The following is a 112,660-nucleotide window of genomic DNA, read 5'->3' as shown; positions in this document are numbered from 1 at the left end:
CAGGTATCCTTGGTGCCGCCGCCCTGGCTGGAATTCACCACCAGTGAGCCGGCCTTCAAAGCCACACGGGTGAGCCCGCCAGGAATGATCTGCACCTTGTCGGAGACGAGGACGTAAGGCCGCAGATCCACATGGCGTGGCGCGATGCCCTTGTTGACGAGGATTGGCACTGTCGAAAGGGAGAGGGTGGGTTGCGCAATGTAGTTCGCTGGCCGAGCTTTCAGCTTTTCGGCGAAAACGGCATGCTCCTTTTTGGAGGCGGTCGGGCCGACCAGCATGCCGTAGCCGCCGGAGCCGTGCACTTCCTTGACGACGAGGTCACTAAGGTTTTCCAGCACGTATTTCAGGCTGTCGGGCTCGGAACAACGCCACGTCGGTACGTTCTCGAGCAGCGCCTTGCGACCGGTATAGAACTCAACGATTTCCGGCATATAGGAATAGATCGCCTTGTCGTCGCAGATGCCGGTCCCCGGCGCGTTGGCAATGGTGATGTTGCCGGCGCGATAGACGTCCATGATCCCCGGAATCCCGAGCGCCGATTCGGGCTTGAAGGTGAGGGGGTCGAGATAGTCGTCGTCGACACGGCGGTAGAGGACGTCGATCGCCTCGTAACCGCGTGTGGTCCGCATCTTCACCCTGCCGTCGATGACGCGCAGGTCCGAGCCCTCGACCAGTTCGACGCCCATCATGTCGGCGAGGAAAGCGTGCTCGTAATAGGCCGAGTTGTAGATGCCCGGCGTGAGCACCGCGACGCGCGGCTTGCCTTGGCAGCCGGGAGGCGCAAGCGACGCGAGGCTATGGCGCAGCAGATAGGGGTAGTTTTCGACCGGCCGGACGCGGTTCTGATGGAAGAGTTCGGGGAACATCTGCATCATCGTTTCCCGGTTTTCCAGCATGTAGCTGACACCGGAAGGGGTGCGGGCATTGTCTTCCAGGACATAGAACTGGTCTTCGCCGGTGCGCACGATGTCGGTACCGACGATGTGGGTGTAGACGCCGCCCGGCGGTCGGAAACCGATCATCTGCGGCAGGAAGGCTTCGTTGCGCTCGACCAACTCGCGCGGAATGCGGCCGGCCTTGATGATTTCCTGCTTGTGGTAGATGTCGTCGAGGAAGGCATTGAGGGCGATGACCCGTTGCTCGATGCCTTGCGCCAGCTTGCGCCATTCGCGGCCGGAAATGATGCGCGGGATCAGATCGAAGGGGATGAGTTTTTCTGAGCTGTCGGCGTGTCCGTAGACCGCGAATGTGATGCCCGTCTTGCGGAAGATGTTTTCGGCCTCTTTTGATTTTGCGATCAGGCGGGCCTTGTCCTGGCTGGCGTACCAATCATTGTAAGTCGTGTAAGGCTGGCGCGGACTGTTGTCCGCATTCATCATTTCGTCAAATGCCAACGGTGTGGTCCCCTTTTTTTGCCATTTGAGTACAACAGCAGGGGCAATGCAAGAAGCATGCTCGCTGGAAGGCAAAAGAAATTTTCGCGTCGAATTGCCGCTTTTTTAGGCTGAGTACCTCAACGTGGCGAGTGTAATGACGCGAGTTTACGCATCGCCTGTCCGCAATCAGGGGTGGCGATGTCTATCTCTCATAAAATGGCCCGGTACAGTGGATAGATCTGCACATTTTTTAGGCGAAGAAAAATGCGCAAATCGTTGATGCTAAGCATCAGGAATTTTGCTTTGACCATCATCCCGGGCCGCTTTACGCAGGCACCGACTACGCAATCGCAGCAGGAGCATGCATGACCCTCGACCGCCTGGCTCCGGCCATTTTCGTTTTGCTCTGGTCGACGGGCTGGGTGATTGCGAAATATGCCGGCATCTATGCCGACCCGCTGACATTCCTCGTTCTGCGCTACCTGCTCGCGACCCTTCTGTTCATAGGCTTCTGTCTTGTGTCCGGAGCGGCCTGGCCGAAGACATGGGCGGCGGCCGGTCATGCGGTCGTTTCCGGAATTTTCCTGCATGGGCTTTATCTCGGCGCCGTATGGTGGGCCATCGGCCAAGGCGTCCCGGCGGCAATCTCGGGCATTATCGCTGGACTGCAGCCATTGATGACGGCGGCTGTGGCTCCGGCCCTGATCGGGGAAAACCTGTCAGGTCAGCAGAAGCTCGGGTTGGGGCTCGGTTTCCTCGGCATCGCGCTTGCGGTGGTGCCCAAGGTAATGGCGATCGATACGGGAGCAACCCCGATCGATCTGTTCCCGGTCGTCGTCAATGTTCTGGGGATGGCTGCCGTCACCTACGGTACGATCTATCAGAAGCGGCATCTGCAGCATGAGGACATCCGCTCGACCGCGATGCTGCAATATGTCGGCGCTCTGACCGTCACCCTGCCGGCCGCGTTTTTTCTCGAGGACATGCGCGTGGTCTGGAGCGTGCAGCTGTTCGCCGCGCTCGGCTGGGCGGTGCTCGGCCTGTCGATGGGAGCGATCGCCTTGCTGCTCTATCTGATCCGCCGCGGGCAGGTGTCGCGCGCGGCGTCGCTGATCTATCTGGTGCCGCCGCTCGCCGCGCTGCAGGCGTGGCTGTTTTTCGATGAGGCGCTGACACTGCCGATGATCGTCGGAACCGCGATTGCTGTTGTCGGCGTCTATCTCACCAACCGCAAGACTACCGCGTCCACGCATGAAAAACGGCGGGTCGAGCCCGCCGCTATCCGTCCGATTGACGCTTAAATAGAAGGCTTACGCCTCTTCGCGGCGCGGTCCGTTGCCGTTGGCCCGGCGGCGCTGGCCTTGAGCAGCGGCGCCATTGCCGCCTTCGCGGTTCTGGGTGCCAGCGGCATTGCCACCGTGGTTGCGATTGCGCCATTCGCCGTGCTTCTGGCCGGGGCGTCCACCATTGCGATTGCCACCGTGACGTTTGGCCAGTGCCTGTTCGTGGGCAGCCTGTGCGGCCGGGCCCTGGCCCTTGCGGTGCTGCTTCTTCTGCGAAGGGTTGTCACCCAGCAGGAGGTCGTCTCCGGCAAACGGGCTCGGAGCCGAACGCTCGGCGCGCTGCACGTTATCGCTGCCGCCCTGCGGGCGCGGACGACGTTCATTGTGGCCGTTGCCGGCCGGGCGCGACGCGTTGCGGGCGCCATTGCCGCCGCGGGCACCCTTCGGGCGGGCGCGGTCGGCCGGAACATCGCCGCTCGCAACCGCGATCTCGATCTTCATCAGGCGTTCGATGTCGCGCAGCAGGCGGATTTCGTCCGGAGCGCAGAAGGCGATGGCAATACCGTCACGACCGGCGCGGGCGGTACGGCCGATACGGTGCACATAGGCGTCCGGCACCTCCGGCAGGTCGTAGTTGTAGACGTGGGTGACGCCGGGAATATCGATGCCGCGAGCGGCGACGTCGGTTGCCACGAGGACGCGCGTCTCGCCGTCACGGAATGCCTTCAAGGCCCGTTCGCGCTGACCCTGGCTCTTGTTGCCGTGGATCGAGGCGACGGAGAAGCCGACGTGATCCAGGTGCTTCATCAGCTTCTCGGCGCCGTGCTTGGTGCGCGAGAAAACCATGGCGCGGCCATCGGGGTTCTCGGTCAGCGTCTTCTTGAGGATCTCGGTCTTCTGGCTTTGGCCGGCGACGAAGTGGACATACTGCTCGACCTTGTCGGCTGCCTTGCCCGGAGGCGTGACTTCGACGCGCTTCGGCGTGCTCAGATATTCGCTCGCGAGGTCTGCGATCGCCTTCGGCATGGTGGCCGAGAACAGCAGCGTCTGGCGGTTCTTCGGCACCAGCTTGGAAATCTTGCGCAGGTCGTGGATGAAGCCGAGGTCCAGCATCTGGTCGGCTTCATCGAGAACGAGATAGCGGGCCTGCGTCAATGTCACGGCCTTGCGGGCGACGAGGTCGAGGAGGCGGCCGGGCGTGGCGACGAGGATATCGACGCCGCGGGAAAGCTGCTCCGACTGCTTGTTTATTGAGGCGCCGCCGACCACGACGCCGATCTTTATCGGCGTCTTCTTGACGAAGTCCTTCAGGTTCGCGGCGATCTGGTTCACCAGTTCGCGGGTCGGAGCAAGAACGAGGGCGCGAATGTTGCGCGGATCGGGACGCTTGCCGTCGGCGAGCATCTTTTCGATCATCGGCAGGCCGAATGCCGCGGTCTTGCCGGTGCCGGTCTGGGCGAGACCGACCAGGTCATGGCCTTCCATCACGAGCGGGATCGCTTCAGCCTGAATTGGCGTCGGCGTTTCGAAACCCAGGGAGGAGAGGGTCGAAAGAACGTGCTCGGAGAGGCCAAGGTCTTTAAAAGTGGTCAATGTATTACCTTTTCGGGGGCGCAAAACGAATTTCGCCGGAACTGCACCATGCGGTTCCGGTTTCGCTTCGCGTCAAGAACCCCGCGTGATCTGGGAACTTGTGGGTTGATTGAGCTGTCTGCGCTGCATCCTGCCGCGTTTGGCAGGACATTCTCTGGTGCGCTTATCCTTCGGTACGGATCGGTAAAATCCCGCAGGGCTCGCTCACGCGGCGGCCAGAAGGTGACGCTGCCCCCATGTCGTTGGTTTGCCGCCAAAAGTCAAGGGCTAGTTTTTGCAGGTGCGAAGGGAACGGCCTGTGCGGCATGCAAACCTGACACCGCCGGTCCGGACCGGAGGGCTGCGGTAATACCGCAGACTGAAGCAAAGGAGGTTCGTCAGCGGTTCCGGACACATGGCGATTCCGCCCCTGACACGGCGGTGATTCGGGTGACAGATGCGGTTGTCACCTTTGCCCATCTTCGAGTTTGTGGTATTTTCAGGAACCTTCCTTTGTCCTGCGCGTTGGTGCCGGTGGGTGCCGCGTTCCCGCAGTGAGGTGCGTTGCGCGTTCATTTCGCCGCGCCACAGATGTTGTAAACATTTGGGTGGCTAAGCTCGAGGAGAAGACGACGATGACGACGACATGGATTCTTGCCGCCGATGGAAATCAGGCACGTCTGTTGAAGGGAGTGAATTTTTTCAAAGACGGTCATCAGAGCCCCGAGCAGGAGATTTTCCAGCTGGATACGAAGCGTGTCCAGGACATCATGGCCGACAAGCCGGGACGGAGCCATTCATCTGTCGGTCACGGGCGCTCGGCGATGGAATATTCAAGCGACCCGGTGCGCGAACAACAGCAGAAGTTTACATCTGACGTCGCGAGCAAGCTCGACATGTATGCGCAGGAAGGGGCGTTCGACCGCCTCGTGCTTTGTGCTGCACCGCAGACGCTCGGCCACCTGCGTTCCATCCTCTCTCCCGCCACGCGCGCCAAGACCATGGTGGAAATCTGCAAGGACTACAGCAACCTGCCGACCGACAAGCTGATCTCGTCGGTCCGCTCGGCGATGTCCCACTGATCCGTTTCGCTAAAAGTCCGTCGGAACGCCGCCTTCAGCCTTCCGGCGGGCGACGAAGGCATCGAGTTCCTCCTCGATGGCCGGATCGAGCGGCGGGCGCTCATATTCGTTCAGTTTCGCCTTGAAGACGCGGTTGGCGTGATCATATGTCGTCGGCCGTCCGGCTTCGGTCCAGGTTTCGAAATTGCGCCAGTCCGACAGGATCGGCGAGTAGAAGGCCGTCTCATACCGTGCGAGCGTATGGGCGGTGCCGAAATAGTGGCCGCCCGGACCGACATCACGGACTGCGTCGAGACCGAGCGCATCTTCGCCGACGTCGAGCGGTTTCAGGAATTCGGCGACCATTTGCAGCATATCGACGTCCAGGATGAATTTCTCGAAGGATGCCGTCAATCCACCTTCGCTCCAGCCCGCCGCGTGCATGATGAAGTTGCCGCCGCCCTGCGTCAGCGCCCAGAGCGATAGCGCCGACTCGTAGGCGGCTTGCGCGTCGAGGGTGTTCGACGCGTTGGTGTTGGAGGTGCGGTAGGGAATTTTGTAACGGCGCGCGAGCTGGCCGCCGGCAATGACAGCCTTCATATATTCCGGTGTGCCGAAGGCGGGCGCCCCGGTCTTCATGTCGACGTTCGAAGTGAAGCCGCCATACATGACCGGCGAACCGCGCCGCACCATCTGGGTAAACGCGATACCCGCCAGGGCCTCTGCATTCTGCTGCACGACGGCACCGGCAATCGTCACCGGCGCCATGGCGCCCGCCAGGGTGAACGGCGTCACCACCACCACCTGGTTGCGCGAGGACATTTCGATGATGCCCTGGAGCATCGGTCCGTCGAGACGCAGCGGCGAGGAGGTATTGATGATCGTGAAGAGCGAAGGCTCGCTCTCCATCTGCTCGGCGGTGATGCCGCGGCCGATACGGGCGATTTCCAGGGCATCGAGATTGCGCTGCGCCCCGAGCGAATAGCAGTGGAACACCTTGTCGGTGAGCTTCACCATGTCCGCCAGGCAATCGAGATGGCGCACCGAGGCGTGGATATCGACCGGTTCGACCGGATAACCGCCGGTCGTGTGAATGATGTCGTAGGACTGGGCAAGCTTCACCAGCTTGCGGTAGTCTTCCTGGTTGCCGGCCCGGCGTCCGCCTTCCCGGTCGGCAACGAAGGGGGCTGAGGCGATCTGCGCGAAAACGAGATTGTTGCCGCCGATCTCGACATTGCGGATCGGGTTGCGCGCATGCATCGTGAAGCGGGAAGGAACCGTCGAGATCATGTCCATGATCAGCCCGCGGTCGAACCGGACACGATCGGTGCCGGGCGTTACGTCCGCGCCGGCAGCCTTCATGCGCGCGCGCGCTTCCGGCAGGATAATGTCCATGCCGATTTCCTCGAGAATCGTCAGCGAGGCATCGTGAACGGCCTCCAGCGCCTCGTCCGTCACAACGGTGGATTTCGACATCTCGTTGACAAGGTTGAGATATTTCGAATTTTCGGCGCCTCTTCGCTGCCGCTCGGCGCCGCGCCCGCCGGTTCTGCGGCGGCGTTCCAGGGGAGCATCTGGCCCGGCCGGAAAGGAGTGCGGAAATTCATTCTCACGCATGGCTATACCATCGGTTAGGACAGAAAGGCATGGTGCCGTTTCGTCGCCCAGCATGCGTTGCCATTTGCGACAGCAAACTTCCTTGGCAGAGAAGGACGGTTGCGGGGGCTGGTTTTCAAGCGACGCGGAATGTCGGTTTCATGCCGCAGAGCATTTCCCGCTTGCTGCCGAAGCCGGGACGGCGATCAATGATGAATCCTGCAGCCTCCAAATTGCGGCGGACGAAGCCGGCCGCGGCGTAGGTCGCAAAGGTGCCGCCGTCCACAGTCTTCGCGTGGACGAGATGCATCAGTTCTTGCGACCACATGTCCGGATTGCGCCGTGGAGCAAAACCGTCGAGATACCAGGCATCGAACAGACCGGAGAAACGGGCGATCTCGTCGAGGGCTGCGCCGCAGACGACGGTCAGGCGGATATCGCCGAAATCGAGGTCGACAATGCCACTCGGCTGCGCCGGCCATTGCGCGCGGAGAGCCTGCCGTTCTGCGTCAATTTCCGGCCAGCGTGACAGCGCTCGATTGATCTCGCCGGTATCCATCGGGAAGCGCTCAAACGAGACGAAATGAAGCTCTCCGCCTTCGGTGCGTGTCTCTTTCCATCGCCGCCAGGTTTCGCAGAAGTTCAGCCCGGTGCCGAAGCCGAGTTCGCCGATGCGGAACTGGCCCGACCGCTGCCACCGTTCAGGCAAGCCGTTGCCGCCAAGAAACACATGACCGCATTCCAGCCGGCCATCCTCACGGCAATAAAAATGGTCGCCAAACTCCTGCGAATAGGGCATATCGCCTTCGCGCCATTCAAGCGTTTGCCGGTCGGGCACCGCCGTATTTTCAAGGTTTTCGCGGGTCATGGGCGAAGCGATAATCTGCCTATCTGAGAAGGTCAATCGATGACAGATCTGTTGATCATCGGCGGCGGCATCATGGGGCTCTGGGCCGGCGTGATGGCCGAGAGGGCCGGATTGCGAACCCTGATTGTCGAGCGAGACGTGATCGGCGCCGGGGCAAGCGGCGGCGTGCTCGGCGCGCTGATGCCGCATATGCCGGATCGCTGGAACGCCAAGAAACAGTTCCAATTCGACGCCCTCGTTTCGCTAGAGACCGAAATTGCGGCGCTCGAGGCGGCGACGGGGCTCTCGGCAGGCTATCGCCGTTGCGGTCGTCTCATGCCTCTTTCAAAGCCGCATCTGCGCACGATCGCCCTTCGGCATGAACAGGACGCGCTGATCAACTGGCGGGCCGGCGACCGGCAGTTCCACTGGCATGTCCGTGACCGGGCCCCCGTTGACGGGTGGCTGAATAGCGCGCTCTCCGAAAGCGGCGTCGTGTTTGATACGCTCGCCGCCCGGGTCGCGCCGCGGCCGTTCCTTGCCATGCTCTCGACGTACCTGCGCCGGTCAAATCTTATCCGGATCGAAGAAGGGCGGGCGCTTGTCCGCATCGATCCGATCGCCGGGCGCGCCGATTTCGCCGACGGGAGCACGCAGGCCTTCGGTGATTGCGTCATCGCGAACGGTGTTGACGCTTTCTCCTTCCTGGATGGCTTGACGAGCGGGACCGGCGCAAGCGGTGCGGGCGTCAAGGGGCAGGCGGCGCTGCTCAGAGCCGATATCGATCCGAGCCTGCCGGTGGTGTTTACCGACGGGATTTATATTGTACCGCACGAAAACGGCATGGTCGCCGTCGGCAGCACCAGCGAAAACGCCTTCGACCGACCCTTTTCAACGGACGGGCAACTTGATGCACTTCTCGCCCGTGCGGAGGACCTGGTGGCGCGCGTTCGCAATGCCCCGGTCATCGAGCGCTGGGCAGGCGTGCGACCGAAGGCGATCGGGCGGGACCCGATGGCCGGGCGTCATCCTGATCATCCGCGTATCCACGCCTTGACCGGCGGGTTCAAGATCAGCTTCGGCATCGCGCATCGGCTGGCATCGGCCGTGATCGGCGAAATCTGCGGCGAAGCGGACAATTCCCTGCCTGCGTCCTTCTGCTGTCGGACTCACCTCGATCTTTTGGTGTCGGAAAAAGCAAAGGCCCCGCGGTAGCGGGGCCGAAAGCGGGCACTGCCTTGCCTACATCCAGTAGGGCGGCACGCCGTAATAGTCATAGACGCGGCGACCATTATCCTTGTTCCAGTCATATTCATCGTCGCCGTGATATCTCGGGGCGTTCTCGACCATCTCGCGTGTCAAATCCGTGCGGTATCCGCCGAGGTTTTCATCGTAGGTCAGCTTGGCCCAAGGTACGGGGTAGTGATCCTCGCCCATGCCAAGGAAACCGCCGAAAGCGAGGACGGCGTAGGAAACACGCCCGCTGCGCTTTTCGATGATGACGCGTTCGATCGAGCCGATGTGCTGGCCATCCTGACCATAAACGCGGGTGCCTTCGACCTTGTCGCTGGCGATCAGGTCGTGGGTTTCCCTGATGTTGGGGTCCTGACGATTGGTATCTTGGTAAGTCACGATTCTTCTCCGTTTTTGGTGCTACCGCAGACAAAACGAAGCTAAAGCAGGTTGGTTCCGACAAGATCAGGGGCTTTTTCGGAGAAATCTCTTGTCCTTCGGACTGAGTTGACCGTTTCTGATTGGCGACCGTGATTATTCGTCATTCTGTCACGCAAATCACTTAACCCGCTCGCATTGAGTTGCAACGGAGCGGAGCAGATGCGGTACGCCATCTATTTTACGCCGTCGATCTATGATCCCTTGTCGGTCGCAGCGGCAAGCTGGCTTGGCCGCAACGCATATTCCGGCGAAGCCCCCGAAGCGCCGTCGATCGCCGGCTTCAGCCGGCAGGAACTGGCGTTTCATACGGCCGTGCCGCGCCGCTATGGGTTTCACGGCACCATCAAGGCACCGTTCCGGCTTCATTCGGACACGAGCGAGGCGGCGCTGCTGAAAGCCCTGATGCATTTTGCCAGCACCGCGACGCCGTTTGAAATTCCGCGCATGGAAATCGCAAGGCTCGGCGAGTTCTACGGCCTGGCGCCCTCGGTCCCGTGTGAACAGATGAACCACCTTGCCGCCTCGGTCGTCCAGGCGTTCGACACCTTCCGTGCACCGCTAAGTGATGCGGAGATCGAACGACGGGATCCGGACCGCCTGACGGCATCGCAGTTCTCCAATCTGCATCGCTGGGGCTACCCTTATGTGATGGACGAGTTTCGTTTTCACATGACGCTGACGGGTCCGATACATCCCAGCCTCAACTACCGCTTCGAGCATGCGCTTCGCGAATTTTTCGCGCCTTTGCTGAATGAGCCGTTGAAGATTTCCAGCCTTGCGCTCTTTATCGAGCCGGAGGCCGGCGCGCCGCTTCGTGTCCATTCACAGCACCCACTCGGAAAACTCTCTGCACACCGGCCGGTTGGGGCCAGCGCGCGCGTAGGCACGACAGCGATATCGGACCGGCCACGCACTGCCGCGACAAGGGCGGCACTTGCCGCGCGTCTTCTGCAGGCGAATTGCTGATCGCAGGCAGGCTGTTGCATAGACGCAATCGCCTATCCTTGCCTTGGATAGACGGCGATTTTCACCATTTCGACTTCGAATTTCCCATCCCGAATGCTACCGTCGCGGCAAATTCGAAGGGTGATTTGATGGCAAAACAATCCTATCCACGTGATCTCGTCGGCTATGGCCGCAATCCTCCGCAGGTCCGCTGGCCGGGCGATGCGCGCATAGCCGTGCAATTCGTGGTCAACTACGAGGAGGGCGGCGAAAGCTGCATTCTCGACAACGACAAGGCGTCCGAATCACTGCTGTCGGAGATCGTCGGCGCGCAGCCGTGGCCCGGCCAGCGCAATCTCAACATGGAATCGATCTACGAGTATGGCGCTCGCGCCGGCTTCTGGCGGCTCTGGCGGATGTTTACCAGCCGCAATGTCGACGTGACGGTCTATGGCGTGACGCTTGCCATGGCGCGCAATCCGGAAGCGGTCGCTGCAATGAAGGAGGCAGGCTGGGAAATCGCCAGCCATGGCTACCGCTGGCTGGAATACAAGGACTTCCCGGAAGAGGAAGAGCGAAAGCACATTCTCGAGGCCGTGCGCCTGCACAAGGAACTGACCGGCTCGCATCCCCTCGGCATGTATCAGGGCAAGCCCTCGAACAACACGCTGAAGCTCATTCTGGAGGAGGGCGGCTTCGTCTATTCCTCCGACAGCTATGCCGACGAATTGCCCTACTGGGTTCCCGGTCTGACCAGGGACAAACCGCATCTGATCATTCCCTATACGCTCGATGCCAACGACATGCGCTTTGCGACGCCGCAGGGTTTCAATGCCGGCGACCAGTTTTTCACCTATCTGAAGGACACGTTCGACGTGCTCTATGCCGAGGGCAAGGAGGGCAGTCCGAAGATGATGAATGTCGGCCTGCACTGCCGCCTCGTCGGCCGCCCCGGCCGGGCCGCGGCGCTGGCCCGGTTCATCGATTATGTCTTAAGCCATGAGAAGGTCTGGACCCCCAAGCGTATCGATATTGCTCGGCATTGGTACGCGCATCACAAGCCAGAGGGCGGATTGTGATGAGCGCACGCGAAAGCTTCGTCGCACGGTTCGGCGGCGTCTTCGAGCATTCTCCCTGGGTGGCGGAGCGTGCCTTCGACGCAAATCCGCAGGTCGCGTTGACGACGAACGCCGTCCATGCCGCGCTCGTTGCCGCCTTCCGTGCCGCCTCGGACGCGGAGCGCCTAGGGGTTCTATGCGCCCATCCGGACCTTGCGGGGAAGCTGGCGATCGCCGGAGAACTGACGGACGATTCGAAGGCCGAGCAGGCTTCTGCCGGTCTCGACCGTCTGAGCCCTTCGGAACACGCCCGTTTCACCGAACTGAACACTGCCTATACGGAAAAGTTCGGCTTTCCCTTCATCATCGCGGTCAAGGGGCTCAGCAAGGACGATATTCTGTCTGCCTTCGAAAGGCGGATTGACAACGACCGGCAAGAGGAATTTGAGACGGCGTCAGCGCAGGTCGAGAAGATTGCGCTGCTGCGTTTGCATTCCATGCTTCCGGGAGACGCCAATGCCTGACATTGCTCCGCCACGCTGTTTTGCGGCGGGATCGACAGACTGATGCCACAGCTTTTAACGATCGAGCCTTTGACTGCGGCCGCCTTCGCTTCCTTCGGCACGGTCATCGAAGCGAATCCGGCATCCATGCGTCTGATCAACGGCGGCTCGACCGAGCGGTTTCATGCGCTCGCTTGTGCCGACATGACGGGCGACGGCGCCCGCGTGATCATCAATATCTTTCGTGGCCAGCCGCGCAGCTTCCCTTACCGCCTGACGATGATGGAACGCCATCCCTTGGGGTCGCAGAGCTTTTCGCCGATCGGAGGCGGCCCGTGGCTCGCGGTCGTCGCGCCGGACGATGGCGGCAAGCCGGGTATTCCACGCGTTTTCCTCGCGACGGGGAGCCAGGGCGTCAATTATGGTCGCAACGTCTGGCATCACCCCCTGATGGCCGTCAACGCGGTCAGCGATTTCCTCGTTGTGGATCGCGACGGCCCGGGCAACAATCTGGTAGAAGTCTTTTACGACGAGCCCTTCATCATTCCGAACCCCGTGTAAGCGCGAGCAAATCCCGATGAGCAACGCCGGCCGCCTGACAACCCACGTCCTCGATACCGCCCTCGGCAAACCGGCACAGGGCCTGAAGATAGATCTGTTCGCGGTCGAGGGAGAAAAGCGCCGCCTGCTGCGCACGGTCGAAACCAACAGTGACGGCCGGGTAGACGGGCCGTTGCTCGACGGCGAGGCATTCAGGGTCGGGACCTACGAGTTGCTGTTTCATGCAGGCGACTACCTGCGCGCCACGGGTGCCAGTCTGCCGAAACCGGCGTTCCTCGACCTCATCCCGCTACGCTTCGGCATCGCCGATGCAGCCAGCCATTATCACGTGCCGCTGCTGCTCTCGCCGTTCAGCTATTCGACCTATCGGGGAAGTTAAAGTCCCTGCGCAATCACATCCCGGCCGATGTTGCGGATATCCCGCTTGCCGCACAGCGCCATGGTGATGTCGAGTTCCTTGCGGATGATATCGAGCGCCAGCGTCACGCCGGCCTTGCCGCCGGCGCCGAGACCGTAGAGGAAGGGGCGGCCGATATAGGTGCCCCTGGCGCCGAGCGCGATGGCCTTCAGCACGTCCTGGCCCGAGCGGATACCGCCGTCGAGATGGACCTCGATCATGTCGCCGACCGCATCGACGATTTTTGGCAGCATGCTGATGGAGGACGGGGCACCGTCGAGCTGCCGGCCGCCGTGATTGGAGACGATGATCGCGTCTGCGCCGGTCCGCGCTGCCATCTTCGCGTCCTCGACATCGAGGATGCCCTTGAGGATCAGCGGCCCGCCCCACAATTCCTTGATCCAGGCGACGTCGTCCCAGGAGAGGCGCGGATCGAACTGTTCGGCCGTCCAGACCGAAAGAGACGACAGGTCCGAGACGTTTTTCGCGTGGCCGACGATATTGCCGAAACTGCGGCGCTTGGTCTGCAGCATCTGCATGCACCAAAGCGGCCGTGTCGCCATCTGCCAGATATGCTTGGGCGTGAATTTCGGTGGGGCGGAGAGGCCGTTGCGGAGGTCCTTGTGGCGTTGGCCAAGGATCTGCAAATCAAGCGTCAATACCAACGCCGAGCATTTTGCCGCCTTGGCGCGTTCGATCAGGTTCCTGACGAAGTCGCGGTCGCGCATGACGTAAAGCTGGAACCAGAAGGGTTTGGTCGTCGCCAATGCCACATCCTCGATCGAACAGATGCTCATCGTCGAAAGCGTGAAGGGCACACCGAAATCCTCGGCCGCCTTCGCCGCCAAGATTTCGCCGTCGGCATGCTGCATGCCGGTCAGGCCGGTCGGCGAAAGGGCGACAGGCATCGAGACCTTCTGGCCGATCATGGTGCTTTCCAGCGACCGGTTGGTCATGTCGACCAGCACCCGCTGTCGTAGCTTGATCTTATGAAAATCCTCCTCGTTGGCGCGATAGGTTCCCTCGGTCCAGGCGCCGCTATCGGCATAGTCGAAGAACATCTTCGGGACGCGGCGCTGGGCAAGCGCCTTCAGGTCGCGGATTTCGAGGATTTGGGACATGCGCGGTTTTCCATCTCAAAGGGAGTGGTTGGCAATACCATGTTTCGCGAACCGTTGTTAAGAGCGGGAACGGCAAGAGGTAAAATTATTTTACCTCTCTGCGCGGCTTTCAGTCGGGCGCCACAATTTGCCCGCCGGCGGTCGCGTGAACCTCGCGTGCCCGGGGCGGCTTGGCAAGGCGACGGCGGAATGTGCCGGGCCTGGTGCCGAACCGGTCGTGAAATGCTTCATAGAAACGGGAGAGCGAACCGAAACCCGCCTCGAAGGCGACGGTGGTGATCGGCAGATCCGTGGAAATGAGCAGCGACTGGGCCGTATCCAGCCGGTGGCGGACGATCGATTGGTTGATGGTCATGCCGACAGTGCGCTTGAAGATGCCCATGGCATAGTTCGGATGCAGGCCGACATCGCGTCCCACATCCTCGGCGGTTATGTTTTCCAGTGCGTGTTCGGCGATGAAGCGCATCATGCGCTCGACATGGAACATCCGGTCGGCATCTTGGTGCGCAAAGGAGGCGATCGCCGATCCCTGCTCGCGCAGGTCGCGCCAGCCTTCGCGATCAAGGCGGCGGACGCGTGCGCCGAGTTCCTCGCGGACGATCTGTTCCAGTTCCTCGTCGCCCGACAGAAGCTCCTCGCGCCATCGCATGAAGATGTCGCGGTCGTAGGGGCGGATATCCAGGGCCTCGATCATGGCGCCACGAAAGACCGCGTCGCGAAAGCGGCTGAGGCTTGGAAGCGCCAGAAAGACGGACATCGGCACATAGAGGCAGATGAAGCGAGTCGGCTCCTTAATGTCCGTTACCTGATGCGGGATCATGCCCCAGAACAGGCAAAGCCGCCCCTCGGATACGCTGAGTTCGCGCCCGTCGAACCAGTAGGTCATCTCGCCTTCGAGCACGAAATTGAGTTCGATCTGGCTGTGCATGTGCGGGCCCGCCATCCGCCGCACATTGATATTGTCGCCCGCGCAGAAGCGATGATCGCCAAAGACGACGAGAGGATGCGCGGGGTCGCGCTCCGGATGGACCGCTGTCGCGCCGAGCAGATTCACCGGTTTGCGCCGTCTCGCCATGTCTCCTCGATGATCTTAGGATAACGGAAATTAATGCCGGAATGTCGGAAGTAGATTGCGGGTTTCGGCAGCAAGGTCAAGCGGCTCATGCGGGAAAGAGGACCAGGATAAACCGCAGGAGACAAGGGCATGAACACCACACGCTGATCCTTGGGAGGATGTAATGATTTCTTTTAAAGTCGCTACCGGGCTCGCGCTCGGCTATGCGCTCACCATGTCCGCCGCCTTCGCAGGCGAACTCGTCATCAACTCCGACCAGTCCGATCCGGCGCCGAAAAAGGCAATGGAAACGCTGCTCGAAGGCTTCAAGACGGCCCATCCGGAGGTGACCGTCAAGTGGAACAATTTCGACCACGAAGGCTACAAGTCCGCGATCCGCAACTTTTTGACCGCTGATGCGCCCGATGTGGTCGCCTGGTATTCGGGCAACCGCATGGCCCCCTTCGTCAAGGCCGGCCTGTTCGAGGATGTGACCGACCTCTGGACTGAAAACAAGCTGGACGACCAGTTGAAGTCCGCCGTCAAGTCGATGGAAATCGACGGCAAGAAATGGGGCATTCCCTATTCCTACTATCAGTGGGGCATCTACTACCGGAAGGACATCTTTGCCGAGCAGGGCATCACGCCGCCGAAGAACTGGGCAGAGCTGGTCGCCGCCTGCGAAAAGCTGAAGGCAGCCGGAATGACGCCGTTTGCGATCGGCACCAAGGCATTGTGGCCGACGGGCGGCTGGTTCGACTACCTGAACTTGCGCGTCAACGGCTACGAATTCCACATGGACCTGACGGCCGGCAAGGTTCCCTACACCGATCCGAAGGTGAAGGCGGTGTTCGAGAAATGGGCCGAACTGGTAAAGCCCGGCTATTTCCTCGAAAACCATGCGGCGATCGACTGGCAGGATGCCATTCCGCAGTTCGTCCAGGGCAAGGCACCGATGTACCTCATGGGCAACTTTGCCGTCGCCGCCATGAAGGACGGCGGATTGAAGGAAGAGCAGATCGGCTTCCTGCAGTTCCCGGAGATCACCGCCGGCATTCCGATGGCCGAAGATGCACCGACCGAGTCCTTCCACATCCCGTCGGGTGCGAAGAACAAGGAAGATGCCCGCAAGTTCCTCGCCTATCTTGCAACGCCTGAGGCGCAGACCAAGATGAACGAGGTCCTGGGACAGCTTCCGGTCAACAACCAGTCCGCCAAGTCGAACGATCCGTTCCTCAAGGCCGGGTTCGACATGCTGGCAAACGCCTATGCGCTTGCACAGTTCTACGACCGCGACGCCCCGGCTGAAATGGCTAAGGTCGGAATGGAAGGCTTCCAGCAGTTCATGGTCAAGCCGGACAATGTCGACGCGATTCTCGAACGCCTCGAAAAGGCTCGCGGGCGTATCTACAAGTAACCTTCAAATCGGCTTCAGTCCCTTATCCGGCCTGCCGGCCACCTTCTCCCCGCAGGCGGGGAGAAGGGACACGCGGCGATCGCGGGTCAATTCCTCTCCCCGTCCGCCGGGAGAGGCCTCGGGTGAGGGCGACCGCCGAGACTACGGTCGATTTTCAAACTACGTCAACGAGGTGGCAGCGATGGGCAGCACCGTTTCCGCGAGATCCGGTTTCTGGAAGCGCAACCAGCAGCGCCTGGCGCCCTGGCTGTTTCTGGCGCCCGGCATGATCATGTTCGCAATCTATGTGATTATTCCGATCTTCCAGTCGATCTGGATCAGCTTTTACGATTGGGACGGACTTGGCCCGAAAACCTGGATCGGTTTGGGAAATTATGTCGAGCTTCTCGATGACGAAGCCTTCTATACCTCGCTGAAGAACAACATCCTCTGGCTGGTGCTCTATCTTTTGGCCGTGCCCGCGGGCCTTGCCGTGGCGCTGTTCCTTAACCAGACGGTCACCGGCATCCGGCTCTACAAGTCGCTGTTCTTCTTTCCGTTCGTGATCAGCCAGGTCGTCGTCGGCCTGATCTTCACCTGGTTCTATGCGCCGGATTTCGGTCTTCTGTCCGCGCTGATCAAGACGCTGACCGGCCAAAGCATCGCGATCCTTGCTGACGAGCGCTACGTGACGCTCGGTATCATCGCCGCCGGTCTCTGGCCGCAGATTGCCTACTGCATGATCCTCTACCTGACCGGTCTCAACAACATCAACCCGGAACAGGTCGAGGCGGCCCGCATGGATGGCGCAAGGGGCTGGTCGCTGCTGTGGAACATCATCCTGCCCCAGCTCGGTCCTGCCACCTTCATCGCCATCGTCGTCACCGTCATCGGTGCCTTGCGCTCCTTCGACCTGGTCTCGATCATGACGGATGGCGGCCCCTATGGCTCGAGCCGCGTGCTTTCGTTCTACATGTATGAGCAGGCGCTATCGGAATACGGCTACCGCATGGGCTATGGCGCGGCGATCGCCGTCGTCCTCTTCATGATCATGATGGTCTTCATCACCCTGTTCATCGTGCGCATGCTGATGCGGGAAAGGCACGCCTGATGTTTCCGACCCCTGTCCAGAAGGCTGCGCCCTGGGTGCGCCACGCCTATACGATCATCCTGCCGATCGCATTGATCTTGTGGCTCTTGCCATTGATCGGGGTCGCCATCACCTCGGTGCGGCCATCCACGGATCTGGCTGCCGGAAACTATTTCGGCATTCCCTCGCGCTTCGCCGGCATCGATAACTATACGGCAGTCTTCAGGGATTCGCCGATCGGCTGGTACATTCTCAATTCCTTCAAGGTGACGATCCCGACCGTCATCGGCGCCGTCGGGCTCGCCTGCCTGTCCGGTTTCGCACTGGCGGTCTACAGGTTCCGCGCCAATCTCCTGATCTTCTTCCTCTTCGTCGCGGGTAATTTCATCCCCTTTCAGATCCTGATGGTGCCGGTGCGCGACATGACGCTGCGGGCCGGGCTCTATGACAGCATCGCCGGTCTGGTGCTCTTCCATATCGCCTTCCAGACTGGTTTCTGCACCTTGTTCATGCGGAATTTCATCACGTCGCTACCCTTTGCGCTGATCGAATCCGCCCGCGTCGAAGGCGTCAGCGAATGGCGCATCTTCCGCTACATCGTCCTTCCCCTGATGCGACCGGCGATCGCTGCCCTGTCGGTGCTGGTGTTCACTTTCATCTGGAACGATTATTTCTGGGCGACGGTCCTGGTGCAGGGGCAGCACGCCATGCCGGTGACCGCGGGGCTCTATTCGCTGAACGGCCAATGGATCGCTGCCTGGCACCTGGTGTCGGCCGGCTCGATCGTCGCAGCCATGCCGCCGGTGCTGATGTTCTTCCTGATGCAGAAGCATTTCATTGCCGGCCTGACGCTGGGAGCGACCAAGGGATGATCGCCGCGTTTTCCACATTTCAACTTTCATCGGGAGGCAGGGCCAATGGCTGACGTCACGCTCCGCAATGTCACCAAGCAGTTCGGCTCGGTCAGTGTCATCAAGGGCGTCGATTTCTCGATCGCCGACGGCGAGTTCTGCGTCTTCGTTGGTCCTTCGGGCTGCGGCAAGTCTACGCTGTTGCGGATGGTTGCCGGGCTTGAGGAAATCTCGTCGGGCGAACTCAAGATCGGCGGCAAGGACATGACCCATGTCGGCCCGTCCGATCGCGGCGTGGCGATGGTGTTCCAGTCCTATGCGCTTTATCCACACATGACGGTTGCCGACAATATCGGCTTCGGGCTGCGCATGACCGGCCATGACAAGGCGGAGATAGAAAAGCGCATGCAGCGCGCCGCAAAGATGCTGCAGCTCGAGCCGCTGCTCGCCCGCAAACCGTCGCAGCTTTCCGGTGGCCAGCGCCAGCGCGTTGCCATCGGCCGCGCCATCGTCCGAAATCCGGAGGTCTTCCTGTTCGACGAGCCGCTGTCGAACCTCGACGCCGCGCTGCGCGTCCAGATGCGCACCGAGATCAGCACCCTGCATCAGGACCTGAAGGCAACGATGATCTACGTCACCCACGATCAGGTCGAGGCCATGACCATGGCCGACAAGATCGTGGTGCTCTCCGCAGGTTCGATCGAGCAGATCGGTTCGCCGCTGGAACTCTATCACCGGCCGAAGAACCTCTTCGTCGCCGGCTTCATCGGCTCGCCGAAAATGAATTTTCTAAAGGCGACGGCTTCGCCCGCCGGTGATCAGATCCGCGTCACCCTGGTCGGCGGCGTCGAAATCCTGCTGCCGGCCGGACATGCCCGCGTCAGTGACGGCCAAGCGGTGACACTGGGCATTCGGCCCGAGCATATCGATGCTGACGGCAAGGACGGGGCCATCCTGCCGGCAAAGCTCCGGCTCGCCGAATATCTCGGCTCCGAGACGATGTTCTATGTGAGCCTCACCGATGGCAGCGACGTCGCCGTCAAGGCCGACGGGCTGGCAACAGCGCATCCGGGCGCGGACTTCCGCATCGGCATTCCGCCCAAGGCCTGCCATCTCTTCGACGCGTCTGGCGTCGCCATCATCAACGGGGATTTGACGAAATAATGCTTGGCGTTTGCTATTATCCGGAACACTGGCCGGAAGCCTGGTGGGCGAAGGATGCCCGCCGCATGCGGGACATGGGCATTTCCTTCGTACGCATCGGCGAATTCGCCTGGTCGCGGCTGGAGCCGAAGCGGGGCGAGTTCGATTTCGCCTGGCTCGACCGGGCCATGGATACGCTCGGCGCCGCGGGACTGAAGGTCGTGCTCGGTACGCCGACGGCGACGCCGCCGAAATGGCTGATGGACGAATATCCGGAGATCGCGCCGGTCGATCAGCAGGGGCGCGTACGCGGCTTCGGTTCGCGTCGGCATTATACCTTCTCCTCCGAGGTCTGGTGGCGCGAAAGCGCCCGCATCGTCGAGATCATCGCCAAGCGCTATGGCGAACACCCGGCGCTCGACGGCTGGCAGACCGACAACGAATATGGCTGCCACGACACGACGCAGTCCTGGGGAGCGGAAGACCTCAAGGCGTTCCGCCGCTGGCTGAGGCTCCGCTACCAGTCGACCGACCAGCTCAACGAAGCCTGGGGCAATGTCTTCTGGTCGATGGAGGTGGCGAGCTTCGAGGATGTCGTGCTGCCGAACCTGACCGTGACCGAGACCAATCCCGCGGCACGGCTCGATTTCTGGCGCTTCCAGTCGCAGCAGGTGGCCGCCTATGACAAGATGCAATGCGAGATCATCCGCAAGAATTCACCCGGCCGCTGGATCACCCATAACTTCATGGGCTTCGTCAACGATTTCGACCACTGGAAGGTCGGCGAAAACCTCGACCTCGCGTCGTGGGACAGCTATCCGATCGGTTTCGTCGAGAAGTTTCCCTTCAGCCAGGAAGAGAGAAACCGCTGGGCGGAAACCTCTCATCCCGACATCGCGCCGTTCCACCACGATCTTTATCGCGGCGTCGGCCGCGGCCGATTCTGGATCATGGAGCAGCAGCCGGGACCGGTGAACTGGGCGCCGTGGAACCCGGTGCCGAAGCCCGGCATGGTGCGGCTCTGGACCTGGGAAGCGCTGGCGCATGGTGCCGAAGTCGTCAGCTATTTCCGCTGGCGCCAGGCGCCCTTCGCGCAGGAACAGATGCATGCGGGCCTCAATCTGCCGGGGTCGGACGAGTTGTCGGTTGGCGGGCGCGAGGCGGAGATCGTCGGGCGCGAGATCATCGAAACCGGGGTGTTGCCGGCAACGGAGCAGGCTCCGGTTGCCATCGTCTACGACTACGAGACCTATTGGGCGACGGTCATCCAGCCGCAGGGCAGGGATTTCCAGTATCACGACCTGGCCTTCCGCTGGTACGAGGCGGTGCGCAAGCTTGGTCTGAATGTCGATTTCCTCCCCCCGGGTACTGCCCTCGAAGGGTACAAGCTGGTGCTCGTGCCCTCGCTGATGATGGTCGCCGACGCTGCTTTGCAGGCCTTCAGCGCTGCCGATGGTATCGTGCTCTACGGCCCGCGCTCCGGCTCGCGCACGCGCCAGTTTGCCATTCCGGAAAATCTGCCGCCAGGCCCGCTTGCGAAGCTTGCGGGCGTTCGGGTCACGCAGGTGTCATCGCTGCGTCCGGGGCTCGACGATGCAGTATCAGGCGCTGTCTCCGGAGCTGCCATTCGCTGGCGGGAATATGTCGAGGCGGACGGTGAGGTGCTCGCGACCTTCGCCAATGGTGACCCTGCGCTGACGGCCAAGGACGGGCACCACTATCTCGCCTGCTGGCCTGATCAGGAACTCCTGCGGCAGACCCTGACCCACTTGGCGGCAAAGGCGGGTCTCGAAACGGTGTCGCTTCCGGATCATATCCGGCTGCGCAAGCGCGGCGGTATGACGTTTGCGTTCAACTACGGGACGGAGGTTTGGGCAATACCGGCAGGTGCGAACGTCGTTCTCGGTGAGACAGAGGTGAAGCCGCAGGCGGTGTCGGCTTGGAAAGAGTAGGCAGGGCGCGCTCCCTCTTCTCCCCGCCGCATGAGGGGGGCGCTGGCGCCGAGACTGCCGAGAAAACCCCTGATTGCCTCGCATACGCTCGGCACTTCTCCCCGGCGGGGAGAAGAGGGAGAGTGCCGTAAGCCTCCATTCCACGCGCGATAGCCTCAAGGGCAGCGTCTTTCTACGCAAGCCCCGTCTTCGCCGCCACACCTGCTACATAAGTTTCGGCAATCGCCCGATCATCCCCCATGGTCTGCAGCAGGAAAAGCTCGTCGGCAAGCGAGTTCACCACCTCCGCTTTCAGCGCCGTCGCCGGCGTCGCCGCCATGTTCAGCACGATGAAGTCGGCATCTGTGCCGGGCTCGAGCGTTCCGATTTTGTTATCAAGCGACAGCGCCCGCGCATTGCCGAGCGTCATGTAGTAGAAGCTCTCCAACGGATTGAGACGCTCCGCTTGCAATTGCTGGATCTTGTAAGCCTCGTCCATGGTGCGCAGCATGGAATAGCTCGATCCGCCGCCGATATCGGTTGCGACCGCAATGCGCACGGCTTTATCGCGGCCCACCAGCTTCTTCAGCGGAAACAGCCCCGAGCCGAGAAACAGGTTGGAAGTCGGGCAGTGGACGGCGATCGAGCCGGTCTCGCTCATGACATCCATTTCGCGCTCCGACAGATGGATGCAGTGGCCGAGTAGCGTTTTCGGGCCGAGCAGGCCGTAGCGGGCGTAGACATCGGTGTAGTCGGCGGCTTCAGGGTAGAGCGAGCAGGTGAAATCGATCTCGTCGCGGTTTTCCGAGAGGTGCGTCTGCACGTGCAGGTCCGGAAACTCGCGCACCAGTGCTTGCGCGGCCGACATCTGCTCGGGCGTCGAGGTGATGGCGAAGCGTGGGGTGATGGCCACGTGGTTGCGGCCCTTGCCGTGCCATTGGTCGATCACCGCGCGAGTCTCGTCGTAGGCCATCTCAGGTGTATCGAGCAGGCCCTGCGGCGCGTTGCGGTCCATCATTACCTTGCCGGCCACCATCCGCATGTTGCGGCGCAGGGCTTCGGCGAAAAAGGCGTCGGCGGAGGTCTTGTGCACCGAGCAATAGGCGACTGCCGTGGTCGTGCCGTGGCGCACCATCTCATCGAAGAAATGCGTCGCGATACGCTCGGCATGCGCAGTTTCGACGAACCGGCATTCCTCCGGGAAGGTGTAGGTGTTCAACCATTCGAGCAGGTTGGCGGCATAGGAACCGATCACCTGCATCTGCGGGAAATGCAGATGTGTGTCGATGAAGCCGGGCAGGATGAGGTGGGGGCGGTGATCGATTTCGGTGATGTCACCGGCCGCCTTCGCCTTGACCGCATCATAACTGCCGCTTGCAAGGATGAGTCCATCTTCGATCAGCAGCGCGCCATCTGGCTCGTAGGCATAGGCGTGCTTGTCCTCCAAGCCTGCGGGCGCGCGCTTGAAACTCAACGTACGTCCACGAATGAGGGTGGCGGTCATTCTGTCCTGCCTTCCGAAACCGAGCTTTCGAACCATGCCGTCAGCAGCTTGCGCTCGTCGTTCGTCATGTCGGTAACGTTGCCCGGCGGCATGGCGTGGCTGCGGCCGGCCTGGAGGTAGATTTCGCGGGCGTGGGCTGCGATCTCCGCGTCCGTTTCGAACATCACGCCCTTGGGTGGCCGGTTCACGCCTTCGTAGACCGGCTCTGCAGAATGGCACATGGAGCAGCGGGTGGAAACGGCATCCTTCACTGCCGGGAAATGCGCATTGGCTGCGAACTGCCGGAAGGCCGGCGACACTTCCGCCGAAGCGGCGCCGGTCAACATTTTCGGCTCGGTGGAAAGCCACATGATGACGATGAAGAGCAAAAGCGTGACCAGCCAGGTCCAGGTCGGCCGCCCCTTTCTCGCATGCGTGGTATTGAACCAATGCCGAATGGTGACGCCCATCAGGAAGACCAGTGCGGCGATCACCCAGTTATAGGCCGTGGCGAAAGCCAGCGGATAATGATTCGACAGCATGAAGAAGATGACGGGCAGGGTCAGATAGTTGTTGTGCAGCGAGCGCTGCTTGGCGATGACGCCGTATTTCGGGTCGGGCGTTCGCCCGGCAATCAGGTCGGCAACAACGACGCGTTGGTTCGGCATGATGATGAAGAAGACGTTGGCCGACATGATCGTCGCTGTGAAGGCGCCCAGATGCAGGAAGGCGGCGCGGCCGGTGAAGACCTGCGTATAGCCCCAGGCCATGAGGACCAGCGCGACATAGAGGATGCCCATCAGCGTCCAGGTGTTCTTGCCGAGCGGAGACTTGCAGAGCTGGTCGTAGAAGATCCAGCCGATCGCGAGCGATGCGAGCGAAATGGCAATCGCGGTGATCGCGGAGATATCAAGCACATGCCGGTCGATCAGGAACAGGTCGGCGCCGCCGTAGTAGACCAGGCAGAGCATGGCAAAGCCGGATAGCCAGGTCGCATAGCTCTCCCATTTGAACCACGTGAGATGTTCCGGCATGGTCGCCGGCGCGACGAGGTATTTCTGGATGTGGTAGAAACCGCCGCCGTGCACCTGCCATTCCTCGCCAGAGGCGCCTGCAGGCAGATGGTCGCGCTTCACCAGCCCGAGATCGAGCGCGATGAAATAGAAGGAAGAGCCGATCCAGGCAATCGCGGTGATCACGTGCAGCCAGCGGACGGCAAAGGCGAGCCACTCCCAGGCGATGGCGAATTCATACATTCCAAGTCCCTTTCATCCTCCGCAATCCAACATTGCGAAAATTCGTGGCCGAGGGAAGGGCCATTCCAGTGAATCCCGTGGTTCCCTTCAACCGTCGACTCGCGGAAACTCGCTCAAGATCCAGTTTCTGAAGGCGCGGATTTTGGAGACGTGGCGGCGGTTCTCCGGATAGACCAGCCAGTAGTCGCGACCGTCATTGCAGGTGAGCTCAAATGGCTGGTAGAGACGGCCTGTTTCCACCTCGTCCTGAAAATGCTGGGGATTGAGGATCGCGACGCCCTGGCCGGCGATGGCCATGCCCGCGTCGAAGGACTGCGTTCCCAGTTCGTTGGCGAGGTACCGTTCGAGACCGGGGTTTTCCACACCGGCTGCGGCAAACCATTGTTTCCACCACGGATCGGTGGCGCTGATGATCGAAAGTTTCAGCAAATCGGCGGGCTCGTGGATGCCGCCGATCGATTGCGCCAGCTTCGGGCTGAGCATCGGGGTGAAATCCAGTCGCATGATGCGATGCGCACTGAGGCCCGGCCAGTCACCCTTGCCCCAGCGGATGGCGACATCCGCCTGGTCGCGGAGAAAATCGATGATGATCGGTGATGTGGTCAGCCGCACGGCGATATTGGGATGCTTGAGCTGGAAAGCGCCGAGATAGCGCGTCAGCCATTGCTGCGCGAATGTCGCCGTTGAATCGATATGCAGCATCTGGTTCAGGTCGTCGCGCGCGGAGGCGAGCGCATCGGCAAGGATGGTAAAGCCCTGCGAGACCTTCGGCGCCAGCCGACCGCCCGTATCCGTCAAGGTGATCTGGCGCGGACGGCGCAGGAAAAGCGGCTCACCGATATTCTCCTCGAGCAATTTGATCTGGTAGCTCACCGCCGTCTGGGTCATGCCGAGTTCCTCGCCTGCCTTCGTGAAACTGTTCAATCGAGCAACGGCCTCGAACACTCGAAGCGCGTTCAGCGGCATCTGTTTCGACATTTTCATGGATAAGTTCTCTTGATGCATGCAGACGGTTGTTCGATTGGAAGTTGAGCACGTTTGCACGCATGCTGCAATCACATTCACAGAAACCCAGGGTGCGATCATGGATTGCCAAGTCGTTGAAAAATATCGACCAATGCCACGAACCCGGGTCGGTGGATGGCGTTCTGTGCTGGCGAAGATGCTGCGCGTTCTTCGGCCCGGCTACCCGAAACTTGATCTCGAAGTGATGTCGGATCACATGAAACGAGACATGGGTTTCATGGACGGGCGCGCGCCGCGTCATGATTAGGCCTGCCGAAGACTGGCTCGGCGGTGTGTTCGATGCGGTGGGGCGGCGCGCGAACACTAGAACACGTGGCTGCGGTTTCCCGGTTTTCGCCATGACAACGCTCACGGGATATGGCCGGTCTCGCCACACAACAGTCGTTCGATAAGCACCTTGCGGGCATCAGAGTGCGACCCATTGCGGACCTGGTCAAATTAGGTGTATTAAGCCTCCATGCACAACTCAGGGGCAGGTGAGCAGATTCCTCCACTCGACAGAAGTTATCCACTTTTGAAAGGTGTATCGAGTGAACACGCAAGCGCCTGCGCGAGCGAAAACGACGCAGCTTCACAAGCGGCGGCCGGCTAGCAAGGTTACGGGCGGCGCCCGCTCCGGGCGCTTCCAGCCATGATCGACCAGGTACGGCCGAAGATCCGCGATCTTCGGCGCGAAGGATCGTGCGCGAGAAAATGCGTCGAATGTTTTCCAAAAGGTGATCAAGCAGGAGGAGATCACATGTTTAAACGCTTGACCTTCGTGTCGGCCATCTTGTCGGCAGCTCTGCTGTCCAGCGGCGCTCTGGCTCGCGTGACCGGCTTTGAGATCAGGGCGTCGGGACCTGCTTTTGAAGGAAAGGTCTTCGGCAATGCCGGTGTCTATGAACGGATCGATGCGGTCGCAACCTTTGCCGTTGATCCTAGGTCGCCGCGCGTTGCGAATATCGTCGACATAGACAAGGCGCCAGTGAACGCGTCGGGTGAGGTCGTCTTCAGCACCGAGGTCTCAATCTTACGGCCGGCGAATACGATGCAGCGCTCGCCTTTCCTCTTCTACGAGGTGCCGAACCGCGGCAGAAATCTCAGCTTCACGCTTCTCAATCGCGGCGCATCGACCGGGGTTCCGTCTACCGCGGCCGATGCCGGCGACGGGTTTCTCATGGACCGAGGCGATACAGTCGTCTGGAGCGGATGGCAAACGGATCTCGCCGACGATTTTCTCAACCTCGACCTTCCTGTTCTCACCGGTGTGTCGGGCCAATCGCGGGAGCAGTTCATCTTTGACGAACCCGGCAGCGTCAGCACGGCGGTGCTGACCTACCCGGCAGCGGACCTCGATGCGTCCAGGGCGACCCTGACGGCGCGTGCCAGGGAGGCCGACAAGCCGCAACAGATGGAGGGTCTGAGCTTCAAATATCTAAGCCCGACCGAGATCGAAATCACCCGGCCCGCCGGCATGGACGCCGGCGCAATCTACGAATTCATCTATCCGGCAAAGGACGCGGTCCCCGCTGGCCTGGCTTTCGTCGCCACGAGCGACTTGATCTCCTTCCTGCGCGGCAACGACGGCCATGCTGCGCAAAGTCCGCTCGACGGCGTGAAATACACGATCGGGATGGGGATCTCGCAATCGGGGCGTTTTCTTCGTGACCTCATCTATCAGGGCTTCAACGCCGACGAAAACGGCAACAGGGTCTTCGACGGGGCCATCCCGCATATCGCCGGCTCGCGCAAGACGTTCACCAACTTCCGCTTCGCCCAGCCGGGCCGATATTCGCGCCAACACGAGGATCACGACTATCCGGGCGATCAGTTCCCGTTCACTTATGCCGAGACGACCGATCCGTTGAGCGGCAAGAGCGGAAGCATCCTGACTGCCTGCTCTGCCACAAACACCTGCCCTAAAATCATGCACACCGACACTTCGACGGAATTCTGGCAGGCCCGCGCCTCGCTCTTGACGACAGCGCCGGATGGCAAGCCGCTGGAGATGCCTGATAATGTGCGGCTTTATTTCATCGCCGGCGCGCCGCACTTCAATGGTTGGTCGGCACAGTCCAAACACGAGGCAGCGTGCGCCTATCCGACGAATCCGCTGAGCGCGGCACCGGTGATGCGGGCATTGTATGCGGCGTTGGCGAACTGGGTCTCCGCGAACAAGGCGCCACCTGCCAGCCGCTATCCCAGCCTGACCGACGGAACGCTCGTGCGCCTCGAAGACCTGAAGCTGCCGAGGATCGGTGGCGAGATCGCGCGCCCGGTTTTCAACGAACTCAGGGTGATGGACTACGCCTCGCAGCCGCCCGTGCGCGGAAAAGCCTATCCTGTCTACCTTCCCGCTCAAAATGATGACGGCAATCCGCTCGGCGGTGTGAGTCTGCCCTTTGTGAGGGCGCCGCTCGGAACTTATGCCGGCTGGAACCTCCGTAAGGAGGGCTTCGGAGAGGGCGAGCTTTGCAGTCTGACGGGCACTTTCATTCCGTTTCCGGGGAAGCCAAGTGAAACCGACAGCCGCAAAGCCCTCAGCGAGCGCTATCCCGATGCCGACGCCTACGTTGCCGCAGTCAAGTCTGGCTCGGAAGCGCTCGTCGCCGATGGCCTCATGCTTCCCGACGACATCGGCTACGTTCTCGATCGGGCTCGCGAGGACAGCACGTTGCTGCAGTGACGTGAGCGGTCATTGGCGCTGAGCCCGGCGCGATATCTTTGACGATCGCTTCCGGGATGGCGACCAGCCGATGGCTGGCACCCGCCGTCGAACTCGCTCAAGCCTGTCGGCGGCATAGTTCATTTCAGTTGCTCTTCAAGCTTTGGCCTTGCGCAGGCGCTCCACCGCCATCAGCACCCGTTCCGGCGTCGCCGGCGTGTCGAGGCGCGGGCATTCGCGGTAGTCCGCCACGCTGGCGACCGCCATGGAGAGCGCCTCCAATACCGAGATCGGCAGCATGAAGGGCGGTTCGCCGACGGCCTTCGAACGACCGATGGTCATCTCGGCATTTTCGGCCCATTCCGCGAGCTTGACGTTAAAGATCTTCGGCCGGTCGGAGGCGAGCGGGATCTTGTAGGTCGACGGCGCATGGGTGCGCAGGCGACCCTTGTCGTCCCACCAGAGTTCTTCCGTAGTCAGCCATCCCATGCCCTGCACGAAGCCGCCCTCCACCTGACCGATATCGATGGCGGGATTGAGCGATTTGCCGACATCGTGCAGCACGTCGACGCGGTCGACCATATATTCACCGGTCAGCGTGTCGATCGAAACTTCCGAGACGGCGGCTCCATAGGCGAAGTAGTAGAAAGGCGTGCCGCGGCCGGTGTTGCGGTCCCAATGGATTTTCGGCGTCTTGTAGAAGCCGGTGGCAGACAGCTGGATGCGGGCGAAATAGGCTTGCCTGATGAAGTCAGGGAACGGCACCAGTTCTTCGCCGATCTTGACGTGGTTCGGCACGAAGCTGATGTTCTCTCGCTCCGTCTGCCAGCGTTCGGCGGCGAAATCGGTGAGCCGTTCCTTGATTTGCCGCGCTGCGTCGTAGGCCGCCATGCCGTTGAGGTCGGAGCCGGACGACGCGGCGGTCGCCGAGGTGTTCGGCACCTTGCCAGTGGTCGTCGCGGTGATCTTGACGTTGGTGATATCGACCTGAAAACTGTCGGCCAGAACCTGCGCCACCTTGGTATAGAGGCCTTGGCCCATCTCCGTGCCGCCATGGTTCAGGTGGATTGAACCATCTTGGTAGACATGCACCAGCGCGCCAGCCTGGTTGAAGGCCGTCATGGTGAAGGAGATGCCGAACTTGACGGGCGTCAGCGCGATGCCCTTGCGGATCACCGGGCTGGTCGTGTTGAAGTCGATGATCGCCTTACGGCGCGCCTGATAGTCGGCGCTCGCCTCCAACTCGGAGACGATGCGGTGAATGATGTTGTCCTGCACCTGCTGGTGATACGGCGTGAGGTCGCGACCCGACCCTTTTTCGCCGTAGAAATTCACTTTGCGGATGTCGAGCGGATCCTTGCCGAGCGCGTAGGCGATCTCCTCGATGATGCGCTCGCCGCCGATCATGCCTTGCGGTCCGCCGAAGCCGCGATAGGCGGTGTTGGAGACAGTGTGTGTCTTCAGGGGTTGCGAGGTCAGTTTCACATGCGGGTAGAAATATGAGTTATCGGCGTGGAACAGAGCGCGGTCGGTGACAGGGCCGGAGAGATCGGAGGAATAGCCGCAACGCGCAGCGTAGTTCGCCTTCACCGCATGAATGCGGCCCTCGTCGTCGAAGCCTACCTCGTAATCGACCAAGAAATCGTGCCGCTTGCCGGTCGCCGTCATGTCCTCGTCGCGGTCGGGGCGGAATTTGACGGCGCGATTGAGCTTCTTGGCCGCGACGGCTGCAAGAACCGCGAACTGGTTACCCTGCGTTTCCTTGCCGCCAAAGCCGCCACCCATGCGCCGGACCTGTACGGTCACGGCATTGGACGGCACGCCGAGAACATGGCCGACCATGTGCTGCACTTCGCTCGGGTGCTGGGTGGAAGACCAGACCGTGATCTCGTCGTCCTCGCCGGGAATGGCCAAGGCGACATGGCTTTCGAGGTAAAAATGCTCCTGGCCGCCGATCCGCATGCGGCCGGTGAGGCGGCGAGGAGAGAGCTCTAGTTCCGCCTCGGCATCGCCTCGCTGCAGTGTGAGCGGCTTGGTGACGAGCTCCGCGCCGTTTTCGAGCGCATCGGTGATGTCGGTGAAGTGCGGAAGGTCGCGATAAGTGATCTTCGCCTTGCGTGCTGCACGTCTTGCAATGTCGCGGCTCTCGGCGATCACCGCAAAGGCCGGCTGGCCGTGAAACTGCACCAGGCCATCGGCAAGCACCGGCTCGTCATCGAGATGGCTGGGACTGATGTCGTTGGAATGCGGCATGTCCTTGGCCGTCAGCACGCAGACGACGCCGTCAGTGGCCTCGACCTCCGAAAGGTCCATCGCGACGATCTCGGCATGGGCGCGGTCCGTCATTCCAAGCGCGCCATGCAACGTTCCGGCGGGTTCCGGCATGTCATCGATATAATCTGCAGTGCCGGAGACATGCTTGTGGGCACTGTCGTGGCGCAGCGGCGAATGCATCGGGCCGGCGATCGTCTTGCGCTCTTCGAAGGTGGATTTGTCCATCAGAGAACACCTCCGGTTCGTTGCATTACGCCCCACGGGCTGCCGGCCGGAATACCCCCCTCTGTCGGTGTTGCCGACATCTCCCCCTCAAGGGGGGAGATGGGAAGTCCGCACGGCCGTTGCGCGCTATGTTGGTGCGTTTGCGATCTGTTGCGAAGCTGCTTTCTTTTCGAGAGCGATGCGCCAAGCGATCTCCCCCCTTGAGGGGGAGATGTCACAAAGTGACAGAGGGGGGTGACCCCGTTGGAGAGGCAGGAGGAGACTGCGGGGAGGATCATCATGCTGTCACCTCGAACCGAACGAGCTCGGCCTTTTCACCTGACGTTTCCAGGAGAAACCGCATCAGCAGGTTCTTCGCGGCGAGCATGCGATAGGTTGCCGTGGCGCGCCAGTCGGTCAGTGGCTGATAATCCCGTTCAAAGGCTTTCTGCGCCGTCGTGATCGTCTCTTCGTTCCAGGGTTGCCCGATCAGCGCCGCTTCGACTTGCGTTGCCCGCTTGGGCGTTCCGGCCATGCCGCCAAAGGCAATTCGCGCCAACTGCACCCGGTTGCCGCCATCGAGTCCGATACGGAACGCGCCGCAAAGGGCAGAGATATCCTCGTCACGACGCTTTGAGACTTTATAAACAGAGAACAGCTCGCCATCCGGCAGGCTGGGGACGAAGACGCTCTCGACGAATTCTCCGGGCCTGCGATCCTGCCGTCCATATTCGATGAAGTAGTCCTCAAGCGGAACGGTCCTACGTCCGCCTTTCGACCGCAGCGTCACGGTCGCACCGAGTGCGATCAGCGGCGGCGGGCTGTCGCCGATCGGCGAGCCATTGGCGACATTGCCGCCGATCGTGCCCATATTGCGCACCTGCTCGCCGCCGAGCCGGTCAAGCAGGCGACCGAAGGCGGGGTAGCGCGCCGAGATCAGGTCGAAAGCGGCCGAATAGGTCGCGCCTGCGCCAATGACAATGCCCTCTTGCGTCTCCTCAATCGACTGCAGTTCCTCGATGCCGTTTATGAAGATGACCGGATTGATTGCGCGCATCTGCTTGGTGACCCATAGGCCGACATCGGTGGAGCCGGCGACCACGGTCGCTTGCGGGTAGCTGTCGAGAACGTCGGCCAGGGCCGAGGCCGAGCCAGGAACGATAAGCCTGGCCGCTTCATCGCCGATTAATACGGTTTCATTGCTGCGGATTGCCTTGAGGCGGGTTGTAATATCCCGGCGCGCCTTCATCAGCGGGTCGAACACCGAATCGGGCCTTATAGCCCCGACAGCCGCGGCCGCCCTGACGATCGGCTCGTAGCCGGTGCACCGACAGAGATTGCCCTGCAGCGTCTTTTCGATCTCGGCGCGGCTTGGATTGTCCTTGGACAGCCACAGCCCGTAGAGCGACATGACGATGCCAGGCGTGCAGAAGCCGCACTGCGAGCCGTGATAATCGACCATTGCCTGCTGCACGGGGTGCAGCGCTCCGTCCTTTGCGGCCAGATGCTCGACGGTGACGACATGGGTCGCATTGAGCGATCCGGTGAAACGGATGCAGGCGTTGACGCTTTCATAGATAAGATCGTCGCCGCGAAGGCGGCCGACAAGAACGGTGCAGGCACCGCAATCGCCCTCGGCGCAACCTTCCTTGGTTCCCGTCAGTCGCTGCTCCAGGCGCAGGAAATCGAGCAGCGTCCCGGTTGGCGACACTAACGTCAGCGCGATGTCCCGGTCATTCAGAATAAAGCGGATGCTGCCGGCGGACTTGGTCATGCGGTCTCTTCTTCTTGTATCCACTCTGGAAACTATGCCTAAAACAGGCAGCGTGACAATTGCGTTTTTCCCGCTGCAATCCCTGCTTCCCCTGCAGGACGAAAGGGCATCGATTTGCGTTTTGTTTTCGTTTGACATTCGTTTTTGTATCGTATTGAAGTTTTTTGAAACGCTTGCCGTCTTGAGGAGAGATCGGCAGGCTCAGAAACGCTGGGAGGGGCAGAATGAGCGGATATGTTCTCGCAATCGATCAGGGCACGACCTCGAGCCGCGCGATTGTTTTTGACGCGACGCAGAAGGTGATCGGTTCCGGACAGAAGGAATTCAAGCAGCATTTCCCGAAATCCGGCTGGGTGGAGCATGATCCCGAAGAAATCTGGGATACCGTCACCTCGACGATCAAGGAAGCCATCCGCACGGCCGGCATCAAGGCGAGCGACCTTTCAGCGATAGGCATCACCAATCAGCGCGAGACGGTCGTCGTCTGGGAGCGCGAGAGTGGCAAGCCGATCCACAATGCCATCGTCTGGCAAGACCGCCGCACCGCCTCCTATTGCGACAAGCTGAAGCGGCAGGGGCTGGAAAAGACCTTCACCAAGAAGACCGGGCTTTTGCTCGATCCCTATTTCTCCGGTACCAAGCTCTCCTGGATGCTCGCCAATGTGAAGGGCGCGCGTACCCGCGGATCCAAGGGCGAACTCTGCTTCGGCACGATCGACACATTCCTGATCTGGCGGTTGACGGGCGGCAAGTCTTTCGTCACTGACGCGACCAATGCCTCTCGTACGCTTATGTACAACATCGCCACCAACGAGTGGGATCGCGACCTGTTGGAGATCCTGCGCGTTCCCGAAGCAATGCTGCCGCAGGTCCTTGATTGCGCCGCTGATTTCGGCGTCACCGAAGCGTCGATCCTCGGGGCGGAAGTCCCGATCCTCGGCGTTGCCGGTGACCAGCAGGCCGCAACCATCGGGCAGGCCTGCTTCCAGCCTGGCATGATGAAATCGACCTACGGCACCGGCTGCTTCGCACTTCTCAACACCGGAAAGGACATCGTCCGCTCGAAGAACCGCCTTCTCACGACGATCGCCTATCGTCTCGACGGCGAAACCACTTATGCGCTGGAAGGGTCGATCTTTGTCGCCGGCGCTTCCGTACAGTGGCTGCGCGACGGGCTGAAGATGATCGAGGCGGCGCCGGATACCGGGACGCTTGCCGAAAACGCCGATCCATCGCAGGAGGTCTATCTCGTGCCGGCCTTTACCGGTCTGGGCGCCCCGCATTGGGATCCGGACGCACGCGGCGCGATCTTCGGCATGACGCGCAACACCGGCCCGGCGGAGTTTGCCCGCGCAGCTCTCGAGGCCGTCTGCTACCAGACGCGCGATTTGCTCGACGCAATGCACAAGGACTGGAGGAGCGACGGCAAGGAAACCGTGCTGCGCGTCGACGGCGGCATGGTGGTGTCCGACTGGACCATGCAGCGCCTGTCCGATCTGCTCGACGCGCCGGTAGACCGTCCGACCATACTCGAAACCACCGCGCTCGGCGTTGCCTGGCTTGCCGGCAGCCGGGCCGGCATCTGGCCGAACCAGAAGGATTTCGCCAAATCCTGGGCGCGCGACTGCCGGTTCGAGCCGACGATGGACGAGGCAACGCGCAAGTCGAAGATCAAGGGCTGGAAGGACGCCGTCCGCCGGACGCTGAGCGAAGGCTAGGAAACGTTGCTGCCCGATATTAAATGTAGTAACGTTGCTACAATTTGATGGAGGACGCGGATGGTAACCACTCTTTCGAGCCGTGAATTCAATCAGGATACCGGCCGTGCCAAGAAGGCGGCGAAAAACGGCCCGGTTTTCATCACCGACCGGGGGCGGCCGGCGCATGTGCTGTTGTCGATCGAGGATTATCGCAAGATGACGGAAATGGTTAGCGCTCATGTCGAGCGGGCGCAGGTTTTCACTGACAAGCCCAAAAAGAATATCCTTGAACTTCTTGCTATGCCGGGGCTGGAAAAACTCGACGATGATTTCGAATTTCCCATTCTTCGAACGATTAGCTTGAAGCCGGATGAGTTCGACGACTGATGTATCTTCTTGATACAAATGTTGTTTCGGAATTCCGGAAAGCTGCTGCCGGCCGCGCTGATCCGAACGTGACCGCCTGGGCAAAATTGATTCCGCCCGATCAATTTTACATTTCGGTCATTACCATACTGGAACTCGATATTGGCGTACTGCGTAAGCAAAGGCGTGATCCGATTCAGGCGTCGATTTATCGCGAATGGTTGGTATCGGCAGTATTTCCAATATTCCGTGAGCGTATCTTGATGGTCGACCTGCGTGTCGTGCAGGCTGCCGCGCCTCTTCACGTGCCGGATCCTCGCCCCGACAGGGATGCGTTTATTGCTGCGACGGCGCTCGTCCATAATTTCACTGTTGTCACCCGCAATCTTCGCGATTTCCATGGTACCGGCGTGCGTCTTCTCAACCCATGGGAAACATGAAACACACTGTTTCGGTGCCGATGCTATGACGCGCCTGCATCGCTCGCTATGTGTAAGTCAATCAACAGCTTCGCCCGCCAACCGGACGGAAAAGACAGGTAGGACGCCATGGAGCTTGGCCTTTACACATTCGGAGACGTTCATCCCGACGCGCCGACCGGGCGCGGCAGGGAAGGCGAGGAGCGGGTGCGCCATCTCATCGAGGAGATCGAACTGGCCGATCAGGTCGGGCTCGATGTCTTCGGGCTCGGCGAGCATCATCGCCCGGATTATGTGGCATCAGCGCCGGCGATGATCCTTGCCGCGGCCGCTTCCCGCACGAAAAATATCACGCTGACAAGCGCCGTCACGGTGCTGAGCTCGGACGATCCGGTGCGGGTGTTCCAGCAATTTGCAACGCTCGACCTGATCTCCAACGGTCGCGCCGAAATCATGGCCGGGCGCGGATCGTTCATCGAGTCCTTCCCGCTGTTCGGTTACGATCTCGAAGATTACGACCAGTTGTTTGCCGAGAAACTGGATCTGCTGCTTGCCATACGCGCCGGCGAGACGGTGACCTGGGCGGGCGAGAAGCGTGCGCCGATCAACGGCCGTGGCGTCTATCCGCGTCCGCTCAACGATCCGCTGCCCATCTGGATTGCCGTTGGCGGCACGCCGCAATCAGTGGCCCGCGCCGGTGCGCTCGGCCTGCCGGTGGCGCTCGCCATCATCGGCGGCGAGCCGGCGCGTTATGCGCCGCTCTTCGATCTCTATCGCGAAGCCGCCCGGCGCGCCGGGCAGGATGCCGCCAAGCTGAAGACCAGCATCAATGTGCACGGTTTCATCGCCGACACGACGCAAACCGCCGCTGACCAGTTCTATGGCCCGCAGGCCGAAGTAATGAACCGCATCGGCCGCGAGCGCGGCTGGGGGCCGACCAGCCGGTCGCATTTCAACCAGGCGATCGGGCCAAACGGCAATCTGTTTCTCGGCGATCCTGAAACCGTCGCGGAAAAGATCGTCCGGCACCAGCGGATCTTCAGGAACGACCGGTTCCTGCTGCAGATGGCGATCGGCCTGATGCCGCATGACCAGATCATGCGCGGCATCGAACTCTACGGCACGAAGGTGGCGCCGCGGGTGCGCGCGGCTTTGGCCGAAGATGCGCAGCAGGTGGAAACCTGATATCGCCGGTTTTCCTGCAATTGGCGTCTGGATTGGCCGCTTTCGGCGCGTTACATAGACCGCCGAAAGCGAGAAAAAATGACCCTCAACAATGACGAAGACCTGCAGCGGTTGAAGGAAATCGGCCGCATCTGCGCCAATGCGGTGCAGATCATGGGCGCCGCTCTCGAGCCCGGCATTACAACGGCGGAACTCGATGCGATCGGCCGCAAGGTGCTCGAGGATGCCGGCGCACGTTCCGCGCCGGAACTCACCTATAATTTTCCCGGCGCGACCTGCATCAGCGTCAATGAAGAGATCGCGCACGGAATTCCCGGAGCGCGCATCATCCAGGCCGGCGATCTCGTCAACATCGACGTCTCGGCCGAGAAGAACGGGCTGTTTGCCGACACCGGTTCCTCCTTTGCAGTTCCGCCAATCAAGCCGCAGATCGAGCGGCTTTGCCGCGACGGCAAGCGTGCCATGTGGGTCGGCCTGAATGAGGTCAAGACAGGCAAGCCGCTGGCGGCGATCGGCAATGCCATCGGCAGCTTCGCCAGGAAGAACCGCTATACGCTCGTTACCAATCTGGCGAGCCACGGTGTCGGCCGCTCCTTGCACGAGGAACCGACGGAAATCGCCACATGGCCGGACAAGCACGAGAAACGCCGGATGACCGACGGCATGGTCTTCACAATTGAGCCCTTTTTGTCGCTGGGCGCCCAATGGGCCGAGGGCGGCGACGACGAGTGGACGCTCTACAGCGAGCCGCGCGCGCCGACCGTTCAGTACGAACATACGGTGGTCGTCACGCGCAACGGGCCGATGGTCGTCACCCTTCCAGGTTGATCCGCAAGGGCGACTATTCACGTCCTTGAACGACTGCATCAAATTTTGTCGTTTGTCTTCGCCATGCTGCGTTGCAATAACGACGGTATGACGACACTGGACCGTCCTCTGAGCCGGAGCCTTGCTCCCACTGCGTTTGCGGGTGCCATCGCCATGGCGGTTGCCATGGGTTTCGGGCGCTTTTCCTATACGCCGATCCTGCCCGGCATGATGGCTGGTCTCGGCCTGACGCCCGCCGACGCCGGGATCGTTGCATCCGCCAATTTCATCGGCTATCTGCTGGGAGCAGTTGCAGCAGGCTATGGCTGGGCGGCGGGACGGGAGAGGGCAATTGCCCTTTCGGCGCTGGTTGCGACTGCGGTGCTGCTGCTGGCCATGGGGCTGACGTCGTCTCTCTTGTGGTTTTCCATCATCCGCTTTCTTGCCGGTCTGGCCAGCGCCTTTACGATGATCTTCACGTCTGCGATCGTGCTCAGCAGGGGGCTTGCCGCCGCCAATCCGCATGTCCAGTCGGTGCATTTCGGCGGTGTCGGCATGGGTATAGCGGTTTCCTCGCTGATGGTGTTCCTGCTGCCGGCCGGCGGTTTCGGTGATTTCGCAACCTGGCAGGTGGCCTGGTTCGGCGGCGCCGTCATCGCCTGTCTCGGCACGCTGATCGTGGCCGCGCTGCTGCCCGAGGGACCGGCAGGACATAGGAATGGCGAGAAGGAGAAACCGCTCGTCTGGACCCGGCCGCTTGTGGTCGTCACGCTCACCTATGGCCTGTTCGGCTTCGGCTACGTCATCACCGCCACGTTCCTTGTCGCCATGGCGCGCCAGGGCGCGACCGACCACACCGTCGAATTCTTCGCCTGGCTGATCACCGGCCTGAGCGCCGCCGTATCGGTCCATGCCTGGTACCGTGCCGTGCCGCGACTGGGAATCGTCGGGGTCTATCTGGCAGGGCTGCTGGTCGAAGCTGTCGGCCTTGTGCTGGCAGTCTCCCTGCCGTCACCCTATGCCCCGCTGATCGGTGGCCTGATGCTGGGGCTCACGTTCATCATGGTCACAGCCTATGGCCTGCAGATCGGCCGGGCGCTCGCACCCCAAAGCCCGCGCAAGGCGCTCGCTTTCATGACCGCCGCCTTCGGCGTCGGCCAGATCGTCGGGCCGCTGGTCGCGGGCGTGCTCGCCGAGCGCAGCGGCAGTTTTACCGCGCCGACATTGCTCGCGGCAGGCGTGCTGCTTTTCTGTGCAGCGCTGACCGGCGTCGAGATGCGTCGCACCGTAGCCGCGATTAAATAGCGGTAACATTAGCTTGACGTGATTGGCAGGTGAGGGCTTTTGCCCTAGGTTCGGCGCATCGAAGCGCGGGCGTTCGCCCGCTCAAGAAACGCGAGTGCAAGCCTTGTTCCATTCCTTCTTTCCGCAGCCAAAGCTATTTTTCCCCTCCGCACTGCTTTGGACGATCGTTGTGGTTGCCATATGGTACACGGTCGGGGCCGACATCGGGGGCCAGTTCGGTCTGCCGCAATTGGCGCCAGGTCAGGAGCCCCCCATCGGCCTGGGGCATTTCTTCACGACGGCTTCCATCTGGTTCTATATCTATTTCATCTCCTCCATGGTGCTCTTCTGCCTCTTCTGGCATTTCTACGCAGCTGAGCATCCTTGGAAATCATGGTCGGTCTGGGGATCTACCTTCATCATTTTCACGGTCTATTTCTCGGTCGATATCAGCGTTGCGCTCAACAATTGGCGTCGTCCCACATATGATCGCATTGTCGAGGCGTTGAAGGCGCCAAACACTGTTCAAGCACCGGAAATCTATGGCTATGCCTTCATCTTCTTCCAACTCGCCACGGTCTACATTATCTCGGCAGTCCTGATCAGTTTCTTTACCAGCCACTATCTGTTCCGTTGGCGTACCGCCATGAACGATTTCTACTATTCGGTCTGGCCCAAAGTGCGCCATATCGAGGGCGCATCGCAGCGCATTCAGGAAGATACGATGCGGTTTGCGACGACGGTCGAAGGGCTTGGTGTCCGCTTGATCGACTCCGTCATGACGCTGATTGCGTTTCTGCCGGTGCTCCACGCGCTGTCGAGTAGTGTAAAAGAGTTGCCCATCGTCGGGGCGATACCGTATCCGCTTGTCATTGCGGCGATTGCCTGGTCAATCTTCGGTACGGTCATGTTGGCGATCGTTGGGGTGAGGCTGCCTGGCCTGGAGTTCCGCAATCAGCGTGTCGAGGCGGCGTATCGAAAGGAACTCGTGTATGGTGAAGACCATGCCGACCGTGCTCAGCCCCAGACCATTCAGGAATTGTTCAGCAACGTCCGCAAGAACTATTTCAGGCTGTATTTCCACTACACCTACTTCAATGTCGCACGATATTTTTATCTGCAGACAGACAACATCTTCCCCTTGTTCCTTATGGTTCCGTCGATCGTTGGGGCGACGATCACCTTTGGTCTCATGCAGCAGATTCAGGGCGCCTTTACGCAGGTTACGAGTTCTTTCCAGTACCTCGTCAATTCCTGGCCGACGGTGATTGAGCTGATTTCGATCTACAAACGTCTTCAGGCGTTCGAGGCTGCGATGCAGGGGGAACCTCTGCCTGCAATCGACCGCGAATTTGTCGAAGCCGGCGAGAACGAAAGCCTGGCCTGACAACTATTGGGAGGCGGCTGCGGCCGCCTTCTTCTCGTTGGCGATCAGCGGCAACGCCTCGGCGTAGCTGACACAGGCAACGTCGGGCTTGCCGCAGGTCTCGGTCAGGAACCGGTCGAGCGCGCGCCAATAGGCGCCGCCATTCATCTCGACGAAGTGGAAACCGAGTTGCAGCGGCACGCGGCCGCCCTGGTATTGCGCGTCAAAGGCGTTCCGGTAGGCCTCGATCGCGCGCTCTTCGAAGGCGGCGCTGTCCTTGCGGTTTTCCACGCCCATCGAATGGCGGATGAAGAGATTGTAGTCCATGCCGATCACCCGGCGCTGCTGCGGCCCCTCGGGAATGAGCGGCAGGCCGAAACGCGGCATGCCGTCCGCGTCCGAAGGCCAGCCGGGGCCTTTGGTCACGAGGCTGGCATCATAGGTGAAGCCGGCCTTTTTCAGCGCGGGCAGTAGGCCGTCGCTTAGGGAGAGATAGGGCGCGCGAAATCCCTTGATGTCATTTGCGGCGAAATCGGCCCAGCCCTCAGGTTCTTCGGTTTCGATGCCACCGGCCTTCCAGGCGTTCAAGAGCGCGGTGTGGAAGGCGGTGAATTCCCGTTTCCAATCGGCCGCGCTCCAGCCCTTGCCGTCGAAATGGCCGCAGGCGTGGCTGCCGATATCGTGACCGGCTTGGTGCGCTTGCCAGATGTGGCGCACGCGAGCCTGTATTTCCTCGCGGCTTAGGGCAAAGCCGACATTGGAGCGTCCGGCCTTTTGTCCGGGCGCCTGGTAAGTCTTGCCGCCTTCCGCTTTCGTCATCAGGAAGGTGCAGGAGAGAAAGTAGGTGAAATGCGCCCCCGTCCGCTTGCCCATCTCCAGGCTCTTTTCCCAGAGCCTGTTATCGTGGGCGCCGTCGAAGGAAATGATGACGAGCTGTTTTCGGGCTGGCGGAGCCGGTGGTTGTACCGCATGGGCGAGGGCGGGAACCAGCGCCAATACGAGAGCGAGGCCGGGAGCGGCGGAAGATCTGGGCATGCGGAAACCTTGGAGGGCGGATGCGGAGTTGCGACCCCTGCCTCATGAATAAGGCAATCCTTTGATCGCGCTGGAATCTTGCCTCCGATCCGGCTATGCGAAGAGGCAGAAAATCTCACAAACGGCGGATGGGCTTCATGACACTTCTTCTTCTGGGCATCGTCATCTTTCTCGGCATGCATCTCGTGCGCGTCGTGGCACCTGGCCTGCGTGCCTCGGTCATCGAGCGCCAGGGCAAGGGCGCCTGGCTGGGCATTTATACGGCCATCAGCCTCGTCGGCCTGCTGCTGATCATCTACGGCTTCGGTGAGGCAAGGGCGGTCACCGGCGTGCTCTATACCCCGCCGGTCTTCCTGACGCACATTTCGCTGCTCTTGATGTTGCTTGCCTTCATCTGTCTCGCCGCCGGCTTTCTGCCGGCAGGCCGCATCGCCGTCGCGGTCAAGCATCCGCAGGTCCTGTCTATCAAGATCTGGGCGCTCGCCCATCTGCTTGCCAATGGCGAGACCTCTTCGGTATTGCTGTTCGGCTCGTTCCTGGCCTGGGCGGTCATTCTGCGCATCTCGCTGAAGCGGCGGGAGCGGGCAGGCGAAAAGGTGCTGCCGGTCTTTCGTTCCACGTCCAACGACCTGCTGGCGGTAGTCATCGGTGCTGTCGCCTACGGCCTGTTTATCTGGAGATTGCACGAGTGGCTGATCGGCGTTGCCCCGATTGTGATGGGCTAAACAGGGCTAAATGCGCGTGCCCCCTTACAACAGCCTCAAAATACGCTAGAAGCGCGCAATCTTACTTTCATCTTTGCAGGGAAGGCCGGGCAACCGGAACAGGAAATGGCGAACCAGGACGACAGCTTTATCCGCGAGGTCAACGAAGAATTGCGCTCCGAGCAGGTCAAGGCCGTCTGGACGCGCTTCGGCGGCCTCATCATCGGGATCGCCATCCTCATCGTTCTCGGCACCATCGGCAAGGTGGGTTACGAATACTGGCACGAGACTTCGGCCTCTCAGTCGGGCGACCAGTTTCTGGCTGCCCTGACGCTCTCCAAGGAAAACAAGGCCGACGAGGCTCTGGCGGCGCTGACGGCACTCGAGAAGGAAGGCTACGGCGCCTATCCGGTGCTGGCAAGGATGCGGGCGGCGACGCTTACCGCGCAGAAGGGTGACGTCGCCGCTGCCGTTCAGGCCTTCTCCGACATTGCCAAGGATGCCAGCCTGCCACAGGCGATGCGCGATGCGGCCCGGATGCGTGCGGCCTATCTGCTGATCGATACCGGCACCTATGAGCAGGTTTCGGCCGAAGCCGAGCAGCTCGCCGTCCCGGGTAACGGCATGCGCCATTCCGCTCGCGAAGCCCTCGGGCTCTCAGCCTACAAGGCCGGCGACATGGCAAAGGCAAAGACGTGGTTCCAGCAGATCGTCGATGATGCCGAAACCCCGCGCAATCTGGCGAACCGCGCCCAGATGCTGCTCGACCTGATCGCCGCCAGCGGCAAGGCGGCCTGACCGGACGTTTCAAAAACAAGTGCCAGGGCATGATGCTCTGAAGAAGACAGGATAACTTGATGAACTTCACCGTCGCCATCGTCGGGCGCCCCAATGTCGGCAAATCCACGCTGTTCAACCGTCTGGTTGGCAAGAAGCTGGCGCTTGTCGATGATACGCCGGGCGTTACCCGCGACCGGCGGCCGGGCGACGCCAAGCTCGTGGACCTGCGCTTCACCATCATCGATACCGCCGGCCTCGAGCAGTCGGGGCCCGAGACCCTGCAGGGGCGCATGTGGGCGCAGACGGAGGCGGCGATCGCAGAGGCTGACCTGACGCTTTTCGTCGTCGACGCCAAACATGGTTTGACCCCGGCCGACGAGACGCTCGGCGAGATGCTGCGCCGTCGCGGCAAGCCGGTGGTGCTGGTTGCCAACAAATCCGAGGCCAAGGGCTCGGACGGCGGTTACTACGACGCCTTCACGCTGGGCCTCGGCGAGCCGGTCGCCATCTCGGCGGAGCACGGCCAAGGCATGATCGATCTGCGCGATGCAATCGTCGAAGCGCTCGGCGAGGACCGCGCTTTCCCGCCGGAAATCGACGAAGCCGAGACCGATGTCGACCTTCGCGGTGGTGAGGAGGCGGAAGACGACGAGGACTTCGAGCCGGAATATGACGACACCAAGCCTTTGCGGGTGGCGATCATCGGCCGTCCGAATGCCGGCAAGTCGACGCTGATCAACCGCTTTCTCGGCGAAGACCGCCTGCTGACCGGTCCTGAGGCCGGCATTACCCGCGACAGCATTTCGGTCGAATGGGACTGGCGCGGTCGCACGATCAAGATGTTCGACACCGCCGGGATGCGCAAGAAGGCGCGGGTGCAGGAAAAGCTGGAGAAGCTCTCCGTCGCCGACAGCCTGCGCTCCATCCGCTTTGCCGAAGCCGTCGTCATCGTCTTCGATGCGACCATCCCCTTCGAAAAGCAGGATCTGCAGCTTGCGGATCTGGTGATCCGTGAAGGTCGCGCGCCGATCCTCGCCTTCAACAAGTGGGACCTGGTGGAAGACCCGCAGGCGTTGCTTGCCGATCTTAGAGAAAAGACCGAGCGCCTGTTGCCGCAGGCCCGCGGCATCCGTGCGGTGCCGATTTCCGGCCAGACGGGTTACGGCCTCGACAAGCTGATGCAGTCGATCATCGATACCGACAAGGTCTGGAACCGCCGCATTTCGACCGCCAAGCTCAACCGCTGGCTGGATCATCAGCAGGTGCAGCATCCGCCGCCGGCCGTGTCGGGCCGCCGCCTGAAGCTGAAATACATGACCCAGGTGAAAGCCCGTCCGCCGGGCTTCATGATTTCCTGCACTCGCCCCGAAGCCGTGCCGGAAAGCTATATCCGCTACCTGACCAACGGCCTGCGAAACGATTTCCAGATGCCCGGCGTGCCGATCCGCATCCATCTGAGGGCATCGGAAAATCCGTTCGAGAACCGCAAGAAGCGGAAATGATCGGCTGACTTGAGCTTACCATGTGATGAACGTTGGACTGTAATCCGCGACCTTGCTGTCACGTGTGATCAAGGTTAGCGGTTCCGTCACCGCCTGCGCAATCAGCAGGCGGTCGAACGGATCAGCATGAACTGTTTTTAGATGTCCGCTCGCGGCCGCATGCGCGACCGAAATGTCGAGAAAACTGTATCCGACAGTCTTGAAATGCCGAACAGCATCCTCCCCGTCGAAAGGAGGCGCGCCGGCGCGTCGCAGGGAGAACTTGATCGCGATTTCCCAGATACTCGCGGCTGAAACGAAAACCTCGTTGTCCCTGTTTGCGATCATGGCGAGCAGTTCGGCGGGAAGTTTGCGGGTATCAGTCAAACTCCATATTGCGACATGGGTGTCGAGGAGCAACCTCATTCGGCTTCTACACTGAAGAGTTTGGCCACATCCTCATCCAGCGCGTTGAAGTCTTCCAGCGACATCTCCGGAAATTGTCCTTCAAGCAATCCCAGGCGCCGTGGCTCTTTTTCTTTGACGATCGGCACCAGTCTCGCCGCCGGCTTGCCATCTCGGGCGATGACGATTTCGCTTTCCGTTCCGTCCTCGACGGCGCTGACAAGCTGGGAAAGCCGGGTTTTCGCTTCCAGCATGTTTACCGTGGTCATCGGTCGGATCCTTGGCTAAACTTAGCTAAGGATAGTATTTGGCGCGGCGAATTGCAAATGCCGCGATTTAGAACAGGGCTTCCAGCTTGTCCCTGGCGACCAGGGCGCCGTGATGCTGAATGACTGCGGCCGCGGTCTGCGCAGCGAACCGGGCCGCCGCGACAGGATCGCCGTCAAGGGCGTAGCGGGAAAGGAACGCGCCGTTGAAGCTGTCGCCGGCGCTGGTCGTATCGACGATTTTCTCCACCTTGGCCGAGGGGACGAACTCGGTTTTGCTGTCGCCGAAGCTCAGGGTCACGCCGTTCGGCCCATCCTTGACGACGACATTCGCCACACCGAGACTGCGATATCGCGCGATTGTAGCCGCAATATCGGCGTCGCCGAAATGGGCGGCTTCATCGTCGAAACTCGGCATGACCAGGCTGGACGCGCGGGCGCCTGCGGAGATGGTTTCCAGCATGCGGGTCTTGTCGTCCCACAGGCGCGGGCGGATATTGGGATCGAACACCACGAGCTTGCCGGCCGCCTTGGCGCGGCGCAGTTCCAAGAGCAGCGTCTCGACGGCGTTCGGCGCAAGAATGGCCAGCGTGATGCCAGAAAAGACGAGGATATCGGAGGCTTCGGCGGCCTCACGCAGGTGGTCGGCGTCGTCGGCAAGCAGCTTGGCGGCGGAGACCGAGCGCCAGTAGGAAAAGCTGCGTTCGCCGTCCTTCAGGTGGATCATATAGAGCCCGGGCGTACGTCCCTCGATGCATCGGATGTAACCGGTGCCGACGCCGGTCTTTTCGATGAAGGCAAGCATCTCGTCGGAGATCGCATCGGTGCCGACCGCCGTGAAATAATCGACGGACCAGTCCCCAGGCAGGAACAGCCGGGCGTAATAAGCGGTATTGAAGCTGTCGCCGGCATAGCCCTTGCGCAGGAGATCACCCTCGGCCTGCATCAGTTCCACCATGCATTCGCCGATCGAAAGCAGCCTGCCTGCCATGAAATCCTCCCGCCCAGTTTCTCACGTTCCAAAGCGTCCTTTGCGCGCCGTTCGGGGCGCGGCGCTTTAGTCGCGCCTTCTTGCGAAAGCCGAGATACGGCTTACCAGCGCGGAAGGCAAGCGGATGCCGTCCTCGCGTGAGCGGTTCAGGGCCGCGAATTTCGAGACGCCGGGGATATGGACGCCGTAGCCGTCTGAAAGCCGCTGCAACTGCGCGGCGAGCCGGTCTTCAAAGTCTCCGTCGAGCAGAGCGGGGGCGATGGCGATAACTGTGAGGCCGCTGCCGGGCGTCCTGTCGCCGCTCATGAAATCCGGCGCATCGAGCGACCAGTTGGCGCCGCTCAGACCCGCCGCCAATACCTCGACCATCAATGCGATATTGGCGCCGCGTGCACCGCCAAAGGCAAGCATCGCGCCACTCATGGCCTCCGTCGCATCGGTTGTCGGGTGCCCTGTCGCGTCGACCGCCCAGCCTGCCGGGATCGGTTCACCGCGTGCCGCCGCCTCGCGAACCCTGGCGAAAGCGGTGGCGCTGGAGGATTGGTCGATGAGGAGCGGCGCATCATTCCTGCGGGGGGCTGCGAAGGCGAGCGGGTTGGTGCAATAGACCGGTTTTGCGCTGCCGGACCCGGCAATCAGCGCGGGACCGTTGGTGGCGGCCAGGCCAACGAGGCCCTGTTGCGCCAGCCGGAAGACATAGTCCCCGAGTTCGCCGGATGTAAAGCTGTTGAATTGGGCAAAAAGTGCAATGCCGTAGGTCCTGGCCTTGTCGGTCAGATCGTCAAAGGCGAGGTCGAAACCCAGCTGCGCAATACCGCCATCGGCATCCACCCGGATCAGGGCGGGGGCGGGGTCTGTCCGCTTGGGTTCGGCCTTGTTGTTGATGCGGCCGGCGACCAGACTGTCGAGATAGTCGACGAGATGGGAAAAGCCGACAGCCGTCGGGCTGCGCGCGTCGGCGTCCACCGTGGCGCGGGCAAGAGATGCGGCCATGGCCGGGCTCGCTCCGGCTCCAAGGAGTGCTGCAACGGCGAATTCGAGTGCATGGGCAAAGCTGAATGAGATCCACTTCTCGCTCATCTCATCTCCAGGGTTGCTTCGTCATGAACGGACAGGCTGCCGAAGATCATGCGGGCTTGGCGGCGCTCCCGGATCGGCACCAGGATGTTCGGAAACGGACGCTGCACTGGCTTCTCCGCTTGGTGTGGCTGGCGGGAACCCATCATCATTTTTGCACCACGGCCCGTCAATCTCCCCAGACGGCGGGGAATGCCGTTTACTCGCTCTTTCTGCGACGATACATCTTCCGGCATGTTCCTCGCGATCGCGGAGTCTCTTGATGGCATCTCCCTTGAAGTCCAATCCCGATTGGTGGCGCGGCGCGGTGATCTATCAGGTCTATCCGCGCTCCTTTCAGGATACGCGGGGCGACGGCGTCGGCGATTTGAAGGGGGTGATGCTAAGGCTGCCCTATATCGCCAGCCTCGGCGTCGATGCCATCTGGCTGTCGCCGTTCTTCACATCGCCGATGGCCGACATGGGCTATGACGTCTCCGACTACTGCGACGTCGATCCGATGTTCGGCACGCTCGCCGACTTCGACGCCATGCTGCAAAGAGCCCACGAACTGGGCCTGAAGGTCATCATCGACCAGGTCATTTCGCACACGTCCGACCAGCATCCGTGGTTCAAGGAAAGCCGTTCGGACCGCACCAATCCGAAATCCGACTGGTTCGTGTGGGCGGATCCGAAACCGGACGGCACCGCGCCGAACAACTGGTTATCGATCTTCGGCGGTCCGGCCTGGGAATGGGACGGCGTGCGCAAGCAGTATTACATGCACAATTTTTTGGGATCGCAGCCTGATCTCAATTTTCACAACCCTGACGTCCAGGAGGCATTGCTGGAAACCGTCCGCTTCTGGCTGGAACGCGGCGTTGACGGTTTCCGGCTCGATACGGTCAACTTCTACTTCCACGACAAGGAACTGCGAGACAACCCGCCGCTGGTTTATGACGAGGATGCGATCGGCCTCGATGCGCCAGACGTCAATCCGTACGGCATGCAGAACCATCTCTACGACAAGACGCAGCCGGAAAATATCGGCTTCCTGCAGCGCTTCCGCGCCCTGCTCGATGAGTTCGGCGATCGTGCGTCGGTTGGTGAAGTGGGCGATGGGGCGCGGTCGCTGAAGACGGTGGCGGCCTATACCGGCGGCGGCGACAAGCTGCACATGTGCTACACCTTCGACCTGCTGGGGCCGGATTTTACCGCGACCCATATTCGCCGCTGCGTTCAGGCCTTTCAGGACGCCGTCACCGATGGCTGGGTCTGCTGGGCCTTTTCCAACCACGACGTTACCCGCCATGCCAGCCGTTTCGTGCAGACCGAGGAGGAACGCAGCCGCGTGGCAAAGCTCGCGATCTCCGTTCTTGCCGCGCTTCGCGGTTCGATATGCCTCTATCAGGGCGAGGAGCTGGCACTGCCGGAGGCGGAACTCGAACTGGCGGACCTGCGCGATCCCTACGGTATCCGCTTCTGGCCGGCCTTCAAGGGGCGGGACGGGTGCCGCACCCCGATGGTCTGGGAGAAGGAGGCGCCCCATGCGGGGTTTTCGACTGCCAGGCCGTGGTTGCCGGTTCCAATTGCACACCGCCCGCTGGCCGTCGACCAGCAGGAAACGGTGACGGATTCGGTTCTTGCCCACTACCGGCAGACGCTCGCTTTTCGAAAGAAGCACGCATCCCTGCTGGACGGCAGCATGACTTTCCTAGAAACCAACCAGGACATTCTGGCGTTTACACGGGAAAAGGGCAGGGAGAAGCTGTTGTTCGTCTTCAACTTGCGTCGCGGGCCGCAGGCGGTTCAACTGCCGAGCGGAGTTAGGGTTGGCGAGGTTTTGCCGATGCCAGGGTTCGCACCAAAGGTGGTCGACGGCGACATTCTGCTTGAGGCGCTGGATGCGTTTTGCGGGCGGATTTCACTTTAGCAGTTTGTCATAGTGTGCGTGCGAACCGATCCAGAACCAGATGAGGTTATCGCCGTCACGCACGGCAAGCGCGCGCCACGACGAACCAATCCTGACAGACCAGAAGCGACCGGCTTGCTTGAAATGTAGGGATTGGGGAATCCGATTTGAGCTTTTCGAAGTTGCGGTCGGCCAGTTCCTGAACATGCGCTGGCAATGATTCATATGCTTGCCAGAACGCTGCTGTGGCGTGATGTTTCAAAGGCTGCGAGACCGGCCGGCTTTGAAATCAGAAAGAGCATTGTCTGCCAAAGCGTCCAGGGCGCCGCTTTTGGCATCCTGTTCGAACTGGATGTCCCAACGCTCGGCCTGGAGTGTGTCAAACCACGCGGCAAACTCTCGCAACTCCTCCGGCCCAAGTTCCGATACGGATTTGGCTAACTCCTGTCAGTATTAATTTAGGCGGGCCGGACAGCTATTCCAAGATAAAATTGTTGGTCACCCGATCAGCGCAAACTTGTCGACATCCACCAGTCCCATATCCGAAATCTTCAGATGGGGAATGACCGGCAGGGGCAGGAATGCGAGTTGCAGGAACGGCTCCTGTAGTGTTGCGCCGAGAGCGAAGGCGGCCTCGCGCAGGTGGTGCAGCGTGTCGCGCACGCTTTCATAGGGTTCAAGGCTCATCAGGCCTGCAACGGGCAGGGCGATCTCGCCGGTCACCCTGCTATCCTCGACGACGACGAAGCCGCCCTTGATCTCGCCCAGCCGGTTTGCGGCGAGCGCCATATCGTCCTCGTTGACGCCGACGACGCAGATATTGTGGCTGTCATGGCCAACGGTCGAGGCGATCGCGCCCTTCTTCAGCCCAAAGCCCTGGACGAAGCCGTTGGCGTGATTGCCGTTGACGCCGTGGCGCTCGATGACCGCGACCTTGATGATGTCGCGGCCGAGGTCGACGCCCGCCTGATTGCCGGACGTTGGCAGCTTGAAGCGCCGGTGCTCTGTGATGATCTTGCCCGGCAGCACGCCGATCACCGAGGTCTCCCCCTCGGCATAGGGTACGCCGAAATCGGCGGCGTTGACACGGCCTGCCTTGACGCTGTCGAGCCCCACGGGAGCAACCGGGCGGCGGGTGGCGAACAGTTCATCGGTGACGAGACGGCCTGCAGCGAAGACCCGCTCCGCCTTGCAGTTTTCAAGACTGTCGACCACGACAAGATCGGCGCGCCAGCCCGGCGCCACCAATCCGCGGTCGCGAAGTCCGAAGGCGCGCGCCGCCGAAATCGAGGCAGCGCGGTAGACGGCCAGCGGCTCGACCCCTTGCGCGATCGCTTCGCGGATCATGTAGTCGAGATGGCCCTGTTCGGCGATATCGAGCGGATTGCGGTCATCGGTGCATAGCGCCAGGAACGGTGACAGGCGTTCGGTGATGATCGGCATCAGCGCATGCAGGTCCTTGGAGACGGAGCCTTCGCGCACCAGAATGTGCATACCCTTGCGGATCTTCTCGAGCGCTTCGTCTGCCGTGGTGCATTCATGGTCGGTGCGAATGCCGGTGGAAAGATAGCCGTTCAGGTCCATCCCGCGCAGCAGTGGCGCATGGCCGTCGATATGGCCGTCCTGAAACGCTTCGAGCTTGGCGAGGCAGACCGGATCCTTGTGGATGACTCCGGGAAAATTCATGAATTCCGCAAGTCCAATGACCTTCTCGTGGTCGCGGAACGGCAGCAGCTTCTCGATCGGCAGGTTGGCGCCGGAGGTCTCCAGATGGGTCGCCGGCACGCAGCTCGAGAGCTGGACGCGGATATCCATGATCGTCTCAAGGGCCGAGTCGAGGAAGAACCGGATGCCCTCGGTGCCGAGCACATTGGCGATCTCATGTGGATCGCAGATCACCGTGGTCACGCCGTAGGGCAGGACGCAGCGATCGAATTCATGCGGCGTCACCAGCGAGGACTCGATATGCAGGTGCGTATCGATGAAGCCGGGAACGACGATCTTGCCGGAAATGTCGATTTCCGTGATGCCTTTATAGCTTCCGCAGGTCCCGGCGATCCGGTCGCCGCAAATGGCGATGTCGGACGAAACAAGTTCGCCCGTTACGAGGTCGAAGAAGCGACCGCCTTTGAGCACGACATCGGCAGGCGCGCGGCCTGTACCCTGGTCGATCAGTTTTTCAAGTCTTTCGCTCATGGTGGATCCTGTCTCTTCAATCCCTGGCCGCGATCGGCTCGCTGCCAGCATAGCCGCTGGCAGTCGACATTGCATAGCAGACGGCAACAAATTGGTGCCTGCGTCAGTGGACTTCCCACAGTGTACGGTGCCCAAAAGGAAAACGGGCGCCGCAGCGCCCGATCCCGTTGGTGGCCATTCCAATCATTCGGCAGAGACGATCTTGCCGTTTTCCCACTTGTAGAGCGAGAAGCTCGGCGACGTCAGGTCGCCGGTCTCGCCATAGGTGAGGTTGCCGATGGCGGTCGTGATCGGCTCGCCGGTTTTCAGGGCAGTTGCGACGGCGCTCGCATCGTCTGCGCTTCCAGCCTTCTCAATGCCGGCCTTGATCACTTCGACGGCGGCATAGGCGTTGAGGGTGAAGGCCTCAGCGGGGATTTTTGCCGCTTCGAGAGCGGCCACCGCCGCCTTCGAATTCTCGCTCTTCAGAGCGTCTGCGGCGTTGGTGAACACAGTCCCTGCAGCCGCATCGGTGCCGATGCTCCAGAATTCGCTGTTGGAGAGGCCGTCACCGCCGATGAGCTGGATGCTGGCGGAGATGTCGTGAAGCTGGCGAACCAGCAGCCCGGCCTCCGGATGGTAGCCGCCGAAATAGAGCACATCGACCTTCTCCGCTTTCAGGCGAGTGGTGAGCGCGCTCAGATCCTTCTCGCCGGGCGTCAGCGCGTCGTTGAAGACCTCGGTGACGCCGCCGGCGTTCAGCGTTGCCTTGAAGGCGTCGGCGAGGCCCTTGCCGTAAGCGCCCTTGTCGTTGAGGATGCCGATGCGCTTGTCCTTGAACTGCTTCAGCACATAGGCTGCGGCCACTTCGGCCTGCTGGTCGTCGCGGCCGCAGGTGCGCAGGACCGTGGCAAGGCCACGCTTCGTCAGATCAGGGGTCGTTGCCGTCGGCGTCACCATCAGAATGCCGTTTTCGGCGAGAACATCGGATGCCGGCATGGCAACGCCGGAGGTGACCGGACCGACGACAAAGCGGATGCCCTCCGCGATGATCTGGTTTGCGGCCGAAACGCCCTGCTTCGGTTCGCCAGCGTCGTCGGCGAGCTTCAGCACCACCTGTTCGCCAAGAATGCCGCCATTCTTGTTGATCTCAGCGACCGCGACCTCAGCGCCGTTCTTTACCTGATCGCCGTAGGCCGCGACCGGTCCGGTCAGGGGAGCGATCAGGCCGATCACGATCTCGGCATGGGCGAGCGGCGCAAAAGCCAGCGTGGCGGCAAGGGTGGCGCCCGTCAGTGTCTTGAAATTCATCGTGTTTCTCCTTGGATGCGTTGCTTCCCCGCATGCCGGCACAATCGCCATTCTTCGACGCAGGCCTGGTGCCTCCGTCAAGTAAGTCGAGCCCATTGGGTTTCCGTCTCTGGCGGACGGGTAGACTCCAATGATCTAGCGTTTAGGAGCCACTGGACAATTCCGCAAGGTGGATTTTTGAGCAATGTGCGCAGAATTTATACAGTAGTCGCGCAGAAACGGGCCGGAACGTTAGTTCCGGCCCGTGCTTAGTGTAAGAAATGACTAAATATTGTTCAGTCAGATGTTGGACTGCAATACCTTGCGGATGCCGTCGATCAACTCGTCGATCTGCGCCTTCGTGATGATCAGTGGCGGCGAAAGCGCGATGATATCGCCGGTGGTGCGGATGAGATAGCCGCTCTCATAGGCCTTCAGGAAAGCTGAGAAGGCACGCTTGGTCGGCTCGCCGGCAATCGGTGCAAGCTCGATGGCGCCGATCAGGCCGATATTGCGGATGTCGATGACGTTGGGGCAGTCCCTCAGCGAATGCAGCGCGTCGGCCCAGTAGGGAGCGAGCTCGGCTCCGCGTGTCAAAAGACCCTCGTCGCGGTAGGTGTCGAGCGTGCCGAGAGCGGCGGCACAGGCAATCGGATTGCCGGAATAGGTGTAGCCGTGGAAGAACTCGATCATGTGCTCCGGGCCGCTCATGAAGGCGTCGTGGATTTCCGAGGTGACGAAGACGGCACCCATCGGAATGACGCCGTTGGTCAGGCCCTTGGCGGTAACGATCATGTCCGGCTTCACGTCGAAATACTGGGCTGCGAACGGCGTGCCCAAGCGGCCATAGCCGGTGATGACCTCATCGAAGATCAAGAGGATGCCGTGCTTGGTGCAGATGTCGCGCAGCTTCTGCAGGTAGCCCTTGGGCGGGATGAGCACGCCGGTCGAGCCCGCGACCGGCTCGACGATGACCGCGGCAATGGTCGATGCGTCATGCAGCGTGACGATACGTTCCAGTTCCGTGGCAAGATCGGCGCCGTGTTGCGGCTCGCCCTTGGTGAAGGCGTTCTTTTCAGGAAGGTGGGTGTGCGGCAGGTGATCGACACCGGTCAGCAGCGTACCGAACATCTTGCGGTTGGCAACAATGCCGCCGACGGAAATGCCGCCGAAGTTGACGCCGTGATAGCCGCGTTCACGGCCGATCAGGCGGGTGCGCGAGCCATTACCCTTTACCTTGTGATAGGCGAGCGCCACCTTCAGCGCGGTTTCCACCGATTCCGAGCCGGAGTTGGTGTAAAGGACGTGTTCCATGCCGTCTGGCGCAATGTCGATCAGGCGGTTGGCCAGCTCGAAGGCCTTGGGATGGCCAAGCTGGAAAGCCGGCGCGTAGTCGAGTTCACCCGCCTGTTGCTGAATGGCTTCGGTGATCAGCGGCCGACAGTGACCGGCGTTGACGCACCACAGGCCCGCCGTGCCGTCCAGCACCTGCCGGCCGTCATGGGTCGTGTAGTGCATGTCCTTCGCCTTGACGAACATGCGCGGTTCTTTCTTGTACTGCCGGTTGGCCGTGAACGGCATCCAGAAGGCGCGCAGATCGTTGGGCGTGGCGTTAAGGCGGTTCGACATCGTGTACTCCGTGGCGTTTTTTCGGCGGCTAAATCCAGGTGGATGAAGCGGAATCTTTACCTGATGGTCAAACTATCAGGGCGCCTTTCAGCGTCAAGCCTTGGTCCGATACGGCCAGACGCGTTTCATGGCTGCAAGGAGGCCACGGGTTCTTCGTTCGCAGACCGCCGAGGCAAGACTTGTTGCGCTGCATTTTCTGAAGTTTAACCTGTTTGCCGGAGAGTGACGCCGCGTTCCCGAAACCTGGGCTCAGGATGGAAATCTTGCCAAAACTTCCGGCCGGTCTGGCGCTTGCGCTTGTCGTCGCCCTTACGGCGCCGGGCTATGCAGCCGACATGATTGCCGACGGCACTTTTGAAAAGGGTAAGGACGGCTTCTGGGCAGCCGGCGGCGTCGCGCTTTCGCGCGAGCGCGGAAAATTATGTGCCGATATCGAAGCCGGGGGGGAGCCATGGGACCGCTTGCTCGGCGTCAACGACCTGCAATTTGCCGTCGGCACGTCCTATCGCCTGAAGATGACGACCGAGGCCAACGAGGAGCGGATTTTCCCCGTGCTGATCCAGCGCAGTGCCGAGCCGTGGACGGCACAGGCAACGTTCAACGTCGGAACCCAGGCCGGGCAAGAGGGGTTTTCAACGGTTTTCGGGGCGACCGAAGCTGAACCTGCGCAGATCATTTTCCATCTCGGCGGCGCCGAAAGGCCCTGGCAGCTTTGCCTCGATGACGTGGTGATCAGCCAAGCCACGCGCGAAGAGACTGTGGCGGTAAAAAAGGTGGCACGCGGCCTGCCAGCCCTCGTCAACCAGGCCGGTTATTTCCTCGATGGGCCGAAGCGGGCGACAATTCTGTCAGAGGCCGCCAAACCGCTGGCATTCAAGCTTGAGGACGCGCAGGGGATGGTGGTTGGCGAGGGCATGACTTCGCCAGCCGGTTTCGATGAAACGGTTGGAGCCGATACGCAGATCGTCGATTTTTCCACCTTCGCGACAGCCGGCGAGGGCTACCGCGTGGTTGTCGGCGGAAGGCAGAGCCATCCCTTTTCGGTCGGCCATGACGTCTACGGCAAATTGCGCGTCGATGCGCTCTCCTGGTTCTATCCGCAGCGCAGCGGCATCGAGATCAAGGGCGATATTGCCGGAGAGGCCTATGCCCGGCCGGCAGGTCATGATCAGGCAAGTCCCAATGAGGGCGACAGACGGGTGACGTGCCTGACCGGGAAGGTGGCCGCGGAACTCTACGGCAATGACTGGACCTGCGACTATAAGCTCGACGTCTCCGGTGGCTGGTACGACGCCGGCGACCAGGGCAAATACGTGGTCAACGGCGGTATTGCGGCGGCGCAGCTTCTCGGCACATTTGAACGCGGTTTGATCTACGGAAAGGGGGCTTCGCCGGTGATCAGCGACAGCCTGTCGCGCATTCCGGAAAACGGAAACGGCATCCCCGATATTCTCGACGAGGCTCGCTGGGAACTCGAATTCCTGATGAAGATGACGGTACCGGACGGCCAGCCCTTGGCCGGCATGGCGCATCACAAGGTGCACGACACGAAATGGACCGGCGTGCCAATGCTGCCGCATCTGGATCCGGAAGAGCGGGCCTTGCATCGCCCTTCGACTGCCGCAACGCTTAACCTTGCGGCGGCGGCAGCGCAGGGCGCCCGGCTGTTTGCGCCCTACGACGCGGCGTTCGCTGAAAAGCTGCTGGCTGCCGCAAAAAAGGCGCGGCTCGCCGCCGCCGCCAATCCGGTGCTCCATGCGCCGAGGTCGGATGGCCTGCAGGGCGGCGGCGATTACGACGACACGGATATTGCAGACGAAACCTATTGGGCCGCAGCGGAACTCTACCTGACTACCGGCGAAGCCGAGTATCTTTCAGACCTGAAGACCTCGGTCTATTGGGCTGGGCCGGTCTTTCCGGCCACCGGCGCGTTCAACTGGCGCAGCGTGGCCGGCCTTGGCCGTCTCGATCTGGCGCTCTATGGCGACATCCTGCCGGAGAGGGACAGGACGATGATCCGCGGTTCCGTCGTCGCGGCTGCGAAAAGCTTCCTCGGCCTGCAGAAGACGGAGCCCTTCGGGCACATCTATCGGCCCGCCAACAACCGGTATGACTGGGGATCCAACCAGCTCATCCTGCAAAACATGATCGTCGTCTCGGCGGGGTATGACCTGACAGGCGAAAAGCGGTTCCTCGATGGCGTGCGCGAGAGCATGGATTACATCTTCGGGCGCAATGCGATGAACACGTCCTATGTCACCGGCTATGGCAGCGTCTTTGCGAAGAACCAGCATAGCCGTTGGTATGCCCATCAGGTGGATGACACACTGCCCAACCCGCCAGTCGGGACACTGGCCGGCGGACCGAATTCGACGCTGGTCGATGACGTCTCGAAGGCCAGGCTCAAGGGCTGCGCGCCGCAGACTTGCTTTGTCGATGACATCATGGCCTGGGGGGCCAACGAAATGGCTATCAATTGGAATGCGCCGCTGGTCTATATCGCCTCTTTCCTGGCGGATGCGCGATGAGTGGACAGACAGGCATCGCCTTCATCGGCACCGGTTTCGTCGCCGATTACTACATGACAACGCTGGCAAATCATCCGCAATTGCGGCTGGACGGCGTTTGGGACATCGACGCTGCCCGGCTGCAGCAGTTCCGCAGCTATTGGAACGTCCGCGCCTATGCGTCCGAAGCGGAGCTACTGGCGGACCCTGCCATTGCCATCATCGTCAACCTGACGCCGCCAGAGAGCCATCATGCCGTCAACAGGGCGGCGCTGCTCGCGGGCAAGCATGTCTATTGCGAGAAGCCGTTGGCGATGACGGTGGAAGATGCGCGGGACCTGGTCCAGCTGGCAAATGAAAAGGGATTGGTGCTCGCCGGCGCGCCCGCCAACGCGCTGAGCGATGCGCGGGCCCATTGCGCAGAAATCCTCAGCTCCGGTATCATCGGCACGCCGCGCCTCGCTTACGCGGAAATGGAGGACGGTCCGGTTTTCCTGGACAAGTGGCAGGAATGGCGTAGTCGGTCCGGTGCGAAATGGCCCGCGGTTCACGAATTCGAAATCGGCTGCACCCTGGAACATGCGGGCTATGCGACAAGCTGGCTCGTATCGCTGTTCGGACCAGTGGCCAAAGTCGCAGCGTTTTCCGCGCTCACCTTTCCCCACAAGGGGCCGGGTACTGGAAATCTTGCGCTGGGGCCGGATTTTTCCGTCGGCTGCCTGACATTCCGCTCCGGGCTCGTCGCCCGTCTCACCAGCGGACTTGCCATGCCGCGCGATCGCTCGCTGACGATCGTTGGCGACAAGGGCACAATCGCTGTGCGCGATCTATGGGATAACCGCTCGCCCATCCATGTCGAGCTCGCGGGCGCTCGACGGCCGCTGCTTCATCGCCTGATCGATCGCCTGGAGTGGCAGTTTCAGCGGAAGTTTGCGTTTCGCCTGATTGCCGGCAAACCGATCGCTTATCCGCGTGCATCGCAGAAGAATGCTTTGCCGGCCTATCCCTCGCAGATCGATTTCATGCGCGGGATCGCCGTGCAGGCCGACGCGATCCGGCAAGGCGCCAAGCCATTCTTTTCCGGAGAGACCGCGCTTCACCTGACGGATATCGTTCTGGCGCTGAATGCCGGCAAGCGGGATCACACCCCGAGCGGCTACGATGCCGGCTGAGCCAACACGGTTTCGATGATTTCCAGTGCCGCGATGCTTGCGCCCAGCGGCATTGAGGGATGCTCGTATTTTCCCTCGAGGATGGCCTTGCTTGCCGCTTCGACTTCGAATTGCAGTCCCTTGCCGGGGACATCATGATCGTGGACCGTCAGGCCAGGCAGGGGCAGCCTGTGGGCCACCTTGCCGGCGAAGCGGGACAGGCGGCTCGAGCCGGGCGGGATCGCCAGATGACGGGCAACCGAATTTCTCGTGACGATGATGCGGGTTGCCCGCAGGAATGGCGCGTCGATCACCAGGCTTCCTTCGTCACCGTCAATGATGAAGCGATTGCTGCCATTGCGATCGAACGCGCAGGCGAGGGAGGCATTGAAACCTTGATAGTTCAGTTGGATCTCGGCTGACATGTCGACACCCGTGGGTGCGGCGCGCCATCGCCCGCTCACCGCCTGCGGAAAACCGAACAAGGCCAGTGTCAGCCCGACGGGATAGACGCCAAGGTCAAAAAGCGAACCGCCGCCGAGCGCTTTCGAGAAGAAGCGACTGTCCGGGTCAGGAGTTCTCAGATAGGCGAGTTCCGCGCGTATGCCGGTGACGGAACCGATCGCGTTGTCGGCGATAAGGCTGCGCAGCCGGTCGATCGCCGGCAGGAACACGGGCCAGAGAGCCTCCATGGCGAATGTCTTCATTTCTCCGGCCAGTTCGGCCAGACGCCTTGCCTCTGCCGATGCCATCACCAGCGGCTTTTCGACAAGGACTGGCTTTTTGGCGCGCAACAGTGATTGCGCCTGTTCGAAATGGGCGGTGTTCGGCGTTGCCAGATAGACGGCGTCTATTTGCGCGTCAGTTGCCAAGGCTTCGATACTGGGGAGAACTCGCAGCCCGCCAACGCGCTGCGAGAACGCGGCGGCTGCTTCGGCCGTCCGCGAGCACACGGCAACAAGCTCGGCATTCCCGACCAAGCGGATATCTTGGGCAAAGCTGGAGGCAATGGTACCGGTCCCGAGCACCGCCCACCTGACCGTGGGCCGCGACAGCCGGTTTTGAGAGGTTGTGTTCATGACGCCGATCCTGCACGGCAAGTCTCAAAGTCGCGTAAACATCGGCACATCGGGCTCTCGCCGGCGACGGCCTGAGTCGTGCAACCTTTTCGAGCGTGCGAGAGACTGCTTGGGCAGAGGAGAGCCCGGGAGGACGCGAACGGTCGCCACTCTGGCTGACAATTACCGCTGCGTGTGAGGCGCCGCTACAGGAGGGCACCGCAGGTCAAATCGTGCCTGCTGCAGAGCGTGTGGATGGGGAGCAGAGCCCAGGAGAAGAACTAGGCTTGGCGGACGTGGCTGGTGAGGGGACCGGCGAGCGGCCGGCCCCCATTCGTGTCAGGCGGTACGGCGCTGCGCGACCTTTTCGGCCGGGGCGGCTTCTTCGCCATAGATTTCCGTCAATGTTTTCAACACTTTCAGGACAGCGTCCGATGAGCTTGAATAGTAGATAGTCTGCGCATCCCGCCGAGTAGTGACGAGATTTTGGGCACGCAATTTGGATAGATGTTGCGACAGGGCAGATTGGCTGAGGCCGACCTGGTTTGCCAACGCGCCGACTGCCATTTCCTGGTCCACCAGTGAACGCAGAATTAGCAGACGCTTCGGGTTTGCCATGGCCGACAGAAACTCCGCAGCTATTTCAGCCTTGCCGTGTTTCTGAGGAGAGATCGTTTGCATTCCGTACTCCGTGCGAGGTTCACATCACGCTTGGTCATGATTGTGAATAAGCGATAATTAGACGTGATGAATAAAAGCACAACCTCCTACTGTAAGAATTCGGGGTAGGTAGAGTAAATTTAACCGTAAAGTTTCACCAGCATCATGCGCAGTTCAGCCGCGGATTGCAATGGCGCATCGTATTCCAGTCTCTTTAATTGATCGCCAGAGGCGAGATCGACCCCGGCCGCATCCAGACCGCAGATTCGCCAGTCCGTTCCTTCTGCCTTGCAATAGACCCGTGCATAACGGCTTGCCGCGTCGGAATGGTCGTTGTTCATGTGCTCGATCGCACGCTCTTCCGCCGCTGCCAAATCGTCGATTGCCGGCGAGCGAATGAGCAGGTCTTCGCCATCAAGCGCATAGGCTCGGCCAAAGCCGCCATTGAGGCTGGCCTTCAGCGGCCGCAGCCTGAAAAAGGCAAAATCCGGAAAGTCGATATAGAGCTCCGATTTCGGATGCCGGCGGACGAAACGCGCGCGAATACGGGCATGGCCGTCGCCATTGCTGTCGACTTTCTCTGCTTCGCACTGAACAGTCAGACGCGGGTGCGCGAGGGGGTCGCCCTTGCCGATCTCTCCGGCAAGCAGCGAGCAGCGACGATCAGCGGATAGCGCCTGGGTATGAGTCGACAGGGCAGAAACCAGAATGACCGGCGTTCCGTCCGTATCGATGCCGAGAAGCACACGGCTGACGAAGGGAAAACCGTTGCTTTCCGGCTCGATGACGGCGAGAGCAGCACTCCGAGCGGAGCGCAGCAGGATGCGGGCAAGCTTGCGTGCTTCGTCGTCGGTTTCGCGCAGCACGGAAGGTCTTTCGGCCATCGGATTGCCTCATGTCGGGAATGCGAGACGCCCGGAAACCGTTGTCTCCGGGCGTCCTTTATACTGGCATTCGCGCTGTTCCGGTCAACTTCTGTTGCGGTGCCGGGTCAAACCTTCCACGACGTTCTGGGCATTGATGGTGCCGACGACGGTGCCGTTGTCGACGACGCCGATGCTGCCCGGCTGACGCGACATCGCGTCGAGGATGTCGATCAGCGGCGTTGTCGGCTTGGCGGTCGCCGTCACGCCAACTGCGCCGTCAGCGCGGTTGACGCCCTGTTGCATCACGTCCATCGCCGTCAGCATTGTGATCGGGTTCATGTGCTGGACGAAGTCGGCGACGTACTGGTTGGCCGGGCTCTTGACGATTTCCTGCGGCGTGCCGCACTGGATGATGCGGCCGCCCTCCATAATGGCGATGCGGTTACCAATCCGGAAGGCTTCGTCGAGATCGTGGCTGACGAAGAGGATGGTCTTCTTCAACCGGCGCTGGAACTCCAGGAGTTCATCCTGCAGGCGGGTGCGGATCAGCGGATCGAGCGCCGAGAACGGTTCGTCCATCAGCAGGATGGGCGCGCCGGTGGCAAATGCGCGGGCAAGGCCGACGCGCTGCTGCATGCCGCCGGACAGTTCCTTGACCTGCCGACCGGCCCACTTCGTCAGGTTGACCAGCTCCAGCTGTTCACCAACACGCTTCTTGCGCTCGTTATCCGGTACGCCGGCCAATTCCAGCCCGAAGCCGACATTGTCCTCCACGGTGCGCCATGGCAGCAAAGCGAACTGCTGGAACACCATCGAGACGTCGTGCATGCGGAAGTCACGCAGCGCTTTGGCGCTGGTCTTGTAGGGGTTGATCGTTCCGTGCCCGGTCTTCACCTGCACTTCGCCGCGCACCACCGGCGCAAGACCGTTGACGGCGCGCAAAAGCGTCGACTTGCCCGATCCGGACAGCCCCATCAGCACCAGAATTTCGCCTTCTGTGATCGTCAGCGAGGCGTTGGCAACACCGAGCACCAGGCCGGTCGCGGCGCCGATCTCGTCGCGGGTCTTGCCCTGATCGACCATGGCGATGGCCGCTTCCGGCTTGTTGCCGAAGACGATGTCGACATTCTTGAAAACGACGGCTTCGGTCATGCGCCTTCTCCTTCATCGGACGAGCGGAACAGGCGGTCGAGAACAATGGCGAGAATAACGATGCAAAGGCCTGCTTCAAAGCCCTTGGCGACATTGACGGTATTCAGGGCGCGCAGCACCGGTACGCCGAGGCCGTTGGCGCCAACCAGAGCCGCAATAACCACCATCGAGAGAGACAGCATGATCGTCTGGGTCAGCCCGGCCATGATCTGCGGCATGGCGAACGGGATTTCGATCTTGCGCAGCACCTGCGACGGCGTTGCGCCGAAGGAGACGGCTGCTTCCACCAGCGATGGCGGCGTCGAGATAATGCCGAGGCGGGTCAGGCGGATGGGGGCGGGAATGGCGAAAATCACCGTTGCGATCAGGCCCGGTACCATGCCGAGACCAAAGAGGATCAGCGCCGGGATGAGATAGACGAAGGTGGGGATGGTCTGCATCAGGTCGAGGATCGGGCGCAGAAAGGCATAGAACACCGGTCTGCGCGCTGCCAAGATGCCGAGCGGAATGCCGACGGCCATGCTGACGAAGCTGGCGGCGAGCACGAGTGCCAGCGTCTCAGTGGTTTCTTTCCAATACCCCTGATTGATGATCAACAGCAGTCCGAGGCAGGTAAACAGCGTAATGCCGATCGAGCGGCGCAGCCACCAGGATAGCGCCGTGACGATCGCGACGACGATCAGCGCATGCGGTGTCTGCAGAACGAACAGCAGAACGGCCACCACGCCGGACAGGAAATTTGCGAGCTGATCGAAGAACAACTCGAAATTGGTTGTGAGCCAATCGACGAAGGCCTTCGCCCCTGTCCCGATTGGAACACGATATTCGGTCAAAAAATCCACGGAAAACATCCCACGTCGGAAGAACGAAACGAAAAGCGGTTCAAAAAAGGCGGGGACATCTCCCCGCCTCATCTCCGCCGGTCAGAGACCGAGGGCTGCTTTCACCGCCGGCAATCCTTCGGCGCCGTCCTTGGTCGTGACGCCGGCAAGCCACGGTTCGATGGCGGCCGGATTGGCCTTGATCCATTCCTTTGCGGCTGCGTCGGGCTCCATGCCGTCGTTCAGGATCTTGCCCATGATCTCGTTTTCCATCGGAAGCGAGAACTTGAGATTGGTGATCAGCTTGCCAACATTCGGGCACTCTGTGGTGTAGCCTGCACGCACGTTGGTGAACACGGTTGCGCCGCCGAAGTTCGGGCCAAAGATATCGTCGCCACCCGAAAGGTAGGTGAGCTTGAAATTGGCATTCATCGGATGCGGTTCCCAACCGAGGAAGACGACCGGCTCGCCATCCTTTTCCGCACGGGCGACCTGCGCGAGCATGCCCTGTTCAGAGGATTCGACCACCTCGAAGCCCTTCAGGCCGAAAGTGTCCTTGTCGACCATGTCGATGATCAGGCGGTTGCCGTCATTGCCCGGCTCGATACCGTAGATCTTGCCGTCGAGCTCATCCTTGTGAGCTGCGATATCCTTGAAATCCTTGATGCCGATTTCGGCGCCCTTGGCATTGGTCGCCAGCGTGTACTTGGCGCCCTCGAGATTCGGGCCGAAGGATTCGACCGATTTGTCGTCGAGGAACGGACGCACGTCGTTTTCCTGGGTCGGCATCCAGTTGCCGAGGAAGACGTCGATGTCCTTGTTCTTCAGCGACTGATAGGTAACCGGAACGGACAGAACCTTGATGTCCGTCTCGTAACCGAGACCCTTCAGGACGGCGCTGACGGTTGCGGTCGTCGCCGTAATGTCGGTCCAGCCGACATCGGCGAAGCGGACGGTGCCACAGCTTTCAGGCTCGGCGGCATGAGCCGACGTCATCGCAGCCAGCGAAACGGCTGCAGTCATCATGAATTTCAATGCAAGTCTGGTCATCATGGTCATTCCCCTGCCTCTTATGGTTGTACCCAATCACCAAATGTTCGCCGATACAAGCGCCCTTGGTGTTGTCCTTGAGTTTATTGGGACATTCGCCAGACAGCCCGCGTAAAACGACGTAAGATGTCGCATTGTTCACGTTCTGCCGGGAAGTGTCGATTTTCTGTGGTTTCTGCGCTCGCGCTCTAGCCTTCCTCGCCCGGTCTGTTCATGAACGAGCGACAGCATACAGAAGAGGACGCCATGGCAAAACTGTATTTCAGCTACGCCACGATGAACGCTGGAAAATCGACCCTGCTGCTGCAGGCTTCCTATAATTATCGCGAACGCGGCATGCGCACGGTCATCCTGATCGCAGCCTTTGACGACCGGGCAGGCACGGGGCGGGTGTCCTCCCGCATCGGGCTGAGCGATGAGGGCATCCCCTTCACCCATGAAGACGATCTCTATGCCTTGATTGAACGCCTGCATGCGCAGGAAACGGTTGCCTGCGTTTTCGTCGACGAGGCGCAGTTTCTAGGTGAGGATCAGGTCTGGCAACTGGCGCGCGTTGCCGATCGCATCGGCATTCCGGTGATGGCCTATGGGCTGCGCACGGACTTCCAGGGAAAGCTCTTTCCCGGCTCGATGGCGCTGCTCGCCATTGCCGACGAGTTGCGGGAAATCCGCACAATCTGCCATTGCGGCCGCAAGGCGACCATGGTCGTTCGGCTGGACGCCGATGGCAATGTTGTCCGCGAAGGAGCCCAGGTCGATGTCGGGGGCAACGAGAAATACGTCGTCTTTTGCCGGCGCCATTGGGAAGACGTCATGAAGGCAGACTGACGGGCTATCGCGCGACAGCCGCACCGTGTCATGGTGGCGGCGTTCCGTTCGCTTTCCGGAGAAACCCCGATGCCGCTGCGTCGTTTTTTTATCAGTGCCTGTCTTTGTCTTTGGCCGTGCCTCGCCCATGCCGGTGGCGATGCGGAAGCGGGCGCGCAGGTCTTCAGGAAATGCGGGGCCTGCCATACCGCGTCCGAACCGGTCAACCGGGTCGGGCCGAGCCTGTTGGGCGTCATAGGCCGCCCGGTTGCGACCTTTGCCGGTTACAGCTATTCCGGTGCCATGAAAGCCTTCGGCGAAGGCGGCAAGGTCTGGGATGAGAACCTGCTTGCCGAATATCTTCTCAGCCCGAAAGCCATGGTCACGGGTACGAAAATGTCCTTTCCCGGATTGAAAAAGCCTCAGGACATCGAAAACCTCATTGCTTATTTGAAGGCCACAGCTACGAAATGACGCGAAAGCGGCAGGCGAGTTGCCGACAAGAGGATGCACATCGAAAAACGGCCGCTTGGCACTTGTGCTTCAGATCGCTGCTCCCATTATATAAACGGATGTCACGACTGAATAATTGACCTGCGCGGCGCGTCTTGCACCGGAGCGAGAGGGGAAAACGATGGCGACACTTCAGAATTTTGAGAGCGAGATCGAGAAAACGCGGGGCATCGTCGAACAGATGCGCAGCAAGATGAACCAGTCCGCCGTGGTGCTCGACCAGTTCGCGAAGGCCGACACCAAGTTGGGTGACGCGAATTTCGATATCGAGAATGCCCGTATCCAGGACGTCATCAACCAGCAGAAGGTGATGGAGGGCAACATCGCCGACCTCATCATCGGCCTGGAAGATGCGACCAATGTTTTCGGGGCAGAATTCGAGAGCATGAAGAGCTACACGGGTTACGAGAAGTTCATCAGCATCTTCTCCAAGCAGAGCGCACAGCGCATGCGCACCGATCGCGTGCGCAACATGTCGCTTGCCGCCAATCTGCAGGAACTGCTCTCCAAATCCGACACCATCGTCGGAATTCTGAAGGAACAGAAGAACGTTCTCGAAGCCCGCTACAAGACCTCCGAAGCCAGTCTCGTGCAGGTGATCGAGCGTCGCAAAGGCACGATGACGAACCTTCAGGCGACCCAGAAGCGGATCGAGGAACTGAACCCGCTGTTGATGGACATCGAAAACAAGATCGCCGCCTCGACCGATCAGATGACCCGCACCCAACTCGAAGGCGAGCGCTCGGTTCTGGCCACCGAATACAACGAGAAGCAGGCCAAGGAGCAGGAACTGCTTGCCGAAAGCCAGACGCTCGAGCGCTACACCTCGATGTTCCAGACCTTCGTCGATTCGCTCAACAACCAGATCGCCGCACAGAACACGCTGATCAACAAGCTGACGATCGATACCGAACAGCGCATCGTGCTCTACAAGGCGCTGGAGGATTCGTTGAAGACGGCCGCGCAGCAGGATGTCGCCCATAAGATCAACACGCTTGGCAGCCAGGTCGATACCGCGGCCGAGGAAACCATGGCGGGCATCGGTTCGGCGGCCCAACGCCACATCGGCGATCTCCTGGAAATGCACGAGAAGAACATGCTCTCGACCCAGGACATCCAGCGCCGCAAGAAGCTCGCCGACGACGCGTTTGCGCGGCGGTTCCAGGCGGTGATGGAAAAGCACAATTCGGCCAATTACGTGAAGCAGTAGGCGGCGCCATGCTCGCTGAAAATCAACCCACAGAGCCCCTCACGCTAGCCCTCTCCCCGCAGGCGGGGAGAGGGGACTATCGAGGTCGCCGCTTGTCCCTTCACCCCGTTTACGGGGAGAAGGTGCCCGGCAGGGCGGATGAGGGGCGGTTCCACATGCGAACAATTCGGTTACAGGCCAAACCATCATGAACGCCGCGACCCAAGGTCCTGTCGGCCAGTATTTCGCCTCGATCCGGTCGGCGCTCGGCGGTCTTGAAATCTTTCTCGGTGACCGCAACTCGCCGCTCTACCGCAATTCGGTGGTCGGCGAAGTGGTGGTGCCTTATCTTGCGCGGCTGAAGGCGTCCTTCTCCTGCTGGGAGAACCGGATCGGGTTCATCGAGCAGTTCCGTATTTCCCGTGCCGAAAGCGGCTTTCCGGTGTTCCAGAACGTGCTGGAGCTGGAAAATGACCGGCAGTCGGCGGAAAAGCGGCTCTCGGGCATTCCGCAAGCCGACGCGTTGCGCCAGGAAATGGCCGACTTCATCCTGCGCCACAAGGCGTTTCCTGCCGAGCTGCAGTCGCGCATGGCCGAACGGCTTTATCTCGAGCAGATCGGCAAGGGCGACATCTTCTCGCCGTTCATCATGCCCGAGACGATCCGGGTCGCCGTCAACCCAAAGACGATGCGGCCCTACTATGTCGTCTGCTGGGGTGTCTTTGACGGATCGAGCACCCTGCCGATGGTCTACATGGCGACAGTTGAGGATTCGTCGGAAAAGATCGTCGCGATGCTGGTGACCGACGACGGCAAGCTCAATCCGGAGGTGGATATTCCCCTGCCGATCGGCGGTCTTCTCAATCCGGAACTGGCCAGTCGTTTCGATGATTTCGCGTTGAAGAACAGCGCCTATTCGCTGACACCGGTGACGATCGCCACCAATCTTGACAAGGATTTCCCCGAACTTCATCCGAAGCAGCTGCGCCGCATCGTTCTCGGGCCGTTCTATTCGGCGGGTATCACCGAGAACAATGCCAAGATCAATCAGATACTCTCCAAGGTCCGCAAGCAGGAAAACGCCTGGCTGCTGACCTGGACGGTGCAGGAGGTCTTTTCCAAGGCCGAGCGTCCGGCCCAGCGCGGCTTCTGGTCGTCGACGCCGGCTGCGGAAGAATTCCATATCGATACCGATAATCTCGAAGCGACGCGCATGGGGGTCAGTTCCTATGAGAAACATGCACTGGTGCCGCACGACGCCTATCAGGCGCTCTATGCCGCCGGCGATGCAGCACAGATCTTCGGCGACTACAAGGTGCATGTGATTTCCGGAAACCAGGTCATCAGCGAGGTGTGAGACAATGTCACTGAACGCGGGCTTGACGACACTGCATGAGGACGACATCGACCGGCATCAGGCGGTCGCCCAGGGCCTGGTGACCAAGGTCATCATACTGGAAGCCGACGATCCGGCCTCGAAGACAGCACTTGCGGGAACCGGGCGCCGCTTCGTCTCCACCGTCTCGACCGGCGGCCAGCGCCGTACCCGCGAAGTGGAGCTGGCAAAGACGATCCAGGCGGTTCGCACAGGTGACCCGCTGATGTCTCCCGCCCAGCACGCTCTGCTCTATCGCTCGCGGCGCGGCCTGCAGGTGGCGCTTGCAGTTGCCGATGTCTTTGCCCGCCAGACCAATCTTGAAAGCCTGCAGTCACGCAACGCCGCGGCACCTCTCGCTGGCGACGATGCCGCCCAGTTCAAGGCGCTGTTGTCGGCATCGGCCTATGTCGCCGCGTTCACCTTCGCCGCCTATCTCGGCTCGACCTTGGCCGGGGAAGGGGAACCGGTGGAGGACGGCGCCGAGCCTGATTTCCTGTTCGATACGCCGCAGGATGCCTTGAAGAGTCTGGTTTCGGCTCTCGATAGGACGATCGCCGGAGCGCCGGACGATGCGGCACTGACGAGCCGGGCCCGGGCGTTTGCCAGGGTGGCGATAGAGGGACTGATCGGCCGCAAGGCGCGGTTCATCGGGCTTTCAAACTTCGAAAACGTTCATATCCGGCTCGATCAGGACGATTTCACCCTGAACGGCTTCGACGTCGCGCCAGGCGCCAAGCGCAAGCCGCTGGTGATGACCTTCAAGAAGCCGGAAGAGATCATCGGCAACCACATCGCCAAGTATCAGGCGCTGAAGCTTGCCAAGATGCTGATGGCCTATGATTTCGACCGGCAGATGAACCCCTTCGTCGAGCTCGGCGGCTTCCTCTTCACCTTCATCGGCGACGGCATGCCCGGCACGGGCAAGACGATCCTGATCCAGATGCTTGCCGGCATGCTCAGCGACTACTGCGAGATCGCCGGCTACGCATTTCACTATGAGAATTTCGGCGTCGACCAGATCTCCTCCTATCAGGGCAAGTCCGGACAGAACTGCAAGGAATTCGTCAACAACGTCATCAATCCGCGCGCCATCGGCTTCGGCACCGTGGACGACGTCGATCAGGTCGCGGCAAAGCGCTCTGACGATCGCGCCTCGGCCGGCCAGCACGAGGTGACAGCGGTGCTGATGGAGAGTTTCGCCGGCGCCTCGACGGTGATCCGCGGCAATTGCACATTCGGCATGTTTTCCAACTATCCGGAAAACGTCGACGACGCGCTGCGCCAGCGCGCCGGCGCCCGCTGGCTGGTCGACGGGCCGCAATCGGAAGGCGACTACATCGACATTTTTGCGCTTTTGGTCGGCAAGAACCATCAGATACCGCTCGGAGAGCACCAGCTCTTTGCCGGGCAGGAAATCAAGAAGGCTGTTTCGCAATCCTACGAGGCCCATTCCCGGCCGAAGGAGGAGGGCCTGCTTGCCGTCTGGGAACGGTTCGAGAAGGAAGAGGGAAAGATCGAGACGCTCGCGGATGTCGGTGCCTATCTGCACATGATCAAGGAGGCGGAACCGCGCTTCACCGGCCGGGCGATCAAGAACATTACCGATGCGATCAAAATGCGGGCGATGGATGTGGAATTGCCCGACGACTGGTTCGTCGCGCCGCATGTTTTCATGCACAAGTCCTACGACGAGAAAAAAGCGATGATCGAGGAACTGCGCGGACCGATCACGCTTCCCATGGTCATCCAGGAGATCAACCGCTACGCTGACAGCGAATTCCGTTACACCGACAAATCCGACGATGCAGCCGTCGCCGACATCATCCGCCGTGAACGCCAGAGGGAAAAGGCGATCGCGCAAATCGAGGCAATGCGGAAGGACGGGCGGTGGTGAGGAAGCACCAACCGGTTCTCTGTCCCGTGGTAATTAGAGAGTGGGCGTGCTATATGGTATACACGTATCCCATTGCGAGCAGCGGTTATGACTAGGCAAACGGCAATCCGTCTACCCGACGAGACATATGAAAGGCTGCAGGCTCTTGCAGCGCGTACGGGGCGAACAGCGACGTTTTATATCCGGCAGGCGATCGAGGAACATTTGGACGATCTGGAAGACATCTATCTTGCCGAGCGGGCGCTCGAACGACTGGAACGTGGTGAAAGCACGACGCGCCCGCTGAAAGAGGTCATGGTAGAACTTGGCCTGGACGATTGATATCACCAGCGACGCCGAAAAGAGTCTGCGAAAGATCGGTGCTGCTGATGTACGGGGCATTCGAGATTTTCTTTTTGGCCGTGTGGCGCTGCTCGACCATCCGCGCCAGCTTGGCCAAGCATTGCAGGGGGCAAGGCTCGGGGATCTTTGGAGATATCGTGTCGGAGATTTCCGAATTCTTTGTCGAATTCGGGACGAACATCTGGTCATCCTTGTTGTCGAAATCGGGCGTCGTCGTGAAATTTATAGATGATCAGCCCACGGTCTACACCGCATGAAACGCCTCCTCAAAGCCGAACTCATCTATGGGCGTCTGCTCGAAATTTCCGAGCCGCATCTGATTGCGCGTTACAACAAGGCCCTGCAGGGCTTTGGCCTGCGCCCCACGGCACTTTCCTCGTTCCGAATCGACATGACCGGCTTTTCGCCGGAGATCGCCGATGAACTCGGCGATCGCGACTATCTCGATCCGAACCGGGTCAACCGCCGCTTCATCATCATGACGCCGGCGCAGGAGGAGCTTCCGGTCGTCCATACGAGCTTTTCCAACACGGCGGCGCTGATGCACGAGTTTTTCGCCGCCAATGCGCGTGCGATCAATGCGGTGACGATCAAGGATGCGCTCTACGGCGAGATCGAGGATTCCGTTTCGACCGTCACCGATATCGACGACCTGCTGTCGATCAACGAAGTGCACTTTCGCGTGCTGTCGGCCGAAGACATGCTCGGCAAGGCGGCCGAACTGAGGAGCCTGGTAGATCAACTGAAGACGGTACCGACCGCCTGGGCCGACGATGCGATGTTGAACCGGATGGTCGAGCTTGCGAAGATCACCGGCGACATCCGTGAGAATGCACTGGTACCCGATCAACTGGTGTTTCGCCATGAGGCCTTCTGGGCCAATCATTTCGGCGGCGTCTACGTCTTTCTCGATGAGAAGACGACGACCGTGATTTGTGATCCTTCCGTGCCCGGTTTCCGCCGCTCGCGGCCGTGGCAGGTTGGCTATATCAGCCTCTCGGATCATCAGCGCATCTACGAGTTCCTGGCATCTACCAACCGGCTGCAACTGCCGCAGGCCTCCTGGGTGGAGAGTTCCGGCCTCTATCAGCATCGTGCGGACATGATCCTGCGCGGGCTGGTAAATCAGGCAGAGCCGACAACCGACCTCAACACGGTCGACGCGATCTGGCTGCAGACCTGGATGCACCGCAATTCGGCGCTGGTGTCCTCGGATGGAGGCTACCCGTTCCTGCAGGCCATGATCCGCACGGTATCTACGTCAGGCACGATCAAGATGCAGGAGGTCGCACCTGAAAACCGCTTCCTGCTCGTGCGCGCCGCGCCCGAGCATCCTGACCAGTGGCTCACCAATCGGCTGATCGCACAGCTGAACCCGAGCGATTTCGTCTCCCGCTTCGTCTTTGACAAGCAGGGGTTTTATGCAGCCTATGAACATTACAGCGAAAAGTTCAGGGAATATGTTGTGGCGACGCTGACCGGAACATATCTCAGGGACAAGGTGGCATTCCGTAAACGTCTTTACGGGCTCAAGGAGGACAGTAATGCTTGATCCGATCGTGGCGTTTTTCCAGCGTGTATTTTCCGCGATCGGCCGCGGCATCGGCCTGGTGATAGCCTGGATCCTCTTTCCTTTCATTGCCGTTGGCAATTGGTACCGGGGCCGCAGCTGGATCATCAAGGGGCCGATCGGCATCGGCCTTCTGGTGCTGATTGCGCTCTATGCCTACTTCATCTGGCAGACGCAGGCCTGGACCAATTTCGATCCAGATTATGTAAACCGGTACAATCTCGCCGAGCGGAAGAACGATGCCGGCCTGCCGGTCAAGGCCGCCGCCGGGCAGACGGCGCCCGCCAACACCTGCGAACGCTCGGCGATCGTCGACGTGACGGCGGATCTCGTCGATTTCAACGTCAACCAGAATGCCTGGATCTCGTCGATGCTGCTCTACAAGGCGGGCTTGTTCGGCATGGATTGGGACCACACGCCCTGGCTCGACAACAAGGCGTCTTTCCAGCGTGGCGTCAACCAGGCCGTGCGCCGCACGACGGTCGAGCTGGTGGATTCGCTCGGCCGCGTGCGCGGCACGTCCGGCATCAACAACAATCTCCAGCGCGCCCGCAGCAACCTGCAATTCGATGAAACGGCGTGGTATTTCGGCCTCGATCCGTTCGGGCCAAAAACGCCGACACCAAGCTTCTACCGCAGTGCCATGCGCGACCTGCAGGCCTTCAATGAATCGCTCGTCAAATGTGAATCGATCTTCGATGCCCGCTCCGACAATCTGATTGAGTTCCTCGACCGCATCGCCAACGATATCGGCAGCACCTCGGCGATGATCCGCGAACGGTCGGAAAATCACAATGGCGGCTGGTTCGATACGCGTGCGGACGATCGCTACTGGTTCGCCTATGGCCAGCTCTACGGCTATTACGGTGTCATGGTCGCCGCGGGCGCCGATTTCGACGCCGTCATTACCCAGCGCGGCCTGGCGCCGATCTGGCAGGAAAGCATCAAGCAATTGCGCGCGGCGCTGCGCATCCAGCCGCTGATCATCTCCAATGGCCGAGAGGACGGCTGGATCATGCCGACCCACCTTGCAACGCTCGGCTTCTATGTCCTGCGCGTCCGCTCCAACCTCGTTGAAATGCGCGATATCTTGGCACGGTAAGCGGCAATTGCCGGTGTTTTTACGCGGGCGAGCTCCGGTTCCCCCGCCTTTTTGTTCGATTTGAACATTCCTTGTCGTTTTTGACCTATCCGGCGGCAAACCAGGGTGTGGCCAGGAGCCCCGCTTCGCGCTCTTATGCTGACAGGCAAAAAAGGGTGGAAGGGGAGAGACACCATATGGCCGAGGTCAAGTCCGATATCGAAATAGCCCGCGCAGCCAACAAGAAGCCGATCCTGGAGATCGGCGCAAAACTCGGTATTCCACCGGAAGATCTGCTTCCCTACGGTCATGACAAGGCAAAGATCGGCGCCGAGTTCATATCCCGGCAGAAGGATGGGAAAGACGGCCGGCTGATCCTCGTCACTGCGATCAACCCGACGCCGGCCGGCGAAGGCAAGACGACGACGACCGTGGGTCTCGGCGACGGGCTGAACCGGATCGGCAAGAAGGCCATCGTCTGTATTCGCGAGGCCTCCCTCGGCCCCTGTTTCGGCGTCAAGGGCGGAGCGGCCGGCGGCGGCTATGCGCAGGTCGTGCCGATGGAGGACATCAACCTCCATTTTACCGGCGATTTCCATGCCATCACGTCGGCCCATAACCTGTTGTCGGCTCTGATCGACAATCACATCTATTGGGGCAACGAGCAGAACATCGACATTCGCCGCATTGCCTGGCGCCGCGTCATGGATATGAACGACCGTGCCTTGCGCCATATCGTCGGCCCGCTCGGCGGCGTTGCCAATGGCTATCCGCGCGAGACCGGCTTCGACATCACCGTCGCATCGGAGGTCATGGCGATCCTGTGCCTTGCCACCGACCTCAAGGATCTCGAAACGCGCCTCGGCAACATCATCATCGCTTACCGGCGTGACAGGACGCCGGTCTTTGCCCGCGATATCAAGGCGGATGGCGCCATGACCGTGCTGCTCAAGGATGCGATGCAGCCCAATCTCGTGCAGACGCTGGAAAACAACCCCGCCTTTGTTCATGGCGGCCCGTTTGCCAATATCGCCCATGGCTGCAATTCCGTGGTGGCGACGACGACGGCCCTGAAACTTGCCGATTACGTCGTCACAGAAGCCGGTTTCGGCGCCGATCTCGGGGCGGAGAAGTTCTTCGACATCAAGTGCCGCAAGGCCGGTCTCAAGCCGGATGTGGCGGTGGTCGTCGCAACGGCCCGCGCCATGAAAATGAACGGCGGTGTGAAGAAAGAGGATCTCGGCCAGGAGAATGTCGACGCGGTCCGCAAGGGCTGCGCCAATCTCGGCCGCCACGTCCAGAACGTCAAGAAGTTCGGCGTTCCCGTGGTCGTCGCGATCAATCATTTCACGCTGGATACGCAGGCCGAAATAGAGGCGATCAAGAGTTTCGTCGCCACGCTCGGCGCCGAGGCAATTCTGTGCAGGCACTGGGCGGAAGGCTCGGCCGGTATCGAGGATCTGGCCCGCAAAGTCGTACAACTGGCGGAAAATGGCCGCTCGCAGTTCTCGCCGCTCTATCCCGACGACATGTCGCTGTTCCACAAGATCGAGACCATCGCCAAGGATATCTACCACGCCGGCGAAGTGATCGCCGACAAGAGCGTGCGCGATCAACTGCATGCATGGGAAGCGCAGGGCTACCGCCATCTGCCGATCTGCATGGCGAAGACGCAATACTCTTTTTCGACCGATCCAAATCTGCGCGGCGCGCCGACGGGCCATACGGTTCCGATCCGTGAAGTCCGGCTATCGGCTGGCGCTGGCTTCATCGTCGTCATCACCGGCGAGATCATGACCATGCCGGGCCTCCCAAGGGCGCCGTCGTCGGAGAAGATCTTCCTCAATGATGAGGGATACATCGAGGGACTGTTTTAGACTTCGTCACTCGAGGACCCCGAACGAGGCGTGCGGGGCCCTGGATCGGCGACGCGCTAGTTATAGGGTCCGAGATAGTCAACCTTGCCGACGGCCACGCCCCGGTTGCGCAGGATGTCGTATGTCGTGGTGACGTGAAAGAAGAAGTTCGGCAGGGCGAACTTCAACAGGTAGTCGACGCCGGTGAAGGTGAACTTCAGCTTTCCGAAGCTGATCGTCACCTCCCTGTCGTCGCTCTTCTCCAGGTCGGATGGCTTGACGGTTTCGAGAAAGGCGATCGTCTTGGCGATCCGTTCGCGCAACTCGGCAAAGTTCTTTTCTTCATCGGGAAAGCTTGGGGCGGGAACGCCGGTCAGACGGCCGATGGCGTTTTTCGACGTGTCGCTGACGCGCTGGATCTGGCCGGATAGGGGCAACATGTCCGGCGCAAGGCGTGCGTTGAACAGATCATCCAGCGGTACCTTCTTTTCGGCCGCATGGGCTTCGGCCTTGTCGAGCAGTCCGGCAAGGACGTTCAGCGCGCGGATGAAGACGGGAACCGAAATTTTGTACATGGAAACAGGCATGGGGCGATCCTTTGCAAGGGGGAGCCAGCCCGGGTTCAAGGCCAGCGCTCTCAGCAGATGGTATCCGATCCTGCTGCTGGCAAGATGACGAGAGCACCCGTCACGCAACTATTCATGCCGGAGGCGCGCGAGACGGATCAATGGTCTTCAGCGGCAGTAGCGATAGCCGTTCTTGCGCTCGAGAACGTCGAAATGCAGATGGGTTTCATGAGCCGCGTCGCTGCCGGGATCAAGCACTGTCTTGAAATAGAGGCAGCCTGTGGCCGTCACCGCCCGCTGGAAGGCGCCGGCCAGGGTCGAGTCCTCGTCGCGCGGCCGGATTTCGATCGATTTGCCGCTTTTGAACGTGAAGGACGCGATGTCTATGGCGTTGCCGCGGGCATGTTCGGAGATTTTTCCGGTCGTGCCGTTGTTTCGCAACCGGCAGACATAGCTTGATGCCTGGTTGATTGACGCCAGTGGTCCTTCGCTTGGCAGCGCCGCCTTGGCCGCCGGGATAACCGCTTCCTTCGTCCAGCGGGCGAGCTGCAGCGCCGTCTCGCAGCGCATCTTGCCTTCCGGTTTCAATGCGACGCCCGGAAGCACCATGTCGAGGGTGAGCGGCTTGTCGATGCCGCAGCCTTTGCCGTCATCGATCCGTTTCTCTTCCTTGAAGGCCGTACCCATCTGTTTCAGGGCGGCCAGGCAGGCGTCATACTCCTTGCGGTCCTCCGGCTCGATTGTCAGCACGGGTTCCGGCTGCGTTTCAGGTTTTTCCGTCAACGGCCTGGCATGTCCCGGGATTGGAAGGGGTTTCTCTTTCCTCTCCGTCTTGGGAGCGTCCTTCTCGCTTTTTTCCTCCGCCGGCTTTGTCGTCTCTGCCACTGTCGGCTTTTTCTCGGGGAGGGGACCTGTTTTCGGAAGGCTCGCGCCTGCGAGGAGGGGGACGGATAGAAGACAGGCGACGATTCGAAGGTGCATGAACGAACTCCGGTCCTGCCAACGTGGCAGGAGCACGTCCACAACGCATTCGGGCGGGAATGGTTGCACTTCAGCGGACGCCGGAACGTTGCCAATTCGGCACCCGCCGGGATCGGCTGCCGGAGTTTGGCAAAAGTATGATATTATTGTTGACAGCGATAGTCATGTTTTCTAACCGATGACGAACGAGGGCAATTCCCGCTGCCCATATTTCGTCCCCCGTACCTAGCCAGCCCCTTTGAGCACAGCGTCTCAGCAGCCAGCCCGGTGAACTTGTCAAAGGACTGACTATGATTACCCGGCATCACTGCGCTGCCCTCTTGGCGTGTGCGGCGTTATTCTCTGCTGCCGCCTGTGTTTCCCAGGCGCAGGACGCCACGGCAACAGCGGCTGCCGACGACGAGAGCACGACGGTGCTGGAAAAGTTGTCGGTCAAGGCTAGCAAGAAGACCGGCGTTGCGGACACTCCGCTTGCGACGCAAACGACGGCTAAGGACATTCAGGACAATCAGGTTTCCTCGTTTAGTGACCTGGGCCGCGCGCTGCAGCCCGGCGTTGGCTTCAATCGGGCCAATGGCAGCGTCAATATTCGCGGGTTGGACGGCGCGCGGGTCCAGACGACGATCGACGGCATCGTCATTCCCTATCTCGATGACGGCGCCCGTGATGCCGACGGAGGCGTCGACAGCTTCGATTTCGACACACTTTCGGCAGCCGACATCGTCCGTGGCGCAGATTCGAGCCGCGCCGGCGATGGCGCTCTCGGTGGCGCCGTGGTGCTTCACACGCTACAGCCGGAGGACTTGATCGGCGAGGGCAAGACCTGGGGTGGTATTTTCAAGTTCACCTACGACAGCACGGACGAGAGTTGGGGGACGTCAGCGGCAGCGGCGGCCCAATACGGCAGCACCGCCGTACTGTTTCAGGGTGGTTACAAGAGGGGCCACGAACCCGACAATGCCGGCTCATCCGACATCTATGGTGCGGGTCGCTCGGAGCCCAGTCCCGCCGATTTCGACCAGACGAACGTGCTGGTGAAGGTCAAGCAATATACCGATACCGGCCACACCTTCACGCTGACCGGCGAACGTTTTGACCGCGACGAGGACATCGACCTCAGAAACGAGCAGAGCACCTTCGGCAACTATCAGCCGGGCGACCTGGACGGCAACGAGGACATCAAGCGTGACCGTGTTTCGCTGAATTACGAATTCGAAGCCGTAGACGACGACGCGCTGATCGATACGGCCAACGCCGTCTTCTACTGGCAGGATCTGACCCGTGACAGCGGCAAGTCGGGATATCGCTCCACGTCGGTCGTCGGCGATTACTGGCGCAACAGCGAGGTAAAAAACCGTTCGGTCGGCGCCGCCGGTTCCATGGAGAAGTCGTTCGACACTGGGCGGCTCAACCATACTGTTCGGCTCGGCGGTGATTTCTCGATCGGCCAGACGACGCAATATTCCTCCGGCGATGACAGCTGCGATACCACTCCCGATTCGGCCTGCGATTTCCTGCACACCAACCAGGCGGACATGCCGGATGTCGACAGCCGGAAATTCGGCATCTATCTCGAAGACGAGATCGCCATCGGCAACAGCGCTTTCTCGCTGACGCCCGGCCTGCGCTACGACTGGTACGACCATTCGCCCCAGGAAACGGCCGCCTATACCGCCAATCCAAACTACGATGGCCTGCCGCCAGGCCAGACCGGCGACGCCGTTTCGCCGAAGCTGCTTGCCAAATACGAAGCAGCGACGGATGTCGAACTCTTCGCCCAGTGGGCGATGGGGTTCCGCTCGCCGACGGCAAACGAGCTCTACCTCGATTACGGCGGCCCAGGCACCTATCTCAGGCTCGGAAATCCGGACCTGGAGCCGGAAACCAGCAACGGTTTCGAAATCGGCGCCAATCTCGGCGACGAGGATTTTGGTGGGCGCATCGCCGGATTCTACAACCGCTACCGCAACTTCATCGATACCGATGCCGCACCCGTCCAGGATCCCGCCACCTACCCGAACGGGATCACCCAATACGTCAATCGCGATCGGGTGCGCATCTACGGCGTCGAGCTGTCCGCCCACAAGTCCTTCGCATCCGGCTTCCATATCAACGGCTCGCTCACCTATGCCGACGGCGAAGATCTCGAAACGGGCCTGAAACTCGGGTCGGTGGCACCGTTGAAGGGCGTCATCGGAGCAGGCTACGCAACGGAAACCTGGGGCGCGGATGTGACCTTCATCGCCGCAAAAGCAGTGTCCGGCAATTCGGACGCGACCTTCAAGGCGCCCGGATATGGCCTGGTCGACCTGACGGGCTGGTGGAAACCGGAAAAGGTCGAAGATCTGACGGTAAGGGCAGGCGTCTACAATATTTTCGACCAGGAATATTACGACGCCATCAGCGTGCGTGATGTCACACTCTCCGCGGCATCACCGGACAGAGCCTACTATTCCGAGCCCGGGCGCACGTTCAAGGTTTCCCTGACCCAGCGCTTCTGAGGCGGGCCCAGATGAATGAAAAGAGCGGCCGCAAGCCGCTCCATGCAGATCGCTGACAAACCTCAAAGCATCCGCGACGTCATCTCGGCCTTGGCCGAGGATCCGCCACGTACCCGTTCAGCTATTGATAGGCTTATTTTCAAACTCATTTCCGGATCTAGATGCTCGGGACAAGCCCGAGCATGACGGAAGAGGGAGATGGCCAACTTTGTCATCAATCTAATGGAGCGGCCTGCAAAGGCGGCTCCATTTTTTCTGCAGACAGAAACTTCATTGACAAAGTGCATATGCACATATAGACGTCATGAAATGAAAGCAAACTCGTCCGTCGCCACCTGCAACTGTTTCGCCATCCGTCAGGCTGCGCGCTTCGTGTCGCAGCTCTACGAACGGCATTATGCCAAGGCGGGGGTGACGGCGGCGCAGTTTTCCTTGCTGGCGTTTATCGCCGAAGCGGGCAAGGTCGGTATGTCGGAAATCGCCGAAGCGATGGTCATGGACCGCACGACGCTGGTGCGGGCTCTGAAACCGCTGGAGCGTGACGGTTATGTGGTCAGCGAACCAGAAGGCAAGGGGTCGCGCAAGCTTCTGCTGGCGCTTTCGGAACAAGGCAAGACGAAACTGGCGGAAACCGTCGAGTGCTGGCATGCCGCGCAGGCGGAATATGTGGAACTGGTCGGTGCCAAGCGTGCGGATGAACTGCGTCAGATGCTCCTTGCCATTCCGGCGGGCGCTACAGCCTGAAGAATGAAAAGGCCGGCAATCTCCGGCTTTTTTGATCGTCAAAAGTGCATATGCACACATAAAGGAAATATACGGATGTCTCAGAAAATCGAAAATGCCGTTGCCCTCGTGACCGGTGCCAATCGCGGTATCGGCAGGGCGTTCGTGTCGGAACTCCGGCGCCGGGGCGTGAAGAAAATCTATCTCGGTGCCCGCGATCCGGCTTCGCTTGCCGATCTCGTTTCGCTCGATCCCGGTCGTCTCGTCGCGCTCAAACTCGATGTCACCAATGCAGCGGATATCGAAAACGCCGCGAAGGTCGCCACTGACGTGACGCTGCTGATCAACAATGCCGGCTTTGCCGGTGGGCAGGGCGTCATCTCCGCTCCCGACGTGTCGATCGCCCGCCAGGAAATGGAGGTCAACTACTTCGGGATCCTGGCGCTGTCGAAAGCCTTTGCGCCGATCCTGGCGAAGGTCAGGCAGAGCAGCATAGTCAATGTGCTTTCCTTCCTTTCGCTCGTGACCTTGCCGCTGGCCGGCACCTACTCCGCCTCGAAGGCTGCCGGGCTTGCTGCCACACGCTCGATCCGTGCTGAGCTTAAGGGGCAGGGAACACATGTCGTTGCCTCGATGCCAGTGCAGGTGGAAACGGATATGGGACGCAGCCTGCCGGAGCCACGTTTGCAGCCGTTGGAAGTTGTCCGCGACACGCTCGACGCCGTCGAAACTGGGGTGGAGGAGGTCTTTCCGGGCGAACTGACCCGCAATGTTGCGGCAGCCTTCGCCGCTGACCCAAAGGGCCTCCAGGCACAGATGTCGACCAGACTGCCCGCATGATCCAGTTCGGCACTCGGCGGGAAATGCCCGATATTTTTCCGCCGTCGCCCGCTTGCGCAAACTTTCGTCTCACGCTAACACTTTCGCCATGACACAGGCACGCATCCTTTCGATCTGGTGGTGGGCTCGCTGAAGCGGCCTTGACCAGTCATGCGTGATTGAGACGATAAGCCGCCCGGAAGTTTCGAGGCGGCTTTTTTGTATTCGGGCCGCAGGAATGGCGGGTCTGAACGGAGCGAAAAATGGCGACGACAATTCTTGAAGACGGTGCGGAAGCCTATACCACCAAGGGCGGGATTTCCGTCACCCGCCGGCGGCGCGAGGCGGCCTATGGCGACGCGATCGCGAGCTATGTCGACCGGCTCGACGAGCGCCGTGGTGCCGTGTTTTCCTCCAACTATGAATATCCGGGTCGGTATACCCGCTGGGACACGGCGGTCATCGATCCGCCGCTTGCCATATCCTCTTTCGGCCGTTCGCTCTGGATCGAAGCCTATAACGAGCGCGGCGAGGCGCTGCTGTCGATGATTTCGCAGCATCTCGCCGGGATCGCCGACATCACGCTTGGCAAATCGACCGCCCGCCGTCTCGATCTGACGATCAACACGCCGGACCGGGTCTTTACCGAAGAAGAGCGCTCGAAGATCCCGACGGTGTTCACGGTTCTGCGTGCCGTCACCAATCTGTTCCATTCGCAGGAAGATTCGAGCCTCGGGCTCTATGGCGCCTTCGGCTACGATCTCGCCTTCCAATTCGACGCGATCGAGCTGAAGCTGAAGCGCCCGGACGACCAGCGCGACATGGTGCTGTTCCTACCCGACGAAATCCTCGTCGTCGATCACTATGCCGCCAAGGCCTGGATCGATCGCTATGATTTCGCCAAGGATGGCATGACGACGGAGGGCAAGGCCGGCGATATCGCGCCCGAACCTTTCCAGACCATCGACAGCATCCCGCCGCATGGCGATCATCGCCCGGGCGAATATGCCGAACTCGTCGTCAAGGCCAAGGAGAGCTTCCGTCGCGGCGACCTCTTTGAAGTCGTGCCGGGCCAGAAATTCTTCGAGCGCTGCGAGAGCAAGCCTTCGGAAATCTCCAACCGGCTGAAGGCGATTAATCCGTCGCCCTATTCCTTCTTCATCAATCTCGGCAACCAGGAATACCTCGTCGGCGCTTCGCCGGAAATGTTCGTGCGTGTCTCCGGCCGCCGCATCGAGACCTGCCCGATTTCCGGCACGATCAAGCGCGGTGACGATCCGATCGCCGATAGCGAACAGATCCTCAAGCTGCTCAATTCCAAGAAGGACGAATCCGAGCTGACCATGTGCTCGGACGTTGACCGCAATGACAAGAGCCGCGTTTGCGTGCCGGGTTCCGTCAAGGTCATCGGCCGCCGCCAGATCGAGATGTATTCACGCCTCATCCACACGGTCGACCACATCGAAGGCCGCCTGCGCGACGACATGGATGCTTTCGACGGTTTCCTCAGCCACGCGTGGGCGGTTACCGTCACCGGTGCTCCGAAGCTGTGGGCGATGCGCTTCATCGAAGCCCATGAAAAGAGCCCGCGCGCCTGGTACGGCGGCGCCATCGGCATGGTTGGCTTCAACGGCGACATGAACACCGGCCTGACGCTGCGCACCATCCGCATCAAGGATGGCATTGCCGAGGTTCGTGCCGGCGCTACATTGCTCAACGACAGCAACCCGGAAGAAGAAGAAGCCGAAACCGAACTGAAGGCCTCCGCCATGATCGCAGCGATTCGCGACGCAAAATCCGCTAATACCCGCGGTGCGGGCCGCGACGTCGCCTCCGTCGGCACCGGTGTCAACATCCTGCTGGTCGATCACGAGGACAGTTTCGTCCACACGCTGGCAAACTATTTCCGCCAGACGGGCGCGACGGTCACGACGGTCCGCACCCCGGTCGCCGAGGAAATCTTCGACAGGGTGAAGCCGGATCTCGTCGTTCTGTCACCCGGTCCCGGCATGCCGAAGGATTTCGACTGCAAGGCGACGATCAAGAAGGCGCGTGCCCGCGATCTGCCGATCTTCGGGGTCTGCCTCGGTCTGCAGGCGCTGGCGGAAGCCTATGGCGGCGATCTGCGCCAACTCGCCATCCCGATGCACGGAAAGCCTTCGCGCATCCGCGTGCTCGAGCCGGGCATCGTCTTCTCTGGCCTCGGCAAGGAAGTAACGGTCGGCCGCTACCACTCGATCTTCGCCGATCCCTCGACGCTGCCGCGCGAGTTCATGATCACGGCCGAGAGCGACGACGGCACGATCATGGGCATCGAGCACATGAAGGAGCCGATTGCCGCCGTGCAGTTCCACCCGGAATCGATCATGACACTCGGCGGCGATGCCGGCATGCGGATGATCGAGAATGTGGTGGCGCATCTGGTCAAGCGGGCGAAGATCAAGGCTGCGTAACCCCGCGCACTTCGCCCGGGTTTGAGGCGACCATGCGCTTTTCGCCAGCGGGGCTTTGACAAGTCGGTCGCTTTGAACCATATGCGCATCAACCGAAACCGCTGAAGCGCTCGAACCGCTTCAGCGGTTTCGGCGTTCTAAAGAACCGATTTTTGCAATTCGTTTGCATGTGCAGGGAGAAGACAATGCAGGAGGTGTCGGCCGCACAGCGCCTGGCGTTCTGGGGTATTCCGATCGCAGTTGCCGTGCTGGGGCTGAAGATGCTCGCCTGGTGGCTGACCGGATCGGTGGCGCTGCTGTCCGACGGGCTGGAATCGATCGTCAACGTGGTGGCTGCCATCATAGCCTATGCCGTGATCGGTTATGCGGCCAAACCCGCCGATGCCGATCATCCCTTCGGCCACCACAAGGCCGAATATTTCTCGGCCGTCGTCGAGGGCGTGCTGATCGTCGTGGCGGCACTGCTGATCGTTTTCGAAGCGATACCCGCCATCCTGTCGCCGAGGTTACCGCAAACGCCGGCGCTCGGTCTGGCGGTCAATTTGTTGGCCGGCGTCGTCAATGCTATATGGGCTTATGTGCTCATCCGCGCCGGGCGAGCCTATCGCTCGCCCGCCTTGTCCGCGGACGGACATCACATCATGTCAGACGTCGTGACTTCGGCGGGTGTGCTGGTTGGTCTTGTGCTGGCTATCGCCAGCGGCTATGCGGTGCTCGATCCGCTGCTTGCGGTCTTGGTTGCCTGCAACATCCTCTATGAGGGCTGGAAGGTGATCGCGCGGTCGATCGACGGGCTGATGGACAGGGCCGTGTCGGAGGACGAGGAGGCGGCCATCACGCAGGCGATCACGGCCCATGCGGCGGGATCGCTCGGCGTGCACGCCTTGAAGACGCGGCAGGCGGGAACGGCGATCTTCGTCGAATTTCACATGGTGGTTCCGGCTACGATGTCGGTCGGGGAGGCGCACGACATCTGCGATCGCCTGGAAGACTCGATCCGGGAGGTCAATCGCGGCGCAAAGATCACCATTCATGTCGAGCCGGAAGGCGAAAAGGCCCATGGAATCAGGGTCAAGGTTGTCGAAGGAGTGAAAAAATGACAAAAACCGATGTATCCGGCCTCTCGCAGCTCGGCCAGAACGTGGCTGCCCCGCAAAGTCCGGAGGAAGCGCTGCTGGAGCGGGTGCCGAACGGCAATGCCGGCACGGGTTTCGTCGTGCGCTTCACCGCGCCGGAATTCACCTCGCTTTGCCCGATGACCGGGCAGCCGGATTTTGCTCACATCGTCATCGACTATCTGCCGGGCGATTGGCTGGTGGAATCGAAGTCGCTGAAACTCTTCCTTCATTCGTTCCGCAATCACGGCGCGTTCCATGAGGATTGTTCGATCTACATCGCCAAGCGGATCGTTGAACTGCTCGACCCGAAGTGGCTGAGAATTGGCGCCTACTGGTATCCGCGCGGCGGTATTCCGATCGATGTCTTCTGGCAGACGGGTGCGCCGCCGGAAGGCGTCTGGTTGCCGGATCAGGGCGTGCCGACCTATCGCGGCCGCGGCTGAAAATGAAAACGGCGGGCTTGTGAGCCCGCCGCTTCTCTTTGAATGCGCGGCGATCAGTTGAGGATCAGCGCGAGGCCGGCAAACGCGGTGAGGCCGCCAAGGAGCCGGGAAAAGATTGCGCCTGAAGGCAGGCGGCTGATGCCGAGACCAAGGCCGATGCCCGCCGCGTGCAGAAGCGCCGTCGCCATGATGAAGCCGGTGCTGAAGGGCAGGGCGCCGGCCGCTCCCAGCTCGCCGCCATGGGCGTAGCCGTGGAAAAGCGCGAAGACGCCGACAATGGCAGCGCAGGCGGTCGCCTGCCAGCGGACGGCCAGGGCGACCAGCAGGCCGAGCGCGACGACCGAAGCAAGGATTGCAGGCTCGACGAAGGGCAGGTGTATGCCCGTGACTGCCAGTCCGAAGCCAAGGGCCATGATGCCGACAAAAGCTGCCGGAACGCCCCAACGAGCGCGTCCGCCGATCTGTGCTGCCCAGAGGCCGACGGCGACCATCACCAGGAGATGATCGAGGCCTGAGAGCGGATGGGTGAAGCCCGCCATCAGCGACCCGTGCTCGGCCGGATCGAGGTGGGCGAAGGCGGGAGTGATCGAAGCGGCGAAGGCCAATGCGGCGAGAAGAATGCGTCTTTTCATTATGGTCCCCACTGGAGGGCGGGGCGTGGGAGCAGCCCGCCGGATGCGAATTCGTGACATCGCATCTTATTTCGCAATGCTCTCCTGTCCATACGGCATTTGCCCTACCTCTCGTCTTTACCATAGCCGCAATGGGCTGCTGATTGCGCTTTCATACCCATCCGCTTTTGTTGCATTGTTTTCGCGCTCGAGTCGCCTTATCTGACTGCGGCAGGACAATTGATTTTATTTCGCGGGAGACAGCGGATGAACGAAGACGAAGACGACAAGAAGACGGAGCTGCCTTTGGGCAAAGAAACCGAGGCGAACCTGTTCAAGTCGCGCTCGATTTTCATCTATGGCCCGATCAATCAGGAACTGGCGCAGAAGGTCTGCTCGCAGCTCGTGGCGCTTGCCGCCGCAAGCGACGAGGATATCCGCATCTACGTGAACTCGCCTGGCGGACACGTTGAATCCGGCGATTCGATCCACGACATGATCAAGTTCATCAAGCCGAAGGTCTGGATGATCGGCACGGGCTGGGTCGCGTCCGCCGGCGCGCTGATCTATGTCGCGGCTCCGAAGGAGCGTCGCATTTGCCTGCCGAACACGCGCTTCCTGCTGCACCAACCGTCCGGCGGCACCCGCGGCATGGCGTCCGACATCGAGATCCAGGCTCGTGAAATCCTCAAGATGAACGAGCGCCTGAACCGGATCTTCTCGGAAGCCACCGGCCAGCCGATCGAAAAGATCGCCAAGGACACCGACCGCGACTACTGGCTCTCCGCCGAGGAGGCCAAGTCCTACGGCCTCGTGTCGCGGATCATCACCTCGCAGGCCGATATCTAATCTTTGCCGGCTTTTGAAGCTTTTGCCCCGCTGGTCTTCCGGCGGGGTTTTTCGCTCTCAGTCGGCGGTTGCCGAGAGCGGGTGGCCGGCGAGCGCGGCATCGATCGTGACCAGCTTCATGCCCTCGACCGCGCATTGGGCAAGCAGCAGGCGATCGAATGGATCCCGGGTCGGGGGCTCAGGCTCGGAATGGGCAATTGCATGGCGTTCGTTGACGGCAACGATTTTCATGCCGAATTCCCGGGCAAGCGTCGGCAAAAGCTCTGGGGGCTGAAGAATATCCAGCTTCCCCAGTCTCCATTTGATAGACATTTCCCAAAGCGTTGCGGCGCTGAGAAACAGCTCGTTCTCGCTTGCGTTAAGAAGAGCCCCTATCTGTTTGCCGAACTGTTCCGGTTGAGATTTCAGCATGGCGATGTAGATGTGGGTGTCGAGCAGCAGCTTCATCAGGGCGTCATTTGACGGACGGCAAAGGGCTTATCAAAAAATCCTCGGGTAAGGGGTCATCGAAATCGGGAGCTACGTAGCCGATTATTTCCTTTATGCCGTGTTCCCTTTTATAATTTTCAAAACCCTCCCAGTTGATCCCCCCCTTCTTCTTCGGGGGCACAAGCTCCATCACCGGTTTGCCGTTGCGGGTCACCGTGATCGTCTCACCGGCCTCGACGCGGCGAGCGAGTTCGGTCAGCTTGTTCTTGGCTTCGCGGATCGGAATCTGAACCATGAAAGCAATGTAGCTGCATGTGGCTGCATTTTCAAGGTTCACAAATTGGTGAGCCTGATCTTGCTCTTGAGTTGCTCTCCGTTTATACAGCGCTGATGTCAAACACAGGCGCACAGATCATCGAGCAGGTTTCCCGCGGGCACATCGCCTTTGCGGACCGTTCGTGCGCCTCGCTTCTTCTTCTCGGCCTTATGCGCGGTTGCCGGGTTCTTTGAAGGAGCGCCCGGTGGCCGAAAGCCCACCGGCCCCAGCTCCTTGCCTTCCCTGAATAGCAGACGAAAAGAACCTCAAGAGCCAGCATTTGCCATCGCAATGCGATCCACGATCGGTTATTGCATGCGGGAAATGCGCCTCAGACACGAAGAGAAGCCGCAATGATCATGAAATCCCACACCGTCAAGCAGGGCATGCCCGAGGCTGCCGTCAAGTATCAGCCCTATCCGCAGATCAATATTCCGGACCGCACCTGGCCGGGCAAGACCATCACCCAGGCGCCGATCTGGTGTTCGGTCGACCTGCGCGACGGCAACCAGTCGCTGGTCGATCCGATGGGCCACGACCGCAAGGCCCGGATGTTCCAGCTGTTGCTCGACATGGGCTTCAAGGAAATCGAGATCGGCTTTCCCTCCGCCTCGCAGACGGATTTTGATTTCGCCCGCTGGTGCGTCGAGGAAGGCAATGTGCCGGATGACGTGTCGCTGCAGGTGCTGGTGCAGTGCCGGCCAGAACTGATCACCCGCACGTTCGAATCGCTGCAGGGCGCCAACAAGCCGATCGTTCATTTCTACAATTCCACCAGCGAATTGCAGCGCCGCGTGGTGTTCGGCAAGGACGTCAAGGGCGTCAAGCAGATCGCCACCGATGCCGCAAAGATGATCACCGACATGGCGGCCAAGGCTGGGGGCGGTTTCCGCTTCGAATATTCGCCGGAGAGCTTTACCGGCACGGAATTGGAGGTCGCGCTGGAAATCTGCAACGCGGTGACTGAGATCGTCCGGCCGACGGCAGAAAACAAGCTGATCCTCAACCTGCCTTCGACAGTCGAAATGGCGACGCCGAACATCTATGCCGACCAGATCGAGTGGATGTGCCGCAATCTCGACAATCGCGAGAACTTGATCATCTCGCTGCACCCCCACAACGACCGCGGCACCGGCATCGCGGCCACCGAGCTTGGCCTGATGGCCGGCGCCGACCGCGTCGAAGGCACGCTGTTCGGCAACGGCGAGCGCACCGGCAACGTCGACGTCGTGACGCTGGCGTTGAACATGTTCACGCAGGGGATCGATCCGCAGCTGGATTGCTCGGATATCGAGCGGATCAAGGACGTCTATGAATACTCCAACCAGATGACGATTCCGGAGCGCCACCCTTATGTCGGCGAACTGGTCTACACGGCCTTTTCCGGCTCGCACCAGGATGCGATCAACAAAGGCATGAAGGCGATCAAGGTCGCCAACAAGCCGCTCTGGGAGGTGCCCTATCTGCCGATCGATCCGCAGGACGTCGGCCGCTCCTACGAGGCGATCATCCGCATCAACTCGCAATCGGGCAAGGGCGGCATCGCCTATATCCTGCAGGAGGACTATGGCATCAACCTGCCGCGCAATCTGCAGGTGGAGTTCCGCGAAGATATCCAGCGGATCACCGACGAACTCGGCAAGGAATTGCCGTCGAAGGCGATCTATGCGCGCTTCATCGAGCGTTACGTCGATCAGCCGAATGCTCGCATCCGCTTCGTTGACCACCACACCTATCCGGTCGGCGAGCACAAGGGCGTGCGCGTGGTGGCGGCTGAAATCACCGATAACGGCGAGACAAAGCGGATTGAAGGCAAGGGCACCGGCCCGATCGACGGCTTCATCAATGCGCTGTCGATCTATCTCGGTGTCGAAATGTCGGTCGCCGATTATTCCGAGCATTCGCTGCAGCACGGCTCGAACGCGGCGGCGATCGCCTATGTCGAAGTGGAGTATCCGGGCGGCAAACTCTTTGGCGTCGGCATCAACACGAACATCGTGGCGGCTTCCCTCGAAGCCATCGTTTCCGCGGCGAACCGGGTTCTTCAGGCAGGCTGAAATCCTTTTCCTTGCATGAAAAGGGCCGCACCCCATGGATGCGGCCCTTTTTCGCGTCGCTCCGGCTTTTCTGAATTCCTCAGGTGTCGGCAGGCTGGCGGTTGCGGCTCAGCGCGACCGCCGCCGAGGGCGTTGCGACCTTACGGATCATTGCGCCTGCCGGCGGACAGCTGTACGGCTGGCGCTGGCTTATGCGGGAAGCTGGGCGGCGGCGGACATCAATTCCTGCCGGCTCGGGCTGGTGAACAGGTGCCGCCCCTCGTCGGTGACTTCGGTGAAGCACCAGCGGACGATGCCGTCCCTGTCGAGCAGGAACTCCCCAGTCAACTGGCCGTATCCGTCGGCCTTCATCTGCCGGTCGTCCTCTGTGACTTCGTATCCGTCCAGCTTGTCGAGAAATTCGGAAGCCGCCACCGGGTTCATCGGTTCGGGCAGTTCGCCGGGTAGATCGACGCGCATGCTCATCACCGTGCCCATGTCGACCTTGTACGGCCATCTGTTCTCGTCCTCGGTGAATTCGAGATTGGGCAGGCCGAAGGCGCGATGCGACACCCGTTCTGGATCGGACGCGGCGAGCAGATTGGGTATCGGATGGTAGCGGAAATAGAGCCGCGCGCGTTCGGTCGGTGTGTTGACAACCGTCAGGCTGTCGATGCCCTGGTCGCGCAAAGGCGTTTCCAGCTCCGCCATCGCCGCGATCTGGCGGCGGCAGAACGCGCAGTGCAGGCCGCGAAACAATCCGACAAGGACGGGTCTGCGGCCACGAAAGTCGTCGATGGCGATCTTGCCGCCATGGGTGATTGCGTCAAGCACCACATTCGGTGCGCGGTCGCCGGGCCGCAACGGGCCCTGGATGTTGTGTTGCTCCATTGCTGAATTCCTCCGCTAGTCAAGGAACGGCAGTATCACTAGTGTTTTGGGGTCGATATCATGCCGCGCGCAGATGTCCTGCGCCAAATCGAAGTAGCGTTCCGCCCCCTGCATGTCGTTGGCGTCGAGGCTGAGCGTTGCCAGACCATCGTAGCACGGAAAGAGCAATTGCGCCTCACCGGAGTCGCGAGCGGCCTCGAGAGCCTCAAGATAATGTCGTCTGGCGAGATCCGGCTCGCCGTGGCACTGATAGATCTGCGCCAGCACCAGCAGCGGCACCGGCAGATGGTCCCGCTGGTCGAGTGCCCGGTCGATCGCCAGTGCAGTTTGCACCGCAGGCATTCCCTCTCGCGCGCAGCGGTCGGTGAAGGTGCAGTAGGCGACGGCGATGTTGGTCAGCAACCGTGCCTGGAACCCGAAATCGCCGATCCGTTTCGCCATCTCGTAGCCGCGCTGGCAAATCTCGATGGCGAGCGCCGGATCGATGATCGTGTAAAGGACGCCGAGATTGGTATATCCGCGGCAGGCCGCATTGAGCTGGCCGCAGCGGAGCGCCGCCTCGACGCTACGCTCGACCTCGGCGACGGCTTCCCTGGTTTTCCCGAGCCGCGCCAACGCCGTCCCCTTGGTATTGAGCGCCTGCGCGATCGCCAGTGTCGCTTCGTTTGCTTCACTCTCGTCGCTTTTTTGCGGCGGCAGCCGCTCGGCGCAGCGCAATGCTTCGTCGGCCCATCTGACGGCGCCCGCATAGTCACCGCTGCGGAAAGCGAGGTGACCCTGTTCCTGCAGCAGATGCGCCTGTTCGATCGGGGCGTTCGTGTCCTGGAGCAGTGCTGCGGCCTCGGCGAAACGGCTGCGCGCGGCATCGCGATTGCCGGCATCGAAGAGCAGCCGGCCGAGCTTGCGCAGTATCCGCGCAGCCGCCAGGTGATCGTCGGCATCCTGGTGGGCTTTGAGGGCGTCCCTGTAAAATTCCATCGCCCTGTCGCGTTGACCGGCCGGTCCGTAAAGGTCGGCAATCCGCTCGCATGGCACGAGCCACGCGCTGTCTTGGCGATCGCCGAGTGCGTCAAATGCCTCGCGGTAGAAGCGCAGCGCGTCCTCATTGGCATAGGTCCGTCGAGCCTCGTCTCCTGCAGCCGTCAGGTAAATGGCAGCCTTTGACTTGTGCGCAGAGCGGCCGAAATGGTAGCCGAGCAGGGCGAGATCCTCGAGCCGGGTCGGTTGCGTGCCATATCGCCGCTCCAGGGTCTCGGCGATAAGCCCGTGCAGTTCGGTACGCCGTTTCAGAAGCAGGTTGTCGTAGATCACCTCATGCAGCATTGTCTGGCAGAAACCAAAACTGTCTGACGCAACTCCGCCCGGTGACTCCTCGATGATTTCCGCCTCGCACAGATGGTCGAGACCCGTTTCTATTCCCGCCGGGTCGCTGAAGATTGCTTCGAGGACCGATGTCTCGAAGCGCGTGCCGATGACCGCCGCCGTCTGGGCGAGCTTCCGTACCCGTGGCGGCAGCCGATCGATCCTGGCCAGCATCATTGCCTGGATACTGAGGGGAATGTCCGCAGCCGCCGTCGCCTTGTTAACTTCCCAGCGTGCGCCGTCGCGCCTCAACTCGCCGCTCTCGATAAGGCGTCGCACGATCTCCTCGATGAAAAGCGGGTTTCCGCCGGCCCGCTCGACGATTCGGTTGCACAGTCGTGCCGGCAGTCCGCCCGCGCCGAACAGGGCAGAAAGCAGTTCGTGGCCTTCGGCGGCAGAAAGGGGAGGCAGACGCAGCATCGTCAGGCTGGCCTTGGCAGAATTCAGCCGGTCCGTTTCGAATGCGGGCCTGTGGGTCGTCAGCAGCATCAGCCGGTTGCGCTCCAGCCGATCCATCGCAAACCGCAAGGTTTCCAGCGAGGCCGTATCGGCCCAATGCAGATCCTCGATTATCAGAAGCAGCGGCGCCCGTTGGAGGCGGCGCTCGAGAATGGTGCGGATGGCATAGAAAATCTGCCGTCGCAGCTGCTCCGGCTCCACGTGCTTGAGCACTCCGTCGGGATCGCCGAAACCGAGAATGCAAAGGAAAAGCGGTATCAGCCGCTCCCGTTCTGCGGCCGCCAGGTCGAGCGCGTCCAGGCCGCTGGAGAGCTGCCGGCGGGCGTCGTCGGGGCTGTCGTTTCCACCAATGTCATAGGCACAGCGCACGATGGCGGCGAGGGTGCCGTAGGATGGCTCCCCGAAGGACGAGCAGGCCGCCTGTCGCACGACAACATCGGCAAAGCGGGGTTCGTGCCGGACTTTTTCGAGGAATTCGTCCACCAGGCGCGTTTTGCCGGCGCCGGCTTCCCCCGTCAGGCGGACGAATTGCGTAACGCCCGAGCAGGCGGCATCCAGGCAGCGCAGCAGGCCAGCGAGTTCCGCATCGCGACCGACCATCGGCGCGTGGAGGCCGAGGGCGGACAGGCCACGGGGATTGGCCGCCGCCTCGACGCGTCCGGTCAGCCGATGTATCAGCACGCCTTCGGCTTTGCCACGCAATGGCAACGTGCCGAGCGAGTTGAAGGAAAACGCATGCCGTGTGAGACGATGGGTGACGGGCCCGACGAGGATGTCGCCGGGTTCCGCCATCGCCTGCAGGCGCTGTGCCGTGTTCACGGTATCGCCCGTCACCGAATAGGCCTTGCTATTGCTTGCACCCACGCCGCCGGCGACCACCGGTCCCGTGTTCACGCCGATATGCAGCGCAAGCGGCAGGCTGATGCGGGTACTCCAGCGCTTGGCGACGCCGGCCACCCGGCGGCTCATTTCGAGCGCGCTGTGCAATGCCCGTTCCGGATCGTCCTCATGCGCTTGCGGTGCGCCGAACAGGGCGAGCAGGGCATCGCCGATGAATTTGTCGACAAACCCGCCAAACGTTTGCACCGCTTCGGTCAGTTCTTCAAACAGCTCATTTTGCAATGTCTGGAGCAGCTCCGGATCGGTCTGCTCGCTGAGCGCGGTGAAATTGCAAAGATCGGCGAAGAGCACCGTAACGGTGCGCCGGTCGGCATCGGCAGACTGATCGGATATTGCCGGCTCGGAGGCGGCTTCGGCAACCGCCATGGGGACAGGTGGCGGCTGCGAGCGGGGCTGCTGTGGTTTCTGGGTTGCCGGCCCGGCGGCAATTGCTGTGCCGCATTGCGGGCAAAACGCAAAGTCCGGCTGGCAGGGATAGCCGCATCCAGGGCAGGATTTCGGCTGCTTTGCTCCACAGCTCGGGCAAAAGGCAAATCCGGCTTGGATTTCACAACCGCATTGAACGCAGTTCATCACCGCTGGCCTCGTGAGCCATGCGCCCACCGGCTCCCTTGAGCGTGGCCGTGGCCCCTACAGCGACAGATAATGGACCCTATTCCAAGGGGTGGCAAGCGCGGAACCCCGTCCGCCTCGTGTCCGGAGGGTCTCCGGTCCCTGCGCTGTGCTATGCCGGCGACGCCATTCAGATTGCGGTTGAAACAGTATCGGCCAACTGCTGCAGATTTGCGTCGGACGAAGGACCGACGACCACATAGGAGGCGCCGCCCTTCTGCCAGGAAATCATTGCGAGATCGTCGCGTATGCTTTCTGCCATGTTTCGATCTGATGTGCCCGGCTTGCTTTTCAGGAAACAGATGGCGAAGACGTCGCCGTCCTCGTTCTTGTACATCAGCTGCGCCACCGGTTTTCCGCCAGCGACGAGCAGCCGGGCTCCTTCGAAGGTGAGGCCGCGCGTGCTCAGGTCCGGCAGGGAAAAGTTTACGCCGACACTCGATGCTAGCCAGCTTTCGATCTTGGCGCCGCTCGAAGCCGGCACTTCGACGAGATGTTCTGCGGTCTGCCGCGAATAGATGCGATGATAATCTGCGATGTCGTCGAGCCAGGTGCGGGCCGCCGCCACGTTCACCGAGGGCGCACCGTCATTGCTGGTCCTCCCGATGATGTAGCCGGTTGAACTGCCGATCAGCAGCAAGGTGATCGAGGCGGCAAGCGCCCGCGGCCACAGCCGGACCTTCGTCTCGCGCGGTGCAGCGTTGACGACGCGCTCTGCCTTCGGATTGACGCCCGGGCCCTGCTTGATCCGCCGAACCAGCGACAACGGAACCGGATCGTGCAGAAATTCCTCGAAAGCCTTGTTGCCAAAGGCATTTCCAGCTTTCAGCATTTCGAGCAGCATTCTGGCCTCGTCGTCGCGCGCCACCAGCTGTTCCAGTTCCTTGCGTTCTGCTTCGCTGACTTCGCCGTCGAGATAGGCCGACAGGCGAACTTCAAGCGCGAGCCCTTTCGTGTTTTGCAACGTTCAGGCCCTCCTTTCCGTCGTCTCAGTAATCATTGCGGCCAGACGCATGCGTGCCGTCGAAAGTCTGCTCATCACCGTGCCGATCGGGATCTTCAGGATATCGGCGGCCTCGCGGTAGCTGTGTCCCTCGACATTCACCAGCACGAAGACGCTCGCCAGGCCCTCTGGCATGGAAAGAATCATCTTGTGCAACTGATTGGCGTAAACCGCCTTCTCGCCGGATGCCTCGACCGACAACTCGTCCTGCTCGGCGGCATCGACCGTGCCGCCGCCGGTGCGAACCTTGCGCTTCCTGATTTCGTCGATCCAGAGATTGCGGGTCATTGCGTATATCCAGCTTTCAAGCCGCCCTTCGCCATTCCAGAGGTGATTGCGGGTGATTGCCCGCTCGCAGACCTCCTGAACCAGGTCATCGGCATCGGCGGCATTGCGCGTCAGTGTCATTGCGAAACGACGCAACTTGGGCAGGACGCTGACCAAGTCCCTTCTGAATTCGTTCGATTCGGCCGCTGGACGCATTGCTCTTCCAAAGAAACGTTCCGGAGCGAGGGTTTATTCGTCCGGGTCGAAATACACGCCGGTTGATATGAAACATTTGGCCCATGGTCTGCAAGTCGGCAGCCGGCAGGCAGCGCATATTTTGCCGCTTCCAAGGCATTTTCCCAATGCCCTATGAAAGGCCGGGCGACCAGAGCCGCCCGGCCTGAGCGGGATCAGTAGTGGCGAACGCCGCCAAGCGTTTCCAGGAGGGCGCGATATGCCCAGGTGTTCTCGCCGCCGCGATCTCGAATCTCGATCAGTTGCGCTTTTGCTTCTTCGATCTGTCCCTGCTCGACCAGGGCCTGGCCCATATAAGAGCGGGCAAGAATGTAGTTTTCGTCGGTTTGCAGCGCCCGTTTGTAATAGCTCATGCCCAGTTCCATCCGCCCGGCCTTGCGGTGGGCATAACCGCGGTAATTCAGGATGCGGGCACTGTTCTGGTCCTTGACGGCGTCGAGCACCTTCAGCGAATTTTCGTATTGGCCGGCATAGGCAAGTTCGCGTGCCGCCTTGAAGAGGATGTCGTCGTCAAGGCCGCTCTTCTTGGCGTTGACACACTCCTTCTTTTTCTCGTCCCAAACCTGTCCGTCCTTGCATTCCGTGGAGGTCTGGGTCTTTTTCGGCGGGGCCGTAGTGTCCTCACCGGCGGCCCAGGCGGTTTGCCCAAGCGTAAAGGCGGAAACCGCAGAAAAAAGAGCCAACAGTGCGGTCTTGCGATTGATCATGGTCATCTCCTGGTTTTGAAACTGCCCCCGGAAAACGGGATTGCCCGACGTCTTTGATGACGCCGGCGGTCCGGTCAGTTCCGTATGACGGATGACGAACGCCGAATATTTCCCAGCATAGCGCTTTTTGCCGTTTTGGCGAGTATCGATAACGATCAATGATTCAGAAGCGCGTGGTTTCGACGAGCGTCACCGAACGGCCGTCCATGGTGAGTTCGAACCGCTCGCGAACGAGATTCCAATGGCCGGGGCTGCCGGAAATGAAAAACAGGTTGAACCCGGCCGGCGGTTTCCTGCCGCCACGACCTTGCGAGGCCGAAGCGATGCCAACCACGGGCACCGGGCTGATCTGGCCCTTGAGGGAATAGACCGTGTTCAGATGGGTGTGGCCATGGAGCACCAGTTCGGCGCCTCCGGCGGAAATCGTTGCGGCGAAGCGGCGGATCCCGAGCATGCGCTTGTGCATGGAGGTCGCGCCGTGGATAGGCGGATGGTGGATCATGACGACGCGGAACAGACCGGCTTCACCGGCTGCACGCAAGAGATTGACGGTCTCGCGCGCCTGACGGCTGCCGAAATAGCCGCTGGCGGCGAAGGGAGGAGTGGCGACTGCGGTCGAGCAGCCGATCAATGCCACCTGGCCGCGGACTCGCAGATAGGGATAGCAGTGAAAATCCTCGTTCCACTCCGCCGGTCCGCGTTCGCCGCGCATGTAGGGGTACCAGGCCTTGGTGGTCTTTTCATAGGCGCCCGGCACATAGGCATCGTGATTGCCGGGCACGATGGAAATGTTTTCCGGGTCGCCGGCTTCCTTCAGCCATGCGGTCATGATCTCGATTTCACGCGAAGAGGCGAGGTTGACCAGGTCACCGGTAATCGCCAGGTGATCCGGATCGGCACGCTCGATCTCGTCCATCAAAAGGTTGAGCGTGTTGCCGACCAGGTGGTTACGGCGGTTGCGGTGCCAGTTGACGAAGCCGGTGATGCGTTTCGAGGCGAGTTCACGGTAGGAAAGATCGGGCAGGGGGCCGAGATGAATGTCGGAAATATGCGCGAGTTTGAACATAATTTGTACCTAGCGCATATTCCCGGAAAGGGGAATCATGCGATGCGCTTTATCCTCCGCATGACATCGATGAAAGGAACCGGATCGGCATGACCGAAGCGCCGCCGGAAATGCACAGCTGGAAGACGCGGCTGGTTACCCGCCTGATGCACGGCTATTTCGCCTTCGCCCGAGGCATGACCATGGGCGTGCGCGCCGCCTGTTTCGACGACAAGGGGCGGATTTTTCTGGTCCGGCATTCCTACGTGCCTGGCTGGCATATGCCGGGCGGCGGGCTGGAGCGGCGCGAAACGGCCTTTGCAGCGCTGGTCAAGGAACTGCGTGAGGAGGGCAATCTGGAACTGACGGATCCTCCCGAACTTTTCCATGTCTATTTCAACCGGCTGACGAGCAAGCGTGACCACGTGCTCTTCTATCGCTGCCGCAATGTCCGCCAGACTGTACCGCGCAAGCCGGACCTGGAGATCGTCGAGAGCGGCTTTTTCGCCCTCGATGATCTGCCGAAGGACACGACGCCTGCCACCCACAGGCGGCTGGCGGAGCTTTCGGGAAAAACGCCGCCAGCCGATTTCTGGTAGCATCAGGCCGCGAGCTTCTCGCGCTCATGCGCCGCATCGAGATCAAGCTCGGGGCCAGCCGGAACGACACCGGTCGGGTTGATCATCGTGTGGCTGCGGTAATAATGCTCCTTGATGTGGCGCAGGTTGACCGTCTCGGCAACGCCGGCAACCTGATAGAGGTCCTGCAGATAGCCCTGCAGGTTCTTGTAGTCGCCGATGCGGCGGATGTTGCACTTGAAGTGCCCGACATAGACCGGGTCGAAGCGCACCAGCGTCGTGAACAAACGCCAGTCGGCCTCGGTAATGCGTCCGCCGGTCAGGTAGCGCCGGGTCGCCAGACGCTCGTCCAGTTCATCCAGCACATCGAAGAGTATCGTGATGTTTTCCGCATAGGCTTCCTGCGTCGTGGCGAAGCCGGCCTTGTAGACGCCGTTGTTGACGGCGTCGTAGATGCGCGCATTCAGGCTGTCGATCTCGCTTCGCAGTTGCTCGGGATAGAAGTCGTCCCTCGATCCCGTGAGCCCGTCGAAGGCCGAATTGAACATGCGGATGATTTCCGAGGATTCGTTGGAGACGATCGTGTTTCGCTTCTTGTCCCAGAGGACGGGAACAGTGACCCGGCCGGAATAGCGTGGATCGGCCTTCACATAGACCTGCCAAAGCGTTTTGGAGCCGAACAGATGATCGACCGTTCCACCGATCTCGTTCTTGAACTCCCAGCCGTTCGACAGCATCAGCGGATCGACGATCGAGACGGTAATCAGGTCCTCGAGCTTTTTCAGTTTGCGGAAGATCAGCGTGCGGTGCGCCCAGGGGCAGGCAAGCGACACGTAGAGGTGATAGCGCCCGGCCTCCGCCTTGAAGCCGCCTTCGCCGGAGGGCCCGGCCGAACCGTCGGCGGTGACCCAGTTGCGGAACTGTGCGGCGGCTCGCTCGAAGCGGCCCTTCGTTTCCTTGGTGTCGTACCAGACGTCGTGCCAGATACCCTCGACCAGCATGCCCATCATTGATCTCCTGCGGCGTGAGTGCCGCTGTTCGTGACTTGATTGTCGAGTAGATAACGCGTCTCGGCCGCGCATATTAGCCAGCAAATGCTGAACAGTGCGTTTTGGGCTTTGACAGAGGCCGTTTTTCTGCTATCGGGCCTCCCAGACTTTTTCATGCAACCGGATTCATATTCGATGTTCTTTCCAGGAAACCCGCGACGACGCTGATGCTGAACACGCCCTTCGGGCGTAGCCATCACATTTATCGTCTCGCATGCAGGGTTTTCTGATGTTTATGAAAAAGCACGACCTCGTCTATCTCATCGAAGACGCGTCTCACGACGCCGCGATCGAGATCATCAATGAAGAAGCCTTCGGTCCCGGCCGGTTCGCCCGTGCCGCCGCGCGTATCCGCGAGCAGGGGCCGCACGACCTGTCGCTTTCCTTCGTCTGCGCCGACAATGGCGAAACCATCGCTTCAGTGCGGATGACGCCGGTGCTTGCCGGCTCCGTCAAGGGCCATCTCCTCGGCCCGCTTGCGGTGCGGCCTTCGCACAAGAATCGCGGAATTGGCCGCGAACTGGTGCGGATCGCCGTAGAGGCGGCACGGCGCAAGGGCTCGGAAGGCGTCGTCCTGGTCGGCGACCCGCCGTATTATCAGCCGCTCGGTTTCGAGAAGGTGACCTACGGAGCGCTGGTTTTCCCAGGACCGGTCGATCCGAACCGGGTACTCGTTGTGCCGATGGCCGAGGATGTGCATGCCCGGCTGAAGGGTGAGATCCGGTGGGCTGATCACGTGGAAAGGTGAAGGGGCGCTGGCGCCCCTTGACCGGCGTCAGAGGCTGTAGTTCAGCGGAACCCAGTCATAGTTCGTGTCGTCCCGGCGCAGATGTCCAATTCCTGGAAAGGCGATATGGGCGCCGGCGACCAGATAAGCGCCGTCGGCGGCATGCTGGAAAGCGGCCTTGCGTGCGGCAACCGCCATCTGCTGGTTGACATCGAAGGCGATCGCCACATCGGGCTCGTCGAATTGCAGAACGTCGCCGTGGGTAATATCACCCCAGAACATCAGCTTCTGACCCTGGCTTTCAATCACGATCGCACTGTGGCCCGGCGTATGCCCCGCCATGAGGACGGAGCCCAAGCCCGGTAAGATCTCGGCATCGTCGCCGAAAACTTCGAATTTCTCTGCTTCGATGTATGGTGTCAGGCAGGCGCGCGCTTCAGCGAAATGCTTTTGCACCGCTGCCGTCGCCTTCTTTTCCTCGTTCGAATCGAGCCAGAATTCGGCTTCGCGACGGTTGACGCGGACAGTGGCATTGGCAAAGACGCGCTTGCCCTCGGCGACAAGGCCTCCGGAATGATCCGTATGGACATGGGTCAGGATGACATCGTCGATCTCTTCCGGCTTGTAACCCGAGGATTGGATATTGGCGACCAGCTTGCCAAGCGTCGGGCCGAGAAAGGTGCCAGTGCCGGCGTCGATCAGGACCAGCCGCTCGCCGGTATTGACGAGATAGGCATTGACCGAGGTCTGAGAGGATGGCCCCTGGAACGCAGCAGCGAGCGCAGCTTCTGCATGGGCGACAGTTGTGTTGGCATACAGCTTCGCAAGCGGAATGGCGATCGTTCCATCCGAAAGCGCCGTAACCTCATAGGCGCCGATGTTCAGCCTGTAGTAGCCCGGAGCCTGGCCGCCTTTCAGCGGCGCCTTGGAGAAGACGAGATCGGGAAGCGCTGCGGATGAGGCCGCGGCAAGAAAGGTGGTGGCAGTTGCCTTGAGAATGGCCCGGCGGGTTGGCATTGGGAACTCCTTGAGCAGATATTGTGAGGGCCTTGCAAGCCCGTGCACAAGAACGTAACTATGCGACTATCAGCAATCAAATCGATGCCGAGCATGGAATCTATCGATCATTTCAATTTACGGGCCTTCGATCTCAATCTCCTGATCGCCTTCGACGCGATGATGGAGGAGGGGAGCGTCACGCGTGCTGCGCGGCGGCTGAAGATCGGCCAGCCGGCCATGAGCCACAATATTTCGACCCTGCGCATGTTGTTCGAGGACGAGCTTTTCATCCGTGTGGGGCAGATTATGCAGCCGACGGCGCGTGCTCGCACCTTGGCAGGGCCCATTCGCAACGCCCTGCGACAGGCCCAGGCAGCGCTCCTCTCTGCCGATGTCTTCGACCCGGCAACGGAAAGCCGGGTGTTTCGCTTGGGTATGTCAGCGGAGGTGCAGCTTCTGCTTTTGCCGGATCTGACGGCCCGGCTGCGCAAGCTTGCGCCCGGCATCCGGATTCTCGCAAGGGATTGTCCGCCGGACCAGGTCGATACGATGATCGATAGCGGCGCGCTCGACATGGCGATCGGCTGCACCTATTCGCGCGCCACGCGCCAGGTTTCGGAGGTGCTGTACGAGGCGGAGGTGCAGTGCTGCTACAATCCCGCTTTGCTTTCGCTCGGCGTTCCCGTCGGCCTGGACGACTATCTCGCTGCCGATCACGCGGTCATCTCGCAGAGCGAGAGCCTGCACGGCTGCGTGGAAGACGCGCTCGAATTTGCCGGAGCGGACCTCAATGTCGTTTCCGCCGGGCCTGATTTCATGTCAATCCTGTCGACGGCCAAGGCCAGCCCGGTAATTGCCACCATCTCCGCCCGGATCGCCCGGCGATACGCGCCGTTGATGGGGTTGGTCGTCAGCCCGGTTCCGCTCGATCTGCGTTTCCCGCCCGTGACCGTCGTGTGGCCCGCTCATGCCGACAAGGATGCGGCGAGTGTCTGGCTGCGGGATCAGATAAGGGAGGTGTTCAGCCAATCCCAGGAATGGCCGACGCCCAAGATCGCCGCCCAGTAAGGCCCGCGCACGCGGCACTCATGCCGAAGGGGCAAGCCACGTCGGCTGCGCCAACGCTCACCGACCCTCGCGGTGCCAGGTGGCGGAGAGCATGAACAGCAGGGCGGCAAGGCCGAGGAAACCGGCAAACAGCGACAGCGAATTGACGCCCTTCAGCACCGTCTCGTCGGTCATGCGCAGCGACATGCGCTGGTCATCGGCGACGCGGACGGTGCCGCGCACCGGCAGGATCGGCGGCAGGTCCACCGGTCCCTCGGCGCCGGCAAGGCGGCGTACCAGCCCTTTCGTCTTTTCCGCCCAGGGCCTCAGCATTTCCGTCGTGGAGATCGTCGCCTTGAACTCCGGCGCATCGACGCTGCCGACATGCACCAGCGTGTTGAGATCGCCATTGATTACTTCGAACAGACCGGTTTCCGCCGTGCGGACGGTGGCCTTGTAGAGACCGGGCTCGGCCTCCTTGAGCGCAACGTGTTCCGTCTTGCCGGAGGGGTAGGACAGCGTCGCCGTACCCGGATCGCCTGCAATCGTCTGCCGGGCGATTTCCAGCGTTCGGCCGCTGGCATGCGCTGTGAGCGCTTCTTCCTCCAGCGCCGGTTCCTGCATCAGCCAGTGGGCCGTGCGGCGATAGAGCGAGACGCTCGGCCCGCCGCCTTCGAAGCCGCGTGCCCAGAGCCAGCCCTGGTCGGAGAGCAGCATGGCAACGCGGCCCTTGCCGACGCGGTTCAGCACAAGCAACGGCTTGCCGTCGGCTGCCTGCATCACCGTCTGCCCGAGCGGCCGGTCGACATCCACCGTGCGGAACCAGCGGCCCCAGTGCGGCGGCTCGCTGGCGGCGCCTTCCAGCCCGCGGGTCACCGGATGTTTCCTGCCTTCATCCGAGAGCCGTGGATAAAAGGCCTTCTCGTTGACGTAGCCGGTGGGGTTGGCCGGAAGCACGGCCGAGAGCGGGGTGGTTGCGATCGAATCGTCGCCCGCATGCTCCGGGCCGGCTGCGATCAGCAATGCGCCGCCGTTTTCCACATATTGGGCGATGTTGTCGTAGTAGAGGATCGGCAGCACGCCGCGATGCTGATAGCGGTCGAAGATGATCAGGTCGAACTCCTTGATCTTTTCGACGAAAAGCTCGCGGGTCGGAAAGGCGATCAGCGAGAGTTCGTTGATCGGCGTCCCATCCTGCTTTTCCGGCGGCCGTAGAATGGTGAAATGCACGAGATCGACGGCGGCATCGGACTTCAGCAGATTGCGCCAGGCGCGCTCGCCGGCATGTGGCTCGCCCGAAACCAGAAGCACCCGCAGGTTCTCGCGAATGCCGTCGATGACATGAACGGCGCGGTTGTTGGTCTGCGTCACTTCAGCCGGGACCGCGGCGACGGCAAATTCGAGGATATTGTTGCCACCGCGCGGCACGGTGAAGGTAAACGGCACATCGGTGCCGGGCTCGGCCATTTCCGTGGCGATCTTGTTGCCGTTGAGGCTGATGGTCACTTCTGCCGTACCGCCCGGCGCCATGCCGTCATCGGCGATACGGAATGTGACCTTCTGTTCTTCGCCGACAATGCCGAAGCGCGGGCCACTGACCACCTCGATGCGGCGGTCGAACTCGTCCGGCTTGCCGGTGATCAGGCCGTGGACCGGTGCGTCGAAGCCGAGCGGCTGGTTGATATCGGGTATGTCGTGGATCTGGCCGTCAGTGATGAAGATCGCGCCCCCGACACGAGACGGCGGGACGTCGGCCAAGGCCGTCTGCAGGGCCGTGAAAAGCTTCGTCGACGGCGTTTCCGTATTCTCGTCATCAGCCGCCTCGACGATGCGAGGCTCGATCTGCGGGAATTTGGCAAGCCGCTGCTTCAGCGTCACCAGGGCCGCATCGGTCATTTCGCGCCGGCCGGCATTGTCCTGGCTCTGGCTGCGGTCAACGACGACGCCGACGATGGTCGACAGCGGTTCACGTTCTTCCTGAAAGAAGACCGGATTGGCAACCGCAAGCACAAGCGCCGCAAGCGCCGCCGTGCGGAACGCCGCGCCGCGCACGCCACGCCAGAGGCCGAGGGCCGACAGGAGAACGGCGATCAGCGCAAGAACGGCGATGAAGGGCCAGGCGAGGAGCGGCGAGAAATCGAGTGTCATTGCCAAGCCCTCACTGGCCAAGCCGTTCGAGCAGAGCGGGAATGTGCACCTGGTCGGCCTTGTAGTTGCCGGTCAGCATATACATCATGATGTTGACGCCGGAGCGATAGGCATATTCGCGTTGCTGCTCGTCCGGTGGCACGGTTGGCAGAAGCGGCGCACCATTGCCGTCGATCGCCCAGGCGCCGGCGAAGTCGTTGCCGGTGATCATGATGGGCGAAACGCCGTCGCCCGCGCGGGCGGGCCTGCCGGTCGGCTGCGAGCCGTTGTCCGGCTGTGCTTCGATCCACAGCGGGCTGCCGTTATAGCGACCCGGAAAATTCGACAGCAGGTAGAACGACTTGGTCAGCACATTGTCGGTCGGGACAGGCTCCAGCGGCGGAATGTCCAAATCGCCGAGGATCGCCTGCAACCGCTCTGAATTCGGGCTGGTGTTGCCGGAGTTCGTTCCAAGCGAAGAGAACTGATCGCGCGTGTCGAACAAAACCGTGCCGCCGGCGCGCATATAGGCATCGATGCGGCTGACCGCCTGCGGGCTCGGCATCGGCGCATTGGCGGAGATCGGCCAGTAGATCAGCGAGTAGAACGACAGTTCGTCCGACGCGATGTCGAGGCCGACGGGCGGTCCCGGCTCCAGCGTCGTGCGATAGGTGAGGAACTCCGTGAGGCCGGCAAGCCCGCGCTCGGAGAGCCGGTCGACCTCGGCCTCGCCGGTGATGACATACGCCAGATGGGTCTTGTCGAGCCGCGCCAGTATATTCTCGTCGCCGGGCTTGCCGTCGTCGGCAAGCGAATGGCCCGGCGCTGCAACAAGCGCGGCGGCGGCAAGAGCGATGACGACGGCAGTGGTGGCCGGTATTCTCAATCGAGCAAAGGCGCCGCCCATGAAGAGAACGACGGCGGAGTCGACAAGCAGCAGGATGAGTGCGACGGCAAACAGTGACGGTTTCAAGGACCACGCCTCGGCGCCGATCAGCGCTTCGGATGTGTATGCCATGGGAAGGCCGGTGGCATCGATCGGCTTCAGCCGGGTGTCTCGAGGAAGGAGATTGAGAGCGCTGAAACCCTCTTCCGAGCCGTAGAGTCCGGGCGGGTTTTCGGCGCTGGAAACCGGTGCCTTGCCGGCAGAAATTTCCAGCGGCCGCGCCCGGCCGGTTTCGCTGGTCAGCACCCCGTCGGCATTCAGGAGCCGGTAGGGTGCCAGGGTCTGTCCCGGCGTCGTGCCCTCGCTCGCCACGCCGCCGCTGCGCGATAATTGCACGCTGCGGCGCAGCATCTCGACGAAATCGCCGGAAATCGGCAGGTTCGACCAGGTCGCTTCGGCGCTGACATGGAACAGGATGATGCGGCCGGCCCCTTGCGCCTTGGTGGTCACCAGCGGCGTGCCGTCGGCGAGGCTTGCCCAGGTGCGCGACGAGAGATCCGCCGTCGGTTCGGCGAGCACCTGGCGCTTGACGAGAATGTCCTGCGGACGCGGCATCCCGGCAAACGGGCTGAGTGCCGGATAGTCGGCTAGAGGCTGCGGTTGCGACCAGGACAGCGCGCCGCCGAGCGCGCGCTCCCCTTGCCGCAGCGTGACGGGCACCAGCGGATCGTCGGCGGGCGCGGCAGCAAGGCGAGGCCCGGCGAAGCGGATCAGCGTGCCGCCGTTTTCGATCCACTTGGTTACAGGCGCATAGGTCTCATCCGGCAAGCGGCCGATATCGGCCATGATCAGCATGGAAGGCTTCTGTGCCAGGAGCTCGGGGATTGCGACGGCCAGATCGGCTTCGTTCGGCTGAACGAGATCGGCATACGGCGCCAGCGCCCGGTTGATGTAGTAGAGCGGCGACAAAAGCGGCTGCGACTGGTCGCGGGCTTCGCCGCTCAAAAGCGCCACCCGGCGGCGGCGGAACCCGTCATCGAGCAGGAAGGTGCCGCCGGCAGTCGCCGTGCCGTCGATGGCGATGCGGGCAAAGTCGTTACGCAGTTCGAAGGGGGCTGCAAGCGTTGCCGTGGCCACACCTTCGCCGGCGGCGAAAGCGACCGATCCGTTGGCGACCGTGCGGCCGCGGGTGTCATAGGCCGTGATCGGCAGCGTCCGCGCACTGTTCGTATCGAGCCGGCTGGCGGTGACCACCATGGAATCTGCGTCGTTGGCCGAATTGGTGATGGCCACCGCCTGATCGCCACGGCCTTCGACCAGCCGCAAGTTGGCGGGCGCAAGCGCGGCGAGCTCGGCCATCACCTTGCCATCACCGGTCTCGATCCCGTCCGTAAGAAAAGCCAGCGTGCCGGGAGCCGTCCCGTCGAGAGCAGTCTTCAGAGCATTGACGGCCGCGGTCCGCTCGGGCTGCAACGGTTGCGGCGAGGCGGCTGCGAGCCGGTTGCGGGCGGCAGTCGCCGATCCCGGCACGGCATTGTGCTCGCTGTCGGCGGTGAAGACGATGGCGACCGGCAGATTCCTGTCTTCCGCGTCGCCGATCAGCGCTTCGGCGGTTTCCACCCGGCGTTCCCAATCGGCGGCCGTAGCCCACGAATTGTCGATCACCAGCGCCAGCGGGCCATCGGCAGACAGCGTGTTGGAGCGCGGATTGAAGACCGGATCGGCAATTGCGAAGATGATGGCGGCGGCCATCAGCATGCGCAGCAGCGTCAGCCACCACGGGCTTTTCGAGGGTGTCTCCTCGCGTTTCAGCACCCCGGCAAGGATGCGCAGCGGCGGAAATATTTCCGTGACCGGCTTCGGCGGCGTCATGCGCAGCAGCCACCAGATCGCGGGCAGAGCGACCAACGCCGCAAGCATCATCGGATTGGCGAAGATGAAGGGCAACAGGCTCACAGCTGGCCTCCATGGGTCGCACGTCCGGGCATGCCGGAGAGATACATGTGCACCGCCACCAGCGCCTCGGAGGCGAGGTGATCGGTGCGGTGCGGCGTGAAGGTCCAGCCGAGATGGCGCAGCATATCGCCGAGACTGTCGCGCCGGGCGAAATAGGCGCGGCGATAGTCATCGGCGACGATCTCGGCGCGTCCGGCGGTCAGTTTCTCGCCGGTTTCAGGGTCGGTGAATTCGGTGCGTCCGGCATAGGGAAACGCCTCTTCCGCCGGATCGGCGATCTCGACGATATGGCCGCGCATGCCGCGGCGGGCGAGCGGCGCAAGCCGCGCCATGATCGTGTCGACGGGATCGAGGAAGTCGCCGATCAGCACGAGGTCGCTGACGGCGCGGATCATGCCGGTCTGCGGCAATCCGCCCGAAAGCGGCGTGTGCATCAGGGCCGATGCCAGCCGTTCGGCGGCGTTGCGGGCCGAGACGGGCTCCATGACGCCGGGGCAGCCGATGCGCTCGCCGGAGCGGGCGAGAATTTCGGCGAGTGCCAGCATCAGCACCAAGGCCCGGCTTTCCTTGGAGACATGCCCGAACTTCGACTTGTACATCATCGAGGGAGAAAGGTCGGCCCAGAGCCAGATGGTGTGGGCGGCCTCCCATTCGCGGTCGCGCACATAGGTATGGTCGTCGCGGGCCGAGCGGCGCCAGTCGATGCGCGACAGGCTTTCGCCGTCGCTATACGGCCGGAACTGCCAGAAATTTTCGCCGATGCCGCGCTTGCGGCGTCCATGCCAGCCGGAAATCACCGTGTTGGCGATGCGCTTGGCCTCGACCATGCAATCCGGAATCAGTCTGGCACGCATCTGCGCGCGGGAAAGGACCTCTCCGGATGGTGTTCGCTCGACGATATGCCCTATGGCAGCCATTCATTATCCCCTGGCTTGCTTCACCAGGCCGGTGATGACGTCTCGCACCGACATGCCTTCCGCCCGCGCCGCGAATGTCAGCGCCATGCGGTGTTGCAGGACGGGTTCGGCAAGCGCCATGATGTCGTCGATGGAGGGTGCAAGCCTGCCGTCATAGAGCGCGCGGGCGCGGGCACACAGCATCAGCGACTGCCCGGCGCGCGGACCGGGGCCCCAGGCGACATTCTTGTCGGTCGCCGTATTGCCGTTGCCGGGGCGGGCAGAGCGAACCAGCGCGAGGATCGCATCGACAACTTTCTCGCTGACGGGCATCTGACGGATCAGATGCTGGATATCCTGAAGCTGCGCCGCATCGATGACGCCACGGGCCTCGTTCTCATATACGCCGGTGGTTTCAAGCAGGATCTGCCGTTCGGCGGCGAGTTCCGGATATCCGACATCCACCTGCATCAGGAAGCGGTCGAGCTGGGCTTCCGGCAGCGGATAGGTGCCCTCCTGCTCCAGCGGGTTCTGCGTCGCCAGCACATGGAAAGGCTGCGGCAGGTCGTTGCGCCGGCCGGCGACGGTGACGTGATATTCCTGCATGGCCTGCAACAGCGCCGACTGCGTGCGCGGGCTGGCGCGATTGATTTCGTCGGCCATAAGCAATTGCGTGAAGATCGGGCCGGGCACGAAGCGGAAGGACCGCCGGCCGTTCTCGTCCTGGTCCATCACTTCGGAGCCGAGAATGTCGGACGGCATCAGGTCGGGGGTGAACTGGATACGGCTGGAGTTCAACCCCAGCACCGTGCCGAGTGTCGAGACGAGCTTGGTCTTGGCAAGGCCAGGCACGCCGACCAGCAGCGCGTGGCCGCCGGAGAGGACGGCAAGCAGTGTCTGTTCGACGACGGTTTCCTGGCCGAAGATCACCTTGCCCACTTCCTTGCGGATCAAGGCGATTTCGCCGAGCGCCTTCTCCGCGGCGGCGATGATCGCCCTTTCGTCAACCGCGCCGTCTGTGGTCTTCATCACACCCATCGTCTGTCTCCAGTGGCCGGCAACGGTCTCGAATCGCCAAAAGCGCTCGTTCCGTCTCTGTTTTTCAATCTAAGCTCTGCTGGGTGGCTGACAAGACGCCACCAAAGCACTATCTCGTGAAACACGTGGTCTATAAAACGCAAGAATAGGGCCAAACGGGACGGAACGATGGCGGACGCCAAAATACATCAGAGCGGCGATGCGGCGGGCCTTGCGGCATTGATCTCGCGCGCCGCCGGACAAGCGGGCGAGCAAAGCAAGGGATTGCCGCCGGTCGATCGATGGAATCCGCCATTCTGCGGCGATATCGACATGGAAATCCGCGCCGACGGCACCTGGTTCTACATGGGCACGCCGATCGGTCGCCAGCCGCTGGTGCGGCTGTTTTCCACGGTCCTGCGCAAGGACGAGGACGGCAAAACCTATCTCGTAACTCCTGTGGAAAAAGTGGGCATCCGCATCGTCGACGCGGCTTTCGTGGCCGTCGAGATGAGCAGGACAGAGCGCCAGGGCCAGCAGGTGCTGACCTTCCGCACCAATGTCGGCGACGTCGTCGAGGCGGGGCCGGAGCATGCGCTGCATTTCGTCATCCACGGCGACAACAACGAACTGAAACCCTATCTGCATGTGCGCGGGCGGCTTGAGGCCCTGGTGTCGCGTTCCGTGATGTACGATCTGGTCGAACTCGGCGAGACCATGACGATCGATGGCGTCGAAATGTTTGCAGTGCGTTCCGCCGGGGCGGTCTTCACGGTCATGCCTGTGAAGGAACTGGAAGCGCTGTCGGTATGATGGATACCCTGTTTTCAGCCGGTGATTTTCGCCGCCGCGCGCGCAGCCAATCCGGCAGCCCGGTGGAGGACGCCTGGCGCGAGCATGGCGATTTCCTGCTCAATCCGGATGTCATACCCCATCTCGAAACGCTGAAGCTCAGGGATGCGGCGGTGCTGGTGCCGGTCATCGAAGACGGCGATGAAGCGCGCGTCATCTTCACCCAGCGCACGTCGACGATGCGCAAGCATTCCGGCCAGGTCGCCTTTCCCGGCGGTGCGATCGACCCGGAGGACGATACGCCGGAGCGCGCGGCGTTGCGGGAAACCGAAGAAGAGATCGGCCTTGACCGACGTTTCGTGGAGACGGTCGGCCGGTTGCCTCACTACATGGCGATGTCCGGTTTCCGGATCACGCCGGTGCTTGCCGTCGTGCAGCCGGGTTTTCAGCTTGTGCTCAACCCGGTTGAAGTCGATGCCGTCTTCGACGTGCCTTTGTCGTTCCTGATGGATCCGCGAAATCATGGGCGAGGTCGCGCGACCTGGCAGGGCGCCGAGCGGCATTTCTACCGCATGCCCTATGGCGACCGGAATATCTGGGGCATTACCGCCGGGATCGTCCGTATGTTGTACGAAAGGCTCTATGCATGACCTCCGTTGCCGCCGAACCCTGGTTTTCGGCGCCTGCGCTGACGCGCGTCTTCAATCTCCTCAATGCCGATGGCGGCGAGGCCCGCGTTGTCGGCGGTGCTGTGCGCAACAGCCTGATGGGGCTTCCCGTAGCCGATATCGACATGGCAACGACGCTTCTGCCGGACGAGGTTGTCGCCCGGGCAAAAAAAGCCGGCATCAAGTCGGTCCCGACGGGGATCGACCACGGCACGGTCACGCTGGTCATCGAGGGCGCGCCGTTCGAGGTGACGACATTGCGCCGCGACGTCGAGACGGACGGCCGCCGCGCCGAGGTCGCCTTCGGTTCGGACTGGAAGGTCGACGCCGAGCGACGGGATCTGACCATCAATGCACTCTATGCCAATGCTAAGGGCGAGGTGATCGACCTTGTCGGTGGGCTCCCCGACATCGAAAAACGCCATATTCGCTTCATCGGCAATGCGGCCGAGCGCGTGGCGGAAGACTATCTGAGGGTGCTGCGCTTCTTCCGCTTCTTCGCTCACTATGGTTCGGGACGGCCGGATGCGGATGGCCTCCGCGCTTGCGCAAAGGCTCGCTCCAAGCTGGGGACGCTTTCGGCCGAGCGGGTCTGGTCGGAGATGAAGAAGCTGCTCTCTGCCAGGGATCCCGGACGGGCGCTGTTGTGGATGCGCCAGGCGGGCGTGTTGAACGAAATTCTGCCCGAAAGCGAAAAATGGGGCATCGACGCCATCCCGGCCCTGGTCGCCGCCGAACAGGCGTTCGGCTGGCAGCCCGAACCGCTGCTGCGGCTCGCAGCCATCGTGCCGCCGGACGTCGAGCGGCTGGAAGCGATGGCGAAACGGCTGCGCCTTTCAAAAACCGAGGCGGCCTTCTTCTTGGCATGGGCGAAAGCACCGCGTCTGCCGGCCGTGATTGCCGATACGGTTTTTGCGCGACTGCTTTATCGGCATGGCTCAAACGGCCTCGATACCAGCCTGAGGCTCGCTCTCGCCGCGTCGCGGCAGAAATCGGAAAACGACCCGGCTCAGCTTGCTGAAACAGGTCGCCTGTGGGGACTGCTCGGGAAGACGGAAAACTGGCAGAAGCCGGTATTCCCTCTGACCGGCGCTGATGTGCTTGCTGCCGGAATTGCCGCGGGACCGCGGGTCGGCGAGGTTCTGGCCATGCTTGAGGATCAGTGGGTGGAGGGTAACTTCAACGCCGACCGGGCAACGCTCGTTGCCCGGCTCCAGTCGATAGTCTGAAGTCAGGCTGCCTGCGTTTCGTCGACGATGCGGGCCTTGATATTGTCGACCATGTTTTCGCGGATCAGGGTTTCGCCGTGGGCCTGGCGCATGTGCTCGACGGCGCGGCGCACGATTTCAGCATCACTGTCGGCCCTGGTATGCCAGTTGCAGCCGGGCACGAGGGTCCCGCATTCAAACAATCGCATGATGCTCCTCCTTGCTTTTTGATCTCTTCCGCTGGGGCAGGTCCGGCAAGCGGAATACCGTCTAGTATAACCGGAAATGCCATCGAATGGTTCCACGATTGTAGATGCCCTGTCTTTCCATCGCGGCAGGTCGCGAGCGGTACGACCGGACATGGCCTTGAACGTTCCTTTTCGTGGTCACATTGTCGCCCGATCCATCCTTGACCTTGGTGCCGGGGTATTCCCCTCCGGACAGGTGGCGATCGCCGCCTTGAGACTGACTAAGGAAAGGAAAGCATATGACCATCCGCCACATGCCCGTGGCAGCCTTGACCGCTGCCGCACTGAGCCTGATCGTCATCAACTCGCCGGCTTTTGCCCAGGGTGCTTCTCAGACGCAAGCCACGCAGCCGATACAGGGCACCGCGCCCGCCGTCATCAGCGACAAGAGGATCGAAGCTTTTGCGGTGGCCTATCTGCAGGTTAACAAGGTGCGGCAGGACTATGCCGCCAAGATCGGCGCGGAGAAGGATGCGACGGCCAAACAGAAGCTTCAGAACGAGGCCAACAAGCAGATGATCAACGCGGTCGAAACGTCGCCGGACATGTCGCTGGAGGAATACAAGTCCATCATCACCGCGGCGCAGACCAATCCTGAAGTTGCCCAGAAGGTGCAGGAAAAGTTGAAGACGACGACGTCAGCGCCGTAGCGAGGCGACGATCGGAGCAGGGCGGCAATTCCGATCCTGCTCCAGCGCCCGCAGGCCGACAGACGGCGCATTCGCCGGCTGTCGCCCAAGAAACCACTATAGAAATGCCCGGCTTTGATGCTATGCCTTCATCTCCCTGAGACGTCCGCAAAGGCATGCCTTCCATCATGAGATCCTCTCTTCAGCAGGAATTGATCGCCTCCATCCGCAACATCGCGGATTACCCCAAGCCCGGCATCATGTTCCGCGACATCACCACGCTTCTCGGCAATCCGCGCGCGTTTCGCCGGGCGATCGACGAGCTGGTCCATCCCTTTGCCGGCACGAAGATCGACAAGGTCGCCGGCGTCGAGGCGCGTGGCTTCATCCTGGGCGGCGCGATGGCGCACCAGATGTCATCCGGCTTCGTGCCGATCCGCAAGAAGGGCAAGCTGCCGCATGACACGGTGCGCATCGCCTACAGTCTCGAATACGGCATAGACGAGATGGAGATGCATCGCGACGCCATCAAACCGGGCGACAAGGTCATCCTGGTCGATGACCTGATTGCCACCGGCGGCACTGCCGAGGGCGCGGCCAAGCTGTTGCAGCAGATGGGTGCCGATATCGTCGCCGCCTGCTTCATCATCGACCTGCCGGAACTCGGCGGCCGCAAGAAGCTCGAGGCGCTCGGCGTCAAGGTGCTGACGCTGATCGAGTTTGAAGGCCACTGAGTTTACGCGTCAGGGAAACTCGATCACTTTGCTTTCGAACCGGATGACGGGCTCGCCGTTCTGGTTCTCGCCCTCGCACAGGATGGTGTTGATCCGCCATCCAGGACGCGATTCCAGATCCTTCGCCGTCACGAAGGTGACGAAATAGGTGATCACATCGCCAGCAAAGACCGGCCGCAGCCAGCGCATATCGCGAAAACCGGGCGATGGGCCGAGCTTCGGCGGCTCTATTCCCTCGGCCGCCAGCCGCTTCATTTCGCCCAGCCAATAGGGCACGAAACATTTCATCCAGCCCGCGCAGGTGTGCCAGCCGGAGGCGCAGAGGCCGCCGAAGAGCGATTGCCGCGCTGCTTCCGCATCGAGATGAAACGGTTGCGGGTCGAATTTTTCGGCGAACCGGATGATGTCATCGGCGGTGAAAGCAACGCTGCCGGTCATCACCTTCGTACCTTCGGGGTGAACCTCGGAGAGCCTCATGCGTCGCTTCCTGCCGGTTTGCAGCGGATCATGTTGGCGTAGTCACAGATCGCCACCGTTTCTCCCCGCTGGTTGATGACCTCGCCACGCAGTTGCACAATGCCGATCTCGGGCCTGGAACGGGACGTCCGCGCCTCGATGACCGTGCAGGTGCCCGAGAGCGTATCGCCGGCAAGCACAGGCTTCTTCCACTCCATGCTGTTCACGCCCGGCGATCCCTCGGACGCCGTTCGGTGGATATAGCTGTCGCAAAGCATGCGCATCATGATGGCGCTCGTGTGCCAGCCGGAGGCCGCAAGGCCACCGAGAATGCTCGCCTTGCCGGCTTCCTCCGACAGATGCATGGGCTGCGGATCGAATTCGGCGGCAAAGGCGACGATGTCCTCGGCCTTGACCGTCACCGGCTTGAACGCGAACCGCGTGCCGGCAGGAAAATCCTCGAAATGAAGCATGGGTTGTCGTCCTCCTACCGGGGCGTCTTTAGCATCCAGCCCTGGCACTGGAAACTGGCGGGAGATCACCTGTATCAGTGCGGGATCGCCAGTTCCTGGCCGTTGATCTTCATCTTGCCGCTCTCGTCCACCACGAGGTTCCACATCTGGCGGCCATCGGCTTCTATCTTGGCGAAGCCCTTCATCATCAGCAGCACGAACGCCGCTTGCCCGAACTGCGGAACGGTCTGGGCATTCTGCTGCAGATAGGAAATAGTCTTGTCGAAATCCCTTGCGTAGATCGTGACGTCGGTGCTTTGGCGCCCCTGCTGTTCCGGGTAGACGGTCGTCGTACCCGAAAGGCTGATATCGTAGACCGACGAGCGGGCGGAGACGTCCTCATATCTCAAGGTTAGCGCACCACCCGGCAGGAACACGCGGCCGGCTGCGGTGGACTGCTCGTCCGTCAGCGGTTTTTCGGCGTTGAAATCGGCGTGGTCCAGGAAGTAGCCAATGCCGCTTGCAAGGTTGAGGTTTTCGAAAGCGGCGCCGAAACTAACCGTCTCGGGCAGTGCTGCGACGAACGCGTCGGGTACGACGCCCGGTGGCACTGAGGGCCTGTCGATGACGATCCCGAAACCGGCTTTTGCACCATCTTTCAGGCCGTTCGAATTGACCGTATAGCGTAAGGTCTGCGCCCCGAAGGTGCCTGCCGGCGTGACTACCTTCAGGTTCGCGACATCGATGGATTCCAGCAATGCGTCGAACATCGGCAGGTTGGCGCGCACAACCTCCTTGAGGCGTGTCTGATCCTCGGGCGTCAGTCTATCGGCTTTCACCTTGTCCAGAACAAAGAAGATGATGTCGTGCAGCGGCTTGTAGGCGACACCGTTCATGGCGACATCTGCGGTCACGCTGTCTGCCGAGACATCGATCCGCGCCTTGGCCGGATCGATGACGGTTTCAGTGAAGGCACTCATCGCCGTATTGGAGCGAAGATCGATCGTGCCCGGGTTTCCCCGCTTGCTTTCGAGGATCGACTTCATCGTGCCGAAATGTGCTTCCACCGATTGCAGCGGAGAACGGGACGACATGAAGATGCCATTGGCGGTCATTTCCGCGGATTTGGGATAGAGAATTTCGGGGTCATAGACCCCGTCCATTCGAAAGCCATCGATCTTGTAGCTGAAATCCGTCTTGTCGGTTCCGACGGTGAACTGCCCCTTGACGTCGAGATCGGCGGATTGGGAAAAATTCCACGCTCCGTCTTCCAGGGGGCGGATCAATGACAGAAGGGGCTTCAGTCCGGAAATGCTGAAGGTTTTTGGGTCGACATCCTTCAAGAGCACGGTCGGATCGAAGGTGACTTCGTAATCCGCGGTGCCGGGCCGGACCTTGATCAGGCCCGATTTCGCTACGCTGTCCGGCAGGTAGGATGTGAATTTCTGCTCGAGCTGCCGGGCGCCTTCATGGGTAATCTCCGCGGCCAGCGCCGGCTGGGTCACGAGCGCGGTGGAGAGCAGCAGTGCGGGGATCAGGCGCATCGAAGAAACTCCTTAAATATGTCTTCAGCCAACATACAGCCGGCGATCGCGACGGCAAGCGTCGCTGATCGCCCTGCGAAAGAGTTTTCGAAGAAATCAGGTGTTGAAGCGGAAGTGGATCACGTCGCCGTCCTGGACGACATATTCCTTGCCTTCGTCGCGCGCCTTGCCGGCTTCCTTGGCGCCTGTTTCACCGTTGAAGGCGATGTAGTCGTCATAGGCAATGGTGTTGGCGCGAATGAAGCCGCGCTCGAAGTCCGAGTGGATGACGCCAGCCGCACCCGGGGCCTTGGTGCCGCGCTCGATCGTCCACGCCCGCGTTTCCTTCGGGCCGACGGTGAAATAGGTGATGAGGTCGAGCAGCTTGTAGCCGGCGCGGATCAGCCGGTCGAGACCCGCTTCGTGAAGGCCGAGCGCCTCGAGGAATTCCTT

The 112,660-nt window shown here is 61.2% G+C and carries 104 protein-coding genes and 1 pseudogene (2 of these 105 running past the window's edge); 55 read left to right on the top strand and 50 right to left on the bottom strand.

Annotated elements, in window-relative coordinates:
- Positions 1-1,379, bottom strand: the 5' portion of a protein-coding gene (locus JNB71_RS05730; protein ID WP_220371160.1) for a circularly permuted type 2 ATP-grasp protein. It extends 16 nt beyond the left edge of the window; only the first 1,379 of its 1,395 coding nucleotides appear in the window; its start codon is at positions 1,377-1,379; the stop codon falls past the left edge of the window.
- Between the two features lie 362 nt (positions 1,380-1,741).
- Here JNB71_RS05730 and JNB71_RS05725 point away from each other — a divergent pair.
- Both JNB71_RS05725 and JNB71_RS24790 read left to right on the top strand, forming a co-directional pair.
- Positions 1,742-2,626: pseudogene (locus tag JNB71_RS05725) on the top strand (DMT family transporter); the annotation flags it as partial.
- A complete protein-coding gene (locus JNB71_RS24790; protein ID WP_223215752.1) occupies positions 2,577-2,681 on the top strand; it encodes a hypothetical protein in 105 nt (34 codons plus the stop codon). The pseudogene JNB71_RS05725 and the gene JNB71_RS24790, both read left to right, overlap by 50 nt.
- 5 nt (positions 2,682-2,686) lie before the next feature.
- Here JNB71_RS24790 and JNB71_RS05720 read toward each other — a convergent pair whose 3' ends face one another.
- Positions 2,687-4,252, bottom strand: a complete 1,566-nt coding sequence (locus JNB71_RS05720; protein ID WP_220370829.1) for a DEAD/DEAH box helicase — start codon at positions 4,250-4,252, stop codon at positions 2,687-2,689.
- A 614-nt stretch (positions 4,253-4,866) separates the two neighbouring features.
- Between JNB71_RS05720 and JNB71_RS05715 the strand changes: the two genes are divergently transcribed.
- Positions 4,867-5,313 (top strand): host attachment protein, encoded by a 447-nt coding sequence (locus JNB71_RS05715; RefSeq protein WP_220370828.1) that lies wholly within the window; start codon positions 4,867-4,869, stop codon positions 5,311-5,313.
- 9 nt (positions 5,314-5,322) lie between these two features.
- Here the strand turns inward: JNB71_RS05715 and JNB71_RS05710 are convergent, their stop codons facing one another.
- The gene (locus JNB71_RS05710; protein WP_220370827.1) at positions 5,323-6,909 is read right to left on the bottom strand and encodes a trimethylamine methyltransferase family protein; all 1,587 of its coding nucleotides are present in this window, start codon (positions 6,907-6,909) and stop codon (positions 5,323-5,325) included.
- Positions 6,910-7,024: 115 nt separating this feature from the next.
- Positions 7,025-7,756 (bottom strand): tRNA (5-methylaminomethyl-2-thiouridine)(34)-methyltransferase MnmD, encoded by a 732-nt coding sequence (mnmD, locus tag JNB71_RS05705; RefSeq protein ID WP_220370826.1) that lies wholly within the window; start codon positions 7,754-7,756, stop codon positions 7,025-7,027.
- Between the two features lie 39 nt (positions 7,757-7,795).
- On the opposite strand from mnmD, the gene JNB71_RS05700 reads away from it, so the two are divergent.
- On the top strand, positions 7,796-8,950 hold the full coding sequence (locus JNB71_RS05700) for an NAD(P)/FAD-dependent oxidoreductase (protein ID WP_220370825.1): 1,155 nt from the start codon (positions 7,796-7,798) through the stop codon (positions 8,948-8,950).
- Between the two features lie 27 nt (positions 8,951-8,977).
- Here JNB71_RS05700 and JNB71_RS05695 read toward each other — a convergent pair whose 3' ends face one another.
- Complete coding sequence (locus JNB71_RS05695) at positions 8,978-9,367, bottom strand: PRC-barrel domain-containing protein (protein ID WP_220370824.1); 390 nt, start codon at positions 9,365-9,367, stop codon at positions 8,978-8,980.
- 201 nt (positions 9,368-9,568) lie between these two features.
- Here JNB71_RS05695 and JNB71_RS05690 point away from each other — a divergent pair, with 201 nt between their 5' ends.
- The 5 genes from JNB71_RS05690 to uraH all read left to right on the top strand — a co-directional run bounded on the left by JNB71_RS05690 (position 9,569) and on the right by uraH (position 12,855).
- On the top strand, positions 9,569-10,375 hold the full coding sequence (locus JNB71_RS05690; RefSeq protein ID WP_220370823.1) for a DUF1045 domain-containing protein: 807 nt from the start codon (positions 9,569-9,571) through the stop codon (positions 10,373-10,375).
- A gap of 128 nt (positions 10,376-10,503) precedes the next feature.
- Positions 10,504-11,433: an allantoinase PuuE gene (gene puuE, locus JNB71_RS05685; protein WP_220370822.1), complete on the top strand. Its 930-nt coding sequence runs from the start codon at positions 10,504-10,506 to the stop codon at positions 11,431-11,433.
- Complete coding sequence (gene uraD / locus JNB71_RS05680) at positions 11,433-11,936, top strand: 2-oxo-4-hydroxy-4-carboxy-5-ureidoimidazoline decarboxylase (RefSeq protein ID WP_220370821.1); 504 nt, start codon at positions 11,433-11,435, stop codon at positions 11,934-11,936. The genes puuE and uraD overlap by 1 nt, the downstream gene beginning before the upstream one ends.
- Before the next feature lie 42 nt (positions 11,937-11,978).
- Entirely contained in the window at positions 11,979-12,476 is a 498-nt protein-coding gene (locus tag JNB71_RS05675; protein WP_220370820.1) for an ureidoglycolate lyase, read from the top strand.
- A 16-nt stretch (positions 12,477-12,492) separates the two neighbouring features.
- Positions 12,493-12,855: a hydroxyisourate hydrolase gene (gene uraH, locus JNB71_RS05670; protein WP_220370819.1), complete on the top strand. Its 363-nt coding sequence runs from the start codon at positions 12,493-12,495 to the stop codon at positions 12,853-12,855.
- Here uraH and JNB71_RS05665 read toward each other — a convergent pair.
- Together JNB71_RS05665 and JNB71_RS05660 are read right to left on the bottom strand one after the other, a co-directional pair.
- Positions 12,852-13,994, bottom strand: coding sequence for an alpha-hydroxy acid oxidase (locus JNB71_RS05665; protein ID WP_220370818.1), 1,143 nt, complete (start codon positions 13,992-13,994; stop codon positions 12,852-12,854). The genes uraH and JNB71_RS05665 overlap by 4 nt on opposite strands.
- Before the next feature lie 109 nt (positions 13,995-14,103).
- Complete coding sequence (locus JNB71_RS05660) at positions 14,104-15,069, bottom strand: helix-turn-helix domain-containing protein (protein WP_220370817.1); 966 nt, start codon at positions 15,067-15,069, stop codon at positions 14,104-14,106.
- A gap of 163 nt (positions 15,070-15,232) precedes the next feature.
- On the opposite strand from JNB71_RS05660, the gene JNB71_RS05655 reads away from it, so the two are divergent.
- The 5 genes from JNB71_RS05655 to JNB71_RS05635 all read left to right on the top strand — a co-directional run bounded on the left by JNB71_RS05655 (position 15,233) and on the right by JNB71_RS05635 (position 21,480).
- On the top strand, positions 15,233-16,465 hold the full coding sequence (locus JNB71_RS05655; protein ID WP_220370816.1) for an extracellular solute-binding protein: 1,233 nt from the start codon (positions 15,233-15,235) through the stop codon (positions 16,463-16,465).
- A gap of 181 nt (positions 16,466-16,646) precedes the next feature.
- A complete protein-coding gene (locus JNB71_RS05650; RefSeq protein ID WP_220370815.1) occupies positions 16,647-17,555 on the top strand; it encodes a carbohydrate ABC transporter permease in 909 nt (302 codons plus the stop codon).
- Positions 17,555-18,406: a carbohydrate ABC transporter permease gene (locus JNB71_RS05645; protein WP_220370814.1), complete on the top strand. Its 852-nt coding sequence runs from the start codon at positions 17,555-17,557 to the stop codon at positions 18,404-18,406. The genes JNB71_RS05650 and JNB71_RS05645 overlap by 1 nt, the downstream gene beginning before the upstream one ends.
- Before the next feature lie 45 nt (positions 18,407-18,451).
- The gene (locus JNB71_RS05640) at positions 18,452-19,549 is read left to right on the top strand and encodes an ABC transporter ATP-binding protein (RefSeq protein WP_220370813.1); all 1,098 of its coding nucleotides are present in this window, start codon (positions 18,452-18,454) and stop codon (positions 19,547-19,549) included.
- Positions 19,549-21,480, top strand: a complete 1,932-nt coding sequence (locus JNB71_RS05635) for a beta-galactosidase (RefSeq protein WP_220370812.1) — start codon at positions 19,549-19,551, stop codon at positions 21,478-21,480. The genes JNB71_RS05640 and JNB71_RS05635 overlap by 1 nt, the downstream gene beginning before the upstream one ends.
- A gap of 172 nt (positions 21,481-21,652) precedes the next feature.
- On the opposite strand, the gene guaD is transcribed toward JNB71_RS05635, so the two are convergent.
- The 3 genes from guaD to JNB71_RS05620 form a co-directional block, all read right to left on the bottom strand.
- Positions 21,653-22,963, bottom strand: a complete 1,311-nt coding sequence (guaD, locus tag JNB71_RS05630) for a guanine deaminase (RefSeq protein WP_220370811.1) — start codon at positions 22,961-22,963, stop codon at positions 21,653-21,655.
- Entirely contained in the window at positions 22,960-24,198 is a 1,239-nt protein-coding gene (puuD, locus tag JNB71_RS05625) for a urate hydroxylase PuuD (RefSeq protein ID WP_220370810.1), read from the bottom strand. Before puuD ends, guaD begins: the two co-directional genes overlap by 4 nt.
- A gap of 87 nt (positions 24,199-24,285) precedes the next feature.
- Positions 24,286-25,203: a LysR substrate-binding domain-containing protein gene (locus JNB71_RS05620; protein ID WP_220370809.1), complete on the bottom strand. Its 918-nt coding sequence runs from the start codon at positions 25,201-25,203 to the stop codon at positions 24,286-24,288.
- On the opposite strand from JNB71_RS05620, the gene JNB71_RS05615 reads away from it, so the two are divergent.
- Both JNB71_RS05615 and JNB71_RS05610 read left to right on the top strand, forming a co-directional pair.
- Positions 25,202-25,471 carry a hypothetical protein gene (locus JNB71_RS05615; protein WP_220370808.1) on the top strand — a complete coding sequence of 90 codons (270 nt, stop codon included), beginning with the start codon at positions 25,202-25,204 and terminating at the stop codon, positions 25,469-25,471. The two genes, JNB71_RS05620 and JNB71_RS05615, sit on opposite strands and share 2 nt — an antisense overlap.
- Before the next feature lie 492 nt (positions 25,472-25,963).
- Positions 25,964-27,892, top strand: a complete 1,929-nt coding sequence (locus JNB71_RS05610; RefSeq protein WP_220370807.1) for an alpha/beta hydrolase domain-containing protein — start codon at positions 25,964-25,966, stop codon at positions 27,890-27,892.
- A 135-nt stretch (positions 27,893-28,027) separates the two neighbouring features.
- Here JNB71_RS05610 and xdhB read toward each other — a convergent pair whose 3' ends face one another.
- Together xdhB and xdhA are read right to left on the bottom strand one after the other, a co-directional pair.
- A complete protein-coding gene (gene xdhB, locus JNB71_RS05605; RefSeq protein ID WP_220370806.1) occupies positions 28,028-30,370 on the bottom strand; it encodes a xanthine dehydrogenase molybdopterin binding subunit in 2,343 nt (780 codons plus the stop codon).
- 277 nt (positions 30,371-30,647) lie between these two features.
- Complete coding sequence (gene xdhA / locus JNB71_RS05600; protein ID WP_220370805.1) at positions 30,648-32,123, bottom strand: xanthine dehydrogenase small subunit; 1,476 nt, start codon at positions 32,121-32,123, stop codon at positions 30,648-30,650.
- A 224-nt stretch (positions 32,124-32,347) separates the two neighbouring features.
- On the opposite strand from xdhA, the gene glpK reads away from it, so the two are divergent.
- The 7 genes from glpK (at position 32,348) to sbmA (ending at position 39,271) form a co-directional block, all read left to right on the top strand.
- Positions 32,348-33,841, top strand: a complete 1,494-nt coding sequence (gene glpK / locus JNB71_RS05595; protein ID WP_220370804.1) for a glycerol kinase GlpK — start codon at positions 32,348-32,350, stop codon at positions 33,839-33,841.
- Positions 33,842-33,901: 60 nt separating this feature from the next.
- Complete coding sequence (locus JNB71_RS05590; protein ID WP_220370803.1) at positions 33,902-34,210, top strand: type II toxin-antitoxin system Phd/YefM family antitoxin; 309 nt, start codon at positions 33,902-33,904, stop codon at positions 34,208-34,210.
- Entirely contained in the window at positions 34,207-34,629 is a 423-nt protein-coding gene (locus JNB71_RS05585) for a type II toxin-antitoxin system VapC family toxin (RefSeq protein ID WP_220371159.1), read from the top strand. The genes JNB71_RS05590 and JNB71_RS05585 overlap by 4 nt, the downstream gene beginning before the upstream one ends.
- Before the next feature lie 108 nt (positions 34,630-34,737).
- The gene (locus tag JNB71_RS05580) at positions 34,738-35,793 is read left to right on the top strand and encodes an LLM class flavin-dependent oxidoreductase (protein ID WP_220370802.1); all 1,056 of its coding nucleotides are present in this window, start codon (positions 34,738-34,740) and stop codon (positions 35,791-35,793) included.
- 78 nt (positions 35,794-35,871) lie between these two features.
- Positions 35,872-36,621, top strand: coding sequence for a type I methionyl aminopeptidase (gene map / locus JNB71_RS05575; protein WP_220370801.1), 750 nt, complete (start codon positions 35,872-35,874; stop codon positions 36,619-36,621).
- 63 nt (positions 36,622-36,684) lie between these two features.
- Entirely contained in the window at positions 36,685-37,905 is a 1,221-nt protein-coding gene (locus tag JNB71_RS05570; protein ID WP_431028177.1) for an MFS transporter, read from the top strand.
- Between the two features lie 103 nt (positions 37,906-38,008).
- Positions 38,009-39,271: a peptide antibiotic transporter SbmA gene (gene sbmA / locus JNB71_RS05565; protein ID WP_220371157.1), complete on the top strand. Its 1,263-nt coding sequence runs from the start codon at positions 38,009-38,011 to the stop codon at positions 39,269-39,271.
- Positions 39,272-39,274: 3 nt separating this feature from the next.
- Here the strand turns inward: sbmA and JNB71_RS05560 are convergent, their stop codons facing one another.
- Positions 39,275-40,285 carry a polysaccharide deacetylase family protein gene (locus JNB71_RS05560; RefSeq protein WP_220370800.1) on the bottom strand — a complete coding sequence of 337 codons (1,011 nt, stop codon included), beginning with the start codon at positions 40,283-40,285 and terminating at the stop codon, positions 39,275-39,277.
- Positions 40,286-40,422: 137 nt separating this feature from the next.
- On the opposite strand from JNB71_RS05560, the gene JNB71_RS05555 reads away from it, so the two are divergent.
- The 3 genes from JNB71_RS05555 (at position 40,423) to der (ending at position 43,271) form a co-directional block, all read left to right on the top strand.
- Complete coding sequence (locus tag JNB71_RS05555) at positions 40,423-41,010, top strand: NnrU family protein (RefSeq protein WP_220370799.1); 588 nt, start codon at positions 40,423-40,425, stop codon at positions 41,008-41,010.
- Positions 41,011-41,115: 105 nt separating this feature from the next.
- Positions 41,116-41,787, top strand: coding sequence for a tetratricopeptide repeat protein (locus JNB71_RS05550; RefSeq protein ID WP_220370798.1), 672 nt, complete (start codon positions 41,116-41,118; stop codon positions 41,785-41,787).
- A gap of 59 nt (positions 41,788-41,846) precedes the next feature.
- Positions 41,847-43,271 carry a ribosome biogenesis GTPase Der gene (gene der / locus JNB71_RS05545; protein ID WP_220370797.1) on the top strand — a complete coding sequence of 475 codons (1,425 nt, stop codon included), beginning with the start codon at positions 41,847-41,849 and terminating at the stop codon, positions 43,269-43,271.
- A 15-nt stretch (positions 43,272-43,286) separates the two neighbouring features.
- Here der and JNB71_RS05540 read toward each other — a convergent pair whose 3' ends face one another.
- The 5 genes from JNB71_RS05540 to JNB71_RS05520 form a co-directional block, all read right to left on the bottom strand.
- The gene (locus tag JNB71_RS05540) at positions 43,287-43,676 is read right to left on the bottom strand and encodes a type II toxin-antitoxin system VapC family toxin (RefSeq protein WP_220370796.1); all 390 of its coding nucleotides are present in this window, start codon (positions 43,674-43,676) and stop codon (positions 43,287-43,289) included.
- The gene (locus tag JNB71_RS05535) at positions 43,673-43,924 is read right to left on the bottom strand and encodes a type II toxin-antitoxin system Phd/YefM family antitoxin (RefSeq protein WP_220370795.1); all 252 of its coding nucleotides are present in this window, start codon (positions 43,922-43,924) and stop codon (positions 43,673-43,675) included. Before JNB71_RS05535 ends, JNB71_RS05540 begins: the two co-directional genes overlap by 4 nt.
- A 67-nt stretch (positions 43,925-43,991) precedes the next feature.
- The gene (locus JNB71_RS05530; RefSeq protein WP_220370794.1) at positions 43,992-44,912 is read right to left on the bottom strand and encodes a sugar kinase; all 921 of its coding nucleotides are present in this window, start codon (positions 44,910-44,912) and stop codon (positions 43,992-43,994) included.
- A 66-nt stretch (positions 44,913-44,978) separates the two neighbouring features.
- Entirely contained in the window at positions 44,979-45,992 is a 1,014-nt protein-coding gene (locus tag JNB71_RS05525; RefSeq protein WP_220370793.1) for an Ldh family oxidoreductase, read from the bottom strand.
- Entirely contained in the window at positions 45,989-46,225 is a 237-nt protein-coding gene (locus JNB71_RS05520; RefSeq protein WP_220370792.1) for a hypothetical protein, read from the bottom strand. The genes JNB71_RS05525 and JNB71_RS05520 overlap by 4 nt, the downstream gene beginning before the upstream one ends.
- Positions 46,226-46,251: 26 nt before the next feature.
- Here JNB71_RS05520 and JNB71_RS05515 point away from each other — a divergent pair, with 26 nt between their 5' ends.
- Complete coding sequence (locus tag JNB71_RS05515; RefSeq protein ID WP_220370791.1) at positions 46,252-47,901, top strand: alpha-glucosidase; 1,650 nt, start codon at positions 46,252-46,254, stop codon at positions 47,899-47,901.
- Here JNB71_RS05515 and JNB71_RS24785 read toward each other — a convergent pair.
- The 4 genes from JNB71_RS24785 to JNB71_RS05500 form a co-directional block, all read right to left on the bottom strand.
- Positions 47,893-48,087 carry a hypothetical protein gene (locus tag JNB71_RS24785; RefSeq protein WP_431028324.1) on the bottom strand — a complete coding sequence of 65 codons (195 nt, stop codon included), beginning with the start codon at positions 48,085-48,087 and terminating at the stop codon, positions 47,893-47,895. The genes JNB71_RS05515 and JNB71_RS24785 overlap by 9 nt on opposite strands.
- A 291-nt stretch (positions 48,088-48,378) precedes the next feature.
- Entirely contained in the window at positions 48,379-50,076 is a 1,698-nt protein-coding gene (gene ade / locus JNB71_RS05510) for an adenine deaminase (RefSeq protein WP_220370790.1), read from the bottom strand.
- Positions 50,077-50,259: 183 nt separating this feature from the next.
- Positions 50,260-51,366 carry a branched-chain amino acid ABC transporter substrate-binding protein gene (locus tag JNB71_RS05505; RefSeq protein ID WP_220370789.1) on the bottom strand — a complete coding sequence of 369 codons (1,107 nt, stop codon included), beginning with the start codon at positions 51,364-51,366 and terminating at the stop codon, positions 50,260-50,262.
- Between the two features lie 279 nt (positions 51,367-51,645).
- The gene (locus tag JNB71_RS05500) at positions 51,646-52,974 is read right to left on the bottom strand and encodes an aspartate aminotransferase family protein (protein WP_220370788.1); all 1,329 of its coding nucleotides are present in this window, start codon (positions 52,972-52,974) and stop codon (positions 51,646-51,648) included.
- Positions 52,975-53,228: 254 nt separating this feature from the next.
- Here JNB71_RS05500 and JNB71_RS05495 point away from each other — a divergent pair, with 254 nt between their 5' ends.
- Positions 53,229-55,502 (top strand): glycoside hydrolase family 9 protein, encoded by a 2,274-nt coding sequence (locus JNB71_RS05495; protein ID WP_220370787.1) that lies wholly within the window; start codon positions 53,229-53,231, stop codon positions 55,500-55,502.
- Entirely contained in the window at positions 55,499-56,653 is a 1,155-nt protein-coding gene (locus JNB71_RS05490; protein ID WP_220370786.1) for a Gfo/Idh/MocA family protein, read from the top strand. Before JNB71_RS05495 ends, JNB71_RS05490 begins: the two co-directional genes overlap by 4 nt.
- On the opposite strand, the gene JNB71_RS05485 is transcribed toward JNB71_RS05490, so the two are convergent.
- The 6 genes from JNB71_RS05485 to JNB71_RS05460 form a co-directional block, all read right to left on the bottom strand.
- Positions 56,638-57,711 (bottom strand): Gfo/Idh/MocA family protein, encoded by a 1,074-nt coding sequence (locus JNB71_RS05485; RefSeq protein ID WP_220370785.1) that lies wholly within the window; start codon positions 57,709-57,711, stop codon positions 56,638-56,640. The genes JNB71_RS05490 and JNB71_RS05485 overlap by 16 nt on opposite strands.
- 318 nt (positions 57,712-58,029) lie before the next feature.
- On the bottom strand, positions 58,030-58,371 hold the full coding sequence (locus tag JNB71_RS05480) for an ArsR/SmtB family transcription factor (protein WP_018326888.1): 342 nt from the start codon (positions 58,369-58,371) through the stop codon (positions 58,030-58,032).
- Between the two features lie 119 nt (positions 58,372-58,490).
- The gene (locus tag JNB71_RS05475) at positions 58,491-59,234 is read right to left on the bottom strand and encodes a HugZ family protein (protein ID WP_220370784.1); all 744 of its coding nucleotides are present in this window, start codon (positions 59,232-59,234) and stop codon (positions 58,491-58,493) included.
- A gap of 84 nt (positions 59,235-59,318) precedes the next feature.
- Positions 59,319-60,368: a choline ABC transporter ATP-binding protein gene (choV, locus tag JNB71_RS05470; RefSeq protein ID WP_220370783.1), complete on the bottom strand. Its 1,050-nt coding sequence runs from the start codon at positions 60,366-60,368 to the stop codon at positions 59,319-59,321.
- Entirely contained in the window at positions 60,365-61,210 is an 846-nt protein-coding gene (choW, locus tag JNB71_RS05465; RefSeq protein WP_220370782.1) for a choline ABC transporter permease subunit, read from the bottom strand. The genes choV and choW overlap by 4 nt, the downstream gene beginning before the upstream one ends.
- 81 nt (positions 61,211-61,291) lie before the next feature.
- Positions 61,292-62,242, bottom strand: a complete 951-nt coding sequence (locus JNB71_RS05460) for a choline ABC transporter substrate-binding protein (RefSeq protein WP_220370781.1) — start codon at positions 62,240-62,242, stop codon at positions 61,292-61,294.
- Between the two features lie 243 nt (positions 62,243-62,485).
- On the opposite strand from JNB71_RS05460, the gene JNB71_RS05455 reads away from it, so the two are divergent.
- The 10 genes from JNB71_RS05455 to JNB71_RS05410 all read left to right on the top strand — a co-directional run bounded on the left by JNB71_RS05455 (position 62,486) and on the right by JNB71_RS05410 (position 72,890).
- Positions 62,486-63,067: a thymidine kinase gene (locus JNB71_RS05455; protein WP_220370780.1), complete on the top strand. Its 582-nt coding sequence runs from the start codon at positions 62,486-62,488 to the stop codon at positions 63,065-63,067.
- 69 nt (positions 63,068-63,136) lie between these two features.
- The gene (locus JNB71_RS05450; RefSeq protein WP_220371156.1) at positions 63,137-63,520 is read left to right on the top strand and encodes a c-type cytochrome; all 384 of its coding nucleotides are present in this window, start codon (positions 63,137-63,139) and stop codon (positions 63,518-63,520) included.
- 160 nt (positions 63,521-63,680) lie between these two features.
- On the top strand, positions 63,681-64,769 hold the full coding sequence (locus tag JNB71_RS05445; RefSeq protein WP_220370779.1) for a hypothetical protein: 1,089 nt from the start codon (positions 63,681-63,683) through the stop codon (positions 64,767-64,769).
- Between the two features lie 187 nt (positions 64,770-64,956).
- Positions 64,957-66,105 carry a hypothetical protein gene (locus JNB71_RS05440; protein ID WP_220370778.1) on the top strand — a complete coding sequence of 383 codons (1,149 nt, stop codon included), beginning with the start codon at positions 64,957-64,959 and terminating at the stop codon, positions 66,103-66,105.
- 4 nt (positions 66,106-66,109) lie between these two features.
- Positions 66,110-68,020 (top strand): AAA family ATPase, encoded by a 1,911-nt coding sequence (locus JNB71_RS05435; RefSeq protein WP_220370777.1) that lies wholly within the window; start codon positions 66,110-66,112, stop codon positions 68,018-68,020.
- A gap of 87 nt (positions 68,021-68,107) precedes the next feature.
- On the top strand, positions 68,108-68,341 hold the full coding sequence (gene relB / locus JNB71_RS05430) for a type II toxin-antitoxin system RelB family antitoxin (RefSeq protein ID WP_220370776.1): 234 nt from the start codon (positions 68,108-68,110) through the stop codon (positions 68,339-68,341).
- A complete protein-coding gene (locus JNB71_RS05425) occupies positions 68,325-68,594 on the top strand; it encodes a type II toxin-antitoxin system RelE family toxin (RefSeq protein ID WP_220370775.1) in 270 nt (89 codons plus the stop codon). Before relB ends, JNB71_RS05425 begins: the two co-directional genes overlap by 17 nt.
- A 21-nt stretch (positions 68,595-68,615) precedes the next feature.
- A complete protein-coding gene (locus JNB71_RS05420; protein WP_220370774.1) occupies positions 68,616-69,914 on the top strand; it encodes a DUF6638 family protein in 1,299 nt (432 codons plus the stop codon).
- Positions 69,907-71,034 carry a DUF2333 family protein gene (locus tag JNB71_RS05415; RefSeq protein WP_220370773.1) on the top strand — a complete coding sequence of 376 codons (1,128 nt, stop codon included), beginning with the start codon at positions 69,907-69,909 and terminating at the stop codon, positions 71,032-71,034. Before JNB71_RS05420 ends, JNB71_RS05415 begins: the two co-directional genes overlap by 8 nt.
- A gap of 176 nt (positions 71,035-71,210) precedes the next feature.
- Positions 71,211-72,890: a formate--tetrahydrofolate ligase gene (locus JNB71_RS05410; RefSeq protein ID WP_220370772.1), complete on the top strand. Its 1,680-nt coding sequence runs from the start codon at positions 71,211-71,213 to the stop codon at positions 72,888-72,890.
- A gap of 56 nt (positions 72,891-72,946) precedes the next feature.
- On the opposite strand, the gene JNB71_RS05405 is transcribed toward JNB71_RS05410, so the two are convergent.
- Together JNB71_RS05405 and JNB71_RS05400 are read right to left on the bottom strand one after the other, a co-directional pair.
- Positions 72,947-73,456 (bottom strand): DUF1993 domain-containing protein, encoded by a 510-nt coding sequence (locus tag JNB71_RS05405; RefSeq protein ID WP_220370771.1) that lies wholly within the window; start codon positions 73,454-73,456, stop codon positions 72,947-72,949.
- 147 nt (positions 73,457-73,603) lie between these two features.
- The gene (locus JNB71_RS05400) at positions 73,604-74,416 is read right to left on the bottom strand and encodes an extensin family protein (protein ID WP_220370770.1); all 813 of its coding nucleotides are present in this window, start codon (positions 74,414-74,416) and stop codon (positions 73,604-73,606) included.
- A gap of 290 nt (positions 74,417-74,706) precedes the next feature.
- Here JNB71_RS05400 and JNB71_RS05395 point away from each other — a divergent pair, with 290 nt between their 5' ends.
- From JNB71_RS05395 to queF, 6 genes are all read left to right on the top strand, one after another.
- Positions 74,707-76,917 carry a TonB-dependent hemoglobin/transferrin/lactoferrin family receptor gene (locus tag JNB71_RS05395; protein ID WP_220370769.1) on the top strand — a complete coding sequence of 737 codons (2,211 nt, stop codon included), beginning with the start codon at positions 74,707-74,709 and terminating at the stop codon, positions 76,915-76,917.
- Positions 76,918-77,115: 198 nt separating this feature from the next.
- A complete protein-coding gene (locus JNB71_RS05390) occupies positions 77,116-77,661 on the top strand; it encodes a MarR family winged helix-turn-helix transcriptional regulator (protein ID WP_220370768.1) in 546 nt (181 codons plus the stop codon).
- 75 nt (positions 77,662-77,736) lie between these two features.
- Complete coding sequence (locus JNB71_RS05385; RefSeq protein WP_220370767.1) at positions 77,737-78,480, top strand: SDR family oxidoreductase; 744 nt, start codon at positions 77,737-77,739, stop codon at positions 78,478-78,480.
- Between the two features lie 242 nt (positions 78,481-78,722).
- Positions 78,723-80,912, top strand: coding sequence for an anthranilate synthase (locus tag JNB71_RS05380; RefSeq protein ID WP_220370766.1), 2,190 nt, complete (start codon positions 78,723-78,725; stop codon positions 80,910-80,912).
- A 185-nt stretch (positions 80,913-81,097) separates the two neighbouring features.
- Positions 81,098-82,012 carry a cation diffusion facilitator family transporter gene (locus tag JNB71_RS05375; RefSeq protein WP_220370765.1) on the top strand — a complete coding sequence of 305 codons (915 nt, stop codon included), beginning with the start codon at positions 81,098-81,100 and terminating at the stop codon, positions 82,010-82,012.
- On the top strand, positions 82,009-82,473 hold the full coding sequence (gene queF / locus JNB71_RS05370) for a preQ(1) synthase (protein ID WP_220370764.1): 465 nt from the start codon (positions 82,009-82,011) through the stop codon (positions 82,471-82,473). Before JNB71_RS05375 ends, queF begins: the two co-directional genes overlap by 4 nt.
- A gap of 53 nt (positions 82,474-82,526) precedes the next feature.
- Here the strand turns inward: queF and JNB71_RS05365 are convergent, their stop codons facing one another.
- A complete protein-coding gene (locus tag JNB71_RS05365; RefSeq protein ID WP_220370763.1) occupies positions 82,527-83,105 on the bottom strand; it encodes a HupE/UreJ family protein in 579 nt (192 codons plus the stop codon).
- 246 nt (positions 83,106-83,351) lie between these two features.
- On the opposite strand from JNB71_RS05365, the gene JNB71_RS05360 reads away from it, so the two are divergent.
- A complete protein-coding gene (locus JNB71_RS05360; RefSeq protein WP_112857248.1) occupies positions 83,352-83,933 on the top strand; it encodes an ATP-dependent Clp protease proteolytic subunit in 582 nt (193 codons plus the stop codon).
- A gap of 57 nt (positions 83,934-83,990) precedes the next feature.
- Here JNB71_RS05360 and JNB71_RS05355 read toward each other — a convergent pair whose 3' ends face one another.
- Together JNB71_RS05355 and JNB71_RS05350 are read right to left on the bottom strand one after the other, a co-directional pair.
- Entirely contained in the window at positions 83,991-84,380 is a 390-nt protein-coding gene (locus tag JNB71_RS05355; RefSeq protein WP_220370762.1) for a type II toxin-antitoxin system VapC family toxin, read from the bottom strand.
- A 7-nt stretch (positions 84,381-84,387) separates the two neighbouring features.
- On the bottom strand, positions 84,388-84,657 hold the full coding sequence (locus tag JNB71_RS05350) for a type II toxin-antitoxin system Phd/YefM family antitoxin (RefSeq protein WP_220371155.1): 270 nt from the start codon (positions 84,655-84,657) through the stop codon (positions 84,388-84,390).
- 374 nt (positions 84,658-85,031) lie between these two features.
- Here JNB71_RS05350 and leuA point away from each other — a divergent pair, with 374 nt between their 5' ends.
- On the top strand, positions 85,032-86,735 hold the full coding sequence (gene leuA / locus JNB71_RS05345; protein ID WP_220370761.1) for a 2-isopropylmalate synthase: 1,704 nt from the start codon (positions 85,032-85,034) through the stop codon (positions 86,733-86,735).
- Positions 86,736-86,924: 189 nt separating this feature from the next.
- On the opposite strand, the gene JNB71_RS05340 is transcribed toward leuA, so the two are convergent.
- From JNB71_RS05340 to JNB71_RS05315, 6 genes are all read right to left on the bottom strand, one after another.
- Complete coding sequence (locus JNB71_RS05340; RefSeq protein ID WP_220370760.1) at positions 86,925-87,605, bottom strand: redoxin domain-containing protein; 681 nt, start codon at positions 87,603-87,605, stop codon at positions 86,925-86,927.
- 15 nt (positions 87,606-87,620) lie between these two features.
- The gene (locus JNB71_RS05335; RefSeq protein ID WP_220370759.1) at positions 87,621-90,899 is read right to left on the bottom strand and encodes an adenylate/guanylate cyclase domain-containing protein; all 3,279 of its coding nucleotides are present in this window, start codon (positions 90,897-90,899) and stop codon (positions 87,621-87,623) included.
- Between the two features lie 169 nt (positions 90,900-91,068).
- On the bottom strand, positions 91,069-91,902 hold the full coding sequence (locus JNB71_RS05330; protein WP_220370758.1) for an anti-sigma factor family protein: 834 nt from the start codon (positions 91,900-91,902) through the stop codon (positions 91,069-91,071).
- Between the two features lie 3 nt (positions 91,903-91,905).
- Positions 91,906-92,424, bottom strand: a complete 519-nt coding sequence (locus JNB71_RS05325; protein ID WP_018326921.1) for an RNA polymerase sigma factor — start codon at positions 92,422-92,424, stop codon at positions 91,906-91,908.
- A gap of 194 nt (positions 92,425-92,618) precedes the next feature.
- A complete protein-coding gene (locus JNB71_RS05320) occupies positions 92,619-93,176 on the bottom strand; it encodes a tetratricopeptide repeat protein (RefSeq protein ID WP_220370757.1) in 558 nt (185 codons plus the stop codon).
- Between the two features lie 157 nt (positions 93,177-93,333).
- Entirely contained in the window at positions 93,334-94,236 is a 903-nt protein-coding gene (locus tag JNB71_RS05315) for a metallophosphoesterase family protein (RefSeq protein ID WP_220370756.1), read from the bottom strand.
- An 89-nt stretch (positions 94,237-94,325) separates the two neighbouring features.
- Here JNB71_RS05315 and JNB71_RS05310 point away from each other — a divergent pair, with 89 nt between their 5' ends.
- Positions 94,326-94,814 carry an NUDIX domain-containing protein gene (locus JNB71_RS05310; protein WP_220370755.1) on the top strand — a complete coding sequence of 163 codons (489 nt, stop codon included), beginning with the start codon at positions 94,326-94,328 and terminating at the stop codon, positions 94,812-94,814.
- A 2-nt stretch (positions 94,815-94,816) separates the two neighbouring features.
- Here the strand turns inward: JNB71_RS05310 and JNB71_RS05305 are convergent, their stop codons facing one another.
- Positions 94,817-95,800, bottom strand: coding sequence for a glutathione S-transferase family protein (locus JNB71_RS05305; protein ID WP_220370754.1), 984 nt, complete (start codon positions 95,798-95,800; stop codon positions 94,817-94,819).
- Positions 95,801-96,077: 277 nt separating this feature from the next.
- Here JNB71_RS05305 and JNB71_RS05300 point away from each other — a divergent pair, with 277 nt between their 5' ends.
- The gene (locus tag JNB71_RS05300; RefSeq protein WP_220371154.1) at positions 96,078-96,590 is read left to right on the top strand and encodes a GNAT family N-acetyltransferase; all 513 of its coding nucleotides are present in this window, start codon (positions 96,078-96,080) and stop codon (positions 96,588-96,590) included.
- Positions 96,591-96,617: 27 nt separating this feature from the next.
- Here the strand turns inward: JNB71_RS05300 and JNB71_RS05295 are convergent, their stop codons facing one another.
- Positions 96,618-97,586 (bottom strand): MBL fold metallo-hydrolase, encoded by a 969-nt coding sequence (locus JNB71_RS05295; RefSeq protein ID WP_220370753.1) that lies wholly within the window; start codon positions 97,584-97,586, stop codon positions 96,618-96,620.
- A 93-nt stretch (positions 97,587-97,679) separates the two neighbouring features.
- On the opposite strand from JNB71_RS05295, the gene JNB71_RS05290 reads away from it, so the two are divergent.
- Positions 97,680-98,636, top strand: coding sequence for a LysR family transcriptional regulator (locus JNB71_RS05290; protein WP_220370752.1), 957 nt, complete (start codon positions 97,680-97,682; stop codon positions 98,634-98,636).
- Between the two features lie 57 nt (positions 98,637-98,693).
- Here the strand turns inward: JNB71_RS05290 and JNB71_RS05285 are convergent, their stop codons facing one another.
- From JNB71_RS05285 to JNB71_RS05270, 4 genes are read right to left on the bottom strand one after another with little or no spacing between them, the layout of a single operon-like run.
- Positions 98,694-100,763, bottom strand: coding sequence for a hypothetical protein (locus JNB71_RS05285; protein WP_220370751.1), 2,070 nt, complete (start codon positions 100,761-100,763; stop codon positions 98,694-98,696).
- Between the two features lie 10 nt (positions 100,764-100,773).
- Positions 100,774-103,551, bottom strand: coding sequence for a DUF4159 domain-containing protein (locus JNB71_RS05280; RefSeq protein WP_220371153.1), 2,778 nt, complete (start codon positions 103,549-103,551; stop codon positions 100,774-100,776).
- A 29-nt stretch (positions 103,552-103,580) separates the two neighbouring features.
- On the bottom strand, positions 103,581-104,501 hold the full coding sequence (locus tag JNB71_RS05275) for a DUF58 domain-containing protein (protein ID WP_220370750.1): 921 nt from the start codon (positions 104,499-104,501) through the stop codon (positions 103,581-103,583).
- Between the two features lie 3 nt (positions 104,502-104,504).
- A complete protein-coding gene (locus JNB71_RS05270; protein ID WP_220370749.1) occupies positions 104,505-105,518 on the bottom strand; it encodes an AAA family ATPase in 1,014 nt (337 codons plus the stop codon).
- Positions 105,519-105,686: 168 nt separating this feature from the next.
- On the opposite strand from JNB71_RS05270, the gene JNB71_RS05265 reads away from it, so the two are divergent.
- Genes JNB71_RS05265 through JNB71_RS05255 form a run of 3 tightly spaced genes read left to right on the top strand, consistent with a single transcriptional unit; the run spans position 105,687 to position 108,186 of the window.
- The gene (locus tag JNB71_RS05265) at positions 105,687-106,310 is read left to right on the top strand and encodes a DUF1285 domain-containing protein (RefSeq protein ID WP_220370748.1); all 624 of its coding nucleotides are present in this window, start codon (positions 105,687-105,689) and stop codon (positions 106,308-106,310) included.
- Positions 106,307-106,939 carry a CoA pyrophosphatase gene (locus JNB71_RS05260; RefSeq protein WP_220370747.1) on the top strand — a complete coding sequence of 211 codons (633 nt, stop codon included), beginning with the start codon at positions 106,307-106,309 and terminating at the stop codon, positions 106,937-106,939. Before JNB71_RS05265 ends, JNB71_RS05260 begins: the two co-directional genes overlap by 4 nt.
- Complete coding sequence (locus JNB71_RS05255) at positions 106,936-108,186, top strand: CCA tRNA nucleotidyltransferase (RefSeq protein WP_220370746.1); 1,251 nt, start codon at positions 106,936-106,938, stop codon at positions 108,184-108,186. The genes JNB71_RS05260 and JNB71_RS05255 overlap by 4 nt, the downstream gene beginning before the upstream one ends.
- Positions 108,187-108,188: 2 nt before the next feature.
- Here the strand turns inward: JNB71_RS05255 and JNB71_RS05250 are convergent, their stop codons facing one another.
- Positions 108,189-108,374, bottom strand: coding sequence for a DUF1059 domain-containing protein (locus JNB71_RS05250; protein WP_220370745.1), 186 nt, complete (start codon positions 108,372-108,374; stop codon positions 108,189-108,191).
- Between the two features lie 278 nt (positions 108,375-108,652).
- On the opposite strand from JNB71_RS05250, the gene JNB71_RS05245 reads away from it, so the two are divergent.
- Together JNB71_RS05245 and JNB71_RS05240 are read left to right on the top strand one after the other, a co-directional pair.
- On the top strand, positions 108,653-109,063 hold the full coding sequence (locus JNB71_RS05245) for a DUF4168 domain-containing protein (RefSeq protein WP_220370744.1): 411 nt from the start codon (positions 108,653-108,655) through the stop codon (positions 109,061-109,063).
- A 167-nt stretch (positions 109,064-109,230) separates the two neighbouring features.
- A complete protein-coding gene (locus JNB71_RS05240; RefSeq protein ID WP_220370743.1) occupies positions 109,231-109,776 on the top strand; it encodes an adenine phosphoribosyltransferase in 546 nt (181 codons plus the stop codon).
- Between the two features lie 9 nt (positions 109,777-109,785).
- Here JNB71_RS05240 and JNB71_RS05235 read toward each other — a convergent pair whose 3' ends face one another.
- The 4 genes from JNB71_RS05235 to ychF all read right to left on the bottom strand — a co-directional run.
- Complete coding sequence (locus JNB71_RS05235) at positions 109,786-110,253, bottom strand: MaoC family dehydratase (protein ID WP_220370742.1); 468 nt, start codon at positions 110,251-110,253, stop codon at positions 109,786-109,788.
- Positions 110,250-110,705, bottom strand: coding sequence for a MaoC family dehydratase (locus tag JNB71_RS05230; RefSeq protein ID WP_220370741.1), 456 nt, complete (start codon positions 110,703-110,705; stop codon positions 110,250-110,252). Before JNB71_RS05230 ends, JNB71_RS05235 begins: the two co-directional genes overlap by 4 nt.
- 74 nt (positions 110,706-110,779) lie before the next feature.
- Positions 110,780-112,228 (bottom strand): hypothetical protein, encoded by a 1,449-nt coding sequence (locus JNB71_RS05225; RefSeq protein ID WP_220370740.1) that lies wholly within the window; start codon positions 112,226-112,228, stop codon positions 110,780-110,782.
- Between the two features lie 96 nt (positions 112,229-112,324).
- Positions 112,325-112,660, bottom strand: partial view of a redox-regulated ATPase YchF gene (ychF, locus tag JNB71_RS05220; protein ID WP_018326940.1) — the 3' end only. Its footprint extends 768 nt past the window's final position; the window shows 336 of its 1,104 coding nt (coding positions 769-1,104); its start codon lies off the right edge, out of view; it ends in the stop codon at positions 112,325-112,327.

Origin of the sequence: Rhizobium herbae (assembly GCF_019511375.1) — a bacterium.
GTDB lineage: Bacteria > Pseudomonadota > Alphaproteobacteria > Rhizobiales > Rhizobiaceae > Pararhizobium > Pararhizobium herbae_A.
This window is presented reverse-complemented; position numbering and strand designations above follow the sequence as displayed.

What these genes read in the sequence shown, in the direction of transcription:
- JNB71_RS05715 (WP_220370828.1), top strand. Translation starts at nt 4,867, where the DNA reads ATGACGACGACATGGATTCTTGCCGCCGATGGAAATCAGGCACGTCTG.
- JNB71_RS05710 (WP_220370827.1), bottom strand. Translation starts at nt 6,909, where the DNA reads ATGCGTGAGAATGAATTTCCGCACTCCTTTCCGGCCGGGCCAGATGCT.
- mnmD (WP_220370826.1), bottom strand. Translation starts at nt 7,756, where the DNA reads ATGACCCGCGAAAACCTTGAAAATACGGCGGTGCCCGACCGGCAAACG.
- JNB71_RS05700 (WP_220370825.1), top strand. Translation starts at nt 7,796, where the DNA reads ATGACAGATCTGTTGATCATCGGCGGCGGCATCATGGGGCTCTGGGCC.
- JNB71_RS05690 (WP_220370823.1), top strand. Translation starts at nt 9,569, where the DNA reads ATGCGGTACGCCATCTATTTTACGCCGTCGATCTATGATCCCTTGTCG.
- puuE (WP_220370822.1), top strand. Translation starts at nt 10,504, where the DNA reads ATGGCAAAACAATCCTATCCACGTGATCTCGTCGGCTATGGCCGCAAT.
- uraD (WP_220370821.1), top strand. Translation starts at nt 11,433, where the DNA reads ATGAGCGCACGCGAAAGCTTCGTCGCACGGTTCGGCGGCGTCTTCGAG.
- JNB71_RS05675 (WP_220370820.1), top strand. Translation starts at nt 11,979, where the DNA reads ATGCCACAGCTTTTAACGATCGAGCCTTTGACTGCGGCCGCCTTCGCT.
- uraH (WP_220370819.1), top strand. Translation starts at nt 12,493, where the DNA reads ATGAGCAACGCCGGCCGCCTGACAACCCACGTCCTCGATACCGCCCTC.
- JNB71_RS05665 (WP_220370818.1), bottom strand. Translation starts at nt 13,994, where the DNA reads ATGTCCCAAATCCTCGAAATCCGCGACCTGAAGGCGCTTGCCCAGCGC.
- JNB71_RS05660 (WP_220370817.1), bottom strand. Translation starts at nt 15,069, where the DNA reads ATGGCGAGACGGCGCAAACCGGTGAATCTGCTCGGCGCGACAGCGGTC.
- JNB71_RS05655 (WP_220370816.1), top strand. Translation starts at nt 15,233, where the DNA reads ATGATTTCTTTTAAAGTCGCTACCGGGCTCGCGCTCGGCTATGCGCTC.
- JNB71_RS05650 (WP_220370815.1), top strand. Translation starts at nt 16,647, where the DNA reads ATGGGCAGCACCGTTTCCGCGAGATCCGGTTTCTGGAAGCGCAACCAG.
- JNB71_RS05645 (WP_220370814.1), top strand. Translation starts at nt 17,555, where the DNA reads ATGTTTCCGACCCCTGTCCAGAAGGCTGCGCCCTGGGTGCGCCACGCC.
- JNB71_RS05640 (WP_220370813.1), top strand. Translation starts at nt 18,452, where the DNA reads ATGGCTGACGTCACGCTCCGCAATGTCACCAAGCAGTTCGGCTCGGTC.
- JNB71_RS05635 (WP_220370812.1), top strand. Translation starts at nt 19,549, where the DNA reads ATGCTTGGCGTTTGCTATTATCCGGAACACTGGCCGGAAGCCTGGTGG.
- guaD (WP_220370811.1), bottom strand. Translation starts at nt 22,963, where the DNA reads ATGACCGCCACCCTCATTCGTGGACGTACGTTGAGTTTCAAGCGCGCG.
- puuD (WP_220370810.1), bottom strand. Translation starts at nt 24,198, where the DNA reads ATGTATGAATTCGCCATCGCCTGGGAGTGGCTCGCCTTTGCCGTCCGC.
- JNB71_RS05615 (WP_220370808.1), top strand. Translation starts at nt 25,202, where the DNA reads ATGCAGACGGTTGTTCGATTGGAAGTTGAGCACGTTTGCACGCATGCT.
- JNB71_RS05620 (WP_220370809.1), bottom strand. Translation starts at nt 25,203, where the DNA reads ATGCATCAAGAGAACTTATCCATGAAAATGTCGAAACAGATGCCGCTG.
- JNB71_RS05610 (WP_220370807.1), top strand. Translation starts at nt 25,964, where the DNA reads ATGTTTAAACGCTTGACCTTCGTGTCGGCCATCTTGTCGGCAGCTCTG.
- xdhB (WP_220370806.1), bottom strand. Translation starts at nt 30,370, where the DNA reads ATGGACAAATCCACCTTCGAAGAGCGCAAGACGATCGCCGGCCCGATG.
- xdhA (WP_220370805.1), bottom strand. Translation starts at nt 32,123, where the DNA reads ATGACCAAGTCCGCCGGCAGCATCCGCTTTATTCTGAATGACCGGGAC.
- glpK (WP_220370804.1), top strand. Translation starts at nt 32,348, where the DNA reads ATGAGCGGATATGTTCTCGCAATCGATCAGGGCACGACCTCGAGCCGC.
- JNB71_RS05590 (WP_220370803.1), top strand. Translation starts at nt 33,902, where the DNA reads ATGGTAACCACTCTTTCGAGCCGTGAATTCAATCAGGATACCGGCCGT.
- JNB71_RS05580 (WP_220370802.1), top strand. Translation starts at nt 34,738, where the DNA reads ATGGAGCTTGGCCTTTACACATTCGGAGACGTTCATCCCGACGCGCCG.
- map (WP_220370801.1), top strand. Translation starts at nt 35,872, where the DNA reads ATGACCCTCAACAATGACGAAGACCTGCAGCGGTTGAAGGAAATCGGC.
- JNB71_RS05570 (WP_431028177.1), top strand. Translation starts at nt 36,685, where the DNA reads ATGCTGCGTTGCAATAACGACGGTATGACGACACTGGACCGTCCTCTG.
- JNB71_RS05560 (WP_220370800.1), bottom strand. Translation starts at nt 40,285, where the DNA reads ATGCCCAGATCTTCCGCCGCTCCCGGCCTCGCTCTCGTATTGGCGCTG.
- JNB71_RS05555 (WP_220370799.1), top strand. Translation starts at nt 40,423, where the DNA reads ATGACACTTCTTCTTCTGGGCATCGTCATCTTTCTCGGCATGCATCTC.
- JNB71_RS05550 (WP_220370798.1), top strand. Translation starts at nt 41,116, where the DNA reads ATGGCGAACCAGGACGACAGCTTTATCCGCGAGGTCAACGAAGAATTG.
- der (WP_220370797.1), top strand. Translation starts at nt 41,847, where the DNA reads ATGAACTTCACCGTCGCCATCGTCGGGCGCCCCAATGTCGGCAAATCC.
- JNB71_RS05540 (WP_220370796.1), bottom strand. Translation starts at nt 43,676, where the DNA reads ATGAGGTTGCTCCTCGACACCCATGTCGCAATATGGAGTTTGACTGAT.
- JNB71_RS05535 (WP_220370795.1), bottom strand. Translation starts at nt 43,924, where the DNA reads ATGACCACGGTAAACATGCTGGAAGCGAAAACCCGGCTTTCCCAGCTT.
- JNB71_RS05530 (WP_220370794.1), bottom strand. Translation starts at nt 44,912, where the DNA reads ATGGCAGGCAGGCTGCTTTCGATCGGCGAATGCATGGTGGAACTGATG.
- JNB71_RS05525 (WP_220370793.1), bottom strand. Translation starts at nt 45,992, where the DNA reads ATGAGCGAGAAGTGGATCTCATTCAGCTTTGCCCATGCACTCGAATTC.
- JNB71_RS05520 (WP_220370792.1), bottom strand. Translation starts at nt 46,225, where the DNA reads ATGCCGGAAGATGTATCGTCGCAGAAAGAGCGAGTAAACGGCATTCCC.
- JNB71_RS05515 (WP_220370791.1), top strand. Translation starts at nt 46,252, where the DNA reads ATGGCATCTCCCTTGAAGTCCAATCCCGATTGGTGGCGCGGCGCGGTG.
- JNB71_RS24785 (WP_431028324.1), bottom strand. Translation starts at nt 48,087, where the DNA reads ATGTTCAGGAACTGGCCGACCGCAACTTCGAAAAGCTCAAATCGGATT.
- ade (WP_220370790.1), bottom strand. Translation starts at nt 50,076, where the DNA reads ATGAGCGAAAGACTTGAAAAACTGATCGACCAGGGTACAGGCCGCGCG.
- JNB71_RS05505 (WP_220370789.1), bottom strand. Translation starts at nt 51,366, where the DNA reads ATGAATTTCAAGACACTGACGGGCGCCACCCTTGCCGCCACGCTGGCT.
- JNB71_RS05500 (WP_220370788.1), bottom strand. Translation starts at nt 52,974, where the DNA reads ATGTCGAACCGCCTTAACGCCACGCCCAACGATCTGCGCGCCTTCTGG.
- JNB71_RS05495 (WP_220370787.1), top strand. Translation starts at nt 53,229, where the DNA reads ATGGAAATCTTGCCAAAACTTCCGGCCGGTCTGGCGCTTGCGCTTGTC.
- JNB71_RS05490 (WP_220370786.1), top strand. Translation starts at nt 55,499, where the DNA reads ATGAGTGGACAGACAGGCATCGCCTTCATCGGCACCGGTTTCGTCGCC.
- JNB71_RS05485 (WP_220370785.1), bottom strand. Translation starts at nt 57,711, where the DNA reads ATGAACACAACCTCTCAAAACCGGCTGTCGCGGCCCACGGTCAGGTGG.
- JNB71_RS05480 (WP_018326888.1), bottom strand. Translation starts at nt 58,371, where the DNA reads ATGCAAACGATCTCTCCTCAGAAACACGGCAAGGCTGAAATAGCTGCG.
- JNB71_RS05475 (WP_220370784.1), bottom strand. Translation starts at nt 59,234, where the DNA reads ATGGCCGAAAGACCTTCCGTGCTGCGCGAAACCGACGACGAAGCACGC.
- choV (WP_220370783.1), bottom strand. Translation starts at nt 60,368, where the DNA reads ATGACCGAAGCCGTCGTTTTCAAGAATGTCGACATCGTCTTCGGCAAC.
- JNB71_RS05460 (WP_220370781.1), bottom strand. Translation starts at nt 62,242, where the DNA reads ATGATGACCAGACTTGCATTGAAATTCATGATGACTGCAGCCGTTTCG.
- JNB71_RS05455 (WP_220370780.1), top strand. Translation starts at nt 62,486, where the DNA reads ATGGCAAAACTGTATTTCAGCTACGCCACGATGAACGCTGGAAAATCG.
- JNB71_RS05450 (WP_220371156.1), top strand. Translation starts at nt 63,137, where the DNA reads ATGCCGCTGCGTCGTTTTTTTATCAGTGCCTGTCTTTGTCTTTGGCCG.
- JNB71_RS05445 (WP_220370779.1), top strand. Translation starts at nt 63,681, where the DNA reads ATGGCGACACTTCAGAATTTTGAGAGCGAGATCGAGAAAACGCGGGGC.
- JNB71_RS05440 (WP_220370778.1), top strand. Translation starts at nt 64,957, where the DNA reads ATGAACGCCGCGACCCAAGGTCCTGTCGGCCAGTATTTCGCCTCGATC.
- JNB71_RS05435 (WP_220370777.1), top strand. Translation starts at nt 66,110, where the DNA reads ATGTCACTGAACGCGGGCTTGACGACACTGCATGAGGACGACATCGAC.
- relB (WP_220370776.1), top strand. Translation starts at nt 68,108, where the DNA reads ATGACTAGGCAAACGGCAATCCGTCTACCCGACGAGACATATGAAAGG.
- JNB71_RS05420 (WP_220370774.1), top strand. Translation starts at nt 68,616, where the DNA reads ATGAAACGCCTCCTCAAAGCCGAACTCATCTATGGGCGTCTGCTCGAA.
- JNB71_RS05415 (WP_220370773.1), top strand. Translation starts at nt 69,907, where the DNA reads ATGCTTGATCCGATCGTGGCGTTTTTCCAGCGTGTATTTTCCGCGATC.
- JNB71_RS05410 (WP_220370772.1), top strand. Translation starts at nt 71,211, where the DNA reads ATGGCCGAGGTCAAGTCCGATATCGAAATAGCCCGCGCAGCCAACAAG.
- JNB71_RS05405 (WP_220370771.1), bottom strand. Translation starts at nt 73,456, where the DNA reads ATGCCTGTTTCCATGTACAAAATTTCGGTTCCCGTCTTCATCCGCGCG.
- JNB71_RS05400 (WP_220370770.1), bottom strand. Translation starts at nt 74,416, where the DNA reads ATGCACCTTCGAATCGTCGCCTGTCTTCTATCCGTCCCCCTCCTCGCA.
- JNB71_RS05395 (WP_220370769.1), top strand. Translation starts at nt 74,707, where the DNA reads ATGATTACCCGGCATCACTGCGCTGCCCTCTTGGCGTGTGCGGCGTTA.
- JNB71_RS05390 (WP_220370768.1), top strand. Translation starts at nt 77,116, where the DNA reads ATGGCCAACTTTGTCATCAATCTAATGGAGCGGCCTGCAAAGGCGGCT.
- JNB71_RS05385 (WP_220370767.1), top strand. Translation starts at nt 77,737, where the DNA reads ATGTCTCAGAAAATCGAAAATGCCGTTGCCCTCGTGACCGGTGCCAAT.
- JNB71_RS05380 (WP_220370766.1), top strand. Translation starts at nt 78,723, where the DNA reads ATGGCGACGACAATTCTTGAAGACGGTGCGGAAGCCTATACCACCAAG.
- JNB71_RS05375 (WP_220370765.1), top strand. Translation starts at nt 81,098, where the DNA reads ATGCAGGAGGTGTCGGCCGCACAGCGCCTGGCGTTCTGGGGTATTCCG.
- queF (WP_220370764.1), top strand. Translation starts at nt 82,009, where the DNA reads ATGACAAAAACCGATGTATCCGGCCTCTCGCAGCTCGGCCAGAACGTG.
- JNB71_RS05365 (WP_220370763.1), bottom strand. Translation starts at nt 83,105, where the DNA reads ATGAAAAGACGCATTCTTCTCGCCGCATTGGCCTTCGCCGCTTCGATC.
- JNB71_RS05360 (WP_112857248.1), top strand. Translation starts at nt 83,352, where the DNA reads ATGAACGAAGACGAAGACGACAAGAAGACGGAGCTGCCTTTGGGCAAA.
- JNB71_RS05355 (WP_220370762.1), bottom strand. Translation starts at nt 84,380, where the DNA reads ATGAAGCTGCTGCTCGACACCCACATCTACATCGCCATGCTGAAATCT.
- JNB71_RS05350 (WP_220371155.1), bottom strand. Translation starts at nt 84,657, where the DNA reads ATGGTTCAGATTCCGATCCGCGAAGCCAAGAACAAGCTGACCGAACTC.
- leuA (WP_220370761.1), top strand. Translation starts at nt 85,032, where the DNA reads ATGATCATGAAATCCCACACCGTCAAGCAGGGCATGCCCGAGGCTGCC.
- JNB71_RS05340 (WP_220370760.1), bottom strand. Translation starts at nt 87,605, where the DNA reads ATGGAGCAACACAACATCCAGGGCCCGTTGCGGCCCGGCGACCGCGCA.
- JNB71_RS05335 (WP_220370759.1), bottom strand. Translation starts at nt 90,899, where the DNA reads ATGAACTGCGTTCAATGCGGTTGTGAAATCCAAGCCGGATTTGCCTTT.
- JNB71_RS05325 (WP_018326921.1), bottom strand. Translation starts at nt 92,424, where the DNA reads ATGCGTCCAGCGGCCGAATCGAACGAATTCAGAAGGGACTTGGTCAGC.
- JNB71_RS05320 (WP_220370757.1), bottom strand. Translation starts at nt 93,176, where the DNA reads ATGACCATGATCAATCGCAAGACCGCACTGTTGGCTCTTTTTTCTGCG.
- JNB71_RS05315 (WP_220370756.1), bottom strand. Translation starts at nt 94,236, where the DNA reads ATGTTCAAACTCGCGCATATTTCCGACATTCATCTCGGCCCCCTGCCC.
- JNB71_RS05310 (WP_220370755.1), top strand. Translation starts at nt 94,326, where the DNA reads ATGACCGAAGCGCCGCCGGAAATGCACAGCTGGAAGACGCGGCTGGTT.
- JNB71_RS05305 (WP_220370754.1), bottom strand. Translation starts at nt 95,800, where the DNA reads ATGGGCATGCTGGTCGAGGGTATCTGGCACGACGTCTGGTACGACACC.
- JNB71_RS05300 (WP_220371154.1), top strand. Translation starts at nt 96,078, where the DNA reads ATGAAAAAGCACGACCTCGTCTATCTCATCGAAGACGCGTCTCACGAC.
- JNB71_RS05295 (WP_220370753.1), bottom strand. Translation starts at nt 97,586, where the DNA reads ATGCCAACCCGCCGGGCCATTCTCAAGGCAACTGCCACCACCTTTCTT.
- JNB71_RS05290 (WP_220370752.1), top strand. Translation starts at nt 97,680, where the DNA reads ATGGAATCTATCGATCATTTCAATTTACGGGCCTTCGATCTCAATCTC.
- JNB71_RS05285 (WP_220370751.1), bottom strand. Translation starts at nt 100,763, where the DNA reads ATGACACTCGATTTCTCGCCGCTCCTCGCCTGGCCCTTCATCGCCGTT.
- JNB71_RS05280 (WP_220371153.1), bottom strand. Translation starts at nt 103,551, where the DNA reads ATGATGCTTGCGGCGTTGGTCGCTCTGCCCGCGATCTGGTGGCTGCTG.
- JNB71_RS05275 (WP_220370750.1), bottom strand. Translation starts at nt 104,501, where the DNA reads ATGGCTGCCATAGGGCATATCGTCGAGCGAACACCATCCGGAGAGGTC.
- JNB71_RS05270 (WP_220370749.1), bottom strand. Translation starts at nt 105,518, where the DNA reads ATGGGTGTGATGAAGACCACAGACGGCGCGGTTGACGAAAGGGCGATC.
- JNB71_RS05265 (WP_220370748.1), top strand. Translation starts at nt 105,687, where the DNA reads ATGGCGGACGCCAAAATACATCAGAGCGGCGATGCGGCGGGCCTTGCG.
- JNB71_RS05260 (WP_220370747.1), top strand. Translation starts at nt 106,307, where the DNA reads ATGATGGATACCCTGTTTTCAGCCGGTGATTTTCGCCGCCGCGCGCGC.
- JNB71_RS05255 (WP_220370746.1), top strand. Translation starts at nt 106,936, where the DNA reads ATGACCTCCGTTGCCGCCGAACCCTGGTTTTCGGCGCCTGCGCTGACG.
- JNB71_RS05250 (WP_220370745.1), bottom strand. Translation starts at nt 108,374, where the DNA reads ATGCGATTGTTTGAATGCGGGACCCTCGTGCCCGGCTGCAACTGGCAT.
- JNB71_RS05245 (WP_220370744.1), top strand. Translation starts at nt 108,653, where the DNA reads ATGACCATCCGCCACATGCCCGTGGCAGCCTTGACCGCTGCCGCACTG.
- JNB71_RS05240 (WP_220370743.1), top strand. Translation starts at nt 109,231, where the DNA reads ATGAGATCCTCTCTTCAGCAGGAATTGATCGCCTCCATCCGCAACATC.
- JNB71_RS05235 (WP_220370742.1), bottom strand. Translation starts at nt 110,253, where the DNA reads ATGAGGCTCTCCGAGGTTCACCCCGAAGGTACGAAGGTGATGACCGGC.
- JNB71_RS05230 (WP_220370741.1), bottom strand. Translation starts at nt 110,705, where the DNA reads ATGCTTCATTTCGAGGATTTTCCTGCCGGCACGCGGTTCGCGTTCAAG.
- JNB71_RS05225 (WP_220370740.1), bottom strand. Translation starts at nt 112,228, where the DNA reads ATGCGCCTGATCCCCGCACTGCTGCTCTCCACCGCGCTCGTGACCCAG.